A 115,343-nucleotide genomic window follows, 5' to 3' on the forward strand; every position below is an offset into this window, starting at 1 on the left:
GCCGCCTGAGGCCGCCGGTCCAAAGGGCCAATCCGCTATCCTTACTTCCAACCTGGGCATCAAAGACAACCAGTTCCTGATGCAGTACACCGGCACCTTCGTAGCCAAGGAAGCCGGCGAGTACACCTTCAACCTGAGTACGCCCTCCGGTTATGGCCTGCTGCGGGTAAACAAGCAGGAAGTGGCGCCGCTCAAATACTGGAACGGAGGCGGCACCGTAAAACTGCCCGCCGGGGAGTTCCCCTTTGAGCTGGTCTATATTAAGTACAATGACTGGGGACAGCCCGCGTTGGGTCTGCAGGTAGCGGGTCCGGGCGTGCGGGAGTTCCTCATCAGCGAAGTTAACCTCACCGAGGAAGCCGATCCCATCCTGGTGGATGTGAAGGAAAGACCCGTCCTCCGGAGTTTCATGGACCTGCCCGGCAACCACCGCGTCACCCATGGCGTGTCGGTGGGCAGCCCTGCCCAACTGCATTACACCTATGACCTTGACAACGGCTCCCTGGTGCAGCTGTGGCGCGGCGCCTTCCTGGATGCTACGCCCATGTGGCATGAGCGCGGGGATGGTTCCTCCAAGGCCATCGGCTCAGTGCAGTACTTCGGGAAACCAACCACCACTTTGGCCAAACTTGCCTCAGAGCAGGCGGCTTGGGTTACTGATACCACGGGCACTTCCTATAAAGGCAAAGGCTACCGTCTGGACCAGAATTCAGAGCCTACTTTCCAGTACCAGATCTACGGCGCTACCGTGCAGGACGCCTTCAAAATCATTGAGAACGGCAAAGGCCTGCGCCGTGAGCTCAGCATCCAAAATCCTACGGGTGGCTTGTACGCCCGCCTGGCAGAAGGTGCCAAAATAGAAGAAGCCGGCAAGGGCATGTACCTGGTAGATGACCGCGCCTACTACGTGCGCCTGGAGGATACCGCCGGGGCTAAACCGGTCATCCGGACGGTAGGCGGCCGGCAGGAGTTGGTGGTGCCGGTGCAGGGCAAGGTGGCCTACTCTATTCTTTTCTGATTTTTTAAGCATACGATAGATGATAAGCAGAGCTAAAAGGTTTTTATTCCCTGCCCTTGTGGCCGGAGCCCTTTTTGCGGGCCTTACTCCCGGAGCCCAGGCCCAGGAGTCACCCATGGAGGAAGACTTTTTCAAGATCATGCGTGTGCCTTCCCCGGAGGGGACTTTGCTGGAGGTAGGCGGCCTGGTGATTTTGCCCAACGGCGACTTGGGCATTTCCACCCGCCGGGGCGATATCTTCATTGTGGAGAACCCCACCAGCGCCAAACCGCACTTCCGGAAGTTTGCCTCGGGGTTGCATGAGGTTTTGGGTCTGGCCTACAAAGACGGCGCCCTGTACTGCGCCCAGCGCGGCGAGCTCACCAAGCTCATGGACACGAACAATGACGGCAAGGCCGATGTGTTTGAGACGGTGTATTCCTGGCCTTTGTCAGGGAACTACCATGAATACAGTTTCGGGCCGAAGATTGCGCCCGATGGGTCTTTCTTCGTGACCACGAACCTGGGCTTCCCCGATCCGTGGTGGCATGCTACCAGTTTAGTGCCGTGGCGCGGCTGGATGCTGCGCATTTCGCCGGACGGGAAGATGGAGCCTTGGGCCACCGGGATGCGTTCCCCGGCCGGTCTGGGCATGATAGACGGCGAGATGTTCTACACCGAAAACCAGGGCGACTGGGTAGGCTCCGGCGGCGTTTGGCACGTGAAAAAAGGCGCCTTTACGGTACACCCGGGCGGGCTGCGCTGGACTAACATGCCCAACTCTCCGGTGAAGATGACCCGCGAGCAGGTATATGCCAAGATCAACCCTCGGTTTGATAAAGACGCGGGCGGCGGCCACGTGAAACCAGAGAACAAGGTGAACGAGCCCAACGTGACCATGTTTGATATGAAAAAGCAGTTCCCCGAGATGCAGTTGCCCGCTGTCTGGCTGCCGCACGGCATTTTGGGCATTTCCAACACTGAGATCCTGAAAATCCCCGAAGGGCATTTCGGGCCGTTTGAAGGGCAGTTGCTGGTAGGCGACCAAGGGCAGAGCAAGATCATGCGGGTGGTGCTGGAGAAAGTGAAAGGAGAGTACCAGGGCGTGGCCTTTGATTTCCGAAGCGGTTTTCAGTCTGGTGTTTTGCGCATGGCCTGGGCCCCGGACAAATCGCTGTTCGTGGGCGAGACGGCTCGGGGCTGGGGAGCGGCCGGTGAGGCCAGCGAAGGCCTGCAGCGCGTGATCTGGAACAACAAAGTGCCGTTTGAGATGCGCACCGTGAAAGCCATGCCAGACGGTTTTGAGGTGGAGTTCACCGCACCTGTGGACAAAAAATCAGGGGAGGACCTGGCGTCTTATGCCGTGGACAGCTACATCTATAAATACCACGCCGTGTACGGCAGCCCGCCGGTGAACTCCAAAAAGCTGGCCGTGAAAGGCGTGAAGCTGTCTGAAGACGGCCTGAAAGCCCGGGTACTGGTGGACAACCTCCGCGAAGGCTACATCCACGTGCTGAAGCTGGACGGCGTCCGTGCCAAAGACAACTATTACACCCTAGTGCACCCCACGGCCTACTATACCCTAAACAGCATCCCCGAAGGCGCCAAACTGGCGATGAACGAGGTGAGCACTAGGAACTCATCGGCTACCACGCCTTCGAAAACAGTGGCGTCTTCCAAAAAAACAGCGGCTAAACCTGGTGCAACCGCAAACCGGCTGGCTTCTGGTGCACCGGCCAAGGCTGCTACTACTGGCAAGACCGCAGCTGCCGGAGGCACCGGTGAGCCTAAAGCCAAACCTGCCAATGCGGTCCTGACTTTCAATGACGTGAAACCATTGCTGGCCAAGAATACCTGTCTGGCCTGCCATACCGTTGATAAGAAACAGGTGGGCCCGGGTTTCCGGGAAATCGCGAAGCGTAAGTACACGAACCAACGGATTGTGGACCTCATCCATAACCCCAAACCGGAGAACTGGCCCAACTACGCCACGCCCATGCCACCCATGCCGCAGGTTCCCAGGGCCGAGGCCCTCAAAATCGCGGCCTGGATCAATACTTTGAAATAAACCTTACTTAAATAAAGAACTACCGGCTCCACCTTCTGGAGCATTTCCAACATCCATAAAAGATTCAACCGCTTATGCACCTTTCCTCCACCCAAAAAATTTCGCTTGCCGCTCTGGCCCTTGGCCTGCTTTCCTTCTCCAAAACCCAGGCGCAAGCCGTGGAAACCCCCAAACCGCCCAAGATGGTCCCCGAGATGACGGAGTTCTGGGAGCCTGAGCCGCGTAAAGTCACGCCGGGCGTGAACAATGCCGCGCCATCGGACGCCATTGTGCTGTTCAGCGGGAAAGATATGGCCGAGTGGAAAGCCAAAGCCGGCGGAGACACCAAATGGGAAGTGAAGAACGGCGCGTTCACCGTGGGTAAGGGCGACATCTCCACCAAACGGGAGTTCCAGGATTTCCAGCTGCACATTGAGTGGAGCGCCCCCGACGAGGTAAAAGGCACAAGCCAGGGCCGCGGCAACAGCGGCATTTTCCTGCAGGACCGCTACGAGGTGCAGGTGCTGGATTCCTACAACAACCGCACGTACTCCAACGGGCAGGCGGGAAGTATTTACAAGCAGTTCCGGCCGTTGGTGAACGCCATGAACAAGCCCACTGAGTGGAATGTCTATGATATCATTTACACTGCGCCGCGCTTCAAAGAAGACGGTTCGTTGTTCACACCCGCCCGCGTGACGGTGCTGCACAACGGCGTGCTGGTGCAGAACAACGTAGAACTGAAAGGCCCTACGGAGTACATCGGGTTGCCCGAGTACAAAGCCCACGGCAAAGCGCCCATCAGCCTGCAGGATCACGGTAACCCGGTGAGCTACCGCAATGTCTGGATCAGGGAGCTGTAATCAGGATACAAACCTATCCTTTCCGTTTTAGGCCTGTTTTTCAGAAAACGAGCTTAAAACGGAAAGGTGATTTTTAGAGTCCCGGACCGGAAAGCAGGAGAAGGGAGAGAAGTTGGTAGCCGCGGCAAGAGCCCGCGGAGGATATTCGGGACACCCCCTGCCAGCCTTTCAGGTAGGGATTCAGAGTTGAGTTTTGAGCCTGTTTTTAGAAAAAGAGGCTCAAAACAGCAGTGCCGCTTACAAGGCAGGGAAAGCCGCCCATGAGTTCATGGTTGGCCTACCGGCCGATTTTAATTACTTGTCAAGCCTTCTTAATATGAGATTATCTGGTAAGTCACCATTGAATGTGCGTAGTGCCAACACTTCCACAGACACTTCCCCCGTTTGCGGGGACGCACTTTCTCCCGGTCGTTGTAAGGCCAAAATCAGGAAAACGGCCGCTATTCGCTCAGGTGCGTTGGGACCTTTGCTGGCGGCGGCCTGCCTTTTCGTGTTCCTGTTCTCTTCCTGCGGCAAACGGGACGGAGACCCCAGAATTCTGGTTTTCAGTAAGACGGCCGGTTACCACCACAGCTCTATTTCCGCTGGTCAGAATGCCATCGTTGGCCTGGGAAAAGAGCACGGGTTTGCCGTCGACACCACCACCAACGCCGCCTACTTCCAGGAAGACTCCCTGAAGAAATATGCCGCCGTGGTGTTTCTCAGCACCACCGGTGATGTCCTGAACCATTACCAGGAAGCCGATTTTGAGCGATACATCCAGGCCGGCGGCGGGTTCGCGGGCGTGCATGCCGCCACCGACACGGAGTATGGCTGGGGTTGGTACGGCCGAATGGTGGGCGCGTATTTCGCGAGCCACCCAGAACAGCAGGAGGCCATTGTGCGGGTCACGGATGAAAAGCACCCGGCCACCGAGGGGCTGCCCAAAGAGTGGAGACGGAAAGACGAGTGGTACAACTTCAAGAACCTGAGCAAGCAGGTGAAAGTGCTGCTCACCCTGGACGAGAAGAGCTACAAAGGCGGCACCAACGGGGACAACCATCCCGTGGCCTGGTACCATGACTTTGAGGGCGGGCGCGCCTTCTACACCGCCTTGGGCCACACTGAGGAATCTTACCAGGACAAGCTTTTCCTGCAGCATTTGCTGGCCGGTATTGAGTACGCCATCGGGGACAACAAAGAGTTGGATTACGAGAAAGCCACCTCGTTGCGCGTGCCGGAAGAGGACCGCTTTGTGAAAAATGTGCTGACGCAAGGCAAGTTCACCGAGCCCACAGAGATGACCATTTTGCCGAACCTGGACATTCTGGTAGCCCAGCGCCGGGGCGAGCTGATGTTTTACAACCAGGGCAATGGCACTTTGACCCAGGCCGGCTTTCTGGATGTGTACCATACTTCCAGCTCAGACGCCAATGCGGAAGAAGGCTTGATGGGATTGGCTAAAGATCCGGACTTTGCTAAAAACAACTTTATATATCTGTACTACAGCCCGGCAGACACTTCGGTGAACCGGCTTTCCCGCTTTGTCTTCCGGAACGGGAAACTGGACATGGCTTCTGAGAAGATCGTGCTGGAACTATATTCCCAGCGCCAGATCTGTTGCCACACGGGCGGTTCTATCGCTTTTGGGCCAGACAAACTGTTGTACCTGTCTACCGGTGACAACAGCACGCCTTTTGATGAAAAAGGCCAGGCCTACACAAATCAGGGATATGCGCCTTTGGATGACCGCGAGGGGCATTTGCAGTATGATGCCCGGAGAACATCCGGCAACACCAATGACCTGCGCGGAAAGGTGATCAGGATCAGGGTAAAGGCCGATGGCTCCTATGAAATACCGGCCGGCAACCTGTTTTCTAGAAACCAGGCGAAAACCAGACCTGAAATCTACACAATGGGCCACCGTAACCCATACCGCATCTCGGTTGACCAGAAAACAGGGTTCCTGTATTGGGGCGAAGTAGGACCGGATGCCAAGAACGATAGCTTAGCCACCAGAGGCCCCAAAGGGTATGATGAAGTAAACCAGGCCCGTAAAGCCGGTAATTTCGGGTGGCCGCTTTTCGTGGCGAATAACTATGCCTACCACCGGTATAACTATGGTTCAGGGGTTTCTGGTGAAACCTTCAATCCTGCCAGACCGGTGAACGACTCCCGCAATAACACGGGTATTGTGAATCTGCCACCGGCCCAGCCGGCTTTCATCTGGTACCCGTATGATGCTTCCCCGGAGTTCCCGCAGGTGGGTACGGGCGGCCGTAACGCCATGGCCGGTCCGGTTTACTACACAGACATGTTCCCGGAGAAAACCCGGTATGCCCAGTACTACCATGGCAAACTCTTTATCTATGACTGGATCAGGGACTGGATCAAAGTAATCACCATGAAAGAAAACGGGGACTTTGATAAGATGGAGCCCTTTATGGAGCATGAGAAGTTCGCCGCCATCATGGACATGGAGGTAGGGCCAGACGGTAAGCTCTATATCCTGGAATACGGCAAAGGATGGTTCACCGGAAACCCGGATGCCGCCCTCTCCAGAGTAGATTACCTATCCGGGAACCGGCCTCCTAAAATCACGAACCTCACGGTAGACCGCCCGAGCGGGTTGCTTCCTTTCACGGTTACCGCTACCGTAGAAGTGGCAGATCCAGAGAAAGACAACCTCAAATACCTCTGGACTATTAACGGGCTAAGGAAACTAACCGATACTCCGCAACTGGAACATACCTTCACCCAGGCCGGAGACTATGACATCATGGTAGAAGTCACCGATACCGAGAAGGCGACCTCCGGAAGAAAAGCCGTTACGGTGTACGCCGGTAATGAGCAGCCCGATGTGCTGGTGGCCTTACCGGGCAACCGAAGCTTCTACTTTGAGGGAACCCCTGTCAGGTACCAGGTGCACGTAAACACGCCGGGTGGCCAGGTGAAGCCGCAAAACCTGTATGTGTCTGCTGAATACGTAGAAGGAAAAGACCTGGCGGGCGCCTCCATGGGGCACCAGGTAGCCTCCGCTACCCTGGTGGGCAGAACGCTTATGGAAAGCTCAGACTGCAAAGGCTGCCATAAGATAGACCAGAAATCTATTGGGCCAGACTACCAGGCCGTGTCTAAACGGTACCTCAAAGATCCAAAAGCCACCTCACACCTGACGAACAAGATCATCAAAGGCGGCAGCGGTGTGTGGGGCGAGAATGCCATGCCAGCGCACCCAGATTTGTCAGAGGCAGATGCCCGGCAGATTGTCTCCTGGATTCTTTCTCTGGCCAGTCCAACCAGCACCAAGCCTTCGCTTCCGGCCAAGGGAGAGGTTGTGCCAAGGGTAGAGCCGCAGAGGAAGGAGAACACCGTTTTGAAACTCACGGCCACTTACACCCATGAGGGCGGCCCGGGCCTGAAACCGTTGATGGGTTCCAGCGCCATTCAACTGAGAAGCAACCGGATAGATGTGTCGGAATTCAAGCAAGTAAAAGGTTTCGCTAGTAAAGACTCTGCCGGAAGCAAATACCTGGTATTCCCTACAAGTGAAGGCTGGATCAAAGAAACCCTGGATCTAACAGACATCGCTTTTATTGATCTGATGGCGGTGAACAGTGGTTACCTGGGCACCTATGCCGTGGAAGTGAGAATTGGATCGGTGAACGGACAGAGAATAGGCAGCGGACGGATGGCCTTCGGCATAGAAGGGCAGATCGTGAGCACGCGAATTCCTGTCCGGGTTCCGCTCAACCTGCGAACCACGGAAGTGTACCTCATTTGTAAGGAAGTAAATGGCAGAGGAAATAACCGGCCACTTCTGAAAACGGTCACCTTTTCCCCCCAGGGAACTAATGCAGGAACCTCTGTAGTCATTAACCAAGTGAAATAGAGCGGTTCTGAAGTTGGGCTTGCTCTTCCGTTCAGGGCCCGCTTTTAAAAAAACGGGCCCTGAACGGAAGTAGGGGCAAAGAGGGTAAAGCATTGGAAGGGGTACTGTTATAGGGCCGTTTTATGGAAAACGGCCTGAAAACAGGGAAACTAGAGGCTTAAATATTGAGCCACATCACAGGGTAAACCAGTAATGATTTATATATTAGAGAGTATTAATTCAAAAAATTAACCATGGAACAATTGATACACCAGAAACTCAGGTTGGGCATGATTGGTGGGGGACAAGGGGCGTTTATTGGCGCCGTTCACCGCATCGCGGCCCGATTGGACGGGGAATATGAACTTGTGTGCGGCGCTTTCAGCAGCAACCCAGAAAAGTCAAAAGCCAGCGGCGAACTGCTGGGTCTTTCCCCCGATAGAGTGTATGGTTCATACCAGGAGTTATACGAGAAAGAAAAGCAATTACCCGAGGATCAGCGCGTGCAGGTCATCAGCATTGTGACCCCCAACCACGTGCATTTCGAGCCCACCAAACTGGCGCTGGAAAGCGGTTTCCACGTGATCCTGGACAAGCCCATGACCTTCTCCCTGGAGGAGGCCCTTCAGCTGCGCGAAGTGGTGTCCCGCACCGGCAACCTGTTCTGCCTCACCCACACCTACACCGGTTACCCCATGGTCAAAGAGGCCCGGCAACTGGTGGCCTCCGGCAAACTGGGCAAGATCCGGAAAGTGTACGTGGAGTATCCGCAAGGCTGGCTGAGCACCTTTGAGGAAGGCGGCGACAACAAGCAGGCCTCCTGGCGCACCGACCCCAAGCAGAGCGGCATCGCCGGTGCCATGGGCGACATCGGCACGCACGCTTTCAACCTGGCTGAGTATGTGTCCGGGCTGGAAGTGACCCAGCTCTGCGCCGATATCAACGTGGTGGTGGAAGGCCGCCAGCTGGATGATGACGGCGCCGCCCTCCTGAAATTCAACAACGGCGCCAGCGGTGTGCTGTTCGCCACGCAGATTGCCGCCGGCGAGGAAAACAACATCAGAATACGAGTGTACGGTGAGAAAGGCGGCTTGGACTGGCAGCAGGACAACGCCAACACGCTCCTGGTGAAATGGCTGGACCGCCCCGCCGAGATTGTGCGCACCGGCAGCGGTTACGTGGGTTCTTTCGCCCAGCACAACTCCCGCACGCCCGGTGGCCACCCCGAAGGCTACCTGGAGGCTTTCGCCAACCTGTACCGCAACTTCGCCCTGACCGTGAAAGCCAAACTCAGCGGCCAGGAGCCGCAACCTGAGGCGCTTGATTTCCCGGGCATTGAGGAAGGCGTGCGCGGCATGGCTTTTATTGAGCAAGTGATTGCCGCCGGCCAATCAGAAAACAAATGGATACCGTTCACCATCTAGCATAGACATGACCACTATACAAGGACCCGCTATTTTCCTGGCCCAGTTCCTGGGAGAGAATCCCCCGTTCAATGACTTAGAGTCTATCTGCAAATGGGCCAAAAGCCTGGGGTTTGAAGGGGTGCAGATCCCTACCTGGGCCACGAGCTATTTTGACCTGCAGAAAGCCGCCGAGAGCAAAACCTACGCCGATGAGATCAAAGGCATGGTAGAAAGCCACGGCTTAAAAATCACCGAACTGTCTACGCACTTGCAGGGACAGTTGGTAGCCGTAAACCCCGCCTATGACCAACTGTTCGACGGTTTCGCGCCGGAGGCCTACCGCAACAACCCCAAAGCCAGAACCGAGTGGGCAGTGCAGCAATTGACGTACGCCGCACAGGCTTCCCGAAACCTGGGGTTGAACGCCAGCGCCTCGTTCAGCGGGGCGCTGTTGTGGCATACCGTGTACCCGTGGCCGCAGCGCCCAGCCGGTCTGGTGGAAGCCGGTTTTACCGAGTTGGCCAGACGCTGGACACCCATCCTGGATATCTATGACGAGCATGGGGTAGACCTTTGCTATGAGATCCACCCGGGTGAGGACCTACACGACGGTATTTCCTATGAGATGTTCCTGGAGAAAGTGAACAACCACCCACGGGCTTGTTTGCTGTATGACCCCTCGCACTTTGTGCTGCAGTGCCTGGATTACCTGGAATACATTGACTTCTACCACGAGCGGATCAAGATGTTCCATGTGAAGGACGCTGAGTTCAACCCAACCGGAAAGCAGGGCGTGTACGGCGGTTACCAGAGCTGGATTGACCGCGCCGGCCGCTTCCGTTCCCTGGGCGACGGGCAGGTGGATTTCAAGGGTATTTTCAGCAAACTGGCCGCTTACGACTTCAAAGGCTGGGCCGTGATGGAGTGGGAGTGCGCTATCAAGCACCCTGAGGATGGAGCCCGCGAAGGCGCCGTTTTCATCAAAGACCACATCATCCGGGTAACCGAGAAAGCCTTTGATGATTTTGCCTCCACCGGCGTGAACGAAGCCTTGAACAAGCAGATTCTGGGCTTGTCTTAATATCGTTCAGATCAACCACATTGCTCTAAACCCCGGGCTGGCAGCCTGCGAATGTCTCCAGCCCGGGAAAGGAGATTTCCTTCTTGATTTTAACCTCTACACCTTCTAACAAACCGATACATATGCAAAATATCCAACGTTCAAAGCTCTTTTGGGCAAGCTGTTTTGCCCTCCTGGTAACGTCTCTGTCCTTCGGGATCAGGGCCGGGATTCTGAACCAGCTGGGGGTTGAGTTCCAGTTGAGCGCCTCTGAATTGAGTACCATCACCGCTACCGCATTTTGGGGCTTTCCGCTGGCCATTGTGGTGGGGGGCTTCGTGGTGGATGCCATCGGGATGAAGCGCCTGCTGGTGGCTGCCTTCGTGTTTCACCTGGCGGGTATTCTGCTCACCATTTTCGCCCAGGGGTACTGGACACTGTTTCTTTCCACCCTGTTCATCGGCATCGCGAATGGTACGGTAGAGGCAGCCTGTAACCCGTTAGTGGCTACGCTGTACCCGGAAAACAAAACCACTCGTCTGAACTATTTCCACCTGTGGTTCCCGGGCGGTATCGTGATCGGTACTTTGCTCGTGTTCCTGTTCACCAATCTTGGGTTGAGCTGGCAGATACAAGTGGCCGTGATGCTGTTGCCTACCCTGGTGTACGGCTTCCTGTTCTCTAAACTTGATTTCCCGGTAACCGAGCGTGTGGCCTCTGGCTACTCTACCGCCGATATGTACAAAGCGGTACTGTCGCCGTTGTTCATCTTCATGTTCATCTGCATGTTCGGGACGGCTATCACCGAGCTGTTCACCGGCCAGTGGATTGATGTGCTCCTGAGAAACGTGACTGATAACGCGTTGCTGATCTTAACCCTTACCACTGGGGTGATGGTGATTGGCCGTGGGTTGGCCAAGCCCGTGGTGCACAAACTGAGCCCGGCCGGGGTGTTGTGTATTTCTGCCGTTCTTGCTGCCCTGGGAATCTACCTGCTGAGCACTTTAACCGGTAATTCCATCTTCCTGGCCGCGATTGTGTTTGGCTTGGGCGTGACCTATTTCTGGCCTACCATGATCGGTTTTGTGGCGGAGAACATCCCTAAGTCCGGGGCCTTGGGCCTTAACCTGATGGGCGGTGCCGGTATGTTCGCGGTATCTATCTACACCGTGTTCATGGGCAGCTTCTATGACCGGATTGTGACCGAGCGTCTTCCTGCCGGGGCTGACCTGAACCAATACGTAGCGGCGGCGCCGGGTACCGAGATGGCGACAGCCCTGAACAGTGCCAAGAACCTGGCTGGTCCAGAGGTGCTGCAGGCCACGCTGGTGATTCCTATCTTCCTGGCTATCGCATTCGCGGGGCTGTTCTTCTACATGCGCTCCCGCAGAAACAAGAACGTGCAGGATTCACGCTACGCTGCGGCCTAGTACAAACCAGAGACCGGCAGTTCATTCATTTTTTACCCTGACCCTTTGAAGCTGTTCTCTGAATGGCTCATGCAAACCATATGAAGAAGTGAAGAGGCATTCTGGGCCTGTTTTTGACAAAACAGGCCCAGAATAGAATGCTGAGCGCAAAACACAAGTGAAGAAAGGTATCCCGCCTCAAGCATTTGCACCTTTTTGCTGACCCGCATTCTGTCAGCCCTCGAGAGAATAAATTATGAGAAGTAAAGTTGTTTTTTCCGCAGTAGCAGTATTTATCCTTAGTATCACCATCAGCTGGGCCCAGCGTTTAGGTTCGTTCCGGGGCTCGGTCCAGAGCCGCAATTCCGCCGGAATCCCCGGGGCTAACGTCCGGCTCCTGAACACCAACCTGAGCACCGTCTCAGATGCCCAGGGCCAGTTTCTCCTCAACAACGTGCCCGCGGGCCACTACACCGTGCAGGTAAGCGCAGTGGGTTTCGCCACCCTCACCCGCACCGTGCGGCTACCTGAGGAAGAGGCCGATCTGGTAATTCAACTCACCGAATCCGCCGCCCAGTTAGACGAGGTGGTGGTGAGTGCCCAGAAAGTAGAGGAAGACCTGCAAAGGGTCCCCGCAAGCATTACTGCCCTTAATAGCCGCCAGGTGCAGGAATACCGCCTCTGGAGCCAGCGCGACCTCACCGGCATCATCCCCAACCTGTTTTCCTCAGATCCCGGCGATAACCGCAATCTGACCTCCATCCGGGGTATTGCCACCACGTCGTATGATCCGGCTGTGGCCACCTACATTGACGGCGTAAACCAATTCACCCTGGACACCTACCTGCCCGAGTTGCTGGACGTGGAGCGCATTGAGGTGCTGCGCGGGCCGCAGGGTACTCTGTACGGCCGCAACGCCATGGGCGGGGTCATCAACATCATCACCCGGCAACCCGGCAACACCACCAGCGGGTACGCCGCCCTTGATTTCGGGAACTACGGGCAGCAGCGCTACAGCCTGGGCATCAGAACGCCGTTGATCAAGGACAAACTGTTCCTGGGGGCCGCGGGCCTTTTCCGGAAGCAGGATGGCTTCTACACCAACACCTTCAACAACACCGACTTTGACCGCCAGCAGGTATTTGTGGGCAATTACTACCTCCGCTACCTGGTAAACCCCCGCTGGAACCTCACCCTCAACGCCAAGCACTCGGCCAACCGCAATCGCGGGGCTTTCCCGCTTGTCTTTAGCATTGAGGAAGCCTTCGCGCACCCGTTTGAGGTGAACCAGAACTCGGTAGGCAAGATGATAGACAACACTTTCAACGGCTCCTTCATTGTGAACCATACCGGCCCCGCGTTCAACTTCACCTCCCAGACGGCTTACCAGTCTAACTACCGCATCTATGACGAGCCCCTGGACGGGGATTTCTCGCCCATTGACGGGGTTTCCATCGTGAACAACTATGGCCAGGACTGGAACAAGGTGAAGGTCTTCACCCAGGAAATTAGGTTTTCCTCGCCTACCTCCACGGTCTCTAACTTCCAGTGGATTGCGGGTGCCTACGGGTTCTTCCATGACAACCCCGTGAAAGTGGGCACGCACTTCGGTGAGGACGCCGAAATGGTGGGCGCGCCTTTCCCTAATTTCACCAGCATCAACATCAACGACGGCGAGAGCTACGGTGCGGCTTTCTTCGGACAGGGAACCTACCAGATTCAGACCAACCTGGAGCTGACCGCCGGCTTACGGTATGACTACGAGCACCGGAAACAAGCCATCCGGGGGGAGTTCCAACCCGATGGCGACGAGCTCATGGTGGTGCTCCCGGATACCTCTTCCACCGCCAGTTTCAAGGCGTTCTCGCCCAAGGCCAGCCTGGCCTATCACCTCAGCGAGAATTACCACCTGTACGGCTCCTACAGCCGGGGCTTCCGGACGGGCGGCATCACGCAGCTTTCCTCAGATCCCTCGCAGCCGCCATTGTTCGCCTATGACCCTGAATACAGCGATAATTTTGAAATCGGGCTGAAAACGGCTTTCCTCCAGAACCGCCTCACCGCCAATGTGTCGGCCTTTTACACCCAGGTGACCGATGCGCAGGTGCCTACGCTGGTGCTGCCGGAGGCCATCATTGTGACCCGCAACGTGGGCGAGCTGGAGAGCAAAGGCCTTGAACTGGAACTGAACGCTACCCCGGCCAAAGGCCTGGAGGCCAGCTACAGCCTGGGCTACACCGATGCCCAATACACCAGCCTCACCGGCTCCGCCGATGGCGAGGAAGTGAACCTGGAAGGCAACAAACAGGTCTTTACCCCCGATGTCACCTCCATGCTGGCCCTGCAATACGGCTACGGCCTGGGCGCGACCCAAAGTCTGCGGCTGGTGCTGCGCGGCGAGTGGCGCTACCTGGGCAAACAGTATTTTGACCTGGCCAACCAATTGTCGCAAGACGGGTTCAGCACGTTCAACGCCCGCGTAGGCGTTCAGGCCAAACGCTACGAAGTCTTCTTCTGGGGCAGAAATCTCACCGATGAGAAATACATTGACTACGCTTACAGCTTCGGGGCGGCCCGCCTGGGCAACCCTGCCACCTACGGCGTTTCTCTGCGGGCGAATTTCTAGGCATGTATGGCCTTAGAGTAGGCCTGATTGATTTACAGAATACTTTTCACCGGCGATGGGTTTAGGGGCTGATTTGGTTAAAACAGGCTCTAAACCCATCGCTGGCTTCTTTTGCTTCTCTCGTCCCTGCACCTGTAGACGGTAAACACGCATGTTTGAGTTGAAGGAAAAAGTACAGGAGTCACCTAGCCCCACAGCGGTATCAGTAGGCCCACAGCCCAGGTTTTCGTCCGGCAGGGCCGCATCGGGTGCACATCTAGGCATTGTACCTTTGCTCAGACCAGGCCCACTTCATCACCAAATGCGACTACTTCATGCTTATCTTGATTTGGTAGTGAAGACCTTCGGGGTGCAGCGGTTGATTTACGGTTCAGAATGACCAGTGTGCCCTGTACCCGGTGCTTATGAAGATATGCTAGATTTGGTAAATGATTAATTTGCCATTTTCAGCCAGCACGAGCAGGCCCTGTTGTACGGAGAGTATGCAGGCCGCTTTTACAGATTGAGTTCCTAAACGCAAAAGCCCATTTTTATGGATTTACTGTTAGCGGGAAAGATCATCATTGTGTCAGGCGGCGCCAAGGGCATTGGCCGCGGGATTGCCAAAGTGCTGGCGCAGGAGAAAGCCATTCCGGTGATCCTGGGCCGGAGCGAGGCTGATAACCTGGAAACCGTGGCCGAGATCCTGCATGAAGGCGGGCAGGTCTTTCAGGTGGTGGCAGAGCTCAGCCACCCTAACGAATGCCGGCAAGCTGTGGAAACGGTTATAGGCCAATTTGGCTGCATTGACGGGCTGGTGAACAATGCCGGCCTGAACGATGGGGTGGGGCTGGAAAACGGCAACTACCATGACTTCATGGCCTCGCTGCACCGGAACCTGGTGCACTACTATCTTTTGGCGCACTACGCCTTGCCCGAGCTGATCAGGTCCAAAGGACCAATTCTGAACATCACCTCTAAGGTAGCCGAGACCGGGCAGGGGAACACCTCGGCCTACGCTGCTGCTAACGGCGGTCGCAACGCCCTCACCCGCGAGTGGGCAGTGGAACTTCTGAAATACGGCATCCGGGTGAACGCCATTGCCGTGGCCGAGAGTTGGACGCCGCAGTATGAAAGTTGGCTACAGACCTTGCCGCACCCGGAGGAAAAGTACCGGGAGATCGTTTCGCGCATTCCGCTGGGGCACCGCATGACCACGCCGGAGGAAATAGCCCAGACGGCGGTTTTTCTGCTGTCTTCTAAATCAAGCCATACCACCGGGCAGATTATCCACGTGGATGGCGGCTACGTACACCTGGACCGGGCCATTTAGGCTGTCCCCGGGAATTCCTGAAGCCCGTCGATTTAAGGCTGATTTTCCAAAAACGACCTTAAAATGGAAAGCCCGCGAAAACGGCTTTTGATCATTCCCTGTTTTGGCCTCGGATTTCAAAAAAGGACTCAAAAACAGAATACCCGGGCATTGGGTGTTGCTTCCGTCTTCAGGAGAAAATCTGAAAAAGGCTATATTTGACGAAGTAAACTAATTTTTCTGCCCTCTATGTTTATCGGACACTTCGCCTTTGGCTTCGGGGCCAAGTCTGCCGCCCCTAGGGTCTCGCTGGGAACCCTTTTCTTGACGGCCCAATTGCTGGATCTGCTTTGGCCCACGTTTCTGCTGCTGGGCTGGGAGCGGGTCGTTATCAGCCCCGGCATCACCAAAGTCACGCCTCTTGACTTTACCCATTACCCCATTTCGCACAGCCTTCTGCTGGTGCTGGGCTGGGGTTTGCTCAGCGGCGGGTTGTATTGGCTCCTGAGTAAATACCGGAGGGGCGCGCTGGTGGTGGCAATCTGCGTGCTGAGCCACTGGGTTCTGGATCTGGTCATGCACCGCCCAGATCTGCCGCTGTACCCGGGTGATTCCCCGCTGCTGGGCCTGGGGCTGTGGAATTCCCTGGCCGGAAGTCTTTTAGTGGAAGGACTGCTGTTTGCTATCGGGGTAGAGTTGTATCTGCGGAGCACCCAAGCCAGAAACAGAACCGGAAACTGGAGCCTGTGGGCCCTGATTATCTTTTTGGTGGTAGTGTATCTCCTGAATTTGTTCGGTCCGGCACCTCCTGCGGTGTCGGCTATAGCTTGGGCCGGGCAGTTGCAGTGGCTCTTTGTTGGGTGGGGCTACTGGATAGACCGTAACCGCCGGCCACTTTCTCAGCGGGGCCTACAACCGGAAAATCAGCTCCAGGAAGCTTAACTTAGGTATCTTGTAGAAGCTTCACTTAAACTAATCGCCTATTGGCAGACATTCTGCGTAAGCATCGGCAACCAATTCAAGTATAAACCCATTTTCTATGAAAACCTTCTTACTCACTTTGTTCTGTATGTTATTCACGGCCCAGGTTTTTGCACAGTCGCCGGTGCGGTTGGCAGTGGCCGGGCTTAGCCACGGGCACGTGGACTGGCTTTTCAACCGGTCGCCGGAGAAGAAGGACATTGTGCTGGTAGGGATTTACGAGCCCAACCAGGAACTAGCCCAGAAGTACGCCAAGCGCTACAAACTGGACCAGAAACTGTTTTACTCTGATTTGGGCAAAATGCTGGACAAGACTAAACCGCAGGCGGTTTCGGCCTTCGGGGCCATCAGTGAGCACGTGACGGTAGTACGGGCCTGTGCGCCCCGCAAGATCCACGTGATGGTAGAGAAGCCGCTGGCCACCACCTTTGCCGATGCGAAAGAGATCCAGTCCTTGGCCCAGAAACACGAAATCCAGGTGCTCACCAATTTTGAGACATCGTGGTACGCCAGCAACCAGTTTGTGGGCAATCTGGTGAAGGAAGGCAAACTGGGCGAGATCAGGAAAGTGATGGTGAACGATGGGCACCAGGGACCCAAGGAGATTGGCGTGAGCAAAGAGTTCCTGGAGATTCTGACCAATCCGGAGAAAAGCGGGGCCGGGGCTCTGATGGATTTCGGGTGTTACGGCGCCAACCTCATGACCTGGCTCATGCAGGGCCAGAGACCAACGTCGGTTACGGCCGTGGTGCACCAGAACAAGCCCGAGATTTACCCGAAGGTAGACGATGAGGCCTCCATCATTCTGCAGTACCCCAAAGCCCAGTGCATCATCCAGGGATCGTGGAACTGGACCTTCGCGCGCAAAGACATGGAAGTCTACGGGAACAAAGGCTACGCCGTGGCCGTGGACGCCACTACCGTGCGGCACCGCCTGAAAGAAAGCTCGCCCGAGGAAGTCGCCAAGCTGGACCCGCGCCCGGAACCCTACGGAGATCCTTTCTCAGTGCTGGCCTCAGTGGTCACCGGTAAACTCACCCTGGACAAGAACGACCTGTATAGCCTCCCCCTCAACGTGACGGTGGTGGAGATTCTGGAGGCGGCCAAAACATCGGCGAAGCAGCATAAAACTATTTCCCTGGAATAAAGCAGCGGTTCTAGAAGCTTAAATCATGATCCGGCAGCTTCCCGTATAAGACACTTCCCTTGGCATTGCCAAACAGGAGCCTGGCCAGAAACGGCGAGGCTCTTATTTTGACTAACGTTTTTAGCATATTTTGCTAAAACATCCGGAAAACGGAAGTAAATTTGCAGCCCTCTCGCCGGAAGTAGCCGGAGGGAAGTAGGGAATGACCAGGCAAAATTGCCTTGGCTATTGCCCGGTTTAAGATCAAAAGAAGGAAACAAGATTAGTGGCTGGTACCGAACCCAAGGATTTCTTTAAGCAGAGAAGGAGCGCCCCGGAGATCAAGGAAGAGATCTTCCTGAGGTTTTTCACGGTTTGGGCCGAGACGCTTTTCTCTACCCAAACGCCTCCGGAGAAAGTGCTGCTGGTAGATGCCAGCGCGGGAGCGGCGGGTCCGGAAGAAGGAGGGATGCCTGTGGCTGGAAAGTTGCTGAAGAGCATATTCGCCACCTCGGGCGGGCGCCCGGACCTGAACAAAGCCGTGCACCCTTTCTTCTATGAAGGAAACAAAAGCCTGGCCTCGTCGCTCCCGGATGCCCTTGAAAATCTGTTCTTCTACCCAGATCTCCAGCACAAGCCCGTTTACCTGCAAACGAAAGAAAACCTGGAGGCTTTCCAGGAAGAACTGACCCAGGACGTGCCCGCCCTCTACTTCCTGGATCCCTTCGGGAACAGGTTCTCGCAGGAACTGTGGCTGCAGGGAATAGGGCAGGAAAATGCTGATTTCCTGATGCTGTTTGAGTACAAACGGTTGGCGGCGGCCTTGGGTAAAAGTGATGACCAGAGCAATCTGGCGGCTTTCCTGGGAGAAAGGTTCTCCAGGCTTAAAGCGTTTTTCGCCAAAACCAGCAGCGCCGCCAAAAAGGAAACCTTCGCCCTGAAAACCCTGGAGGAAGCCCTGCAGGAAAAAGGCCTCCAAACCTCCCGCTTCCGGGTGAACGTGCCGGGCAAAGACCAGAGCAGTCATTACCTGTTGTTCCTCTCCAGGAGTTACCTGGCGCATACCCGCTTCAAGGAACTGCTGCTGCCCTACAGCGATGTGCAGGAAGACGGGGTGCCCCTGCTGGGTGCCAACCTCAAAGCCGTCCGGCTTCTGGTGCCGGAATATTCTAAATACCTGGAGTTCTCGCTCGTGAACCTGGTAGACGACCTGCTGCAGAATGCGGCGGAGTACAACAGCATGGTGCTGGACAAAATCTACGAGAAGCACAACGTGGGTAAGAACTACTGCAAAGCCAACTACCAGACTGCTTTTGAGAAATTGAAAGAACAGGGCAAGATCACGTTGCTGAACCCTAAGACAGGCCAGGTGGTGTACAAACTCACCTCCGCCTGCCGCATTAAATTCAAACCGAACGGGAGCGTGTGAACCGTTTTCAGGCTTAGTATCCTTTCCTCTTTTGCGTTTGTTTTTCACAAGACAGGCCTAAAACAGCGGCAGGTTCGTTCTATACATATGAGCTCCTTTGGTGGCCAGAAGCCAGTCTCTTTGACTTTCAGCTAAGCCCTAACCTGGATGTTGCCCCTGCGGCCAGTCTATGTTTTAAGGGCAGAATCCTGAAAATGGCCGATGAACGCCATGTGCCTGTTTGGGCTGGCTTTCCGTGTGCTGCCGTCTGCTAGGCCGGGCATCTTTTGTTAGACATCCTTTCCTGGCATGCTTATCTTTGTATCCCAATTTGTTTTTCATGATGACCTCCGCCCCCTCTTTGTCCGCTTTTGCTGCGCTGGAAGCCTCCATGGCTGGTGAACTGTATTTTGATGATGCCTCCAGCCTGCACCAGGCGCAGAAAAGAGTCTACGCCACCGATGCCTCGGTATACCAGGAAATGCCCGTGGCCGTAGCCATTCCGCAGACAAAGGAAGACCTGCAGAAACTCATCCGCTTTGCGAACGAGCACCGAATCACCCTTATTCCGCGGGCGGCCGGTACGTCTTTGGCCGGACAGGTGGTAGGTAATGGGCTGGTGGTGGACATCTCTAAATACTTCACCCAGGTTCTGGAAGTGAACCCTCAGGAAAGTTGGGTACGGGTGCAGCCCGGCGTCATCCGCGATGACCTCAACGCCACCCTGCGGCCGCACGGCCTGCTGTTCGGACCCGAAACCTCCACTGCCAGTCGGGCGATGATTGGGGGCATGATCGGGAACAACTCCTGTGGCCTGCATTCCATTGTCTGGGGAGATACCCGTACGCACCTGCTCTCGGCCAAAGTGCTGCTCAGCGATGGCTCCGAGGCCGAGTTTAAACCCCTCACCCACGAGGAACTGCAAGAAAAACTGATCCTCCAGAACCTGGAAGGTGAGATTTACCGTCGCATGTACGGCCTCATCAAAAATGAGACAAACCGCACCGTCATTCAGCAGAACTACCCCAAGAAGACGCTCACCCGCCGCAACACCGGGTATGCCCTGGATTTCCTGGTGGATGAAGGTGCCGGTCCCGAGGGGCAGACCACGTTGGACCTTTGTAAAGTGCTGGCCGGTTCTGAGGGAACGCTCGCGTTTGTGACCGAGGCCAAACTGAACCTAATACCGCTGCCGCCCAAGGAAGAGGGTCTGGTGTGCGTGCATTTCAACTCCCTGGCCGAGGCCCTGGAAGCCAACATCATCATCCTGCGGCATCAGCCCATGTCTTCTGAACTGGTGGACAAGTACATCATGGATTTCACCAAAGGCCATCGCACCTATGACGCAAACCGGTTCTTCATCGAGGGAGATCCGGCGGCCCTGCTCATGGTAGAGTTCATGGCCGACAGCCAGGACATCATCACAGACAAAGCCGAAGCCCTGATTGCGGATCTGAAAGCCGCAGGACTTGGCTATGCCTACCCGGTAGTACGCGGCGCCTTGACCAAACCAGTGTGGGACGTTCGTAAAGCAGGTCTGGGCTTGATCCGGAACCTGCCCGGCGATACCCAACCCGTGAACCTGATTGAAGACTGCGCCGTGTCGCCTGAGGATCTGCCCGCCTACATCGCGGAACTGAATCAGGTGCTGGACAAACACCAACTGCAGGCCTCTTACTACGCCCACGCCGGCGCCGGTGAGCTGCACGTGGAGCCCATGATCAACCTCAAAACCGAGGCCGGCAAACAGGTCTTCCGGCAGGTCTTAGCCGAGACTACTGAACTAGTCAAGAAATACAATGGATCTTTGAGCGGCGAGCACGGCGACGGCCGCCTCCGTGGTGAGTTCATCCCGCAGGCTTTGGGCGCCGAGGTCTACGCCCTATTGCAAGAGGTAAAGGAGATCTTTGATCCCAGGCACATCTTCAACGCTGGCAAGATCGTGGACACGCCGCCCATGAACGAGTTCCTGCGCTACGAGGAGAAAACCCAGCGGCAGGTGATTCCGGTGGAGACGCTGTTTGATTTCTCGCAGCAGGAGGGCATCCTTCGCATGGCCGAGAAATGCTCCGGCTCCGGCGACTGCCGTAAAACACACGTGAGCGGTGGCACCATGTGCCCTAGTTACATGGCTACTCGTCAGGAAAAGGACACCACCCGCGCCCGTGCCAACATCCTGCGCCAGTTCCTCACCAATTCTGATAAAGTCAACAAGTTTGACCATAAAGAAATCAAAGAGGTGATGGATCTTTGCCTGAGCTGCAAGGCCTGCAAGTCTGAGTGCCCCAGCAGCGTGGATGTGGCCAAGATGAAAGCCGAGTTCCTGCAGCACTACCACGATGCCAACGGCGTACCGCTGCGCACGCGCATGATAGGGAATTTTACCAAGATGCAGCAACTGGCCAGTGTGGTGCCCGGCGTCTACAACTTCATGATCAAGAACCCGGTCACCAGCAAGCTGATCAAGAAAACCGTAGGTTTTGCCGTGGACCGTTCGTTGCCCGAAGTAGGTAAAATCACCCTCAGAAGCTGGTTTAAGAAGTGGCAGAAGGAGCATGCCGGAGCTGGTAAAACAGGCAAACCCGTGTACCTGTTCTGCGATGAGTTCACCAACTACAACGATGTGGAGATCGGGCAGACTACGGTGAAATTGTTGACGGCGCTGGGCTACTCCGTGCAGATTCCCAAACACCTGGAAAGCGGCCGCACCTACCTCTCCAAAGGCCTGGTGCGCGATGCCAAAGAAATAGCTATCAAAAACGTGCAGCTACTGAGCAAAGCCATGTCAAATGGTACTCCCATCATCGGGATTGAGCCCTCCGCCATTTTAACCCTGCGCGATGAGTACCTTGATTTGGTGCCAGCTGAATTGGTACCTGCTGCCCGCCAGGTGGCGGCCAATTCTTACCTTTTAGAGGAGTTTTTGCTGAAAGAGACCGAAAACGGAAACATCACCCCAGACGTGTTCACCCAGGAGAAAAAGCAGATCAAGCTGCACGGCCACTGCTACCAGAAAGCGTTGCAGGTACTCACCCCAACCCAGAAAATTCTGTTGCTCCCCCGGAACTACGAGGTAGAGATGATCCCCTCGGGCTGCTGCGGCATGGCCGGGTCCTTTGGCTACGAGGAAGAACATTACGGTGTCTCCATGCAGATTGGCGAACTGGTGCTGTTCCCGGCCGTGAGAAACGCTGCCCCGGAAGTACTCATCGCCGCCGCCGGTACCAGCTGCCGCCACCAGATCAAAGACGGCACCCACAAAAAAGCCCTGCACCCCGCCGAAATTCTGTGGCAGGCCTTGAAGAAGTAAAGCCTTTTTAAGTTGAACAGCAAAGCCTCTCCTAACCGGGAGAGGCTTTGCTGTTTTAGGGCTGTTTTGTTGAAAATAGACTCAAAATACTTGGGTATTTAAAGAGGATAGCCCAGGGCACTACAACAACTGACAAGGGATGTATCCAGGTGCTAAAAATTCTAATTATTTCAATTTCTTAGTCCTTTTTGGAGCAGGATTAATTGCTAACTTAATGCACAATTAAATCCCTATGGCCTATACCCTTACAATAAAGGACGAGACTTTCCCAGGGAAAGTGTTGCATCAAATGGAGCTTGCCTTGCAAAACGAACTGGTTACTGTGAAAGACATCATAGAAGCCAGGGTGACCAAGGAAGTAGAAGATTACAACCAGAAGTTACCCCAATATTTCAGCGGCTTGGTACAGCCTACTGACACTGAATTAACCATCAACGGTTACAAACTTAAGGAACGAAAGAAGATTGATCCGGAAAAACAGGTATTTGTAGCTTTAAATGCTTTCCAGAACAACGGGTACTTTGTATTGGTAGACAACAAACAAGCCGAGTCTTTAGAGGAAGAGGTATTGCTGACCGGTAACACTACGGTGAGTTTCCTGAAATTAACACCATTGGTAGGAGGCTGAGAAATGGGGTTTGTTGATTTCATGAAAAAAGCTCTTGGTAAGCAGGAAAGCGTAAGTTTACCTGAAGATTCTTTTGATGGTATTGTAGAAGCAGCCCGGTTAGAGGCTGTTCAAAAGTTTCAGCATTTCTGGAATGTTAAGCCGGGTGAGTTAAATGTTTATAAGGAGCAATTAGTCACATTGCCTGCAGATAGCAAAGTAGACTTCCTGCTGAATTGTATCTATAAGATATATTACTGGCAAAGTAAAAATACTTCGTATAGTTCTGATGATGTGGGGTATCAGAAGTATGCGCTCCATAATCTGTTTCTACAGGATTTATTAAGATCTAGGCTCACTCTGGCAGATGATCATATTGTTTCTTTGGCAACCCATTTTCTCAACTATCAAAAGTTTATTTGGCCTTCAATTTTAGACTGGCCATTAAGCTATTTCTTAATTCAAGTTGAAAAGAATACCAAAGGAAGAGTTATATCTGAATCGGTAAAAGAAGCCTTATTGGCTATTAAGGATGAGTTAAATAAAGTTGACTATAATTCCCGTGAAAAGGAGAAGACAAAGTCCATTAGCAAAATTGAAGAGTTACTGCATCTAGGCGAAGGAAAAGAAGAAATAAAACCGGTCTATTTTTTAGGAAAGGATAAATTCTCTGAATATGCCAATCCTATCATCAAGTTAAGATCAGAGAAGGAACTACCTGTTTGGTATAAAATACTAGCTCAAGTCCAAAGAGCATCTGGTGGAAGACCTACGCAAAAATACCAGAAAGAAAGCCAAACCTTGATAAGCACACTAGGAACTGATGCTTTCAAAGAGGTGGTGTTGGATTGGTTTAAATTTATCATCCAACTCAAAGAAAGTGAATTGGTCCAAACGCATACGTACGGTACTCAGACGTATAGTTATACAAGTTACGATTTACTTTCAACGCCAAACATAGACGCTATCAAAGGCTTGCTTTGGATGTGTGTTTCCCTAAATGATCGTACTGCTTTGGCCACAATTGCTGCGTTGGCAGAAAGGGCATACCGGAAGATTCCGGGTAAGGGTCCGGCCGCTGCCGCTGTTGGAAACGCCTGTTTATACGCCCTCTATCAGTCTGAAGGGCTGGAAGGAATCAGCCATTTATCCCGCTTAAAACTGAGAATCAGGCAAGCAAGTACCCAAGCTATGATTGAGAGATATCTGCAGGAGGCAGCCAAAGAACAAGGCATTTCAGTGCATGAGATTGAAGACTTGGCGGTAGACCAATATGAACTGGTAGACGGGCAGAGGGTTTATGAACTGGAAGGCTTTAAAGCCATTCTTGATATAGTTGCAGTGGGCAAAACTGAGTTGAGGTGGTTCAAACCAGATGGGAATCCTCAGAAATCAGTACCCACTGCGGTGAAGGAAAAGCAGGCGGCTGCCCTAAAACAGATCAAGGAAACCGCCAAGCAGGTAGAAGTTACCCTTAGTGCGCAGCGGGACCGCATAGACCGCATGTTCAAAGCCGACAGGGTTTTAACCTGGGCTTACTTCCAAAAGTACTATGCCAACCATGGTCTGCTTTCTTTCTTAACCAAGCGCCTGATCTGGTCCTTTGAGAAAGATGGAGTATCCAAAAACGTCATCTACTTCAATGGAAAATGGGTGCAGCCTGATCTAAGCGAAGTTGAACCAGACTCTGTAATCACTGTGAAACTTTGGCATCCTGCTTCTGCTTCGATTTCTGAAATCGAGGCCTGGCGCTCGTTCCTGGTGGAGCACCAGATTCTGCAACCGTTTAAGCAAGCCTATCGTGAAGTGTACCTGCTTACCGATGCGGAAATTAATACCAGAGTCTACAGCAATCGCATGGCCGCGCATCTCTTAAAACAGCACCAATTCAACTCATTGGCCAAACTAAGAGGTTGGAAGTATGCTTTGCTGGGCGCCTATGATGATGGCCGCTACAATGAGGCAGCTTCATGCCTGATCCCTGATTACCACCTTAGAGCCGAGTATTGGGTGAATGAGGTGGATGCCCAAGGTGAAATGAATGACACCGGTATCTGGAATTACATTGCTACTGACCAACTTCGGTTTGTGGATACCCAGACAAACAATGTGGTGGAGTTGATCAACATCCCCAAAGTTATTTTGTCTGAGGTCATGAGGGACGTGGATTTGTTTGTTGGCGTGGCAACCGTAGGCAATGACCCCAACTGGCAAGACAGTGGGGGAGTAGCTGCCTACCGTGACTACTGGCAAGCGTATTCCTTCGGAGAACTTTCTGAGGTAGCTAAAACCCGGAAAGAGATTCTGACACAATTGCTTCCGCGCCTGAAGTTGGCCAAAGTAGCAGAGATCAGAGACAAATTCCTGGTTGTCCGTGGCAAACTGCGCACCTATAAGATTCATTTGGGAAGCACCAATATTCTCATGGAGCCCAATGACCAATACCTATGTATTGTGCCAGACCGCAGCAAAAAAGATGTCACGCAGAATGTTTTCCTGCCTTTTGAAGGAGACACCGGTTTTTCAGTTATTCTAAGCAAAGCCATGCTTTTGGCTGAGGACGATAAAATTACAGACTCTACTATCACTTCACAGATTAAGCGGGTCTAATAAGGGCAGTATTTATAAAGCGGGGTGATGTATAGAGGCTGTTTTACAGAAAATAGCCCCTAACATCACCCCGTTCATTTCCTGATTAGTCAAATATCCACCGCGTACCACTCCGCAAAAGCGTTCTCGGTTTCCCAGAGCCGGAGGCTGTGTAATTGGGTATCCTCCGGCAGATGCGGTTGCAGTTGGCCTTTGATGTACAGCAGCAGGTTCTCACAGGTGGTGAGCAGGAGTTTATAGCCATCTTTCCCCAAAACAGAGACAAGCGCCCCAGCACTGTCTGCCCTCAGGAACAAAGCGCGATCCCATGAAAATGGCTTATTAAACTGGAGTTTAGGTAAGGTGAAGTGGCGCCTGAGCAACACAAACTTTCCTACTTTATTGGATTTGGATTACAGAACTTATGAGATTCTTTTCCAATTACTAGGATAAAATAAACCAATTGGTTTATTTGGTGCCATGAAATCAGCCCAGACCTCCAAATCCGAACGGACCCGCCAGCTTATCATTGAGAAATCGGCGGTGCTTTTCAACCAGAAAGGATTTGCAGGGACCTCGTACCAGGATTTGATGGAGGCCACCGGCGTGACCAAAGGCTGCCTATATGGGCACTTCGGGAGCAAGGACGAGCTGGCCGTGGCCGCTTTTGAGTTTGCGGCCCAGACCTTGATTGAGCGGGTAGGCAATGCCATGGCGTCTTATGAGCAAGCCGATGACCGCCTGCGGGCCCTGCTGTATTTCTACCGCCATTACCTCACCAACCCCATCATCGCCGGTGGGTGTCCTTTGCTGAATACCGCTGTGGAAGCCGATGACAACCATCCTGCCCTGCACGAACGTGTGGTTCACGTTCTCAACCGGCTCCATAAAGGCGTTAGAAACCTGATAGACCTGGGCAAAGAGCAAGGCGCTTTCAATGCTTCCGCTGATACGCATGCTATCGCCACTTTTTTCATCTCCACCGTGGAGGGCGGCATTCTGCTGGCCAAAGCCTACGGTGACGAAAAGCCCCTGCAAACCGTGTTGGACCAACTGGAACGCTGGTTGCAACTGGAGCTGGGCTCCTTCTAGATTTATCTAAAGTACTTATCTTCTGAACCCCCTTAAAACTATGATTCCAAAAACCGATTCTCCCAAACCACAGGTGCTGGAAAGCCAGACCCGCATCCGTTTTGACCACTGCGACCCCTTCGGGCATCTTAACAACAGCGCCTTCCTGAACTACTTCCAGAACGAGCGCGAAGACCAGGTAGAGGCTGCCTATGGGCTGGACATCCACGCTTTCTTCCGGACGACCGGGCGGGCCTGGGTAGTGGGGCAGAACCAGATTGTGTATTTGAATCCGGCCGTAGTTCGGGAATTGGTAACCATCCAGACCAGCATCCGGCACGTCACTGATAGCAGCATGCTGGTGGAGCATTTGATGCTGGACGAGAAAAAGGAGAAGCTGAAAGCGGTGCTCTGGACCAAATTCGTGTACATAGACGTGCGCAAAACCTCCCGGGCTACGCATGAACCAGAACTGATGGAGCTGTTTGAGGAGGTAGTAGTGCAGGAAGAAACGCCCGCCTTGTTTGAAGACCGCGTGAAGCAACTTCGCGAGCAAATGAAGGTGGTGGGTGCCAAATAAGCATGAAAAAGAGAACTCTGTTTGAGGCACTATTTTTGAAAAACAGGCCTTAAATGGATTTCTCCTTTCTTTTTGAATTACTCCTGGGGTAAGGCCACTACCGTTCGCTCCCACGATCCTTTCAGGATGACAACAAAGAGAAAGGCTGAAGGGGATATTTCGCCGTTGTTGGTGATAACACCAACAACGGCAGCATACGGTAGCATCACCAACAGCGGCAGTAAAGCAAAATAAGCCACCAAATTATAAATGCATTTAAGGTCTGTTTTTCCAGAAACAGGCTTTAAATGGATTTAGACATTGTCCTTTTCAGTAAGCCAATCCTGGATCAGTTGGTAAGAAATGGAAAGGGCCGGCGGGAGTTTGATCTCGCCGGAAGTTACGAGTTCTTTCAACTCCTGGCGGGTGAACCAGCGGGCGTCCTCAATTTCCTGTGGGTCAAGGTGTAGGTTGGTACTTTCTACCTCGGCGGTGAAGCCCACCATGATGGAGGCCGGGAAAGGCCAGGGCTGCGAAGAATGGTACTGGACCACATTCGCCTTTAAGCCTATCTCTTCCTGCACCTCGCGGGCCACGGCATGCTCCAGGGTCTCACCGGGCTCCAGGAAACCCGCGATGGAGGCGTACATGCCTTGGGGCCAGGAAGCTTGCCGCGCCAGCAGGCCTTTGTCCTGGCAGGTGACCATGGTAATCACGGCTGTATCAGTGCGGGGAAAATGATGGGTATGGCATTCTGGGTTGGTGCACTGGCGCATGTGGCCGGCTTCTTCGGAAAGGGTAGGGTCGCCGCAAACGCCGCAAAATTGATGCTGCCGGTTCCAGTACAACATGGCCTTGGCATAGGCCAGCAATGAACTGTCGGGGCGGGGGATTTGCAGGGTAGCCTCGCGCAGGTCCTGGAAGGTTGCGGAGGCCAGGAGTAAACCGTTCGTTTTTGGTAAATCCACCGCAAAGTAGGCGCGCTCTTCTCTTACCCCCAGCAGTACCGGCGCAATGGGCAAATCCTGGACCTGAAGATCATGGGCAGAAAGTGGCACCAGTTGGCGTTCTTCCGTGAGCAGCGGCTGTAGGTTCTGGAACGGGAGAAATACTGAGCCGGGATCTGTAAGGCGAGCTTCCAGCCAGGAGGCATCTTTTCTGAGCAGGTGCACCCGGTCCAGGTTTTCCTCCCCAAAGAAATTGCGCGCCGATAGGGTAAGGTTGTTTCGCATGGCCATGGTCTGATGCCTGAAAAAAGAAAGCGTTTCGGAGCTGTTTCACCTAAAACAGCCCCGAAACGCTTCTGTACTAAAAGAAAGGTCTACAGGTTGAGCGTGCCGGCAATTTCCTTCAAGGCTACCTCGCCAATTTTGGCCTGGTACTGTGCGTTGCTGAATCTCACGGTGGCGTTCACGTAGTTTAACTGGGCCTCGCGCACCTCCACGGTGGTGATGCTTCCCAGTCTGAATTTCTCCAGAGTGATGTCCAGGTTCTGCCGCGCAATGCGGCGGTTGTTCTCTTCCAGGCGCACCAGGCTCAGGTTGGTCAGGTACGTTTGGAACGCGGAGGCCAGCTGAGCGTTGATGTTCTGGTTGATCTGCTCGTACTCCAACTGGGCGCTGTTGATCAGGATGTTGGCGTTCTGCTCATTTCGCCGTTGGTTAAACCCGCTGAAAATAGGCACCGAGGCCGTTACGCCGTACGTCAGGCCGTTTCCTGTGGAAAGCGTGGAGAAACCCAGCGCCGAGCGGTTGCGGTTGAAGTTGTAGCCCGTGTTCAGCCCGATGACCGGGTAGCGGTTAGCCCTTACCTGCTTCGCATCCAGTTCCACAATGCGGCGGTTGAGCACTGCGGCCTTTAAAGAGGGGTTCTGCTGTGCGGCCTGCGCCGACAGCCCGGCCAGGGTCAGCTGGTCATCAATCATGATATCATCTGGCACGCTGAAGGTGATGTTCACATCGCGCACCAGCAACTCATTCATCCTGATCTGGGTGTTGCGGTACAGCTCCTGCTGGCGCAAAAGGTTAGTGGTATCGGTGTTGAAGTCTACCTGGGCGTTGAGCACTTCCAAGCGGGCCGCTTTCCCAATCTCAAACCGGTTCTGGGCGGTGTTCACCCGCAGGCGTGAGATAGAAATGGCGGTATCATAGGCCCTTAATTGATGCTGCTGTTGCACCAGTTCATAGAACGTGCTCATGACATCGGCCACCCGCGAAAGAATGGTCAGCTGCAGGTTGGTCTCGCCCAGTTTCTGCAGTTCCTGCAATTGCTCATAGCGGGCAAACATGGCAAAGCCGTTGAAAACCGTCCAGTTCAAGCCCACGCCGCCGTTAAGGGTAGAGCCCTGGCCCCAGCTTACCTCATTTACCTGGCCATCTGCCCGGGTTTGGGTACTGTTCTGAATGGTGCGGTTGTTGGTGAGGTTGGCGGAAACGTTGGGCAGCATGCCGGCGTTGCCGCGGGTCACGTTGTTCTCGGCAATACGCCGGTCATTGGCAGATAACTTGATGTCATAGTTGCGTTCTAGCGCAATTCTTACGGCATCTTCCAGGGTCAGGAGTTCCTGGGCCTTGGCCTCACCCGCCCCAAAGAGCAAGGTGAGCAGCAAAAGGCTCAGGAAACCAAATCTATATTGTAGCATAAAGGATTTTCTTCGATCAAATAATTAGTGAGCCACGGCTTTCTCGTACTCTTCAATGTGGTCAAACTCCGGATGGTGTTTGCGTTCTTTAGACCACATGGAGTAGATGGCCGGAATGATGAACAGGGTCAAAACCAGCGAGAAGATGGTACCGCCCACAATCACCACCCCCATACCAATCCGGCTCTGCGCCGCGGCACCCAAAGCAAGGGCAATGGGCAAGGCGCCCAGGGCAATGGCCAAACTAGTCATCAGGATGGGGCGCAGACGGGCCTCAGAGGCTTCAATGATGGCGTCCATCTTAGACTTGCCTTCCTCACGCAGCTGGTTCGCAAACTCCACAATAAGGATACCGTTCTTCGTCACCAGCCCGATGAGCATGATGGTCCCGATCTGGCTGAAGATGTTCCAGGTTTGCCCGAATAGCCACAGGGAGAGCATGGCCCCGGCTACCGCCATTGGTACCGTCAAGATGATAATGAACGGGTCAATGAAGCTCTCAAACTGAGCAGCCAGGATGAGGTAAATCAGCAACAAGGCCAACCCGAAGGCGAACATGGTGTTGGAACCACTTTCCACGAAGTCACGGGACTCCCCACCTAAGTCGGTAGAGAAGGTCTCATCCAGCACCTGGGCTTTGATGCGGTCCATGGCCTCAATTCCGTCACCAATACTTTTGCCCGGCGCCAGACCGGCAGAAACCGTCGCAGACATGTAGCGGTTGTTGTGGTACAGCTGCGGCGGACTGCTGCGTTCTTCCATGGTCACCAGGTTGTCCAACTGAATCAACTGGCCGGTGGAGCTGCGCACGAAAAGGGAGGTCAAGTCCATAGGATCGTTACGGTCTGGGCGGTCAAACTGACCCATGACCTGGTATTGGCGTCCGTTCATCAAAAAATACCCGAAACGCTGGCCACTCAAAGACAATTGCAGCGTCTGCGCCACGTCAATCACCGATACGCCTAAGCTCTGGGCTTTCTCGCGGTCAATAGAGATGTTGATCTCCGGTTTGTTGAATTTCAGGTTTACATCGGCCATCACAAACGTGGGATCGTTGTTCACGGCTTCCATGAATTGCGGGATCTTCTCCTGCAGTTTCTGGAAGTTAGGCGCCTGAATGATATACTGGATAGGCTGCCCGCCCCGGCGGTTCACCGAGATGGTAGGCTGCTGAATCACGTTGGTCCGGGCCTCAGGGAAGCGGCGCACCACTTTGGAAAGCTGATCAGCGATCTCTTTCTGGGAGCGCTCGCGTTCTTCCTGTGGTTTCAAAGCCAGACGCATCATCCCGCTGTTCACTGATCCAGAGCCCCCGAAACCAGGCGAAGTAATCACCAGGTTCACTTGTTTTTCGGGCACAGAATCTTCTACTACGGCGGTCAGTTCCTGCATGAAACGGTCCATGTATTCATAAGAGGCACCCTCAGGAGCGGTGGCCGAGATGCGGAGCATGCTGCGGTCATCATAAGGAGCGGTTTCTTTCTGCAGGATGTTATAGAACAAGGCAATCAGGCCCAGACACACCAGAATGATAGGGAAGCTCAGCCACTTCCGCTTCATGAAGTTCGTCAGCGCCTCGGCGTAACCAGAATTCATTTTCTGGAAGAACGGCTCGGTCCACTCGTAGAACTTGGAGCGTTTGTGCACACCGCCTTTCATGAGGTACGCGTTCAGCATAGGCGTCAAGGTCAGGGACACGAACGCCGAGATCAACACGGCCGCGCCAATCACCACCCCGAACTCGCGGAACAACCTGCCCACGAAACCTTCCAGGAAGATAACCGGCAGGAACACCGCCGCCAGCGTGATGGAGATGGAAATAACTGCCAGGAAAATCTCATTAGAGCCCTTAATGGCTGCCTCAATGGGCGACATGCCTTCCTCTACTTTTTTGTAGATGTTCTCGGTCACCACAATACCGTCATCCACCACCAGACCCGTCGCCAGCACTATGGCCAGCAGGGTCAACACGTTGATGGAGAAACCAGCCAGGTACATGATGAAGAACGTGGCAATCAAAGACACCGGAATGTCTATCAACGGACGGAAGGCGATGCCCCAGTCCCGGAAGAACAGGTAGATGATCAGGATTACCAGCACCAGGGAGATGAGGATGGTCTCGGCCACCTCGGTCACGGATTTCTTGATGAACAGGGTGTTGTCCATCGCGATGTCCAGCTTCAGGTCATCTGGTAGCTCTTTTTTGAGCTTGTCAAACTGGTCGTAGAAATTGCCGGCAATCTCCAGGTAGTTGGTACCCGGCTGCGGGATAATGGCCATCCCCACCATAGGCACACCCGATTCCGTCATTTTGGTTTCCAGGTTCTCAGGACCCAATTCTGCGTGCCCAATGTCGCTGAAACGGGTGATGGTCTCGCCTTCAGAGGAGATGATCAGGTCATTGAACTGCTGCTCGTTAGACAGGTTACCCAGGGTTCTTACCGTCAGTTCGGTGTTCTGGCCACTCACTTTACCCGTAGGCAATTCCACGTTCTGGCGGTTGAGCGCGGTGCGCACATCGGCCACGGTTAAGCCGTAGGAGGCCAGTTTCATGGGATCTAGCCACAGACGCATGGCGTAGCGCTTCTGTCCCCAGATCTGGATGCTACTCACGCCCGGAATGGTTTGCAGACGCTGCGAGATCACGTTCTCGGCGAAGTCGGAAAGCTGTAGCGCATCGCGCTTCTCACTGCGCACCGTCATGGTGATGATGGGCTCAGAGTCAGCGTCGGCTTTGGAAACCACGGGTGGCGCGTCAATGTCCTCAGGAAGGCTTCTCACCGCCTGCGATACCTTGTCGCGCACGTCATTGGCGGCTTCTTCCAGGTTTTTCTCCAGGTTGAACTCAATATTGATGTTGCTTCTCCCTTGGTTACTGGACGAGGAGATGTTCCGGATGCCGTCAATGGAGTTGATGGCTTTCTCCAGGGGCTCGGTGATCTGCGACTCAATGATGTCTGAGTTGGCGCCGGAATAGCTCGTGCTCACCGACACAATGGCCGGGTCAATGGACGGGTATTCCCGAATCCCCAGGAACGTGTACCCAATCACCCCAAACAACATGAGGAGCAGGTTCAACACGATCGTAAAGACGGGCCGTTTTATACTTGTGGTGGATAAACTCATTTCTTAAGCGTTTTTTATTTCTCGGTCAGGGCCACTTTCACCGGGCTTCCTGATTTCAAAGACATTACTCCGGTGGTTAACACGGTGTCACCGGCGCTCAGGCCAGATGTCACCAGCAGGTCTTTCTCGGTGCGGGTGCTGGTCTCAATCATCACTTCCTTGGCTTTACCGTTCTGGGAGATGAACACTTTTTTACCGTTCTGCACCGGAACCACGGCTTGCGTTGGAATCAGGAGGGCGTCTGGTATAACCGTGAGCGGCAGCTGAATGTTTGCGAAAGAGCCTGGTAACAAGGCACCGTTGGGGTTGTTGGCCCGGGCCCGCAGTTGCAGGGTACGGGTGGCGGCTTCAATGCTGGGCTCAATGGCGTACACCTTTGCCGTGTATTTCTCCGGTGAACCAGCCACCGTGAAGGTCAGCTCTGTGTTTTGCTTTACCTGACCAGCGTATTTCTCCGGTACCGCAAAGGTGATCTTGATGGGGTTGATGTTCACCAGGTTGGTTACCACCGTCTCAGGAGACAGGAAGCTACCCACTGAAACGGCTCTTAAACCCACTTTGCCAGAAAACGGCGCTGTGATGGAGGTTTTGGCTAGCTGTGCGCGTACCAGTTGGATCTGGGCCTGGGCGGTCTTCAGTTCGGCGCGGGCCACGTCATATTCCTCCCGGCTGATGGCTTCTTTCTCCAGCAAAAGGCGGGCGCGTCTTTCGTTCTCGGCGGCCAGCGTTTGGCGGGTCTGGGCCTGGGCCAATTGGGCGCGCAATTCAGAGTCGTCTATCTTCACCAGGACCTGGCCTTTGCTTACGTTGCTGCCTTCCTGGAAAAAGATGCCGCGAACCAGCCCGGAAACTTGGCCTCTTACTTCTACCTGCTCGTTGGCTTCAATGGAACCGGTCACGGAAAGCGAGTTGGCAAACTCCTGCGGGGTGGCTACTACGCCACTTACGCGCATGGCCGGGGCGCCTTTGCCTCCGGGGCCACCTGGTCCGCCCGGACCTCTGCCGCCTCCGCCACCCGGGCCACCGGCACCAGCCTCGGCTTTGTTGCTTGATATGCGGTAATACACTAAAGCCCCGAAACCAAGGATAAGCAGTGCATAGACAATGTGTTTTATTTTCATAGAATTGGTGGTACTAGACTCTCTCGTTTGTAATTAAACAGGTGGATACTATGGTTTTGTTTTACGTCAGGAACCAGTTTTAGCCACAGGTAAGATATTGATAACCTTAAGCTATAGCCGGTAGGTTCCGCTGGCCTGAAAGAAGTGACCGGGCAACCTGACCATGGCGCTTCTATTCTTCTTCGGTTCTGCCGGAAATGGTTATTAGTTGGGCGCGAGGGCTGCGGTTGCAGAGGATTGAGGTTTACCGGGCGGTAAATTGCCAGCAGGCTGGACTTTCAATGGGCAGAGGGGTGTATGGGTCATTCCGGGTTCAGGTTTGGGGGATGGTATAAATGGCAATTAGCCGCCGGGCCAGAGGCAAAGTCTCTTGGCCTACCGGGCGGCAGGTAAATTTATCGCGTTTTTTGGCTATTTTTAGAAATTAGACCTAAAAACAAGGGGAAGGTTTAAAAGAGTGGCAGAAAAAAATAGGCAATTGCGTTTTAGGCCCGTTTCTTTCAAACCATCCCTTAAATGAATGCTTTATGCCTAAAACAGATGCCTCAGAGAAGAGGACTAACTTTTTCCAGGATGTCTACGAAGTGGTGAAACTGATTCCGCCGGGGCGGGTGACTTCTTACGGGGCCATCGCGTCTTACCTGGGCGCGAAGGGCTCGGCCCGCATGGTGGGCTGGGCGCTCATCGCCTCGCATTCGCAGCACGGCATCCCGGCGTACCGCGTGGTCAACCGCAACGGCATGCTCACGGGCAAACAGCATTTTGAGTCTTTTGACGCCATGCAGGCGCACCTGGAAAGCGAGGGAATCAAGATCAAAGATGACCAGGTGCAGGATTTTGACAAGCTTTTCTGGGACCCGGCCAAAGAGTTGCTGTAATACCATGGGCCAAACTGCAGACCCCAACCATATCTCCAAAAAGAAGCAGTACTACCCGGTCACGGAGCAGCTGGCCCGGTACCTGCGCGAGTATGATCGGGCGGCCCCGCTGCCCATCACCTACCAGGACCTGCTCCACTTCACAGATGCCTACCCGTTTTATGACCGCTACGGCCACGATACGCTTTGGCAGACGGTGGTGTATGACCAGGGCCAGATGCACGAAATCTACGAAGGGCTCACGCGCATTTACGTGCAGCTGAAAAGTGGCGGGAACGAGAGCCTCATGGAGCAGCTTTCCGTGCAGCGGGTGGATTACTGCACCTTCGGAAATTCTAATCCCTTCCGCATCCGGATCGTGAACCTGCTCAATGACAACTATGACTATTTCTACTTCAAGAAAGCCGATGCCTCGCGCATCTACGGTCTGGAGCTGGAGCACGTGCTGTCGCCTAACCGCATCAATTACCTGGTGCACGGCGGATCGCTCATAGAAGAGCACATTGCGGGCATCCCCGGCGATGAGTTCATCAAACATTATCTCAGCCGCCCCAACCTGAACAAGGTGCGCCTGGCAAAGGAGTTCGTGAAGTTCAACGAGCGCTGCTTTGCCCTGCTCCTGGGCGACATGCGCTCCTATAACTATGTGGTGGCCGTCACCCCCGATTTTGAGGAGGAGCAGTACCGCGTGCGGCCCATCGATTTTGACCAGCAGACCTACGAGGGGCGCAAGACCATGTACCTGCCCCAGTACTTCAAAGACAACAACCCCATTGTGGCGCTCTGCATGCAGTGGCTCCAGCCCGAGACCATGAAGCAATACCAGAACGAGGAACGCACCCTGCTCTTCCGGCGCATCCGGGCGGCCCGCTACCGCCTCAAGGACCTGATTGACTGCATGCGGCAAGACACCATCTCCACCCCCGAGAAAATAAAGCAACTGAGGGAGGAACTGGCCCGCCACCATGGTCTGGATGAGTTTCTGCTTTGCCGCTCCATGGGTGATATTGTGCGTCTGCAGTTGAAACTGATGGTTCGGCATTTATAATTTCGCTTTCTTTCCTAAAAATCAGCCCTAAAACGGTTCTTTCCGTATTGGGGCGAGATGATTGCTCTTATGCCTACCCAACTAGTGTCCAAAGTGCAGCCCCTGCTGCGGATTTTCAGTGATGCCCTGGCGCATTTCCGGCAGAATGATCCACTGCGGCTGGCCTCCTCAGTGGCATTCTTTACTTTGTTCGCGCTGCCGCCCACCCTTATTCTGGTCATTTCGCTGCTTGGCGTTCTGTTCAACGATGCCCTCATTACCGGGGAGCTTTTTGAGAAACTGCGCGGTGTGGTAGGCGAGGACGTGGCCGGGCAGATTGAGCTTATCTTGACCAACTTCCTGGATCTGCAGGGGAACGGCTGGGCCGCCGCGCTAAGCTTCCTTTTCCTGACCTTTGTGTCTACCACCTTGTTCACCGTGGTGCAGAACTCCATCAACCAGCTCTGGAACATCAAAGTGCGGGGGCACCAGCATCTTAGGGGGGCTTTGCGCAACCGGTTCAGGGCACTGCTCATCATTCTCTCCAGCGGCATTTTGTTCCTGGCGGTGCTGGTGATAGACGCCTCGGTGGCTTTTGTCAATGACAATTATGTGCTGGTAGACGAGCAGTTTCAGTTACAGCTCATTCAGGTACTCAACCGCATCTTGGGGTTGGTGGTGGAGACCGCCTGGTTTGCCATCATTTTCCGGTTTCTGCCCTTTGCGCACATGCCTACCAGGGCAGTTTGGGTAGGGGCAGCTGTGACGGCTTTCCTTTTCCTCTTGGGCAAGATGGTGCTGGCCCGGTTCCTGGTGAACAGTGGATTGGGTTCTATCTATGCCACCTCCGGCTCCATTGTGGTGCTGCTGCTGTTTATTTTCTACTCAGCCATGATCTTCTTCTATGGGGCCTGTTTTACGTTGGTGTACGCCCGTTACCGGCATCTGCCCCTGCACCCCAAGTCCTTCGCCACCTTCTATGAGTGGCGCGAAACAGACCATTCTCCTTTGGAATAGCCTGTTTAAAGGCTGATTTTCTAAAAACGATGCATAAAGGTTTCTTGCTTTAAAAAGAAGTTTGATCGGGCTCACCTAACGGATAACCAAGGCTTTTCTTCGCTTTTTTGGTTTTACACCAAGTAAAGATTTACAAGCGTTTGTTTGATTTGCTTGCTTTAAGCGTTCAGGGGTTTTAAATTGCTTATCAGTTAAGAAGCATCTAAGCCAACTGATTGTAAGTCAAACCTATTTATGAAGAAAAGTAATTTATTCTGGCTGGCCTCTGCCTTGAGCGGGGTAGTGGCAGTAGGCTGTTCCAAGCCTGCCGTGCAGCAGACAACCACCGCTGCTCCTGCGGCGGTAAGTCAGGCCGAGGAGCCGACGGTGAAGGGCGTGGGCTTGAATATGGCCAACCTGGACCGCAGCGTGTCGCCGTGCGAGGACTTCAACCGTTTCGCCAACGGCGGATGGATGAAAAACAACCCAATTCCTGCCTCTGAGAGCGGCTGGGGCAGCTTCAACGAGCTGGCCGACCAAAACAACGCCACCCTTCGGGCCGTGGTGGATGCCGCGGTAAAACAAACCAACGCCACCAAAGGCACTTCCACCCAACTGGTAGGTGATTTCTATGCCGCCGGCATGGACTCTGCCGCCATTGAGCGCGCGGGACTTACCCCTTTGAAACCGGAACTGGACAGAATCAACGCCATCAAAGACCGCAACAGCCTGCTGAGCATCATGGCGCGCATGAGAGTGCTGGGTCGTGGTGGGGTGTTCGGGTTCTACGTGGGCCAGGACGATAAAATCAGCACGCAGTACATCGTGAACATCAACCAGAGCGGCCTTGGGCTGCCGGACCGCGATTACTACACCAAAACCGATGCCCGTTCCCAGAGCATCAAAGCCCAGTACCTGAAGCACGTGACCAACATGTTCCAGCTTCTGGGCGACAATGAGGCTACTGCCCGTAAGAACGCCGCCAAAGTGGTAGAGTTGGAAACCCGCCTGGCCAACGCCTCCATGACCCGGGTGCAGCAGCGCGATCCGCATGCCACCTACAACAAAATGTCTGTAGCCGATCTGCAGAAACTGGCGCCCAACTTCAACTGGCCTACCATGTTCAAGAACATGAACGTGACTGGCGTGAAAGAAGTCATTGTAGGGCAGCCTGCTTTCCTGAAAGAAGCCAACGCCATGCTGGCCCAAGTACCGGTTTCTGACTGGAAAACCTACCTGCGCTGGCACCTGGCCCGTACCTCCGCGGCTTACCTGCCGAAGGCCTTCGTGCAGGAAAGCTTCAACTTCAACGCCAAATTCCTAAGCGGCGCCAAAGAAATGCAGCCGCGCTGGAAGCGGGTTCTGCGCATGACCGATGCCACCATCGGTGAGGCCCTGGGCCAGGAGTACGTTGACAAAGCCTTCTCGCCGCAGGCCAAAGCCAAAGCGCTGGAGATGGTTAGCAACCTTCAGGCCGCTTTCCGGGAGCACGTGAAGAACCTGGACTGGATGAGCGAAACCACCAAGCAGCAGGCGCTGGGCAAACTGAATGCCTTCGCAGTGAAAATCGGTTATCCAGAGAAATGGGAAACCTACACCGGCCTTACCGTGAGCCGCAACTCTTACCTGCAGAACGTACTGCAGGCTTCTGAGTGGGGCTTCAGAGACAACGTGAGCAAACTGGGCAAACCCGTGGACCGCACCGAGTGGGGTATGACACCGCCAACCGTGAACGCCTACTACAACCCAAGCATGAACGAGATTGTGTTCCCCGCCGGGATTCTGCAGCCTCCGTTCTTTGACCCTAACGCTGATGATGCCGTGAACTACGGTGGAATGGGCGCAGTAATCGGTCACGAACTGACCCACGGTTTTGACGACCAGGGCAGCCAGTACGACCCGGAAGGAAACCTGCGTGACTGGTGGACCGCTGAGGACAAAGCCAAGTTCAAAGAGCGCACCGATCTGGTAGACCGCCAGTACAGCGCCATGCAACCTTTGGACAGCGTGTTTGTAAACGGTAAACTGACCATGGGCGAGAACATCGCCGATATCGGGGGCTTGAACATCGCCTTCACTGCCCTGCAGAAAGCCATCGCCGGCAAGAACGTAGGCAAGATTGACGGTTTCACACCAGAGCAGCGTTTCTTCCTGGCTTGGGCCCAGATCTGGCGCAACAACTCTACCCCAGCCGCCCTTCGCCAGCAAGTACAAACCGACCCGCACTCTCCGGCCCAATTCCGGATCAACGGCCCGTTGTCTAACATGCCGCAGTTCTACAAAGCCTTCAACTGCGGCCCAGGCAACAAAATGTACCGCCCAGACGCCGAACGCGTGAATATCTGGTAATCTCAATTTATAGGCCATTTTAGTCAAAACAAAACAAAAACGCACCTCATGGCTGAGGTGCGTTTTTGCTTTATTTAAATTACAATTCCCCCGATTAATAGGCTAGAAGATGAATTGAAGAGCCACAACCATCTGCTTCTTGCGGCAGGCTGGGGTGAAGGCCTACAGTGAGGCCGAGAACCGGGCTGACGCAACGAGGAACGTGCCAAGCAGTAGTGGCCTGCGTCTACTATGCAACAGAGGACGGCGGCAGGGTGGTACGTTGATTGAAGCCTCACTGTCCGAGCGTCAGCGAGTTTGAGACTTCTTGATTCTTTTGGTTACTTTTCTCATCAAGGAGAAAAGTGACAAACCTCCAAACGGAGGAACAAGCGCTGGAAGCTGAGCAAGAAGGAAGTGGGAGGTAGCTGCATTTAGTGAATTGAAGGGTAGTATATCGCCGTTTTTGGTGAGAACACCAACAGCGGGGATATATTTCAAACAGGAACCTCTTCCAATTCGCCAATCAGGAGATTGGCTGTCCGGGAAGTGCGGAGAGCGCTGCCGCTAACTCTCCGCACAACGCAGGGATATGAGGCTAGCGCCTCACTGCAGTTGCAAACTGCAGGCCATGGTAGGTCCAAGTCACAGACTTGAACCAGGGAGAAAAAGAGAACCTTCGTCACGCATTATTCCCGAACCAAACGAAAAACGCACCTTTTCTGAAGGTGCGTTTTAAAGTAAAAAATTAAATTAAAAGCTATCTTATCACTTTCACTTTCATCCCCACATCCTTCAAAGGCCATTTGGTCTGGTCCACCGGCACAGCCGCAATACTGTCCACTACTGCCATACCTTCCAATACCTCGCCAATCACGGTAAAGGTCTGGTCCAAGTTAGGGGCCCCTCCAATGGTACGGTAGGCTTGTTTCTGGGCCGGGGTAAGGTTGAGTTTGAATTCCTTGATGTTAGCCTGTAACTCGTAGTCGGAAAGTTTGTGGCCCTGGACGATGTAGAAGTCTTTGTTGGAAGACATCCGCTCAGGGTTCTCCTCATCGCCGTAGCGCGCCATACCCACCGCCCCGCGCTTGTGGAAGTAATGTGGCTTGATTTCGGGCGGGATCCTGTAGGTTCCGATCTTCATGGTCTGGAAATCTGACCGGCCGCCCTGGATCATGAAGTCTTTCTCAACCCTGAAGAACACGGTTTTGTCAAAGAAGCCGTAATTGGCCAGTCGCACAAAGTTGGCCCGGTGCAGAGGCGTGTCTTTGTAGAGCCTGATCTTGATATCGCCTTTGGGCGTGCTGATGAGCACCAGCGTGTCATTGGGGTGAGCCTTTCCGTAGGCGGTGAGGGTATCTACCACGGTTTCCTGCGTAAGGATGGCGGGAGCGGGTGGGGGAGTAGGTGCCTTGGCAGTTGTGGGTTGGTCCTGCTTCTGGCCGCAAGCTCCCAGAAAGACCAGGCCCGAATAGATCATTATTTTTATGGACCGTGCGTAGGTCAAGCGAAATGAGGTCATTTTTTAAAATCTGCTGCTTTTCTGGTGTGGGTAAAACTAGAAATTAGAAGTCATTTACTCAAGGAAATCGGCGGTATCGGTATCTGGGTGCCATTTCCAGTCTGGAGTTTTGGGTGGAAAGCTTGAGGTTTAATATAGTAAAATTCTATATTAAAAGGCAGTTATACGGGTGAAAAAATTGAAAGATTCAAGGATTTAGCTTGTAATTAGATTTTGTTGTGCTTAAATTAGTTCTTATCAGATCGTGATAAATCCTAATCCCAAACCACAAACAATCCTCCCTTCTATGTTTAACAAGTACACTTCTCGCCCCCCATTCAAGTTTTTGGTTGGAGCCGCCGCAATTGCCTCCACCCTTATGTTCCAGAGCTGCGAGCAGGCCGAAGAGGCTGTGCAGCCAGAGGAAATTGTAGGAGTTTCTGACAGTGGCTCCGTCATTGCCGGTAAATACATTGTGGTACTCAAAGGCAACAGCGGCCTGAGGCTGGCCGAAAGTGCCTCTTACCCAGAACGGCAGCGCCAGGTGAAAAGCTTCGGGCAGCAGATCCTGCGTGAACGTGGCCTTAACCCCGAGGCCATTGAACATACCTACGGCAAAGCCCTGCAGGGATTCAGTGTTTCCCTTTCTGAGGCAGAAGTAAACAAACTGCGCCGTGATCCACGGGTTGATTACATTGAGCAGGATAAGATCATCAGCTTAGGTAAGCCTGGTGGAGGAGGTACTGCACCAACTTCCCAGACTACGCCATGGGGTATTACCCGCGTTGGTTCTGCGAGTGGCGTGGGTAAAACTGCCTGGGTTATTGATACTGGCATTGATTTAACCCACCCAGACTTGACCGTTGATGTATCGCGTAGCAGAACCTTCATTACCACCGGCAGAGATGCCAATGATGCGGATGACGGAAATGGGCATGGATCGCACGTAGCTGGGACCATTGCCGCAAAGAACAATACAATTGGCGTAATTGGTGTCGCGTATGGTGCTACGGTTGTAGCAGTTAAGGTGCTTAACTCACAAGGAAGCGGATCAACTTCTGGCGTTATTGCCGGGGTGGATTATGTAGGTTCAGTAGGTAGCCAGGGTGATGTCGCTAACATGAGTTTGGGTGGCGGTGTTTCTACTGCTTTGGACAATGCTGTGCTTAATGCATCCAATGCAAAAGGAGTTATTTTCTGCCTGGCAGCAGGGAACGAGAGTGATAACGCCAATAACCATTCTCCGGCTCGCGTGAACGGAACCAACATTCTCACTATTTCTGCCATGAATAGCTCAGGTGCCTGGGCGTCTTTCTCTAACTACGGCAACCCTCCGGTTGATTACTGCGCCCCTGGGGTAAGCATTCAGTCAACCTGGAAAGACGGTGGTTACAACACCATCAGTGGTACTTCAATGGCCACACCACACGCGGCCGGGGTAGCGTTGCTGAGAGGGAAAAGTGTAGGGTTCAGTGGATATGTCACAGGCGATCCAGACGGGAAAGCTGATCCAATCATCCATTTATAGTAACATAGTATTCTATAGCAAGGCCGCCCCTGGTTTCAGAGGCGGCCTTGCTGTTTTAAGCTCTTTTTAGGAAAATGAACCCTAAACGGAGACTATAAAGAAAGGGTATTAAGCTGTAGTTCCCTCGCCTACAGCAATAGGACGGTTATTCCGGCACCATTCGCTCCAGGAACCCACGTACAGTTTGGCTCCTGTGATGCCGGCGCTTTCCAGGGCCAGCAACGTATGGCAGGCAGTTACCCCGGAACCGCAATGCACGATGATGTTTTCCGGCGCTACGTCTTTGGTCACGACTTTATACTTCTCCTGCAGCTCCGCGGGGGAAAGGAAACGACCGTCCGGACCTAAGTTGCCGGTTAAGGGAACGTTCACGGCTCCCGGGATATGGCCGGCCACTGGGTCAATGGGTTCGCTCTCGCCCAGGTATCGGTAGGCATCCCGCACATCAATGATCAGGTGGTTTTTGTCTCCGGCAACCTGAGCCACTTCCTCCATATTAGCGGTGGGGCGCTGCCAGGCCGTGATCGGGTAAGCCGAAGTGCTGGCGGGCGCCGGAACCTCATGGCTGGTGGGGAAACTAGCTTGCAGAGCCGCCTGCAGGCCTCCGTCAAGTACCTGAACCGGCTCATGGCCTACGGCCTTAAGCATCCACCAGAAGCGGGAAGCGGCATTTGCTCCGTTTTTATCATCGTAGATCACCACCCTTGAGGTGGGGCTAATGCCCAAAGAACCCAGGTAAGCGGCAAATTGATCTATAGCCGGAAGCGGGTGTCTGCCTCCCTGTGCTGCATCCTCTGGAACCGTTGCTAAATCTTTCTCCAGGTCTACATGCCAGGCCCCGGCTAGGTGCTCTTTTTGGTATTGCGAGAATGCATCGGGGCCTTGCCGCGCGTCAATAAGCACCAGGTCTTTATCTTGGGCTAAGGCAAGCAGGTCCTTGGGGTCCAGAATGGGAGATAGCATAGCAGATGTTTAAGGGTGGAGAGCAAATAAAGTAAATCTTCCGGCAGGCTGAAAGGAGTTTAGAAGCTAACCCTTCCGTTTAGAGGCTGTTTTCTGGAAAAAGGCCTCTAAACGGAAGGGGGGCAAACGCTTACTCAGCCTTGGGGTCTTCGCAGTTAATGTCTTTGAAAACCTGGCTGATGGCATCCTCGGCGCTGCGCAGTTTTTGCTTGCACAGTTTAATGAGCTCAGAGGAACGCTGCACTTTCTGGGTCAGTTCATCCACATCCACATCATCGTTTTCAATGGCTTTTAAGATAGCCTCTAGTTCCTGGGTGGCTTGTTTATAGGTGATATTGCTCATAACGTTTAATTAAGAATGGGGAATTAAGAATTAGGAATTGGAAAAATTGGAATAAGGTATGGCATGAAAAGTTGCTTGAACCTGATTCTTAATTCCTAATTCTTAATTCTGAATTATATAAGTTTAGTCAAAAAGGTCTGGTTCTTTGGTTTTGGTCACTTTACTGATCACCGAGCCGGCCAGCAACCTGGTTTGCAGTACATCGCCGGGGGTTACCTGGTCCAGGGAGCGGAGCAACTTGCCATTGACGTAGGTGAGCGTGTAGCCGCGCATCAGCATGATCTCGGGGTCATGCGACCTGACATCCATTTCCATAAGCTGGAGCTGGTGCCCTTTGATCTGCAGGTGGTCCTTGGCGCCATACAGGAGACGTTGCTGGTTTTTCTGGAACTGCATCTGGGCGTTCTGCAGTCGTTGTTTCGCGGATAATTGAATGCAATGCTCCACGTGAGTCACCTTGCGCTGACCGGTTTCCATTTTCTTAAGGGAATTGGTCTCCAGGTGCAGCAGATATTGCTGTTGCCGGTTTTCCTTCGCCCTTAGCAACTGCTCCACGGTATGGGTAAGGCGCAGCTCCTCGCACATGACGTGGCGCTGTTCACTTGTAAGGAATTTCTGCGGTTTGTCAGATAGGGTGCGGGTCTGGCACTCCAGCTGGAACTGCCGGCGGTGCAGGTACTGGTTTGTGCCTTGCTGCACCTGGGCAGCCAACTGGGAAACGCGGCGCTCGGCTATCACGGCCAACGCAGTGGCGGCATCCTTGATCTGCAGAAACACTTCCTCTACGCTTACCTCAAACTCGTTGAGCCGGTCAATGAGGAAAGCCGCTACTGCGGTAGGCGTTTTCAAAGGCGTATGGGCCACCAGATCGGTAATGGACTCGTCGCGTTCGTGGCCAATGCCCGTGAGCACTGGCAGCGGCATCTGGGCTACCGCCGAGGCAAGCTCGTAATGGTCAAAGCACAAGAGATCGGTCTGGGAACCACCACCCCTGATGATGACCACCGCATCAAATGCCTGCTGCTGCAAAGACACCCGGGACAAAGCCGCCTTGATGGACGAGACCGCCTCAATACCCTGCACACTGGCCTCAAAAAGCGTGAGCTTGAAGGCATAACCGAAGGGGTTGTTTGCCAGTTGGGCCACAAAGTCCTGGTAACCGGCGGCGGTAGGGGAGGAAATAATGGCCAGCCGTTGCGGCACCTGGGGCAGAACCTGCTTTTTGTTCAGGTCCAGCAATCCTTCGGTTTGCAGGCGGGCGATGGTTTCCTGGCGCTGGCGGGCAAGGTCGCCTACGGTATAAGTAGGGTCAATGTCGTGGATGTCTAGGCTGAAGCCGTAGAGTTCATGGAACCGGGGGCTGGCGTTGAACAGGATCTTCAGCCCCGCCCTAAGCGGATGCCCGGTCTGGGACTCAAAGTACTGGGCAATCTCCTGATACTGCCGTTTCCAAATGGTACCGCGGGCCTGGGCCGTAAGGGTGCTCTTGGAGCCGGGTTCTTTATCAGTGAGGGTAAGGTAGCAGTGGCCGCTTTGGTGATGCACCCGGGCCTCGGAAATCTCCGCGATGATCCAGTACCTGTGCGGCAGGGCATTCTCTATCTCCTCGCGCAGGCGCCGGTTGAATTCATAGAGCGTGAATGGCCTATTGGTACTAACGGTAAACGAAATCTCTTCGCTACTATTCTGAAAAAATGTCCCCATGCCGTGCGCTCCTCTTGATTTCAGTAGGCTAAAATTACGGTTTTTCTGTGGGCCGCCAATCAAATTGCTAAAAATTTAAGCAATTTACCTCCGGTAGGTAAAGTCCAGAGAACTGCGGTCCAAGGAGTTAAGCCCTTCCTCTAAGTAAAGGATTTTTACTTAATTATTATGGTGAACTTAAGCCGAAATGATTTTCCCTGAGTTAGGAGAATGAGTAGCCTAGGGTTTTCTTAATAAGGTAACGCAGTCAGAATCCGTAGTAGAGAAAGAGAAAACCTCTGAGTGGATTACCTGAAATCCGTGCTTTTCAGAAATGGAGCAAAACAGGTCCTTAGTCATGTAGTTCCTCCAGCCCGGATTGTCAGTGAATTTGCCGTTCGGATTCTTATCATAATTAGAGTGGTGGAATAAGGCAAAAGCCCCAGACTTTAGAACCCTGAAACTATCAGCTATGTAAGACTCTACTGCTTCCTTCTCAAAGTGTACCATGGCATCATAAGAGAAGACTGTTGTGAGCGCATTGTCTTTGATGCAGTCAATTGGTATTCCAAGGCCACTTTCGTTATGGATGTATACTACGTTTTTATAGTTGCCAAATCTCTGCTCTGCCAATTGTAAGGCTGCTTTAGAAGAATCTAAAAGGTAAAGTTCTTCTATTTTATCCATCACCTGCGCCGAATGCCGGCCAGTGCCGCAGGCTATTTCAAGCGTGTTTTTTAAATCTAAGGTTTGAAACAACTTGAAAAAAACACTGTCCTCAGCCCAAAAGACCTTAATCCAGTCTTCCTGGTCAGCACTGGCATAATAGTCAAAATCAGGACCTCCTTTCTCCCAGAATGAAATTATCCTTTTCGTAGCGTTCTTTTCAGTAGGGAAATTGATAGCTATGTACTTGTTTATCTTTTCAAGAAGGCCCATAAAAAACTATTTAGACCTGTAAATTAAGGATTTTCTCTGGCAGTAAGTAAAGGTTAGTAATCTTGTGCGCAGAAACAGTTCTTGATGAGGTTAAATTGTTGCAAAAGTACAAATCCTTGGGCGGGCTCTTCGCGTTGTAAGAATCATTCCTATCTTTGGTAGCGCCATTGAAGCGGGAGGCTTCAGCACATCACAACAACCGTATGTCAACACTAGTACTCAGCGAGATTTATATTTACCCTATCAAATCATTAAGTGGCATCTCCCTTACCTCTGCCCAGGTAGAGGAACGGGGCCTGCAGTATGACCGTCGCTGGATGCTGATTGACGACAGCGGTATTTTCCTGACCCAGCGCAAATACGCCGAGATGGCGCTTCTACAGGTGGCCCTTACCCCCGAGGGCCTGCAGGTGACCCATAAAACCCGCGATCTTACGCCCTTGCTGGTACCCTATGAGACCAATAGCACCCGCTCTACCCTGGTCACTGTATGGGACGATATCTGCTTTGCCTTCATTGTGAGCCCCGAGGCCAATGCCTGGTTCTCTGAGGCGCTGGGTATCAGCTGCCGCCTCGTGTATATGCCAGAGAACTCAATCCGGCTCATTGACCCCAACTACGCCAAGCACAACGAGAAAGTGAGTTTCTCAGACGGCTACCCGTTTCTCATCATCGGGCAGGAGTCTCTAAATGACCTAAACAGCCGATTGGAGGAGCAAGTGCCTATTAACCGGTTCCGGCCCAACTTTGTGTTCACCGGCGGGCAGCCCTACGTGGAGGAGAAGTGGAAGACCTTTAAGATAGGCGAGGTGCTGTTCTACGGGGCAAAACCCTGCGGCCGCTGCAACGTGACTACCATCAACCAGGATACCGCCCAAGCAGGGGCAGAGCCGCTCAGAACGCTTTCTTCCTACCAGAAGAAAGGCAACAAAGTCATCTTCGGGATGAACCTAATAGGTTTGTCTACGGGCATGGTGAAGGTAGGCGACAAGATCACGGTAATGGAGGTAGGCCCAGCCGCCAGTGCGGAATAGGTTTTCGCGGGATCTTCCTACCTTTGCGCCACAGGCATAATTCCTGTTTAGGGGTCGTTTTGATGAAAACGCCTCTGAAACGATAACCTGGGCATTCACATTAAAAATACGTTTCGCGCCATGACGCAACACAGCCGCTATCTGATCACCGCCACCGGAGGCGAAGAAATAGACCTTACCTACGCCAAGGAACTGCGCAGCAACAACTTGTTTCCGTTTGGCCTGCACAACTACGCCATATACCAAACCCCCGAGGGCCAGTTTGTGAAAGCCACCAACTCAGACAACCCTAACCTGATGCTGGACCAGTACGAGGTAATTGAGGAAGCCGCCGCCCGCGGGTACTCACATCCGCACCAGCGCGTAGAAGAAGAATAGAAAATGCATCGCCGCAGGTCTTCCTGCGTAAAATAACCCGGTCTTGCCCAAGAGAGAACCTTCTCCGGCAGTACCGGGTTATTCTTTTTAAAGACCTGACTAAGATGCAATTCAATATATTTCTAATTCGCTTACACTTCCTGTTTTTTATTGCTTTTTGTGGATTATTGGTATTTACGGGCTGTAGTCCGCAGAACTCGCTGCGCGGGGTGTTCAAGAAACAAACGCCTTATGAGAAGTACCACGCCGGCCTGAAAGCCGCCAAACTGGATGAGACCGGCCTGGGTAAACAGTGGGTAGCCGCTGGCGAGCGCGCCCTGCAGCAGGCAGTGCCCGTCACGCTTCCGTTCAAAGAGACCGGCTATTTCCCCGCCGATAAACCCTTGGCCGCCAGTTACCGCTTCACGGTAAAACAAGGCCAGAAAGTGGCCGTGAAGGTGCAGACCCAAGGCCGCGAGGTGCCCCAGGTGTTCATTGACCTGTTTGAAACCGATCCCGCTAATCCAACTCAACCCAAACAAGTAGCCAACGCCGATACCACGGCCCAGAACTTGGAATACGAGATTGAGGAGGAAGTGCCTCACCTGTTGCGGGTACAGCCTGAACTTTTGAGAAGCGGCCAGTACACCGTTACCATTGAGAGCGCCCCCGTACTCGCGTTTCCGGTGCAGGGCAAAGACAGCCGGGCAGTGCAGAGTTTCTGGGGCCAGGACCGTGATGCCGGAGCCAGAAAGCACGAGGGAATTGACATTTTTGCGGCCCGCAATACGCCGGTGGTGGCCTCGGTGGAAGGAATGGTGACCAGGGTGAATACCACGCCCATCGGGGGGAAAGTAGTCTGGCTTTCTGACCTGAAAAGGCAACAAAGCCTGTATTACGCGCACCTGGATAGCCAATTGGTGCAGCCCGGTCAACGCGTTTCCATTGGCGATACCCTAGGCTTACTTGGTAACACCGGCAACGCCATTTCCACCGCCCCGCACCTGCACTTCGGGATTTACCGGTTCGGGGAGGGCGCGGTAGACCCCTATCCGTACGTGTTCAAGGACCGCACCAAACCAGCCTCTTTCCAGGCCGATGAGAAAAAACTGGGCAACTGGGTGCGCGTGGCCAAACCCAATACCTCCTTGCGCGAAGCCGCTTCTTCCGGGGCAGCCCCGCTGGAAAAACTGGCGCAGTACACGCCTTTGCAGGTGCTGGCTGGTTCCGCCTCCTGGTACCGCGTCCTGCTCCCAGATGGCCGCCAGGGCTACGTAGCCTCTTCTTTGGTAGAGAACCTGGATAAACCTATCCAAGCCATCCGGCTGCGCCGCGAGGCACCTTTGCTGGAGGCTTCCGCGGCAGATGCCGCTACCCAGAAAAGCATTTCCGCTGATTCAACGGTGCGCGTATTGGCCAAGCAGGATGCGTTCTGGCTCGTGAAAGACGCCGAGGGTACCACCGGATGGATTCCCGCCGATGTGGCCCGCTAACCTGTCAATTGCGGCTCTTTTGAACATTCGGCCTCCAGTGAACGTATTTTATAGAGACAAACAACACTTCTGACTACATAATCATTTACCATACCATGCAACCTTAAAACAGGATTATGGCCGAACTATGGGCAGTCACCAGCGCACACTCTTTTATATCAATCAAATATGAAGAGGAGCAGGATTGGTTTTACGTGAAGTGGAGCGGTCACATCAACTCAGATGATGTGGTGACGGTAGCCAAAACGTACCTGAATCTGCAGAAAGAAATGCACTGCCCTAGACTGTTGAATGACAAAAGCGATGTAACCGGCGAATGGGAAGAGGCCAACGATTGGCTGGAGTTTGAATGGAAACCAGACCTGGCGGAAACCGGCCTTAAATACATGGCCATGGTCCTGTCGCGCGATATGCATGACCAGGCGGCCGCCCGGGATTTACAGCGGCGGCTGTCCTCCAATATCATTGTCTCTTTGTTTCATGACCTGGCCACTGCTAAAGCGTGGTTAGCCAACCCGGAGGAACCAGATTAGCAGTGATTTTTTCCGGTCTGGTCCAAGGGCCTTACTGCTTTATCTCTCTGGCAAGGTCCTTTGCGTCTTTGGTGGTTTCCAGCGTCAGGTATTCGGCTTGCAGGGCTTTGATCTTGAGTTTGTCCTGGCCCGGAATCTGATCTTCTACCTGGTCTTTCTTCTGGTTAAGTCGGCTATAAATCTCGTCTACGTAGTCCCAGTCTGCGGCGGTCCAGGTGGCGCGGCGGGCCCGTACGTTCTGCAGGAACTGGGTGTACACGTCCCGCATCTGGGTAGCCGTGAACTGGGCATCCAACGCGTTAGCTGATCCAAAGAGTTCTTCTTCAAAGCGCTGCAGGGTTTCCTGGTTCAGGGGCATCGCGCTCCTTTGTTGGTTGCGGGCTTCCCAGTTCTCATATTTTCTTCTCAGTTCTTTGTACTCGGCTTTGGATTTGGCCGAGAGGCTATCCAGTTTGGTGTCCAGGCGTGCGGTCTTTTCCCTGAATTCCTCCCTGATGCGGGCACCTCTTCTGGTGGTGTCCCTGTCATTTCTGCCGGTACTATCGGTTTTATCTTTCATCCAGTCCCGTAACTCGGCTAAGTCTTGTTCCGCCCGGGTTCTGGGCTGGTTATTGGGGTTGTCATTGGAGGGGGAAGTGCGTTCACAGGCGCTGCCGCCCAGCAAGACCAGCGTGAGGGCACCTGCCGCCAGGAATTTTGAATAGATCGGGTTCATATTGCTTTTTTCCTATGTATACGAAGGTTTTTGGTTTGGGATGGTTCTCTGGTTTTGGTCCGTACCCCTTGTGGAGATACCATCCTTTTTCACCACCCAGGAATTCAGACAATCGGCAGTAGGGAAAGAGCTTCTTGGATAGAATAAAAGAACCGGGCCTGTTTAGGGGCTGTTTCCTGGAAAACAGCCCCTAAACAGGCCCGGTTGGGTATTGAAGGAGATCGGATTAAAACAAACCGAACAGTTCGATGTTGATGCGGTCAATGATCACGCCCAGGTCCTCGGGGTTCTGCACGAAGTCCATCTGGTTTACGTCAATGACCAGCAGTTTGCCGTGCTTGTAACCTGCAATCCACTGGTCATAGTGCTCGTTCAGGTTTTTGAGGTACGCCAGGGAAATATTGTCTTCGTAGTCACGTCCGCGTTTCTGGATCTGGCCAATCAGTTTAGGCAGGTCGGCTTTGAGGTACACCAGCAGGTCCGGGGCTTTCACCATTTTGGTCATAGACTCAAAAAGGTTAAAGTAGTTCTGGTAATCGCGGTCGCTCATCATGCCGGAGTGGTGCAGGTTCTTGGCAAAGATGTACGCGTCTTCGTAAATGGTGCGGTCCTGAATGACGCCGTTGGTACGCTCGTTGATTTGCAGGACCTGGTTGAAGCGGCTGTTTAGGAAGAAGACCTGCAGGTGGAACGCCCAGCGTGGCATGTCTTCATAGAAATCTTTGAGGTAAGGGTTGTTGTCTACGGCTTCTAGGAAAACATCCCACTTATAATGTTGGGCCAGCTTGGTAGCCAGGGTGGTTTTTCCGGCCCCAATGTTGCCTACTATTGCAATATGCATGTGCTCTCTCTACTGTTGTTAAACGCGGACCGCAAAAGTACGGGTTTAACCTCAGATTTCAGGCAGGGCTTTCTGTATGAGGTTAAAAAAGAAGGTGCCAGGTCTGGTTTAGGCTAAAGACTCCCCCATCCACTGGACCACGTTCATCAAGGAAAGCTTGATTTTGGTGAGCAGCAGGTCTTTCTCCTGCAGGGTGCCTTTCTTCCAGGATTTGAGTTCCTGCTTCAGTTGTTTGTTCTCCTCTTTGGTACGCGGCGTAGACAACAGCTCACTGAGCTCTGGTTTACCGCCGTCTACCCAGCAGGTGTACCAGAAAGAAGCCGTCTTCTCTGCCGAGGCCCGCATGCGGTCCTGCACCATGGTGCCTAAGGCCTGGTTGTAGGCGGTGGCGAAAGCGTCTGTGTAGTTTTTGCGGGTGCGGCCGTTGCGCTCTGAGATGGTGTATTTGGTGGCCTCGGTGAAGTTCTGGCTCACCTGCTTTTCAATGGCCAGCAGCTGCGGCACCAATAGGTGCGAGGCTTTGATCACTTTCCAGATTTCTTCCTCGGGGTTTTTGAGGTACTGTGCTTTGTCGTGTCTGAGGTTGTAATTGGCCAGGTTCTGCTCGGGGAGCTTAGATTCCCAGAGGCTGTGCAGGCCGGTCTGACCGGTTAACTGCCCATCATGGTTCAGGCTGGTGTGCAGCGGCACGTGGGCATCCTGGATGTAGTGGGCCAGGTCTGCGGAGTAGAACAGAATACTGTCTTTGTCTCGCCGGTAAAAAGCCTGGGTCAGCCGGTCTTTGATTTTGAGTACCTGCCACGGCACTACGCCGTATTTTTGCAGCGTATCTGGGCTGAATTTGGCGGCGGCGGCATTATAGGAATGCGGCACCTGTTCCAGCGGATTCTCCCCAAAAGCCTCCAGGTCTATAAAGTGGCGGGGTGCCTCATGGGGATCTGAATTGCGGCGCTCATCTGGCCGTATTGATGTCTCCACTAGGTGCGCCATGTTGCGGTGAAAGAACGGTTGCATGCTTTTGGGCAGCCCGTAAATAGCCAGTTGCTGAATCACCTTGTGCCCGAAGAAACCCCAGGAATATCCAGAAACTGAACTGCTCAGAATAATTCCTAGTATTAATGTAAATTTTACAATACGGCTGTAAAACATAGGTTTTAAATATTACAATATTTATAAAAATAAGCCTATATGCTTTAACTCATTGCCGGGGGACAAGAATCAGCTGACATCAGTTAGATTCAGTTCCATAATGTAGTCATTAAGCGTGAACCGGGCAAAAGGAATGTCTATTATTTTTATAATTTTGAACCCAATCTTAAAGTAGAAGTGCTGGGCCGGGTTTTGGCGGTGCACGTTTAATTCCAATTTAAGTCCGCCCTGGGATTTTGTTCTTTGTATGACTTCTTGTAGAAGCATTCTGCCAAACCCCATTCCCTGGAAGTCTGGGTGGATATACAGTTTGTTCAGTTTATACCGCTGCTGCGCGGCATCCAGGAGGGAAAAGGCCGAGAAAGCCGCCGGCTTGCCTTCATGCGTAAGCAGCAGAAAGGTTTGCCCATTCTCCATTTGACTCTGCAAAGACTCCAAGGAGTAGATTTCCGTCAGCATAAAGTCAATCTGCTCCGCAGAAAGAATCTCCCGGTAAGTAGGGTACCAGGTTGCATAAGCTAAGTCCCTGATAATGTTAGCGTCTGAGGTGCTCTGGATAGAAACGGATTCTGAAGCAGAAGGGGAGACTGTCATAAAAATAAAGCAAGTAAGCAAGGCCGGCGCCCGAGAGAAAACATTCTAATAAAATTAGCTAATTGGTTATCAGAGTTTTAATGTGTTACCATCAGTTAATTTCCAGACAAAGGTAAGAGACCGAACCCCTAAAAGCACGAGAAAAACTTTTCAATTCCGCCCAGGAAATGGTTGGCTTGTCGGTATTACTTTACTGTTGCCGGGTAAGTCTCTGAAAAATAAATCGTTGGATCATGTAGGCGAAAATGATCCGATTTGGCAAAATCAGGCTGAAAACACCCCGGCCGCAAATCAGGTCTTTACCTATGGGCACATCTTCTTTAAAGGACCACCGCTGTTATTTCTATTCATTAGATAGGCTTGCTTTTGAAACTGACTGTTTCCCATGAAATGGACTGAAAACGAAAAAGCTCCTTCCCTGGCTTAACCAGAGCAGGAGCTTTTCTTATCATGACGGTAAATTAAATCAGAGATTATCTGAACCGGTAGCCTAATGATAACTGGAACACGTTGTTTGTGTGGTTGATGCCATTGTCGCTGTCATCACGCACATCAGAAAGACCCAGGTTGTAGCGGGCCGAGATCTGCCAGGCGTCAACATCATACCCTAAGCCTAAGGCAATGGCGCCATCGTAGCGGTTCCGGGAATCGGTGATGTCCAGGGTGGTTCTGCCTTCTTTGCGATTGGCGGCCAGCAAGATGCCGAACTGCGGACCTACCTGCAAGTGGAATCCGCCGGAGATAGTGCCTTTGAAGATCAGCGGGATGTTCAGGTAATGGTAGGTGTAATCATATTGGTTTGCCTTTACGCCCTGCTGAGAGTAAACCACCTCTGGCTGCAGCGCAAACCGGCTGGAAATAGGGGTGGAAGCAAAACCCCCGAAGTGAACGCCAATTTTGGGATCAATGTCCACGTTGGGAATCCGGATGGTAGACACGTTTAGACCTCCCTTCAACCCCAGGCTGGTCTGGGCCTGGGCTCCCAAAGCGAAAAACAGCACCAAGGCTGCAACGGACAAGAACTTCTTCATACTATTGTTAATGGAAAATGATTGAGGTAAGAAAGATACGGCAAAGGTCTGGGAAGGATGTAACGCCCTTAAGATATCCAAGGTTATTTCCAGAACTTTCCTGCCTCGTTCCTAAATCCGGCTAATCCTAGAACTTCACCTCTTTTTTCTATTAGTGTAATCTTGCCGCATCTAAACCCAGCTGATAGGGAAGGGATCTCCATCTTTTCAAAGGAAAACAGAAGTGATACAAAGTTCTTTAAAGATTCGTATTCAATGATTTAGCCCGTGTTTTATGGGTGATTATTGTACAGGTTTCAACCGATTTTGCCTTTTGAGAATACTTTTGAGAAGAAGAGATCAAATTGGGATGAACTTCGGTTTACCACAACAGTAAATATGCAGCAGGAGTGTAACCTTCTGATTAGGCGTTCGTTAAAGAAGGTATAAATGTTGGTTAAATAGAGTGTAACGAAACAGATGTCGTAAAAACTAGGCCGAATAGCTGACGTTAAAACTTAAATAAAATTAACCGTTAGGTTAAGCTTTTTGAGGGATACGTGAGTAGTACGTTTAGGAACACAAAGGCGAAAGCCACATCAGGAGTAAATACATTAAGTTATTTAACCAATATAAGGAAAGCCTCTCCGTTTTGGGGAGGCTTTTCGCTTTTAAGGCAATTCCGATTTTAGGCTCTTTTCCCCAGACTGACTCCAAAACAAAGCCCCGCTGACTTGTTCATGAAACAAAGCAGCGGGGCTTTAATTTTTTAGTCTGAGAACTATCCTTCCACCTCAATTTTCCTGAAGCGTTTGCCAAACAGGTAGAACACCGGAATACCCACGCCTACCAGAATCAGGCCCGGCCAGGAGTAATTAGGCTTGTAGATGAGCAGGATCACGCAGATAAACGATGCCATGAGAATGTAAAGGGCAGGCAGCACCGGGTAGCCAAGGGCTTTGTACGGCCGGGGCGCATCTGGCATGGTGCGGCGCAGAATGAAAATGCCCGCAATGGTCAAAATGTAGAACAGCAACACCGCAAAGATTACGTAATCCAGCAGGTCTGAGTAGCGGCCCGAGAGGCACAGCAGACTGGCCCACACACACTGGATAGCCAGGGCCGCACCTGGTACGCCGTTTTTGTTCAGTTTAGCCATATTGGGGAAAAACAGCCCGTCTTTGGCCATGGCGTAGTACACGCGCGGCGCCGAAAGGATTACCCCATTGTTGCAACCGAAGGTGGAGATCATGATCAAAATAGCGATGGCAATGGTAGCCGGTGCGCCGCCAATCACCTCGGCCACTGCGGTACCCACGCGGTCATTGCTGGCGAATTGAAGGCCGCGGCTCAAGGCATCAGTAGCCGCCGGATCTCCCTGCAACGGCAGAATGGTGAGGTATACCACGTTAATAAGGATGTACAGGATGGTCACAATGCCGGTTCCGATGGCCATGCTCAGCACGATGGTTCTTTTGGGGTTCACGATCTCATCGCCGGAAAACCCGATGTTGTTCCAGGAGTCTGAGGAGAAAAGCGACCCGATCATGGCCGTACTGATGCCCACCAGCAGAGCCCAACCCGACAAAGTAGTGCGGGTAATAGCCCCGGTTTCCTTGTCCAGCACTACGGCCTGAGCATCCCAGAGATTAGAGAAGTTCAGGTCCATCACCTCCGGGCTGGTGCCCAGCAGCAACCCAAACCCCAGCAGCGCAAACAAAGCAATCAGTTTGGTGCTCCCGAAGATGTTCTGAATCAATTTACCGTTCCGTACGCCTTGCTGGTTGATCAGCGTCAAAAGGATAATAGAGGCAATAGCCAGCAACTGCACCGAGGTGAACTTCAGAATACCCAAATCCAGCAGCACATTGGTCTCGGAGAACCAAGGTACCAGCACGCCGGTGAAGCGGGCAAAAGCCACGGCCACGGCCGCAATGGTTCCGCTTTGGATCACCAGAAAAAGGGTCCAGCCGTAGAGAAAGGCCACCAGAGGTCCGTAAGACTCCCGCAGGTACACGTACTGCCCGCCCGCGCGGGGCATGAGGCTGGTGAGTTCGCCGTAACTCAGGGCACCAGCCAGGGTCATGAGGCCGGTAAGGGCCCACACCAACAGCAGGTAACCCGCGCTCCCCACCGATCGGCCAATGTCGGCACTCACAATAAAGATACCGGACCCAATCATGGAACCGGCCACCAGCATGACGGCATCAAATAATTTGATCTCGCGCTTGAATCCCGATGCGGTTTGAGACATATTTTCTGTGGACGACGGTACCGTAGAGGTTTCAGACATAGAATTTCGGACGATAGGAGAGGAAGAAACAGTAGAGGGGAAGAGAGGGAGAAAAAGCGGAGACCAAATCTCCGCCTCTTTGATTATAGCCCTAACTCAGAACTCAAGACTCAGGGCTCAGAACTCTTTTTTTAAACCTTGCGCGGCGGCAGGTCAAAGGCTACGGCGTTGTGCTCAAAATGGCCTTTGTGTGAGCCATCGCAGAACGGTTTGTTTTTGGAAAGACCGCAGCGGCAGATAGACACGGCTTCGCGGCCCTGTAAGTTGTACTCGTTGCCCATCGGGTCTACTATGATAAACTCGCCTTCAATTTTGAGCGAGCCGTTGTTGTTCACGGTAACTTTGGTTTTCATGCTGTTTTTGAGAAAAAGGGGTAAAAAGGTAAAGGGATTCTGAGACAAAGAACCTGGCCATTATCTGCCCATCGGCAGCAAAGCAAGTTCGCCTCGATTCAAAGATAGTATTTTTGCCCAAAGCTTTGCATCAATGGGCGGGTTTCTGCTGCAAAACATCTTCTTGATCCTGGGCCCCAGATCAGGGGAGGGAGGCCGCTGTTACAAGCATACATTTGCATCTGGCCTTAATTTTTCGGTGTTTTAACCCCGGCGGGCAGCGGTGCGTACGTATAAACACTGTTGCTCTCTTTAGTAACCATTGTAAAAACGCTTAGAATACTATGAAAAAAAGCTTCTTGAGCCCTGTATTGCCAGCTTTCCTGGCCCTGGGTCTATTAGGTTCCTGTGTGTCTTCCAAAAAATACGAAGCGGCCCTGGCCGAGAACCGTTCCCTGGTGGTGTTGCAGGATGAACTCACCCGCCAGAAAGCTGAGCTGGAAAACGAACGCGCCCGCCTGCAGCAGGACAAAGAGCGCCTGAACCAGGAGAAAGCAGATCTGGCCTCTGAGAAAGCCTCCACAGAAGCTTCGCTGCGCACGAACCTGAACAATAAAAACCAGCAGGTAGACAAACTCTCCGCCGATCTGCAGGCCCGCGAAGCCCGGCTGGCCGAGATGCAGCGCATCCTGGACGAGAAAGACCGCGCCGTGAACAACTTGCGGCAAGTAGTGAGCAAAGCGCTGCTGGGTTTCAAAGCCTCTGACCTCACCGTAGATGTGCGCAACGGCAAAGTGTATGTGTCTTTGTCTAACCAGTTGCTGTTCAAGTCTGGGTCTACCAAAGTAGATGCCCAGGGGCAGGAAGCCCTCAAAAAACTGGCCGGCGCCCTGCAGAACCAGCAAGACGTGAACGTGGTAGTAGAAGGCCACACCGATGACGTGCCAGTGGCCAAAGGCACCGCCGGCATGCAGGACAACTGGGACCTGAGCGTATTGCGCGCCACCGAGATCACCCGTATCCTCACCGAGGCTGGCGTGGCGCCGCAGCGGGTAACCCCATCAGGACGTTCTAAATACGTGCCTGTTGACCCGGCTACCACCGCCGATGCCCGCCAGAAGAACCGCCGCACCGAGATCATCCTCACGCCTAAACTAGACGAGCTTTTCCAGATTCTGGAGAAAAACTAAGCCTGAAAATATGGCATGTTTACCGCAAGTCCCTGCCCGGAGAACATCCGGCAGGGACTTCTTTTTTTGGCCTGATTTCTTAAATATAGGCTTAAAAGGATATATCAGAATATGGATCATAATTCCGGTGGGTTTTTGGCGTTGTTCTTGTTGTAGGGAAGGAGTGGCCTTTAAGGAAAATTTTTACCTTTGATGAGGCAACCGCTCAACAATCACAAGAAAACCATGCAAAAAGGAAAGATTTTAGGCTTGATTCTGGGGTTAACCGCCTCGTTTTCTTCCGCCGTTTGGGCCCAAGAGGTGGAAAAGGAGAAACCTTTGGCCGCCAGGGAAACCCAGGAATCGTCGGCTGAGCAGGATCTGCGCGCTTTCAAGGAATGGATGAAAGTACAGTCTGACAAAATTGCCACTACCACGCGCGCCGAGTGGCCCACTATCAAGAGCGACTTCGCCCGCCAGGCGAATAAGATAGAGAACAGCTTTCAAGGGCTATCAGAAACCTCCAAGCGCGATTTTCTGGAGCTGAAAACCCGTTTCCAAGAGCTGGAGTCCAAGCCCATGGCCGATGAGGTGCCTTTGCAGGCAGAGGAAGTGCGCCTCCGCGAGAAAGAACTGCTGGGCTCCTTTGGGAACGTACAGAACATCAGCTCCATCCACATGCGCGAAGCCTACATCCGGTTTATGCAGAACGTGCGGGTGAAACGCCAGAACTGGACCTCCCGGGACTGGGACTACGCCGATTATATCCTGCAGAACCTGGGCAAGCGCAAAGCGGCCGTAGAGGAAAAACTCTCTACCCTGGATGAGATCAAGATCAGAACCCTCATTGGGGAGTTCTACACCCTGCGCTCTGGCCAGGAGTTCAAAGAGCAGCAGAAAGCGAAGAAGCAGTAACCCGTAGGTATCCAAAAAGCATCGGGTCCGTTTAGGGGCAGTTTTCAGTGAAACTGCCCCTAAACGGACCCGATGCTTTTTAAGCTTTGTTATTCCTCAATGCTGTCGCGCAGCGTCTGGTTCTGGGTGGTTCTGGATTTGGAGTTGTTCATCTCGCCTCGGCTCTGCGAGTTACCCACTTTGCTTTGGGTGATCTCAGTGGCGGTGGCGCCGGTAGTGTCGTTCTGGTTGGCGTTCACCACGGGGCTGGTGTTATTGGGGTTGTTGGAGTTCTGCTCCGCCTCGGTTCCGGCCGATGTGGTGTTTTTCCCGGTCTGGGAGTCGCAGGCTACAAAACCGGTCATGCCGGCCATGGCCAATATCATTACAAGCTTTTTCATAGTCTTAACAGGTTTTAAGCGCTCTATCAGATTCTCTTAACTGTTAAACCGGCCAAAATGTTATGGAAGTGTGATCGCCTTAAGGCAGGCTTAGGTTAAATTGACTTATTCGGCAACCAGATCCAGAAAACCGCGCCCGTAAGCGAAAACAACCTCCTTTGTTTAGGGCCTGATTTTGTAAAATTAAGCCCAAAGCGAGCGTGTGGGACTTCCTTGGTGCAACCGCCAGAAAATGCTTTAACCTAAGCGCAAATCCGGGCATAACCTTCCTCAGTTGACCTAAAATTCCATAGCTTTACCGTGGGATGTCTGGGGCCTGTTGCGCTGCTGGGTTCTCCCGCTTTATTTGGACTTCTTTTGAAACACATGATCTCTGTAAGAGTTTTAGCGACTTCCTTTCTCCTGGCCTGGGGAGTAGGATTTTCTGCCTCGCAGGCCCAGGCCCCCAAGAAACCAGATGCCGCCGAGATCAGGCTGGCCCTGGAGAAACTGAATGTGCTGGGCAGCGTGCTATATTTCGCGGCGCACCCAGATGACGAGAACACCCGCCTCATAGGCTACCTGGCCAACGAACGCAAGATGCGCACCGGCTACCTGTCGCTCACCCGCGGTGATGGCGGCCAGAACCTCATCGGGCCGGAGATCAGGGAGGAACTGGGCGTGATCCGAACCCAGGAATTGCTGCAGGCCCGCCGCGTTGACGGGGGCGAGCAGTTCTTCAGCCGGGCCAACGACTTCGGGTTCTCCAAGAACCCCGCCGAGACTTTCACCATCTGGGACAAAGAGCAGGTGCTCGCTGATGCGGTTTGGGTTATCCGCAAGTTCCGTCCCGATGTCATCATCACCCGTTTCTCACCCGAGCCCTCTGGCACCCACGGCCACCATACCGCCTCGGCCATGATCGCCATGGAAGCCTTTGACGCCGCAGCTGATCCCAAGCGCTTCCCTGAGCAACTCAAAACCGTGGAGCCCTGGCAAGCCAAACGCCTACTCTGGAACACCTCTTCCTTTTTCTACAGTCAGAACCAGAAGTTTGACACTTCTGATAAACTCATGATTGATGCGGGTGTCTACAACCCGTTGCTGGGCCGGTCTTACAACGAGATTGCCGCCCAGAGCCGCAGCATGCACAAAAGCCAGGGTTTCGGGAGCAGCGGTAGCCGCGGAGAGGCCGTGGAGTATTTTGAGTTCCTGAAAGGCGCTCGCGCCAAATCTGACGTGCTGGAAGGCGTGACCACCTCCTGGAGCCGCGTGCCGGGCAGCAAGGAAGTAGCCAGATTGTTGGAGGAAGCTTTGAAGAACTACAACCCGGGTAATCCGGCCGCCACGGTGCCGGTGCTCCTGAAAGCGAACGCCGCTTTGGCCAAACTGCCCGCTTCTTACTGGAAAATCGTGAAACAGCAGGATCTGCAGGAAGCCATTAAAAACTGCCTGGGCCTGTACCTGGAAGCATCCTCGGTGCGGGAGTTTTCTGTATCACCGGGCGAGCAGGTGGCCTTGTCATTGGAAGCGGTGAATCGTTCGGGCGTTCCCGTGACCCTCACCAAAGTAGAATATCTGTTCGCGAACCAGGACACCACGCTGCAGCAGAAACTGGACCTGAACAAACCGGTTTTCATCAGAACCGCGCGCACCGTACCGGCGGCCACGCCTTTCTCCCAGCCTTACTGGCTGCGCACCCCGGGTACCACCGGCATGTTCCGGGTAGATGACCCCGCTTTGATAGGCCTTGCCGAAAACCCGGCCGCCGCCCAGCTGAGATTGCATCTAACCGTGCAAGGCGAGCCGCTTACTTATACCGTGCCCGTAGTCTACAAACGTACCGATCCGGTTGAAGGAGAGCAGTACCGTCCGTTTGAGATTGCCCCGCCCGTTTTCGTGAACATCTCAGAAAAAGTGTACGTGTTTCCAGATCCGCAACCTAAACCCGTTACCCTGCGGGTGCGGGCCGGAAAAGACCAGGTAGATGGGCAGGTAGCCCTGCGCCTGCCTCAGGGATGGCGCTCTGAGCCTGCCTCGGGAAGTTTCAAGCTGGGCCAGAAAGGGGAGGAGCAGACCTTCACGTTCATGGTGTACCCCGGCGCAACCCAGACGGAGAGTGCCATCGGCGCAGCCGTGACGTACAACGGCAAAACCTACAACCAAAGCTTCAGGGCTATCTCTTACCCGCATATCCCTACCCAAACCTTGTACCCCGAGGCCTCGGCCAAAGCGGTTAAATTGGACCTCAAGCGCAAAGGACAGATTATTGGTTATTTGATGGGCGCCGGCGATGAAGTGCCTGCCAGCCTGCAGCAGATAGGCTATGCCGTAGACCAGTTGCGGGTAGAGGACCTGTCTGCGGCGGCCTTGCAGAAATATGATGCCGTGGTAGTGGGCGTGCGTGCCTTCAACACTTTAGAACGTCTCAAATTCCAGCAACCGCAATTGATGCAGTACGTGCAGAACGGAGGCACGCTGGTGGTGCAGTACAACGTGAGCAACGGTTTGGTGACCTCCAACTTAGGGCCGTTTTCCATTAAACTCTCCAATGACCGCGTAACGGTAGAAGACTCAGAAGTACGGTTCCTGAAACCAAACCACCCGGTTCTGAATTCGCCCAACAAGATCACCGCGCAGGATTTCAAAGGCTGGGTACAGGAACGTGGTCTGTATTTCCCTAACCAGTGGGCGCCAGAGTACGAAGCCATCATCTCGTCTAATGACCCGGGTGAATCGCCTAAGGACAGCGGTTTGCTCGTGGCCAAATACGGGAAAGGGTATTACGTGTACACCGGGTATTCTTTCTTCAGGGAGTTGCCGGCCGGCGTACCAGGGGCGTACCGTCTGTTTGTGAACCTGCTCTCTTTGGGCAAGTAGCGGTTAGGGGCCATTTTCCTGAAAATGGCCCCTAAACAGCTCGTTATTTGGGTAAAATTTTAAGAAATGTACTACAAGCCCTATGAAGTAGTATTTCAAAGGAAACCTGATTTTAGGGTAACCTATGCCATTTTTACCCAGGAAGAAGGCGGAAGATACAGTTTGCCATTTCAGGGAATTAGGTGGGACTTTCAGTATGAGGATCCTGAAACTGGGAGGAAAAACTTTTTTATAATTTGGCCTGAGTTTGAGGATTTGCATGGCAACGTCATCCAAGAAGTAGACCTACCCATTCCCAGACATGGCATTGCTAGAATGTGGATCGTTGACAGTGAAAGAATAAACTACCATTAGGGTAAAATAAAAGTAGGTACCCATGGTCTCTTTATGGAAGGGCCTAGAAAAGTAGGGGAGTGTGACGTAATTGAATTGATCAATCTTAAATAACAACCAGTAGCAAACAAAAGGCAAGTCATCAAGATTTGTCTTCAACCCTAGACATTCCCCATGACCAAAGGAGATATAGACCCGCCGCCGTTCTTTAAAAGCTGGACATCCATGTACTGGTTGGTGCTGGGGGTGCTGGCGGCGTTCATCCTGTTGTTTTATCTCATCACCGAAGCCTATAAATGAGCGGATTGGATTGGGGAGTGCTGGTAGGCACCATTGCGTTCATTGTGCTGTATGGCGTCTGGAAAACCCGCAAGGCCCAGCATATGTCTGGGTACCTGCGGGCCGATAACACCGAGCGTTGGTGGATGATGGGTTTGTCCATCATGGCCACCCAGGCCAGCGCCATCACATTTCTTTCCACCCCGGGGCAGGCCTTTGATGACGGCATGCGGTTTATCCAGTTCTATTTCGGGTTGCCGTTGGCCATGGTGGTGTTGTCCATCACGGCTATTCCCATCTATTACCGCCTTAAGGTCTTCACCGCCTATGAGTACCTGGAAAGCCGCTTCAACCTGAAGACCCGCTCGCTGGCGGCGTTTCTGTTTTTGCTGCAACGGGGTCTTTCCACGGGAATCACCATTTATGCGCCGGCCATTATCCTCTCCACTATTCTGGGTTGGAATCTCACGGCTACCATTCTTTTCATTGGGGTAGTGGTGACGTTCTACACTGTGGTAGGTGGTACCAAAGCGGTAAGCCAGACCCAGCGGCTGCAGATGGCCGTGATGCTGGGCGGTATGCTGGCGGCGGCCATTGTGGTGGTGCGTTTGCTGCCGGATGGCGTAGGCTTCTCCGAGGCCATGACTGTAGCCGGAACCTCGGGCAAACTGAACCTGGTGGACCTTAGCTTCAACCCTGATGACCGTTACAACCTATGGTCTGGGTTGATTGGCGGCTTTTTCCTGGCTTTGTCTTACTTCGGCACGGATCAGTCGCAGGTAGGGCGTTACCTGGGTGGGGAGACTATTGCCCAGAGTCGCTTGGGTTTGCTCATGAACGGCCTGGTGAAGGTGCCCATGCAGTTCCTCATTCTGCTGGTAGGCGTGCTGGTGTTCGTCTTTTACCAGTTCTATCAGCCACCATTGTACTTCAACCAACAGCAGGTCAGTAGTGTCACGGCCTCAGCAGAGGCGCCGGCCTGGCAGAACCTGGAGGCCCAAAGCCGGCAGGTTTTCCAGGAGAAGAAAGAAGCTACTTTGGCCCTGGTGCAGGCGCACCAGGCTGATAACAAGGCAGGGGAGGAGCAGGCAAGCCAGCGCATGCGCCAGGCCGAGGAGAAAAGAAAGGAAATAAGACAGCAGGCGCAGGCCCTGGTAAAAACCCACAACGAAGGCACCGACCTCAAAGACACCGATTACGTGTTCCTCACCTTCGTGACGCAGCAGTTGCCCCAGGGCTTAGTGGGTTTGCTTTTGGCCGTAGTGCTGTGCGCTGCTATGGGTAGCACGGCCTCGGCGTTCAACTCGCTGGCTTCCACTACCGTGGTGGATGTCTACAAACGCACTGTGAACAGAAATGCCTCAGATGACCATTATGTGCGCGCCTCCCGGTGGTTCACCGTGGGTTGGGGAGCAGTTTCTATCTTCTTCGCGCTGTTTGCCTCCCAACTAGAAAACCTAATTCAGGCGGTGAATATCCTGGGCTCCCTTTTCTACGGCACCATCCTGGGTATTTTCATCGCTGCTTTCTATTTCCAGAAGCTGAAGGGGAATGCCGTGTTCTGGGCCGCCGTGCTCACGCAGTTGATCATTTTTCTCCTGTATGAGTATACAACTATCGCCTACCTCTGGTACAACCTCATCGGGACGGTGCTGGTGGTGGGCATCGGGTATTTGCTTCGGACTTTGCTGCGTGAGCAAGCCTGATTGGAGGTTATCGTATTACCATTTTACAAGCAGATGAACCAACTATATTTGGCTATACAGCACGTTATCCAGAGCCGAAGAACCATAAAACCGCCCAAGATGAACGGCGCCCAGATTCCGGAGGAGCAGATAAAGGAAATCCTTACCCTCGCCGATTGGGCACCTACCCACGGAAACACTGAGCCCTGGCGGTTTGTGGTGTATCCGGGCGAGAAGGTAAAAGCGTTCTGCCTAGCCCACGCCGAGCTGTACCGCGAGCATACCGCCCCAGACAAGTTCATGGACCTGAAGTATGAGAAACTGCTGCACATGGGCGATGAGGCCTCGCACGTGATAGTGGCCTATATGCGCCGTGGTGATTTGCCCAAAATACCAGCCCTGGAAGAAATTGCCGCCACTTCCTGCGCTATCCAGAACCTGTTGCTGGGAGCCACCGCGCTGGGGATTGCTTCTTACTGGGGATCTGGCGGTATGGCCTACCACCCGGCTATGAAAGACATGCTGGCCCTGCGTGAGGAAGACACGGTGCTGGGGATTCTGTACCTTGGTTACTCAGACAGTCCGGCGCCCAGCGGAAAAAGGATTGTGTCTTTTGAGGAGAAAGTCCGCTGGATGTAAAGCACACTCTGACTTTAGAACCTATTATATAAACAGAACCCCGCTGAAGCAATATCAGCGGGGTTCTGTTTTTAAGGTGTTTTCAGGAAATCAGGACTAAAACCTTATTTCTTGTTTTTGATCTCGGCTAAGAGTTTCTCGTTCAAAGCCACGTAGTCTGCATTGTTTTCTTTTTTAGCTAACTCAATAGATTTCTGGGCGGTGGTAGTGGCGCCTTTGAAGTCGTTTAGTTTTGCCTGCATTTTAGCTTGCTGGTGTAGGTTCCAGAACTTAGGGTCTTTCTCGTTGGCTTGTTTCATCCAGGCCAGCGCTTGTTTCAGGTCTTTGTTGGTGTCTGCGTAGTAAGAAGCGGCAGCGGCATACAGGGCAGGTGTCACGTTGGTACCGTTAATCACTTTCTCCCTGATTTGGGCCATCACTTTGGTGTCTACATCGGTGGTGATTTTCACAGGCACCAAAGTGTTTTCCCAACTGATCTGCAGTACGCCGGAAGAATTGGTGAGGTCTGCGAAGCCAATGGTGAAGGACTCCACTTTTTCATTCAATCTCTTAGGCGTCACCTTGAAACGCACCTGGTCATCTTCCTGCTTGTAATCAGGACCACCGTCTCCCCAAAGTTTGGTGTTCTTGTGGATGACCACGGTCCATTCTTTCTCGCCGGGAATGGTGTACAGCGCGTACTCGCCCGCCGGAACCTTGGTGCCTTCCAGCATTACCTCATCTGAGAAAGTGATTTTGGTGGCGGCGTTAGCGCCTGTCCGCCATAGTTTACCGTAAGGCGCCAGGTCCCCGAAAATCTTGCGGCCTTTCACGCTGGGCCGGGAGTAGTCTACGGTTACTTTGGTCAATCCCACTACTTGGGTGACAGAGGCGCTGGGGCTGGCAGCCGGAGTTTGGATCTGGGCGGAGGCTTGGGTGCCCATCAGGAACAAGGCCATGGCCAATGACCAGACCAGTTGCAGGGATAACATCTTCTTCATATTACAGCTCAATTATGCTTGGTTTGATTGTGAAGTAATATTAATCAAAAGAAAGAATTCTACCTACGCTACCGCCATTTGGCGGCCATTCCATTTATAGCCAATCCTGCAAGTTAGCTCACCTGCAAGTGTTTTTGTTTTAGAACTATTTCTATAAAAACAGGCCAAAAATAAGCTTAAACCCAGCTTGGTGGAAGACTCAATTTATTGTAAGAATGAAAAATTTTACTCTGTTTCCTTATGAGTTTGGTGTAGCCTTTAACTTATCATCTAGTAGATTATTAAGCACTTGCGTGAAGGTTTGCTGTAAAATCCTTTTGAAATATGGCAATAAAAAATTAGATTACATTTATAAAGTAGTCGGTTTGTTAACATAATTCAAAAAAGCATGAAAAGACATCTACTCTTGTGCTTAATTTTGCTGACCGTACTTCATCTTAGTGCTGTTGGGCAAAGTAGAACCATCTCGGGGAGGGTCACCTCCGCCGCCGATGGTACCCCTTTACCAGGGGTGAGCGTGGTGGTGAAAGGTACCACCACGGGAGCGAGTACTGACGCAAACGGTCGGTATGAATTGAATGTGTCTGGCAACCCAACGCTGGTCTTTTCCTTTGTAGGGTTCCTGAATAGGGAGGTACCCGTTGGCGCCAGCAGTACCATTGATGTGGCCTTAGCTGAGGACACCAAAACCATCAGTGAGGTAGTGGTGGTGGGGTACGGTACCCAGGAGGCCCGGGACGTGGTGGGTTCCATTGCCAGCGTGAAGGGCGAGGAGATCGCTGATATTCCGGTGCCCAGCGTGGAGTCGGCCATCCAGGGGCGCGTAGCGGGGGTGCAGATCACGTCCGGAAGCGGAAAGGTGGGGCAAGGCATCAAGGTGCGGGTGCGCGGTTCGGCCTCGGTGACAGCGGGTAACCAGCCGCTCTACGTGGTGGACGGCATACCTATCACCTCAGAAAACCAGGGGATAGAAAACAACGAACCCACCAACCCTTTGGCTGACCTAAACCCCAATGACATTGAATCCATTGAGATCCTCAAAGATGCTTCCTCCTCGGCCATCTACGGCTCCCGGGCCTCCAATGGCGTGGTGCTCATCACCACCAAGCGGGGCAAGGCCGGAAAAACCGCTTTCAATTTTGACTACAGCACCGGTTTCAGCAAGCCCACAAACAAAGTGGAGTTCCTGAACAGTGCTGAGTACCTGGAGCTCTTCAATGAATCCGTGGCGAATTCAGAATTAGCCCAGTTGTACATTGACTTTGGGTTAGTGGCTGACCTTGACGAGTTCAAGGATGCTTTCCTGCCGGAGTGGCGCAACCCGGCCTACTCAAACTGGCAGGACCAGGTTTTCCGTACAGCGGGCTACAACCAGTTTGACCTTACCGCCAGCGGCGGCACGGAGAAAACCCGGTTTTACGTGGGGGGCTCCTACACAGACCAGGAAGGTATACTGCTGGGCAACAACTTCAAAAGGGCCAGCGCCCGCATCAACATTGACCACAACGCCACCGATAAGCTCACGATAGGAGTGAACTTCAGCCTGGCCCGCACCGTCAATGACCGGGTAGCCGATGACAACGCCTTTGCCACGCCGTTGCAGATTGTGGCCCTGCCTCCCGTTCAGCCCATCATTGACCCCGAGACCGGCGAATACAATACCAATACTGCCTATTACAACGGGTTAATTGAGATAAGGGACGCATTCAGGAAATCAATAGGTTACCGCAATCTGAGCACCATTTACGCCAGCTACAATATTGTGCCGGGCCTTACCTTCCGGAGTGAGCTGGGTTTGGACCTCCTGAACCAGGGTGAGAACACCTACCAGGGGCGCGAAACCCAGGACGGTGCACCGGCAGGCGCCGCCGAAAGCCGGTCCGTGACGGTGCTGAACTACACCACCAACAACTTCCTCAACTACTTAAAACAGATAGGGGAGATCCACAACGTAGAAACTACCCTGGGCATGAGTTTCCAGAAATCAGAGACCGAGGCTAATTACGTGTCAGGCATTGGTTTCCCCAGCGATGACTTCAAACGGATCACCAATGCCGCCGAGATCAACTTCGGGACTTCTGAAGGCACGGAGTACTCCCTGCTTTCCTACTTTGCCCGGGTGAACTACAAACTGCTGGATAAATACCTGCTTTCCCTCAGCGGACGTCTGGATGGGTCTTCTCGCTTTGGAGCCAATAACCGCTACGGTTTCTTTCCGGCGGTGGGCGTAGGCTGGATCCTGTCTGAAGAGCCCTTTTTCCAGGGAGCGGAATTCCTGAGCCTGTTGAAACTGAGGGCCAGCTACGGGTTCACCGGTAATGACAACATCGGTAACTTTGACGCCCGGGGCCTGTACACCTCCGGGTCCTATGCCGGGAATCCGGGTATAATTCCCTTGTCGGTAGAGAACCCAGACCTCAAGTGGGAAACCACCGAGCAGCTGGACCTTGGCATTAACTTCGGGCTTTTCAAGAACCGCATCAACGGTGGGGTGGAGTATTACCAGAAGAAAACCGAGGATTTGCTTTTGGCAGTGCAAGTGCCGGCTACCTCGGGATTTGCCACCGTCACCAGAAACGTGGGTAACCTGGAGAACAAAGGCGTGGAGGTAACCCTGAACACCGAGAACCTGGTGGGCGCCTTTACCTGGTCCTCCAGCTTTAACATTGCCTTCAACCGGAACAAGATCACCAACCTGAACGGGCAGGTTATTACCTCCGGGGCGGTAAACAGGGCGGTGGAAGGGCAGCCTATTGGGGTATTCTACACCTTTAAGTACGCCGGGGTGGACCCTGCCAACGGCGATGCGCTCTATTACCTGCGGGCCGGCTCTGATGAGACCACCAATGATTACGGCGCCGCCGAACAGCAGGTGGTGGGTGACCCCAACCCCGATTACGTGGGTGGTTTCTACAATTCGTTCGGTTTCAAAGGTTTTGACCTGAGCCTACTGTTGCAGTTCTCCTACGGCAATGAGATTTACAACAACGCCGGCCGGTTCCAGTCGGCCAACATGGACTACATAGACAACCAGACCAGGGATCAGCTCAACCGCTGGCGCCAGCCTGGAGATATCACCAGGGTGCCGCAGGCCAGGTTTGGTGATGCCAACGGAACAGGAACTTCGTCTCGGTGGCTCTATGATGGCTCTTACCTGAGGGGAAAAACCATTACGCTGGGGTACACGCTTCCTGCGGCTCTGATAGGTAAGTTCCACCTTACCCGGGTAAGGGTGTATGCCTCCGGCCAGAACTTTTTCACCATCACAGATTACCCCGGTTGGGACCCAGAGGTGGATACGCCTGGCACAGAGGTAACCAACCAGCGCCAGAATGTGGGCATCGGGGTAGACTTCTATACCACGCCGCAGGCCAAGACCATCACGTTTGGGGTTAACATCGGATTCTGACTTGCCTACTATGTCCTAATGACTACAGCCATGAGAAGTTATAGATATATCCTCACCAGATTCTTTCCGGCCCTAGGCCTGTGCATGCTGCTGGGCACCAGCAGTTGCGACGATGAACTTGAAGTAGACCCCCAGCAATCCATTGACGCCGGCCAGGCCCTTACCACTTCCCAAGGGGTGCAGAGTGCCTTGATTGGGGCCTATGAACGGTTGCAGGGTGGCCCTTTGTACTCCGGTGACCTGAACCTGATGAGTGAGCTGCTGGGCAGTACCGGTAACCTTATTTGGGGCGGTACTTTCCTTACTTACCGGCAACTGTTTCAGAAACAAATCACTACAGACAATGCTGTGGTGGCGAATACCTGGATACGGGCGTACAGTGCCATCAATGTGGTGAACAACGTCATCAAAGCGGTAGGGGTAGTGGACGAAGACCAGAGGGATGAGGTGCTGGGAGAAGCGCTCTTTATTCGGGGACTGGTGTATTTTGACCTGGTTCGCTTCTACGGGTTACCGTATGAGCCGGGGCAGCAAAATACCCAGTTGGGGGTACCTATTGTTTTAGAGCCTACCACTGTGCTGAGCAATGCCAACAATGTGCCGCGTAATACCGTGGAGGAAGTCTATGCCCAGGCCATTGAGGATCTCACCCGAGCCCGGGATTTATTGCCTGACAGGGCCAACCTTGATGACCAGAAAGAGGATGGGGCTGCAGCCAATACCTATGCAGCCAGTGCGGTACTGGCCAGAATTTACCTGCAGCAGGCCGGAGAACCCGGCAACTCTGCTGAAGGGCCTTACCTGACCAAAGCCGCCGAAGAAGCGAATAGAGTCATTGAGCAAGGCGGCTTTGCCTTGGTGGAGGATTTCTCCGGAGAATTTAATAACTCACAGAATACCTCAGAGGACATCTTCGCCATTCAGCAGACGGTGCAAAGCAATGCCGGGCAGTCCAACGAAGGTCTGGCAACTTTTTACTCTGCCAACGAGCGTGCTGAGATTGAGGTGGCTGCTTCTTTTCTAACCGAGTTTGAAGACGGTGACGAACGAGCCGAGGTCCTGTACCTGGATGATGACGATGTGGCCAGGAATGGGAAATATGACGTTTACTCGGCCAATGTGCCCATTATCAGGCTGGCGGAGATGTACTTGATCAGGGCGGAGGCAAATCAGCGACTGGGTACCGCCCTGGGCGCCACACCCCTGGAGGACATCAATACCATCCGCAGCCGGGCAGATATTCCGTCACTTACGTCAGTTTCCCTGGACGATATCCTGCGGGAGCGGACCCTGGAACTGGCCTTTGAAGGTCAGCTGCTCCACGACTTAAAACGCTTGAGAAGGGATGTGGGTGATTTGCCCTATAACGCAGGGGAACTGGTGCTGCCCATTCCTCTGCGGGAAATAAACGCTAATCCTAGCTTGGTACAAAACGAGGCTTATACCTAGGGTTGTTTTCCGGGAGTGAATTCTGATTGCCGTTTAGGGGCTGCTTTTGGAAAAAGCAGCCCCTAAACGCTTTTAGGAGGCGGCCAAATTGAATCTTAGTCTGCCTTTGTTTGCATTGGAATTTCAAAAAATAAGCTCTAAACCCAAGGATTATACTATGGAATAGAAAGCGCTCCTGGTTTTGATCTGGCAGATTAGCAAATAAATCATGTCTATGGGAAGGAGGTATGAGGCAGAAGTCTGCTTCGTTTTTTAGCTGGAACTTTGGTTTACATAACTTTTTTCTGCACCAATAGAAAAAAGTTTTCTGATAATATTTTACCCAAAACGAGCCATGCATTAATAAATTGTTAAACCGGGTAAAAGCATTTGGCAAATCTTTACTGATCTAGTATTGTATTGTTATTTTCATAAATTTTGTCATCAATGCTTACGATTTTGGTTTGTTTGAATATTGTTGATAAAGCTCTACTTTGGGAGGATATTCGCAAACTTTCAAACAAAACCAAATGAAAAAACATGTACTCTTGTTCTTGTTTTTGCTCAATGTGCTAGGTTTTAGTGCAATGGCGCAGAATAGAACTATCTCCGGGCGAGTGGTCTCGGCAGCAGATGGATTAGCACTACCGGGTGTGAGTGTGGTTGTGAAGGGAACAACCATTGGTGCCAGTACTGATGTGGAGGGACGGTATCAAATCAGTGTTACAGGTTCACCAACCTTAGTTTTTACTTTCATAGGGTTTTCTCCACGTGAAGAAATAGTTGGTACCAGATCTATCATTGATGTGCGCCTTGCAGATGATGCGAAAGCCCTTCAGGAAGTGGTCGTAACCAGTTACACCACCCAAAACAAGAGGGAAGTTACCGGATCTATCGCTACTGTAAAGGCAAATGAAATTGCTTCCTATCCATTAGGGTCTTTTGATCAAGCCCTGCAAGGAAAAGCCCCTGGAATATTGGTGCAGGCAAACTCAGGGCAGCCTGGAGCAGCAGCTAACGTGCTGATTAGAGGTACAGGTTCACTTTTGGGATCAAACCAACCTCTCTACATCCTGGATGGGGTAGAAATATCCGCCAGTGATTTTGCCACTTTGAACCCTGCAGACTTTGAATCTTTGAACATTTTAAAAGATGCTTCTTCTACAGCTCCTTATGGTTCAAGAGGGGCTAACGGGGTAATTGTAATTACCTCCAAAAGAGGAAAAGTAGGCACTACACGTATTAACTACGATGTACAGTACGGTTTATCCAAAGCCCCTGAAAACAGGTTGCGAGTAATGAATACTCAGGAAAAACTGGACTATGAATTAAGCCAGGGCAATCCGTATGAATGGACTGATGAGGACTTAGCCCGTTTAAGACAAATCAACACCAATTGGGAGGATGTATTCTTCCAAACCGGTAAAACTTCTAGTCACACATTAAGTGCATCTGGCGGAGCAGGTAAAACCACTTACTTCCTGTCTGGTTCTATTTTCGACCAAACCGGTACTGTTAGAACAACCGGTTTAAAGCGGTACACTGGTCGTGCCAATGTTACCAGTGAAGCTGGAAACTTTCAATTTGGTTTGAACTCTACGTTTGGGGTTTCCAAATTCTCTGGTACTAGTGAAGCCAACACGGGTATAGCTGCTCCTTTAAATGCTGTTCGCTGGTCTAACCCTTATGAAACTCCATATGATGAGGAGGGCAACTACACAGAGATTTATTCAGGTCAGCCTAACGCGTTACAGGAACTCCTTGAAAACTCTAACAGCAGAAGACAATTAAAAGGAGTAGGTAATGTATTTGTAGGATATACAGTTCCATTCATTCAAGGCTTGTCTTTGAGAACCAACTGGGGCGGAGATTTCACAGCAAACGAAAATACCACCTTTTTTAATCCTACTACTGCTTCAGGTTCATCTGCTACCGGTGGTTCGGGTAGTTTTGCCCGGAATTATGGAAGTAATTTTCGGTACACCGGAACAACCTCCATCTCCTTTAAAAGAGATATTGGTGCTGACCATACCTTCAGCATTGGTTTGTTCAATGAAATTGTTAACAATACCGGCCGCAACTTCGGGTTTACCGGCTATGGTTTAGGTGGTGCCTTCCAGAACGAAGCAGGTATTACACCGGGTACTTCTGATAACGGATTCATTCCCGCTGTAAATGGTAATGGCTTTGAAAATGCACTACTTTCATATTTTACCATAGTTAACTACGGCTTTAAAAACCGTTATTTTCTGGATCTAAGTGCCCGGCGTGACGGATCTTCTCGTTTTGGTGCTGACCGGCGCTTTGCCAACTTTGGATCAGTAGGATTGAGCTGGATTGTGACAGCAGAACCTTTCATGGAAGGCCTTACTAACATCTTCAACGAACTGAAGTATAAAATCAGCTATGGTTCAGCCGGTAACCAGAATGGGATTGGCAACTTTGAAGCCAGAGAACTCTTTGGCCGTGCAGTGTATAATGGGGTAAGTGGTTTAGTACAGACCCAATTAGCTAATCCAGAATTACAATGGGAAAGAAAAACCACCTTTAATACTGGTATAGAATTAGCCACCTTACAAGGCAGAGTAAGATCTACTATTGAGTATTACAACGCTGTCACCTCTGATCTGTTCCTGAACCGTCAGCTATCCAGAACTTCTGGTTACAATGACATCACTACCAACATTGGTGAATTACGCAACAGAGGGGTTGAATTCTCACTAGAAGGTGACCTGGTTAAAACGCCGAGCCTTACCTGGTCTGCTAATGTAAGTTTAACTTACAACCAAAACGAAATCACCAAATTGATAGGGGGAGGCCAAACCGAGCAAATTGATGGAATCACTATCAACCGGGTAGGTGAACCTTTGAACACGCTTTATCTGGTGCGTTTCGCCGGGGTGAATCCTGTAAACGGTAATGCCCAGTATTTGACCAAAGACGGTGAGATCACGGAGCAATATGACCCTGCAGACCGCGTTCTGGCCGGATCTACTCAGGTTCCATTCTTTGGTGGTTTTGGTTCATCTTTGAATTTCAGAGGATTTGAGGTAAATGCCTTTTTTAGTTTTGTGAAAGGAAATAAGATTTACAACAACGAAAGAAGCAACATCATCAACCCTACTTACTTATGGGATAACCTAAGTGCAGAATTAACCCGTGAGTGGAAAAAATCAGGTGACATCACTGATGTTCCTTACTCTGCTAGTGAGTATCAGGCTGAAGTGACCAGATTGGTTGAAAGCGGTGATTTTCTGCGGTTACGTAACCTGAATGTTGCTTATAACTTGCCAAAGCACTGGGCTCAGTCAATAAAGGTGCAAAGCATCCGCGTTTATGCCCAGGGGCAAAACCTGAAGACTTGGACCAAATTCATGGGCTGGGATCCTGAAATAACAGGGGCTTCTTTGATTGGTGCTCAGTATCCTGCTTTACGCACGGTTACTTTTGGTTTAAGTGTTGGTTTTTAACAAGTAAGAATTACTAAAATGAAAATAAATAAATTACTCATAGGCTTAAGCTTAAGCTGTGCAATGGTGTTTACGGCTTGCGAAGACATCATTGATGTAGACCCTGAATTTCAAAAAGAACGCTCCCAAATCTTTAAGAATCTGGAGGAATATGAGTATGCCTTAACAGGTGCCTATTCCCTTTTCAGACAAACCGGATATTTTGGAAGCGGTGGTCAAACCACTGGCTCCTGGTCTGTCTTGCCAGACATGATGACCGATAACCTTGTGCAAACCGGAGAAGACTTAGGTAACTGGACCAACCAGGTAAACTATTTCTATGCTTCAGATGACAGCGATATTGAAATTGCCTGGACTGCTGCTTACGGTGTGATCAACCAAGCTAATCTGGTCTTAACTAACATAGATCAGATTGGTGCGGCAGAACCTAAAAGAGTAAACAGAATCAAAGGTCAAGCGCTTGCCATAAGAGCAATGGCTCACTTTGATTTGTTACGCTATTGGGGCGAAAGCTATGAGCGCAATTCTTCTGCTAAAGGCGTTCCTTACAAAACTGAATTCAGCCCTGAAGAATTACCTGCCCGTTTATCTGTAAAGGAAACGTATGATAAGATCTTCCAGGACATGACTGCAGCTGAAGCTGCTTTAAGTGATATTGATGTTCCAAGTATCAATGCCTCAACTAACCGGGGGTACATAGATCTGTTAGTGGTGAGAGCGCTTATGGCTCGCATGAACTTATATGCGAAAGAGTATGCCGCCGCAGAGAATTATGCCACATTGGTAATAGACGCCAAACCATTAGCTTCCAAAACTGAGTTTCCCGGGATCTGGTCAGATGCTTCATTAGCAGAGGTTATCTGGTCTGTTACTTTCAGTGCAGGGCAGGGAGATTACGGAAGCGGTGTTCATGCTGCCTCGTCTAACAGAAACCGGTTTAGACCTTCTCAGGAATTACTGAACCTGTACGACCCAGCTAATGATATCCGTTTTCCGGTCTATTTTGCCACAAGACAATCTCAAAACGTAAACCCTCCTAGGCCAATTTACCCTGGCACCCCATTGGTATACACCTCCGGAGGTACACTCATCACAAGAAGAATTTTGTCTAAGGTGGTGCGGACTAATGGCACAAGGTATGATAACCAACTTAACTGGAAAGCATTAAGAACAGGTGAAATGTACCTGATCAGGGCTGAGGCGAGAGCCATGCAAGGTGGTGCTAAAGCTGTCCTTGGCTTAGCTGATTTGAACACATTGCGTGCTGCCCGCATCAATAATTATGTTCCTCAAGTTTTGGCAGGACAAAACCTGTTAGATGCCATTGAAAATGAGCGCCGCCGTGAGTTGGTGGGAGAAGGTCACCGTTGGTTTGATCTAAAGAGAACCAGCCGCTTCATAGATCGTGAAGACATAACGTTGAACTTTACTGCAGCGCAATTAGATCCAAATGCCCGTGAATGGACCTGGCCAATACCACAAGTTGAGATTGATGCCAATCCTAATATCAGTGGACAACAAACTACTGGTTATTAATTACTGGTTTAGATTATAAAAAGAAAAAGCACCTGAAAACTCAGGTGCTTTTTCTTTTTATAAAAAACGTTTCTATTGTAACAATCACTAATAAGGCGACCAGATCATATTATTTTTCCTAAAAACCAATCGTCAGCTTAAGGCAGCAAAAGCGAGCTGTCTCCGTAACTGAGGAAACGGTATCCATTGGCCAAAGCATGTTTGTATACCTTTTGCCAGGATGGCCCAATAAGGGCAGAAACCAATAGCAGGAGGGTGCTTTGCGGCTGGTGGAAATTGGTGACCAAGCCGGTGCAGATCTTGAACTGGTACCCGGGCGCGATAAGGATACGGGTAGTGGCCTGCAGGTGCGAAAGTCCTTGCCGGTCCAGGTGCTGGATAAGGGCTTCCAGGGCCTCCTGCACTGATAGGGTGGTACGGACTTCATACGGGAACCACTGCGGCACGAGCAACTCATCGCCCTCCTGCGGAAGAATGCCCAAAGAAAGGCCGGTTCCCAGCCAATAAAGGCTCTCCAGGGTGCGCATGGAAGTGGTGCCTACCGCAATGACGGGTTTAACGCCGTGGTGCAGTAACTGGTGCAGAAAGGCCCGGCTCACAGAAAGTTGCTCCCCGTGCATGTAGTGGTACTCCATCAACTCGGCTTTCACGGGTTTGAATGTGCCGGCGCCTACGTGCAAAGTGACAAAGGCCTGCTGGTGACCCTTCGCGCTGACCTGCTCCAAAACCTCGGGGGTAAAGTGCAGGCCGGCAGTGGGGGCGGCTACGGCCCCGGCCTCTGAGGCGTAAACGGTCTGGTAACGCTCCTGGTCCGTTTGCTGGGCGTCGCGGTTCATGTACGGAGGCAGCGGCAACAGGCCGGCCAGTTCCAGAATTTCAGCGAAGGTTCTGTGGCCCGGGGACCAGGTGAAATGGATAGCAAATCCTTCCTCGGCAGGGGCAAGGCGTTCGGCCCAAAGCATGCCATCGGCGGGGTAGGGGCCAAGGGGCATTTCAAGGCGGCCATCGCGCCAGCGTTTGTTGTTACCTACCAGGCACTTCCAGACCACCGAGTAAGTTTGCTGCATGGCCTGCTGTACCTCACGCACGGGCTCCAGAGGCTCCAGGCAGAATAGCTCAATCATGCCGCCCGTTGATTTCTGGAATCGCAGACGTGCCTGTACCACCTTGGTATCGTTGAAAACCAGAAGGGAGTTAAAAGGCAGCGCTGAGGGAAGATCCTTGAATTGGGCATCTGAGATGCGACCGTTTTTGTAGAGCAGCAACTTGGATTGGTCCCGGTTCTCCAGCGGAAACTGGGCAATCCTTTCCTCAGGAAGGTTGTAGGTATAATCAGAGATGGAAATCTGTCGCGGATGTTGGGTAGGCATGAATGTCAATCACAAAAGAAAAACAAAGGTATAAAGCAGAGCCCAGCATCAATAATTATAAAGCATATTCATGCATTCCCCAATCTTCTAAAGGGGCTTGAACCGGAATACTCCTAATTATACGGGCAGTCCTCACCGGTAAGCACCAGATTTAGATGGCACCAGCGGAGTTGCTTATACATTTCCCTGAAAGGCTACTTTTCTATTTTGGATGGAAGGGGGCACCACAGGTTTTCGAGCGGAGGTCTGAAAGGCCGGGGAAAGTCTCTATATTGATTTCAAAAGAAGGAAATCGGCGCGGAAAGAAGCACTGTTTAAGGCTTGTTTACTGGAAAACAAGGGGAAACAAAATTAGCTTATCAGACAGAGCCCCTGGGTGCAATTTTCTCGTCCTGTTCCAGGTCGCTCAGTTCCAGTTCCAGGGCTTTCACCGAGATCTGGATTTCCCACAGTGACAGGGCCATGGACACCATGAGCAAAATCAGGCTTACCCCAAAGATGATGGTGCCGGCGGTCTGCCAACCGGCGTAGATCATGAACATGCACAGCACACAGGAAAACATACTGGCAATGCCAAAGGCCTGCATGTTGCGGATGAGAATAAGCCTGACTCTGAGATTCTGGATCTGACCGTACACCAAATGGTTATGGCTGGCTTTGTAGATGGACTTCAGGTTCCGGATAAGGGAGGCCAGGGACAGAAACCGGTTGGTGAAAGCCAGCAGAAGTAACGAAAGCGCCGGAAACAGCAGGGCAGGGGTGGTGAGCGTGATTTCCATGGCGGTTATTCAGCAGGTTACCAGTTCGCGTTGACCTATTCTTCGGGGGTGTCGTCTTCTTCGCCCTGAAATTCCAGGTCCTCGGCAATCTCCAGGCTTCTGTCCAGCAAGTCGTCAATCTCCTCTTTGGAGGAAGCGTTGAGGGTTTCTTCAAACAGGGCCAGAATATGCTCTGCGTCGGCGTTCACGTAGAGATCGGTGTAAAGCTCCTCAAACAGGTAGCTTTTCTGCTGCACCACGGTGTCTATGCCCTTTACTGTGGAAGCCTGCAAAGCTTCCTGCAGCAGGTCGCGCACTTGAGCACTTTCATCGTCGCCACCCAGGTCTGTGAGCAGTTGCAACAGAGAGATTCCCAGACCTAACCGGAGGCGCTCAAACCGGTAACTCACTTCTTCCTGGCTTTTTCTGCCGGGGCGGGCCTCCTGAAGGGCTTTTTCCAGCTCCAGGTACAAAGGCGAGATTTCCGTCCGAAGGTCTACGGGCTCCAGGCCAAATACCTGGTCCAGCAATTGTTGGTATAGCGAATCGCTCATGGTGAGAAACTTTGGATTATGGTCAATGGGTCCTGGCCAGCAAAGGCCTCCTCAGAACCGGGGGCAAGTTAGGAAAAGAAGCGATGCATTTTATGGCTTATTTCCTAAAATCGGCCGTGAAACGGGGCGCCTGCTTTCCCGGGCTTCGGGCTTTAAACATACCATTTGAATGTGAAAAGGTTTCTGTAACCTGTTTCTGCCGCGGGCAAGGGCTTGAAATATGTTCTTTTGGAGAGAAACTGAAGGAAAACCGGTGGGTTACAAGTCAACTTTTTATCGTTCTTAAAAGTATAAAGATTTGTAGAACTACGTTGGCTTCTTAGAAGTTTACTTTCCTGATTTTTTTGCTTAACTTACTCAGACTGAACAAGCCACGTATGGGTAATTCTTTGCAGAAACCGCTATTCTCAGGACTCCTGACCCTTGTTCTCTTCTTTTCCATGTTTCTGTCACCCACGCTGTTATGGGGGCAAGCATTGGAAAACGAAGAGGACGGCTTGAAGTTTTTGTATAACCGCAAACGGGTAAGAATCCCGTTTCAGCTGGTACATAACCTTATCATCATTCCCATCAAGATCAACAACTCCAACCCGCTCAATTTTATTGTGGATACGGGGGTAGACCGAACGCTGCTCATGGAGATAGGGCAGTTTGACACCATCACCCTGAACAACGTAGAAAAGCTTTTTTTAAGGGGTTTGGGCAGCGGCGAGGGGATCAACGCCATGCTGTCCTCTGGGAACAGCATCAACTTCTCCGGAGTAGAGTCCAAGAACCAGAAAGTGCTCATGTTGGAGGAAAACATCTTCAATCTCTCCTCCCGGTTGGGCCTGAACATCCACGGCATCATTGGGTACCCGCTTTTCCGCGATTTTGTGGTGGAGATTGACTACGAGAACAAGGTCATGACGCTTTTCAAACCCGGCACTTACCCAGCGAAAAGGGCTAGCAAGAGCAAGGTGGTGCCGCTGGAGATTGAGGCCTCTAAACCCTACGTGAAGGTGCAGGCGAACTTCCCGGATGGTTCCAAACACGCGTTGCGCCTTATTGTGGACAGCGGCATGAGCACTTCCATGCTGCTTTACCCGCCCACCTTACCCGATGTCAAAATTCCGGAGAAAAGGATTGAGGCTTACCTGGGCCGGGGGCTGAACGGCGATATCCATGGGGAGATTGCCCGCCTGGAGACTTTGGAACTGGGCGAATTTACCTTGAACCGTCCACCCGCCTGTTTCCCCGATACCATGTCTATCCGGCATGCGCTGGGCCTCAACAACCGCAACGGAAACCTGGGCGCTGATATCCTGCAGCGGTTCAAAGTGGTGTTTGACTACCAGAACTCCAGAATGCTGCTGCAGCCCAGCAACATGTATAAGAAGCCGTTCTACTACAACCTCAGTGGCCTGGAGCTGCTCAGTCCCATTCCAGGGTTCAATTTCTACACCATCGCGCAGGTGATTCCCAACTCTCCGGCCCAAAAGGCGGGGTTGGAGCCCGGCGATGCCATTCTGAGCATAAACGGCGTAAAGTGCATTGACAAGACCCTGGGCGAGATTCTGGAGATGTTCCAGAACTATCCGCGCCGGCGGCTGCAACTGAGAATAAGCCGCCAGTACAAGTCTTTTGACACTACCATCCAGCTACAGGATCTGATCTGAGGCAATGCTATTTCGGGCCCGATTTTGCTAAACCAGGCCTGAAACAGGAGAGGGTTATTTGGGGTTGACAAACTGATATACCGCCGAGAAGTCTTCCTGGGCCAGGCCGGCCTGTTTGGCTTGGGCAAACAGTTCTTTCACAGTGGCCAGGGTAGGCAGTGCAATGCCTTGCTCATAAGCAGTAAGGCCCGCAAGATGCAGGTCTTTGTGCATCCATTCCAGCGGGAATTCAGGGGAGAAGTCGCGGGTGAGGAGTTTGTTTTCCTTCAGTTTAAGGAAAGGCGCGCCGCCAGGGCCGTTCAATAATGTCTGGCACAGCATTTCCTCCGTGATGCCCAGCGAGGTTCCTAGGCGCAACGCCTCAGAGAAAGCCGCCATGATCTGCCCGAAGAGCATGTTGTTGACCATTTTCATGCTGGAGCCCTGCCCGTGCCCGCCAATGTGCAGCACCGCTTTGCCCATGGTGTCCAGCAAAGGGAGCACTTCATCCACGTCATTGGCCTCGCCGCCTACCAGGAACACCAACTGACCCGTCTCGGCGGGTTTCAGCGACCCGGATACCGGCGCATCCAGGAAACGGTGGCCCATTTTGGTCGCGGACTGCGCCATTCTCAGGCTGAAGGAGGGGTTCACCGTACTGGCATCAATCCAAAGGGAATTGCCGGGCAGTTCTTTCAAAAAGCCGTGTTGGCCCAAAGCCGCCTCTTCCACCGATTCCGGGGTGGCCAGCATGGTGAACACCACGCGGCACTGCCGGCCCACTTCCTCGGGGCTGCCCGCCAGGGTGGCGCCATTAGCTACCAAATCATTTGCTTTCTCGGCGGTACGGTTGTAGACCACCAAGTTGTGGCCCGCTTTCTGCAGATTGGCGGCCATGCGGCTGCCCATAATTCCCAGGCCTATAAATCCTACGTTCATGTCTATCTGTTTTAGGTAAGAGACAAAGTAAGGATTTACGCACCGGCAGCGCAAGGGGTACAGGTGAATCTCTGTTTCGGCAGCGTTTTTAAGTAACTGGCCTGAAAACGGACATCAGCTTTGGCGAGGGAATATAAATCGGAAGGTAGTGCCTTCGTCCAGAACTGAATCAACGGAAAGCTCGATGCCGTGGAAAGTGGCAATGGTTTTCACGATGGTGAGGCCCAGGCCGTGGCTCTCGCCGTCTGGGGCATGCAGGCGCTTGAACCGGCTGAAGATGTGCGGTAACTGCTCGGCCTGGATGCCCACGCCGGTGTCTTTCACGGCAAGTTCGTAGCCGTCCCCCGCTGGCTGACCTTTGATGCAGATGCTGCCTTCTGGTTTGTTGTATTTGATGGCGTTGTTCACCACGTTGAACAGCATGGTAAAAAGCAGCGATTGGTTCGCTTTGGTGAGGGTGTAATCGCCGGTGATCTCTACGTGCAGGTTCACCTCCCGGGCCTCAGCACGTTCCTGGATTTCCTCGGCCACTTCTTGGGCCAACTGCGGAATGTCCACGGCCTCGTTGCGCAGGTACTGCTCGTTTTCAATGCGGGAGATCAGCAGCAGCGCCTGAATGATGTTCTTGAGCCGGTGCAGCGTTCTGAGGTTGTCTACCAGCTTCTCCAGCATGCTTTCGGGGGTCTCGGGATCAGCGAGCAGGTTCTCCAGGCGGGTCTGCAGGATGGACACCGGCGTGAGCAACTCATGCGAGACATTCCCGATGAACTCCTTCTCCTTCTGAAACGCCTCCTGAATCTGGCCCATCATGGCGTTGATGGTATTGTTGAGGTACAGGAAGTCATCGGTGGAAGTCTGGAGTTTTTTGGGCGTGAACGTGCTGGGGTGCTCCACCCGCTGCAGGCGTTTCACAATAAGCGTGAGCGGGCGCAGCAGAATCTTACTGAAAGCCAGATCAGAGAAAACGGTGAGCACCACGACGGCGGCTAGAAAATACAACGCGTAAGCCTGCAGCGTTTTGCTGTTGTTATGGATGGTAGCCAGCGAGCGCCCGATCTCCAGCAGGTATCGTTTGCCACCAAGGTCAAAGGTGGAAGAAAGTACCCGGTAGTTCACAACCTGGTTATCTACTTTACGCAGGCTGTTCTCAATGCTGTTCACTACCTTGTTGGAGGAGATTTCCTCCAGTGAGATAAACTCTTCCTTGAACAGGTTATAGCTACCATAAGCCCCCGTTTCGCTGGTAATAAAAGACTCTATGCCCTGTTCCTCAATGATCTGGTACATCCTTTCCTCTTTCTGCATGAGCCGCTCATCAGCGTTGAGCAGAGCCACCTTGTTCACCAGAATAGGCAGACCTAACACCAGCAACAACAGGATCAATATCTTAGAGGCGGCACTGAAAAGGGCTAGTTTTGATTGAAGACGCATTGATTAATGTGCTGATGTGCTAATGAATGTGGTAATGTGGAGATTTGGAAATTTGTATATAGGCAGGTATTAGATGCTTTTGGCATAAAGTAAGAACCAGGAAGGTAAGCGTTTTGGGCCTGCTTTGCACAAAACAGGTTAGAAACGGCCGCCCACCCAAATCCGAACCTTTTCCTCAATCAACTCCCAGATAAGAAAATTATACATGAGCATTTAGAGTAATACATTAGCTTGAATAGCACATCATCACAGTAATTCACTAGCACATTAGCACATTAAAAAATTAGCACATTAAACAGTAAGCCGGTACCCTACGCCGCGGACGGTTTCCAGCCAGTCTGTGGTGGCGTGGGCGGATATTTTTTTGCGGAGGTTTTTGATGTGCACATCTATGTAGTTGGAGTCATAGTCATCTTCCAGGATGTTGCCCCAGATGTGCTCAGTGAGTTGCAGCCGCGTTAAGATGCGGTTTTTGTGCAGCAAGAGGTAATGTAGGATATCGAACTCCTTTTTAGTAAGCACAATCTCCTGCGATCCGAAGGTCACGCGACGGGCGCTACTGTCTATCTCAAACCCATGGAAACTCACCGACGATGACTTCAGCTTGAACTTGCGGCGCAACACGGCCTGCATGCGGGCTTGCAGCTCCAGCAGGGAGAACGGTTTGGGCAGGTAATCATCGGCTCCCAGGCCTAGTCCTTTGATCCGGTCTTCCAACGCACCGCGGGCCGTTAAAATGATAATGGCAGGGTCATGGTCTATGTCTTTTATCTCCTTGAGCAGGTCCATGCCTTCGTAATCTGGCAGGCCCAGGTCCAGCAAGATGAAATCATAGCGGTTCACCGCGATTTTCTCAGAGGCTTCCCGACCGTTGGAGGCCCAATCACAGATATAGTGTTCCTGTGCCAGGAAGTGCATGAGTTCAGTAGCCAGACCTGTTTCGTCTTCTACAATGAGGATGTGCATAGGAGGTAGGTTTGGTAGCGGGTTAAAAGGTATAGCTCAGGTTAAGCGATGCATAGGACTGCGCTTTGGACTCATCGCCCTCCAGGCGGTTCACCGGAAGCGCAAAGCGGTACGCCGGTTCAATGTCCACGTTGTACAGGCTGAACACCAGCGGCACCGTGATGGAATAGTTCAACACCTTGAACCGCTTGCTGGTAGTGGTGGTGGTAGTAGTGGTAGTTCCGCCGTTTCCATTTCCTTTGCCATTTCCGTTCCCGATGGGGTTCAACGGGTCCAAAACAGTGCCCAGGCCTTTTTTCTTGTTCTGCGTCTCCACGGTGTGCGTCTGGGCAAACTCCTGGGTACCGGCAATGATGCTGAACTTAGGGTCTATGCCCACCGGGTTCTTGCCTTTCCAAAGGTTCTGCAACGGGATATAGCGGGAGTTGTCCAGCACGGTGAAAAGGTCGCTGCTGCCGCCAAAGATATAACTGGCCGTGACCCCGGTCAAGAGGTATTTCCAGTCCAGCGTACCGGAGGCCGTGGCCGCATTGGAGGTCACCGATTTCACCAACGGCGTGTTGGGCCCGAAGAAGAACCGCGAGTAACTCACCAGCCCGTCAAAGCGGTTGCCTATTTTGAAGCTGTACCCGGCAGAGACATCGGTCTCGTCAATAAAGTCCTCGGTGTTGAACAACTGGTAAGACATCGCGGAGATGAACAGGCCCGAGGTATGGGTATAGGTCAGCGATGCCGCTACATATGGGTATTGCTGGGCAGTATTGCGTCCGAAAAAGGAGGCATTGTTGGCGGTTTCTAGGCCTACGGTCCACCAGCCGTTTTTAGTGGCCGTATCCTGGACCTGCGCTGGGGAGGGGGCTACCAGGGTAGGGGCTTTTTCTTCTGCGCTTGCAGCGGAGGTGAGCCAGAAACAAAACAGGAAACAGAATCCAAAGAGATTTTTCATCTGAGTATATCTATCAATTAAGTGGTAGATGGGAATTACCGCTTCAAAACAGAAGCGGCTGCAATAGTATTTGGTAAAGGTACGTATTGAGAAGGAGGGTTAGTTTTTGCCCACTTTGATGCGGCCCACTCCTAAACCGCCCACTTTCACTGGCTTGGCAGATTTGGCTGCTTTGGCAGCATTGCCTACCGCTTTTACGGTGTTGCCGGCATTGACCCCTCGGCCGGGACGGGCCGCGCTTTGCGGCCGGGCCGCTGAACCGCGGGAAACCAGTTCATCAGTGTCACCAGAAACTTTCTCGGGTTTACCCTGGCGTTTGGCCGTGGCTACTTCTTTCACTTTCTGTTCCTCCTTGGGCTGGTCTTTGGCTTTCTGCTTATCGGCTTTGCGGGGTTTTTCCTGCTGCAAAAGTGTACTGCTTTCCAAGGCAGCCGATGCCTCAACCACAGGAGCCATATCCAAGGTCTCAACGGTGGTTCCCTCGGATTTGGCTATTGCGGTTGCAACTGGTTTGCCGGCCGGTTCGTTTCCCGCAACGGTAGGTTGCGCAAATGCAGTACCGGTGCAAAGAGCCGCCGCTGCTATCAAAAAGGAAAGTTTCATAAAAGTGGGATGCATTCTGAACGCTGTTTACTTCAAAGCTACTATGGAAAGATGAACAGACGATGAATAATTCTTTTTCAGTTCATCTTTTAAGTCGACAATCAATTCTTTAAAATGATTCTGGAGGAGTTTTGCAAAAAAGAGGCCAAAACGGCAATGCTGTTTTCCTCTTTGAAACTAAACCTATTGAGGCTTAGGTACTACTTAGATAGGGTGGCGCTCGGAAACCGTTGCATATGGGTACCATACGCCGGAGCGGAGTTGGCCAGAAGCCAATTCATTACGAAGCAGATGCTGATGAATAGTTTCATTGTGTTGGTGTGTTAGGGGTTGAGGAAGAAATTTCAGCTGCCTTTGCCCCGGCAGAGGCAGCTGAATTAGGTTAAGATTATTTAGAACCGATTTTCAGGTTGGCACCGGCGTTCACTTTAACGGGGCGCACGCCTTTGGTAGAAAGGCCGGTGTTCACTTTGGCACGGCTGGCGCTGCCAGCATTCACTTTGGTGCCCAAGCCAGTCTCGGTTTGGATTCTGCCGGCTCTCTGGCGTTTCTCAGAGGCAGCAGCTTTCACCGCCTGGCCTTTTTCTTTACCGGTTTCCAGGGTTCCCTTGGCAACGGTGCTCACCGCCTCACCATGGTTTTCGCCTTCCTGCTTGGCTACCTCAACATGGGTTTTGGCTTTTACTTTAAGCTCTGAGTTGGTTTGGGCCGCAGCTTCTTCCTGCTCTTCTCTTTGGGCTTTGGCTTTCAGTTCGGCGCGGGCCTCGGCGGCCGCGTCAAGCGATTCTTCTTTCTTCGCCTTGGCTTCTTCGTGCTTGGCCTTTAGTTCGTCCTGTTTGGCTTTGGCTTTTTCTTTGCCCGCTTTGGCCGACTCTTTTACTTCATTTGAGGTCTCATCTTTTTTCGCCTTGGCTTTTGACTTGGCCACCTCACTTACGGCTTGTCCCTTGGCGGCGGCATCGGTGGTAACAGTACCGGAGACATCGGCTTTGGCCGTGGTACTTACCGTGGTGCCGTGGGTTGTCTTAGCGGTAGTCTGCCCGGTGCCATTGGCAGTGGTGGTGGTCTGTGCGAAAGAAGTACCGGCAATCAATAAAGAGGCGACAAAAAAGGTTAGCTTTTTCATGTTGGTGGATCGTTTTGGTTTGTGTTTGAAATCGTTTTAAATGATTAATGGGTCAAAACTATCTTGTCAAGATGAAGAGAAGATGAAGAATGGCTTTCATGGAAAAATTTTTTCAATTTTTTTCTGATGCAGGAAAAAGGCCCCTTTTAAGCTGTTCTGTGCGTTTTTGCCTGAAAACAAAAAGGCCGCTCTTTTCTGGAAGAGCGGCCTTTTTGTTTGAGTGAGGCTGAAGATGAAGAAAAACTACAGAATCTTCACCTTTAGATAAGAGGGCTGCTGGGCATTGTGGTACACGCGGTGCGTGGCCTTCTGGAAATCCTCGGCTTTGGCCTCATATATATTAGGTACATACTTCTGCGGATTGCGGTCTACGAGCGGGAACCATGTACTCTGCACCTGCACCATGATGCGGTGGCCTTTCTTGAAGGTGTGGAGCACATCCTGCAGGGGCACGTTCACAGCGGTTACCTGGTTGGCCGTGAAAGGCTCCGGTTTCTCATAGCTGTTTCTGAAACGGCCGCGCAGCACCTCACTGCGGACCATCTGCTGGTAACCACCCATTTTCACCGAAGCCGGGTTATGCGCATTCTCGCGTGCTGTATCTGGGTACACGTCAATCAGTTTCACTACCCAGTCGGCATCGGTGCCGGTGGTGGAGACGTTGAGCGCCGACAGGATCTCGCCAGCCAGGGTGATGTCTTCGGTTAAAACATCGGTCTGGTAGGTTAGCACATCGGGGCGGCGGCCGGCGAAACGCTGGTCATCGGTCATGTACTCGCGGGTCATGCCGGTGGTGGTCTCCTCAGAGAAAGGCACAGGTTTATTGGGGTCACTGATGAACTCGTCAAAGCCAGTGCCGGTAGCGGCCGGTTTCTCAAAGCTCAGTTTGCCGTTTTCCCCGAAGTACAGCATGCGCTCCTGAGTATTTTTTGGGGGCCAGGCGGCAAACTCGCGCCACTGGTTTGCGCCGGTGTTGAACATGTAGGCCTCCGGCAAGGCTGGTTTGCCTTTGCCGTTCTCCTTTAAATAGTGGCGGAAGAATTTAGCTTCGATGTTAGGCCGATAGAACTCAGAGGTATTCTGGCGGAAAGAGACTTTGCCCAGGTGCTCGCCGGTGGAGCGGGACCAGCCGCCGTGGAACCACGGCCCCATAACCAGGGTGTTGTAGGTGCCGGGGTTGTTCTTCTCAATGGTCTTGTAGGTTTCCAGCGCCCCGAAAAGGTTCTCGGCATCAAACCAGCCACCCACCACCATCACTGCGGGCTTGATGTTTTTCAGGTGCGGCCTGATGTTCATGGCTTGCCAGAAGGCATCATAGTTGGGATGCTGCACGATGTCGTTCCAGAAGGAGACGTTTTTTTTAAGGTACTGGGCGTTGGCGTTGGGCAAGGCGCCCATACGCAGGAAGAAATCGTAGCCGTCTGGCGTGCCGTGGTTGAAGCGCGGTGCCCCAGTAGGCGAGGGCTGCGGCCGCGGCTGCCCGAAGGAGGCCAGGAAGTTGAAGGCGTGCGGCAGGAAGAATGCGCCGTGGTGGTGGAAATCGTCCCAGAACCAATCGGTCACTGGGGCCTGCGGCGAGGCGGCTTTGAGGGCGGGGTGGTTGCTGAGCAAGCCTACGGTGGTATAGTAGCCGGGGTAGGAGATACCCCACTGGCCTACACGACCATTGTTGTTGGGCACGTTTTTCACGAGCCATTCAATGGCGTCATAGGAATCGGTGCTCTCGTCTACGTCCTTTTTGCCTTTCTTGCCGATGAGGGGCTTCATGTTGATGAACTCACCCTCGCTCATGTACTTGCCGCGCACATCCTGGTAAGCGAAAATGTAGCCCTCGCGCATCATGTCCGGTGACGGCCCAATGCTGGTTTTGTATTTTCCTTCGCCGTACGGCCCCACCGAGTAAGGCGTGCGGCTGAGCATGATGGGGTATTTCTTGCTTTTATCTTTGGGGGCGTACACCACGGTGTAGAGTTTTACGCCATCGCGCGCGGCAATCTGGTGCTCGGTTTTGGTGTAGTTCTGCCGGATATAGGCCGAGTCTGTGAGGGTTTGGGCAGAGGCGGTGAGGGCTGGCCACAATAGCACCAGCAAAAGCCATCTCCAGGGGTTTGGTTTCATAAATTGTCTGTTTGGTAAAGTTTGGCGCCGACAATTTAGAGAATTCAGCCGCGGCAGACAACCTCTGTTTTACCGCCGTTTTCCCGAGAATAACCCTAAAACAGGATGGGACCTCTCCCCGGAATTCTGCTTAAGCGGTGTTTTTGTAAAAAGGCACAAAAAAAAGGCCTAGTTTCCCAGGCCTTTGCAGGTAAGCATATTCTTTATTATTGGCAACTGTACTCAACGTTCACGGTGGTTACATCATTGTTCTGGGTTGTCCTGGTGATTTTGGTAGGGTACCCGTTGTCATTGAACACGAAGGTGTTGGTGTAAGACATATCCTTGTCTACGGTGCTGCCTTCTTTACGAACCTCGGTGATCACGTTGTTCACGCTAGGAGGGTTCAAGGTTGGTAAACCGATGAAGAGGGCCTCGAAAGCAGCCATCGGGCTGTTTTTGGCGTCATAGGTGTACTCAGTGGTGGCAGAAGGAGAAGTGGACTCATCTTCCTCGGTCGCTGGGTTGTCATAGTATTCGGTGGCTTTGGAGACGTTTCCTTTGGCGTCATACTGGTAAGTGGTCCAGCCCATGGGGAACGAAACAGGGTCTTCGCCTTCCTCGGCAGGAATCACCAAGAAGCGGGTGATTTTGCTGATGCGGTTGCCGCTGTACTCAATTTCAGAGCCCATGCCCATGCCATCCATGTCCTCTCCGCTCAACATGGTGCCGGTCAGTTTGCCCTGGTCATCATAGGTGTACTCCATGCTTCCATCTCCCTGGTCGCCGTTCATAAATACCATTTTGGAGGGTTTGCCGGCTTTGCTGCCAGAAGAATGGTACTGTACGTTTACAGTGCCAAACTCACCGTTGGTGAAGGAGGAAATCTTGTCATTGGCATAAGTGACCGAGGTGACACCGTCTTCATCGGTGATCTTCACGGCTTTACAGGCCTTGATGTTATCAATGGGACTTGTTTCTTCGTCATCGGTACAAGAACCCATGATGAATAAAGAGGCAGCGAACAGAACTGGTAGTAATTTAGGGAATTTCATTTTCTCGTTAAATTGAATGTGAGGGATGGTTGGTTTAACAAAGGATGCAAAGCGCTTTAATGCATTTCCAAGAGTATAGACACAGTCCCCGGGGTTTACCCCTAATCCTACCGCAACATTTTTTATTTATATTTATCTGTAGCTACATCATTCCAAATGGTCCTGAAAAGCAAGCGGCACATTCTAAGAGACTTAAGAAGAATCCCGGAAAATAAAGCTGCAGCATCGTTCACCGGTGAAAGAAAGTAGTTTTTGAAAAAGATGGGTAGGTTTGTTTTGAAGCTGTTTCCTGAAAATCCTGCTTAAAACGCCAATTGTTTGACGTAATCTTTCAGCATTTTTTTTAAACTTTGGAACTTGCTTAACTCCCGTGTTAAGTGTTTACCAAGCCAAACAATATGTTGAAATTTTACGCCAAGCTTGCCCTCTGCTGGGCAATGCTGCTGAGCGGGATGTCTGTGGCCCAAGCCCAGACCGCGTTGCAGACTCCTGAGCAATTCCTGGGTTACCGGTTGGGTGACCAGTTTACCTACCACGGTCGCCTTGTGGATTATGTGCGCTACCTGGCGGGCCAGAACCCCACCAAGATGCAGCTGCAGACCTACGGCCAGACCTATGAGAAACGGCCCCTGCTGCTGGCCACCATTTCCTCACCGGCCAATATGCAGCGCCTGGAGGAAATCAGAACGAATAACCTCAAGAACACCGGCCTGATGAGCGGCAAGCCTACAAGCGGCAAGCAACCAGCCATTGTGTGGCTCAGCTACAACATCCACGGCAATGAGTCTGTTTCTTCTGAGGCCGTGCTGCAGGTTTTGTATGATCTGCTGGACCCTAACAACGCACAGACTCAGAAGTGGCTGGAGAACACCGTGGTGATGATTGATCCCTGCGTGAACCCTGATGGCCGTGAGCGCTACACCCAGTGGTACAACCGGGCCCGGAACCAGCAACCCAACGCCTCGCCGTGGGCCTGGGAACACAACGAGCCCTGGCCGGGCGGACGCCCTAACCACTATTACTTTGACCTGAACCGCGACTGGGCCTGGCAAACGCAGACCGAGTCTAAGCAGCGCGCCGTGGTGTACAACCAATGGATGCCCCAGCTCCACGCCGATTTCCACGAGCAGGGCGTAGACAACCCTTATTACTTCGCGCCCTCAGCCAAGCCTTACCACGATGCCATCACCCCCTGGCAGCGCGAGTTCCAGGGTATTATTGGCGATTACAACCGCAAGTACTTTGACAAGAACAACTGGCTGTACTTCACCCGCGAGAACTTTGACCTCTTCTACCCCAGCTACGGCGATACCTGGCCTACGTACCAGGGTGCTATTGCCATGACCTATGAGCAGGGCGGATCCGGCCGCGCGGGGGTGGTGATCCAGAAATCAGACGGAGACAGCCTTACTTTGTCGCAGCGTATTGCCCACCACCACGCCGCCAGCTTGGCTACTGTGGAGGCCATTTCAGACAAGTCTGACCAGGTAATCAAAGAGTTTAAGAGATTCTACACCGATGCCCTGGAGAAGCCTTATGGCCAATACCGCAGCTACGTGTTCAAAGTGAAAGGCGAGGAAGGCCGCATTAAGGACCTGACAGAGTACCTTGACCGCCAGCAGATCCGCTACGGCTACGCCAAGGCCGGCGGAAGCAGCAAAGGGTTCAACTACGGGACCGGCAAAACAGAATCGGTGAAATACGAGAGTGGTGACCTGGTGATCAGCGCTTATCAGCCTAAGTCCACCCTGCTGAACGTGTTGTTTGAGCCATCGGCGCGCCTGGAGGACTCTGTGACCTATGACATCACCGCCTGGTCTCTGCCTTACGCTTATGGCCTGAAAGGCGCCGCGTTTACAGGCCGTATTTCCATGAACGAGGCCAAACCAGCCGCCGCTGCGACCACCAATACCGCTGCCCCAGCTGCTTACGCGTACATCGCGCGCTGGAACGGGGTGCAGGATCTGAAATTCCTGGCTTCATTGCTCAAGTCCAAAGTGCGCGTGCGTTATTCAGAGGTGCCTTTTGAGCAGAACAAAGAGCATTACGCACCGGGCACGCTCATCATTACCCGCACCGGCAACGAAGGTCTGGGTGCCAGGTTTGACCAGATTGTGACCCGTGCCGCAGATTCCTTGGGTGTGAAGCTGGCTTCTACCACCTCAGGTTTCGTGAGTTCAGGCTCGGATTTCGGTTCGCGCAACATCCGGTACGTAAAGGCGCCCCGCGTGGCTTTGATGACCGGTGAAGGCGTGTCTCCGTACGGTTTCGGAGAGATCTGGCATTACTTTGAGCAGCAGATAGGTTACCCCGTGACGGTGTTGGGCGCTGATTATTTCGCCAACGTGCCGCTGCATGAGTTTGACGTGCTCATTTTGCCAACCGGTTCTTACGGCCGCATCCTGGACGAGCGGAACCTGACCAAAGTAAAAGACTGGGTACGCGCCGGCGGCAAGCTCATCGCCATGGAAAGTGCCGTGACCTTCCTGTCTGATAAACCAGATTTCGCGGTGAAAAAAAAAGCCGCTGATACCACCAATGCTAAGAAAGGCGCCACCGAGGCAGACCTGAAAAAATACGCCAACCGCGAGCGCGAGTCCATCTCAGAGGAGGTGCAGGGCAGTGTGTTCAGAATCAACCTGGACAACACCCATCCGCTGGCCTTCGGGTACGGCACGTCTTACCCGGCTTTGATCAGAACCAATACCTTGCCCCAGTTCATGAAAGATGCCTGGAACGTAGGGGTGGTGAAGAAAGAAGCGCCGGCCACTGGTTTTGTGGGCTCTAAAGCCGGTAGCAACCTGCAGAACGGCCTGGTGCTGGGCGTGCAGGACCTGGGCCGTGGCAACGTGGTGTATCTGGTAGACAACCCGTTGTTCAGAGCCTTCTGGCAGGGCGGCAAACTGCTCTTCGGGAACGCGGTCTTCCTGGTAGGACAGTAATCCAGCAGCCTTCCAGTTCATAAACAGCAACGCCCGCTTATAGCGGGCGTTGCTGTTTACAGGCCTTTTAGTTAAAAATGCGTTGTAAACAAGAACATTGGAACCGATTATGGGAGGGCCGTATAAGAGAAAAACCACTATCTTGTACAAGGTCCATCAGATACAACTATGCGTTCTGTCTCTAAAATTGCTGCCGTTTCCCTGTTCCTGCTGGCTAGTATGTCTGGCTGCGCCAAAAAAACATCCTCTAACGGAGGTTCTGTAAGCTCCACCGCCGCCGGAGAACCGCAATTATCCTCCACACAGTTGGCGCAGGCCCGAAGCAATTACACGAACTATTGCGGGGGCTGTCACGGACGGGAACTGGAGACCTTTGTGAACCGCAAATGGCAGCACGGAGACAGCCCCGAGGCGCTTTTCAAAGGCATCAAACACGGCTATCCCGAGCAAGGCATGCCGGCCTACGCCACCACCTTCTCTGATGACCAGATCACCCAGTTGGTCTCCTTCATCCGGCAGGGAATACAGGCGCATAAAGATCAACCTGAGAGTAAAACCAACGTCACGGTTCACCGGTCTGAGAAAGTCAATTTTGAGCTGGAGCAGGTAGTTACCGGCTTGGATGTGCCCTGGGCCATGGCGTTTCTGCCCAACGGCGACATGCTCATCACCGAGCGGTCCGGCACCCTGTATCGCTTCACCAAAAACAAAGAACTGCAGAAGATAGAAGGTGTTCCTCAGGTCCTGAGCCAGGGCCAGGGCGGATTGCTGGACGTGATATTGCACCCAGATTATTCTAAGAACAACGTGCTCTTTATTTCCTATTCGGCCTTCAGGAAAGACGGAGGGCAGACGCTGTCTACCTCCGCCATCACGCGTGCCAGGCTGGAGGGTAACACTCTTACAGACCAGAAGGTGATATTTGAAGGCCAGCCTTACCTTAGAACGCGGCACCACTACGGTTGCCGCATGGAGTTTGGGCGCGACGGTTACCTGTATTTCTCCATGGGCGATAGAGGCGGCACCCGCGAGAATCCGCAGAACCTGAATGTGCACCCCGGCAAGATCCACCGCATCAAAGAAGACGGCAGCATCCCCGCTGATAACCCATTCGTGAACAAGGCCGGGGCTATGCCTTCTATCTTCACCTTCGGGAACCGCAATCCGCAGGGCCTGGCGTTGAATACTGCCACAGGTGAGTTATGGGCGCACGAGCACGGGCCCAAAGGCGGCGATGAGGTGAACATCTTAAAGAAAGGTGCCAACTACGGCTGGGCCGATGTGACCTATGGCATTGACTACAACGGCTCTAAAATCTCTGACCTGAAGCAGAAAGCGGGCATCATCGATCCCATCAAGGTCTGGGTGCCTTCTATCGCTCCCTCGGGCATGGCGTTTGTGACCGGAAACCGCTACAAAGGCTGGGAAGGTGATTTGCTGGTGGGCTCCCTCAGCTTCAAGTTCCTGAGTCGCCTGGACGTGGACGGAAACAAGGTCCTCAAAGAGGAGCGGCTGCTGCCCGACATCGGTCGGGTACGGGACGTGCGCCAGAGCCCCGATGGCTACATTTACATCGCGGTAGAGAACCCCGGCATTATTTACCGCCTGGTGCCTTCAGAGGAGCCTAAAGCAGTAGATTAGAGAAGTCTGCCTAATCGGTTTCTTGTTCTGGGCCTGATTCCAGGAAATGGGACTTAAAACGGCTTGCCACTTTCTGGGGGCTAATGCTGCCCTGAAGCGCCTTAATCAGGCATCTGGACGTATACGCCGTCTTCCCGTACTTCCAATGGGAACCGTTCCAGGGGGCGGGTACGGCCTTTGCATTCTTCCCCCGATATCAGGTGAAAGCGGTAGCTGTGCCACGGGCAGATGATCTCATTGAGGTAATTGGTGGTTCCCCGGCTCAGGGCGTCTCCCAGGTGCGGGCACAGGTTCTCCACCGCAAAAAGCCCGGCCGGAGTATGGGCAATGCAGATTTCCTTACCGGCGGCCACTACCGCCGTTGACTTGGTCACCGGAATCTGCTTTTTGGCCTGGGCCTCACTGTCAAAAATCTTGATCCATTGCATACGTCTGCGTACGGGTAAGGGAGAAACCTGTTTTGGACCTAAATTACAGGAAATGACCGGAAAACGGCAGGGATAGGTTTGGAAAGGGTATAAAATGAAAAAGCCCGGAAAAACCGGGCCCCTTACACCAAACTAACAAACAAAACTTTAAACAAACCTAAATACTAAACAAGCCCGAGGGAAGAGCAGCCAGCTGAGAGGGAATCAGGGGCTGTTGGTCTCGTTTAGTGATACAAATATGCAGCGCTTTTGCCCCGCCGGCAACCCAAACAAGAGGAAACGGACTTTTTCCTGCCTGAAACCTGACAAAGCCGGAGTGAACCGGAATATAGCGGCGTGAATCGGACAAATCCACCTCTGAATCTGCCATCCAAAATCGCGGCTTTTTTGGTAAACCCAGTTGAAAATAATTGACCTGGATAGAAAATTCCGGGTTTGGCTTGGCGAAAAGCTCATTAATTATCTTCATCGGGTGAAAAACTGCTGCCTTTCTCTTTGGCCTCTGAATTCTGACGAAAGGCTCTAAAACCCTGATGAACCCTGATGGATCAGACTGAAACCGTCATCCAGGATGCCAAAGCCTTTCAGGCAATTTGCCTTGGTTTAACTAAACGGGTTCTTCCTGCACCATATTTCTAAACCTTACGGGTTTATAATTGAGATTCTTACGGAATTATCTGTTACTTTATGGAAAGAGCAATCAGGCTGGCTTTGTGAAAGGCTGGGGAGAAGTGTGTTGGAGGTGCAGTCGCTTTTTGGTTTTCGTCACCTATATTCATTTACTCACTCCCCTAAACTATAATGGCACCTTGCTTTAGAGACCCGCTCTTGCGGAGCATCATCAGAAAGTTCAGGAAAAAGCAGCCGCTTGTTCTGCTATGTCTGTTGCTCATTTCCTTTTCAAGTGCGGCGCAGTTTATTCCCAAGGGAGATGCTTCACAGATTTCTACCACTTGCTACAGAATCACTCCGGATGTTTCATCCCGGTTTGGCACCATCTGGTGGAAAGACAAAATAGACCTCACCAAACCCTTCGAGGTTTCTTTCATCATCTTTTTAGGCTCCAAAGATATTGATGGGGCAGACGGCATTGCATTTGTATTCCACAATGACCCCAGGGGCATGGAGGCCCGCGGAAGTTCAGGCAGTGGGCTGGGCTTTGGTTATGATGAATTCAACCCCAATGCGGGGAATGCCATCTCTCCATCTGTGGCCATTGAGTTTGATACCTTTGACAATACCACTATTTCCTCAGGCGTACCGGTCACAGGTGACATTCCCCAGGATCATACCACCGTGGTTTATAATGGTCTGGTAAGCACCCCAAAACTGGCCCCGGTTTTCATTGACCCAGACAAGCCCAACGTAGAGGATAATAAGTGCCACACCTACAAAATCACCTGGAACCCTGCCACCCAGGAACTGCAGCTTTTCTTTGACGGCAAGCGCCGGTTCAACCACCAGGATGACCTTGTAAGCAATGTTTTCGGGGGGGCGAAAGAGGTGTACTATGGTTTTACCGGTTCTACGGGTGGGCTCCAGAATGAACAGACCATTTGCATCATTGATCCTGCCAGCAAGCCTGAGGCCCGGAATGACCAGGGGCAGGCCCAGCCCCTGAAACCGATAACCTTGCCCGTGATGCAGAATGACCTCCATACCAAAAACGAGCCTATCAGAGTGACTAGGGTGGTCACAGGGCCGCAGCACGGAACTACCACTATTTTCGAAAATCAGGTCATCTACACGGCCAACCGGGGTTTTACCGGAGCCGATACCTTTGTGTACGAGGTCTGCGAGAGTGCCTCGGATCAATGCTACTCCAAATGCGCCACGGCCACCGTGACCATGCAGGTTTCTTGCCCACCCATGGCAACGCCCACCTTGCAGGCGAATGAAGCGCTGACCATCTGTGCCGGAAGCAAAATACAACTAACGGCTTCCCAGGGCGAAAACTATATGTACCAATGGCGCAGGAATGGCCAGCCCATAGGCGGAGCTGTCAGTGTCAACACACTGGAGGTGCAGGAGGCAGGTCAGTACTCCGCTGATGTCATCAATGCCTGTGGCGCCCTGCTCACGACCAATAATCTGACCGTTACATTGAAAGAGTTGCCATTAGCCCCCAAGGTGACCGGTGCCACTATCTGCGGACCGGGAAGCCTTACCTTACAAGCGGTGAGTAGCACCAACGTTGAAGCCTTCCGCTGGTATGATGCGCCTACGGCCACAGTTCCTATGGTTTTGAGTACGACCGGTACTTTCAAGACCCCTCATTTGACTAAAAGCACCACTTTCTATGTCTCAGTGGTCCAGAACGGCTGTGAAGGTCCAAAGGCTCCTGTAGAAGCCATTATACAGCCCTTACCCCTGGTGCAGGCAGGACCCGATGTCACCATCAACCTGGGGCAGAGCACAGAACTGCAGGCGAGCGGCGGGGTTTCATATTCCTGGCAGCCCACGGTGGGGCTAAGCAACCCTTCTGGCCCTGTGACCAAAGCTCAGCCGCAGGAGACGACGACCTATACCGTGATCGCACAAGATGCCCAAGGCTGCGAGAACCAGGCTTCGGTGACGGTAACCGTCACCAAAAACGTAGTCATTCCCACGGCTTTCTCCCCAAACGGCGATGGCACCAATGAGACCTGGGAAATCACCAACATCTTCATCTATCCTAACGCCACTCTCCGCGTCTTTGACCGTTGGGGCGGCAATGTTTATGAAGCCAAAGGCTACCGCAACGACTGGAACGGCACCCAAAAAGGAAAACCGCTGCCCGTAGGAACTTATTTCTACCACCTCAACCTTGACCAGGGTCGCACCCTGACGGGTTCTGTCTCTATTGTAAGATGAACTTCCGGACCCCTATTACCAGAATGCTGCTGCTGAGCGGCTGGCTTTTCGGTCTTTCTTTTTCTGTGGCCGGGCAGCAGAGACCTCAGTATACGCAGTACATGCTCAACAACTACGTACTGAACCCCGCCCTTACCGGCATTGAGGACTACCTGGATCTGAAACTCAGTACCCGGAGCCAGTGGGTGGGAATTGACGGCGCACCGCTCACGCTGTACCTCACGGGGCATACCAAACTCGGACTGAACAATCCTTCTTCCATCATAAACCAGGAGGATAACAAACAAGGAGACTTCGCGCCCACGCTTAAGGCGTACGGAACCCACCGGAAGCACAAGCCCCATCACGGCATAGGAGGAAGCATTCTGTATGACCGTATCGGGCCTTTTGTGCGCACCGAGGTGAATGCCACTTACGCTTACCATCTGTGGCTGAACCAGGGGCTGAAACTGTCTGCCGGCGCCTCAGCAGGGTTTCTGCGGCAATCCTTCCGGGCAGACAAGGTAACTTTTGCCGATCCCGCGGATATAGTCAACACGGGCCGTTCTTCTATAAACCCTAACTTCTCCCTGGGACTGTGGCTCTACTCCCAGAACTTCTATGCAGGGGTGTCAGGTGCCCAACTGCTGGGTCAGGACCTTTCCAGCCACAGTGAGACCAAGTTCCTACCCCATTACTTTGTGACCGGCGCCTATAAACTCAAAATATCGCCTGAGGTTGCCTTGGTACCCTCGGTGCTTATAAAATGGATGCGGCCTTTACCAGTTTCTATGGATTACAACCTTAAGGCCATCTATGATAACCGGTTCTGGTTGGGGGGCTCTTACCGGCAGGGAGAGAGTTTTGCCGCACTGGCGGGTTTATCTCTCAACTCTTTGCTTGAAATCAGTTACGCCTATGACCTGGGCACAGGGCCAGTCAGCAGGGAGGGCGCCGGCAGCCATGAGTTGCTGCTGGGCGTTCGGTTGTTTAATTATCGTCAGGCGGTGAGCCCCAGTAACCTGTGGTAAATCTGTGTAGCCGCTGAAACAGGACCTTCAGATAAAAGTGAAGGCCGGTCATTGAGAACTGTTTTAGGGCCTTTTTTAGAAAAGAGCAGGAATACGGGGGCGGTGCGTTGACAAAGGCCTAAAATGAAAAAGCCCGGAAAAACCGGGCCCCTTACACCAAACTAACAAACAAAACCTAATTTCTCTTCAAGTGCTGAGCTGTCTCAGCGGCCGTTCAGGCGATGGGGATTCATTCTCTGGGAGAAGACTCAGCCGCTTTCTGCCTGATTGGTGATACAAATATGCAGTGGTTTTGCGCCCTCGGCAACCTTAACCAGAGGAAGCGGGCCTTTTCCTGCCCGAAACCCGCAAAACACGGAGTGAACCGGGTAAGGCTGGCGTGAAGTGGAGTGGCCACTCATTTGTTAGTATCCGGCTATAAAGGTATAGTGATATTTGAATAAAATGGAAAAGCCATTCTGGGCAGAATGGCTTAATGGTAAAAGGGCAAAAAAAATGCTTAAAAGTAGTCTATTACCAGAGCGCAAGCGGATAGCAGAAGACTACTTTTAAGCTGAAATAGAGTGTGAATGTATAGTCTTTAACGACCTTAAAACATTAAGGTTTAAGTGAGTATAAAGAAATGTTAGATTTTTTTTCAAAAACCTCATTCTGGCCTTCCAGGAGCAATATTTTTAAAGTCTTGTCTCCGGTGTTCCAATTCTTGTACTGGGCAAGGTCCATCCACAGGCGATCGCCGGCTTTAACATTTACAATTTTCTCCTGACCGTCTGAAGTCACCATGCGCAGGGTTCCGTCAGTGGCGGCGTAAGCTTCCTGCTCTGGAGAGGCGTGGAAATCCAGGTACTCACCTGGTTTTAGTTCTAATGACAATATGCGCAGGTTATCGGTTTTCAAAACGTGTTTGAACACTTTGGTAGTGCGGGTGGTAGGTCCGTTGGCAGGAGTGTTTCCAGCGAAGGCAGGAACCAGGGTAAACAGGAAACAAACTGTGAAAAGAGCGGAGGTTAATTTAGTTTTCATAATGTTTTTATGGTTAAAATTTTTAAACTTTTTTAGAAGGAGTTGCCCTCTTTTGGGTTATCCCTTTTGATTATATAGATGCAAATTTGGGTAAAACGTTGCTTGGTTGCATGTTAATGGTTTGTTAAAAGGCTTAAATCCAGGATGAAGCCGAATAAACGGAAACTGAGGCTGCCTTTTTTGAGGATGAAGAAGACAAGAATTTTTTGCCTGTTTTCCTGAAAGAAGCCCCAGACTTCTTTTCGCTCCCGAACCACTAATTCTAAGACAGGGATAAGGTATTTTACCCTAGGAAAGCATAGGGCATTACTGACCAGGAAAGGAAATTATCCACCTGAAACCGGATAATCCCCCGCTGAACATAGTAAGTAAACCTCTCGGAGGAAGGCAGAAACGAATCGGGCCTGTTTTATAGAAAACAGGCCCGATTCGGCTGAAAGATATTGAATGAGAAGAGGTTAGGAGGGGTCTACGTCAATGACCACCCGGGCGTTCTTGAACTCTTTTGTCTTAAGCAGGCTTTGCACGGCGTCCAGCACCTGGAATTTAGACTCGCGCAGATGGTTGCTGTCGCGGTCCAGTTTCACGTGAATTTCCTGCAGGAACTGGTTCCTGATCTTGAAGATGTGCGGAGCCTCGGGGCCCAGAACGCCGGTTTTACCCAGCCGGTCCACCAGTTCTTTGGCCAGCAGAATGGCCGCAGCCTCGCAGGGCCTTGCCTCGGGGTGCTTCACCGTGAGCCTGATCATCCGCACGAAGGGCGGGTACCGGAACTTGCGGCGTTCCTCAATCTCCTGCTCGTACAGGCCACGGTAGTCGCCCTCAATCACCCGCTGGAAGATGTTCTGGTTGGGGTTAGCCGTCTGGATGAGGACCTTACCTTTGTTGCCTTTCCGGCCGGCCCGGCCACTTACCTGCACAAACAACTGGTACGCCCGCTCGTGCGCCCTGAAATCGGGGAAATGGATGATGCTGTCGGCGCTGAGGATGCCCACTAGGCTTACGTGCTCAAAATCCAGGCCTTTGGTCACCATCTGGGTGCCTACCAGCACATTGGTGCGCTGCTGCTCAAAGTCCTCAATGATCTGCTGGTGGCTGTTCTTACGTTTGGTGGTGTCCAGGTCCATGCGCTGGATGCGGGCCTCAGGCATGATCAGCTTCAGCTCGTCCTCAATCTTCTCCGTCCCGAAACCCACCGTCTTTAGCATGGTGGAGCCGCAGGCGGGGCAATCGGTTGGTTTGCGCTCGGTGTAGCCGCAGTAATGGCAACGGAGCTCGTTGGAGAACTTATGGTAAGAAAGACTCACGGCGCAGTTGCGGCACTTGGGAATCCAGGCGCAATCGTTGCAGTCAATGAATGGCGCGTAACCGCGGCGGTTCTGGAACAGGATGACCTGCTCATGGCGGAAGAGCGCGTCCTGGATATCGTGCACCAAGCGCTGCGAGAAATGGCTCATCATGTTCTTGCGCAGGCTCTCGCGGCGGGTATCTACCAACTCTACCTCGGGTAAGGTGGCCTCCCCGTAGCGTTCATGCAGGTTCACCAGGCCCCAGCGGCCGCTCTGGCAGTGGTAATAAGACTCAATGGACGGGGTGGCCGATCCCAGCAGCGTCTTGGCCCCCTGGAACTGCGCCATCATGAAAGCCACCTCGCGGGCATTGTAGCGGGGCGCCGGCTCATGCTGCTTATAGGAAGGCTCGTGCTCTTCGTCCACGATGATAAGCGACAGCGAATGGAACGGCAGAAACACCGAGGACCGCACGCCTACTACCACCTGGAACCGCCCCGACAGGATGCCGTTCCAGACTTCCACGCGCTCATTGTCTGAGAACTTGGAATGGTACACGCCCAACCTATCCCCGAACACGCGTTTAAGGCGAATCACAATCTGTGCCGTCAGCGCAATCTCAGGTAACAGGTACAGCACCTGGCCGCCGGCTTCTACGGCTTTCTGGATGAGGTCAATGTAGATCTCGGTCTTGCCGCTGCCAGTGATGCCGTGTAGCAACACCGTATTTTTCTCGTTGAACGTTTCCAGAATCTGGTCCCGGGCGGCCGTCTGGGCCGTAGATAGCTCAGAATGCAGGTAAGGACCACGGCCTTCAGCCTCAGGGAAACGACTCACCACCACGTCAAACTGCTCCAGCACGCCGTGCTTGAGTAAGGTATTGATGGCGGATAAGGACAGGTGGGGGTTAGACGTGAGTAAGTTTTTCTCCAGGCCTTCCTCATTCATGCGCAGGTTCTGAAGAATGGGCGTGAGCTGCACGTATTTTAGCAGCACATCCAGTTGCTTGGGTTTGGCTGCCAGCTGGTTGAAAAGCTCCTCCAGGGTCTCCTCATCGGTGGTAAACATAGGTGCCAAGCGCACCTTCTTTACCACTTTAGGGGCGTATTTCTCGGCTATTTCCTCATAGATGATGATGATCTCCTTGAGCAAAAGCGACTTGATGATCTTATGGAAGCTGGTGAGCTGCAGCAGTTGGCCTACCTCCGTGAAGGTGAGGTGCTGTTTCTGGCGCAACGCGAAAATGATCTTCTCTTCATGACCCGTGAGGGGCCACTCATTCGTATCGGGGTGGAACTGCGGGTGCAGCTGGATTTTTGACTCGCTGCTGAGTTTCAGGGCCGAGGGGAGGGCCGCGTTGATCACCTCGCCTAAGGTGCAGAGATAGTACTCGGCCATCCAGAGGAAAAGACGCAGCTGTGGACCGGTGACCACGGGCTTCTCGTCAATGACTTCCAGCAGGTATTTGGCCTGATAATCTTTGGGCGGCTGTTCATGCACGCGTGCCACCACGCAGCTCAGTACTTTCTTGGAGCCAAACTGCACCAAGACGCGGGCACCTACCAGCACCTCATCGCTCATCTGGTAAGGAACCCGGTACGTGTAAAGCTTGGGAAGGGGTAAAGGCAAAATGACGTCCGCGAACAGGGTAATCCGTTCAGGGACGTCATCAGCAGGAATATGAAATTCTAATTCTGGTGTCAAAGCGTCCGGTTTGGGCCAAAGTTCGGAAAAACAGCCCGGAAACGGAAACTTTCCTTATTTCACCTGGTACTCTTCTACCAGTAAGACAACTTTTTTGTCTTGGGTAGCTTTATCTTGCAGCACTGTGGTATACAGCAGCACCGGCTCGTCTTCGCGGACCTCAATCCCCAGCTGGTCTACCAAGGTGGATTTAACCGGCAGCCAGACTTCTTTGTCAGCGGAGGTGAAAAGGACTTCTTTGCGGTATTGGCGGATGCTGCCCGGCTTAAAGCCATTGTTTTTCATGCGCTGGATGTTCTCCAGGCTGATGTTGCGGGTTTTGCCCTCGTACACCAGGGATAAACGGCAGGCCGAAAGGTCTATCTGTCCCGAAGGAGCTTGGGAAACGGCTGGTGCCGGGCTTTGCAGGGCTTCTAGAGTGGTTTCTGGGTGGGTTTTCTGTAAACGCTTCCAGTAACCGTCTCCATTCTGGGAATAGGCAAAAGCCGCGCAGGCAAGCCAAAGGCCGCCCATTATTAATAACTTCTTCACGTTAGCTTGGGTTTAGGTTATGGGAAGGCAACAGCTGGAAAACCTAATCGGTTCTACCGTTGAGCGAAAAACATGATTTTATTCGTAACCTTAAATATTTGTTTTCCTTAATACAACCTGGCAGAAAAAAGGATCGGCTTTCTCCCGTTAGAGAAACCCGATCCTTTTTTCACGCCTGATAAGTAGTTCTTAGATGTGGCTTACCTGTTCCAGGGCTTCGGCTACGGATTGCACCGGCAGCTGGCAGGCCAGGTTGTAGCAGACGTAGATGGTGGTTTGCCCCTGGTAAGCGGTTCTGTCTTCCAGCAGCGGCAGGGTAGAGCTGCCTTCTTCCTTCGTGCCTACCAGCAACGCGTTAGGGAGGAAGTGCTGCTGCAGCAGAGTCCGGAAAGAATGCGCTTCTGGGCCTACGATGGCGATCTCGGCGGTGGGTTTCAGCTTCAGGAAATACAGCGAGGCCCAGTTGGCCAGGTGCGAAGGCTCCTGCACCACCAGGTCGCGTACCCGGGAAAGCATGCGGTCTGAGAGGCTGGAATAGCGCTCTTTTTCCAAAAACAGGCCTAAAAAGTGCAGGTTCATGGCCATCACGGAGTTAGAGGCCGGTACTACGTTATCAAAGATCTCTTTCTTGCGAGCGATCAGCTGTTCACCCGCGTTGCTGGTAAAGAAGAAGAGGTCTTCCTTGGGGTCAAAGAAGTGGGCCAGCGTGTAGTCGGTGAGTTTCCGGGCTTCTTTGAGCCAGTTTTCCTCAAACGTGATTTGGTACAATCCCAGCAGAGCCTGGATCAGGAGAGCGTAATCTTCCAGGAAACCGTCAATGGTGGCTTTGCCTTCTTTGTAATTGTGGAAGAGCTGATCTCCCTGTTTCACGTGACGCAGCAGGAAATGCGCGTTGGTGCAGGCAAGTTCAAGAATTCTGGCTTCGCCGAAGGCGCGGTATGCATCGGTGAGCCCGATGAGCATGAGCGCGTTCCAGGATGTCAGGATTTTGTCATCCAGGCCGGGGCGGATGCGCGTTGCACGGGCTTGCAATAAGCTGTCTTTCCAGTTCTGCACGTGTTCCTGCAGTTCTTCCAACGAAAGTCCCTGGTCAGCGGCGAAGGCTTCATCGGTCTGGCGGCGGTGCAGGATATTCACACCGTGCTCCCAGTTGCCTTCAGGGGTGGTATTGTAGTATTTGCCCGCCAGCTCGGCTTCCTCACCCAGGATCTCATTCAGCTCGGTTTGGGTGAAGACGTAGAACTTGCCTTCCTCGCCTTCGCTGTCGGCATCCAGGGAAGAGTAGAAGCCTCCCTCGGGGCTCGTGAGCTCGCGTTCCACAAAGGCGATGGTTTCCATCACCACCTGGCGGTACAGCTCGTTACGGGTCACTTGGTAGGCCTCGGAGTACAGACTGATGAGCTGGCCGTTGTCATAGAGCATCTTCTCAAAGTGGGGCACGAGCCAATCCTCATCAGTGGAATATCGGGCGAAGCCGCCGCCCACCTGGTCATAGATGCCCCCAAACGCCATTTCCTCCAGCGTGAGGTTTACTTGTTCCAGGGCCGCCGGGTCCTGGCTGTGGTGGTAATAGCGCAGCAGAAAGCGCCAGATACTGGGCATAGGGAACTTAGGTGCGCCGCTGGTACCGCCCCGCTTCAGGTCAAAACGGCCTTTCAACCGCCCGAACATCTGCTCAAAGTCAGCTGGGTTGAAATCTGAGTTGCTTTCTTGTAAACCGTACTTGGCCAGCTCGCTTTGGTTTAGGTGCTGCACAAACTGATCAGCGGACTGGTCCAGTTCCTTGCGGCTTTTAGCATAGGCATCGGCGATGCTCTGGAGTAGCTGGATCCAGTTCTGGGGCGGGAAATAGGTGCCGCCGTAGAAAGGTTTAGCGTCTGAATTGAGGAATACGTTCAGGGGCCAGCCGCCCTGTAGTCCCATGGCTGTCAGGGCATCCATGTACACCTGGTCCACGTCGGGGCGCTCCTCGCGGTCTACCTTTATGCATACAAAGTGCTGGTTCATAACCCTGGCGATGGTTTCCTGCTCAAAGGATTGATGCTCCATTACGTGGCACCAGTGGCAGGCAGCATACCCGATGCTCACCAGAATGGGCTTCTGCTCGGCTTTGGCTTTCTCAAGCGCCTCTGGTCCCCAAGGGTACCAATCTACGGGGTTAAAGGCGTGTTGCAGCAGATAAGGGCTGGATTCCTGGGCAAGGCGGTTGGGCTTTCTTTCCATAGGTAGGTGGGTAAGGTCAAACGGCGTTTAGCGGCTCATTTTCTGAAAAGACGCGCCAAACGGAATTATTGCATACGCAATTGGCGCTGCACCGTGTCAATTTCCGCCTGCACATCGGCTTCCTGGGCTAGTTTATGCAACTTTTGCAGGAGTTTCTGGAGGAATTTCTGGTGCGCCGGACTATCTGGGTGAAAGCTTTTGTGGCCTAACTCGCGTTGCACCTCGGCCCAGCGGGAGAGAAATTGCGTGAAAGCGTCATCGGCATATGCCTGGATAAACTTCTCCCAGATGTAACTTTCTGCCATTTGGGTGGGGTGCAGCAGATCATCGGCGTAAAAGCGGTAGTCGCGAAGGTCATCCAGCAGCAGCTCATAGGCCGGGAAGTAGGTGAGGTAGGGGTGTTGTTCCTGGGCCAGGTGTGCGGCCACCCGCAGTAGACTTTTGCTTACGCTGTTAAGCGGAAGGGTGTCTTTGAGGTGGCGTACAGGGCTTACCGTGAGAATGACCTGGATGTAGGGGCAGTGGGTTTTCAGGAGCTGGAGCGTCTGCCGGGTGTCTTCGGTAATTTCTTCCAGTGAAAGTAGGCGTTTGGTAAAGGCTTTTTGGGGCACTTTATGGCAATTGGCCACTAAAACGCCGTTGTCCTGTCGTTCATAGACGTAGGCAGTACCCCAGGTAAGCATCACGGCCTGGCTTTGCTTTATAAAGGCGTGCGCCTCCTGCAATTTTTCCCGCAGCATCTGCAGCAGCACTTCAAAATCTGGATGCGAGAATGAGGAGTGGAAATCATAATGGTACCAGATGCCATTTTGCTGCACAAGGCCCTCTGCCAGATTAGTCTCATCCTGCTCCAGCACGGCGCGCAGCAGTTTATGGATGGACAACGGATTGAAGATAGTCCCGAACGGATTGACCAGCACGTTGGCTTTGGCCTCCTGCAACCTCTTGCCCATCACTTCCGCAAAACAAGAACCTATGGTGAAAATACCCTGGGTACGGGAAAGTTGCTGGGAAGCAGGAGATACGTTGATTTCGGTCCGGAACTGCATAGCAGAAGAGGCGTTTGGCCTGCGAAGGTACTTATTTTTGTGTTTACGCTTCCGGCACCACAATAGGGTAGAGCTGCTCCACCGATTGGATAGTGAAGGTAGGCTCCGCGGCCAGGCAGGTTTCTTCGGCTCCGTAGCCGTAGGCAGCCCAGCAGGAGGGAAGCCCCGCGTTTTTAGCGAAGAAGAGATCGGCATCAGTGTCGCCCACCATTAAGACCTGCAAGGGACTGAACCTTGGGTAGTGGGTTTTGATTACCTGCTCATACGCCATGGGGTGCGGTTTCTTCTTAAGGGGTAAATTAGGGTTGTCGCCAATTACCAGGTCAAAGTACCGGCAAATGTCAAAGCGCTCCAGGGCGTCTTCAATTGCCCGTTGTCCCTTGTTACTGATGACCACGCAATTAATGTCTTTGTCTTTCAACCGGGACAGTAATTCATTCACTCCGGGGAACAAAGTAGTGAGTCGGCCGCCGTCTGTGTCATAGATATGCCGGTAATGCAAAACCCACTCCTCCAGCTCAGGCTTCTTATGCTCGCCTCGTAAAGGTGGGTAAAGCATGGGCAGGAATTCAGAGAGATTGCCGCCGGTGCCAATGGCTTGCTTCACCTTTTCGGGCGGAGGCGGTGTAATTCCTTTCTGTTCAAAGGCCTGATGGAAGGTATACTGGATGGCTTCCTCTGTATCGCAGAGGGTGCCGTCAAAATCAAAGATGACTACCGGGTAAGGAACCATATAAGCGTATTAAGGAGTCTCACTGCCAACCGCGCACGGCAGCCTTGGCAAAGCTAAGGGTTTGGGTAATAACTTAGGTATCAGGCTGCTGAATATACTTTGGCGTTTGAAAGGCGTTTTCCTGAAAACGGGCAAGAAGCATGTAGGCCAACCAACAGCTACTTCGCTTTGGGCCATTGGTAAACCACAAAGTACGAACCCATTTTACCCATTGCCCTAAAACAAAACATCCTGCCGGGTCTCGGCAGGATGTTTGAATATCTAAGAAGCAGCTAAAATTAAGCGGCTACTACGTTGAAGCGGATTTGATGCTTCACTTCTTTGTGCAGGTTGAGGGTAGCGGTGTACTCGCCTAATGATTTAACCTCCTGGTCAAAATCAACACGCTTACGGTCTACATCGTAACCAAGGGCTTTCAAAGCCTCAGAAACTTGCAGGGTAGTCACAGCACCGAAGATTTTACCGGACTCACCAGCCTTAGCAGGGATTTCCAATAAAGTATCACCAATACGGTTGGCCAATTCCTGCGCATCTTTCTGGATCTTCTCTGCTTTGTGGGCAGCCTGACGGGTGTTCTCAGCTACCACTTTACGGGCAGAAGGAGTAGCCATTTCAGCTAAGCCTTGAGGGATCAAATAGTTGCGGCCGTAACCTGCTTTTACAGTAACGATATCGTTTTTATAGCCAACGCCTTTAACGTCATCTTTAAGAATAACTTCCATCTGTATTTACCTCCTTATTTTAAAGAATCTGTTACATAAGGCAAAATAGCCAAGTGGCGTGCTCTGGCAACCGCCTGAGATACACGACGCTGGAACTTTAAGCTGGTACCAGTTAAACGGCGTGGCAACAGTTTGCCTTGCTCGTTCACGAACTTCAATAAGAAGTTACCATCTTTATAGTCAATGTACTGAATCCCGTTCTTCTTGAAACGGCAGTATTTCTTGCGCGTGTCTTGCTTGTGGATTTTTTCGTTTACTAAACTCATGACGCTTGGGCCTCCTTCTCTTTTTTAGATGATTTGAATTCACCGTTTCTGCGGCGCTCGTTGTAAGCAACTGCGTGCTTATCCAGGGCAGTGGTCAGGAAGCGGATGATTTTCTCATCGCGACGGAAGGCCAGTTCTAACTGATCAACAATTGTTGCTGGACCTTGGAATTCAACGAGGTGGTAGAAACCAGTGTTTTTCTTCTGGATTGGGTAAGCCAGTTTTTTTAGGCCCCAGTTCTCCTCGTGAATAATGTCGGCGCCATTTTCCTTAAGCACCTGTCTGAACTTCTCGACCGTCTCCTGCATCTGAACCTCGTTCAACAACGGGGTCATGATGTAGAGTACTTCGTAATTTTTTAAAGTCATTTGAAAAAATGATTTTGGTTCGAAGGGGCAAAGGTAAGATGATTTATGACAAGAACCAAAAATCACCACAGATTAAGTAGAGGAACTAAAGTTAAAGGCTAAGCAGTACCGTATTTATACGGTTTTTTTAAAACCGGGCCATAAACCCATGGGTGCACAGTCTAAGTGAAATCCAGAGCTCAGTTTCTTGGCAAATAGGAGAATGCCCGGACCCTTCCCAGAAAAGCCTGCTTACCTCGGCCACTCTATAATATATAGTGTGCAGAAAAAAGCTTTGCTGCACCACAGGAGTATTATGCTATTTTGCTAAAGACAATAGCCGCCTTATGCTCAAGCCACAAGACTATCGGTTTAGGAAAAGTCGTTTAGCCTTGAGAACAGCCATCTTGAACAGAACGGGAAAGAACCAGCCAGAGCCTCAGCAAAGAGAAGTCAGCCTGTCTACACTATATATATAAGGAGTAAACAACTTTGCAGCAGAAGAGAAGGAAAGGCTGCTCGGGCTGGTTTAAATAAATGAGAAAATTTGCAGAAACTAGCCCGGTGAACCTGAAAAGACCCCTTTAGCGGGTGTTTTATAACTATTAAAAGCAATCTTGTCCACAGTAGTTTGTTGAAGTTTTAAGGGAGCCTCAGGTGAAAACTGAAATATGTTCAACTTTATTGGTGACAAACGCTGAAAAAAGTATAAAAACAGCTTTAAGCGCGACTTTTCAGGTTTATATACTAATACAAGATTAGTATAAATGCTGTTTTCTTAAATAGGAACTTAAAATAGGATTTTACCTGAGAAGAAGGTTTGAAAGAAAGGAGTGAGCCATCTTAGTTGAACAAGGTTGAAGCGATCTGTGAACAGGATGAAGAAATAGGATTGAGTAATTTATAAATGTTCTAAATAGTGCTTAAACAGGCTGTTATAAAGGGTTTATCATAGGAAACTACCTCATTTCAGGGGTCTTTTTATACCCTAAAAATAAGGAATATTGTGTTTGATTAATGGTGTTCGGGTAGTAGATTTGTGCCCGTAATGTACTTTCACTATTCTTAACACTACAATTAAGCTATGATTAGCTGTAAAAAGAGAGCAAAATATACTTTCCTACTCCCTTTTCTCTTCATCTTCTTTGTTTTTTCATCCGCCTTCGCACAGGCGCCTGAAGAAGCGGGTGCTGTTGGGAAAGCTGGCGTAACTCCGGCCCCAGCGGCAGCGGGCGCCGGTGCAGGAGGCGGTGCTGACGCAGGCGTTATTGACAACGGCATGACTCTTTTCAAAAACAACTGTGTGCAGTGTCACTCAGTAGGTGAAGATGTTGTGGTTGGGCCTGGCCTGCGTGATGTGCACAAGAGAAGATCAGAAGCCTGGTTGCTGAAATGGATCAAGAACTCCAGTGCCCTGATCCAAAGCGGAGACAAAGACGCAGTAGCGGTTTTTAACAAGTTTGCGAAACAGCAAATGCCTTCTTTCGCATTCTCTGATGAGGAAATCGGTTCTATCATTGCCTATATCAAAAGCGAAAGCGCAGCTCCTGCAACCGCTGCGGCTCCATCTGCCGGTCCTGAAACCAAACCAGGTGAGAAAGTAGGCGAGAATGCTGTAGGTAACGTAGGTGGCACAGTTGATCTTCTGCTAATCGTATTGGTAGTAGTGTTGATTGTATTGGTAATTACCTTGTTGATTATTGCCTCTGTTCTTAAAAACTACCTTAAAGGAAAAGGCGATTTGACTGGTGCTGAGCAGGAAATGCTGGAGCGCAGAACCAACTTCGCCAATATCTATAAGTCTAAGGCGGTTAGAATCATTGTAGGTCTGATCTTCGTGGTGGTGCTGGTTGATATCTCCATTGATAAAGTAATGGGTATTGGTATTCACCAGGGTTATGCCCCAAGACAGCCAATCGCTTTCTCCCACAAACTGCACGCTGGTGATCACCAGATCAACTGTAACTATTGCCACACCTCTGTTTATAAGAGCTCAAGTGCCAATATTCCATCGGCTAACATCTGTATGAACTGCCACAGCCAGATCAAGAAAGAGTCGCCGGAAATCCAAAAGATCTATCGTGCTATTGAAAACAACAAGCCAATTGAGTGGGTGAGGGTACATAACCTGCCTGACTTGGCTTACTTCAACCACTCTCAGCACACAAAAGTGGGTGGCGTAGAGTGTCAGACTTGCCACGGCCCTATTGAGACAATGGAAGTTGTAGCACAATACTCTCCATTGACCATGGGTTGGTGTATTGATTGCCACAGAAATACCCCTCTTAATACTGAAGGCAATGCTTACTATGACAACTTAGTAAAGTTGCATGAGAAGCAATCAAAAGGCGCGTTCATTGTTGCGTCTAACGGTGGTACAGAATGTTCTAAGTGCCACTACTAATCAATTCCATATCCTGAATTTGAGTTTTTGAGATATATGCAAGAAACAATTAAATACTGGAGAGGGGTAGAGGAGTTAAACAATACTCCGGAATTCCAGAAGAATGCTCACAACGAGTTTCCTGAGTTCCTGCCAGTAAGTGAGGCTAACGGAGGAGATACTTCTTCCCAAGTGGCTCCCAGACGTGATTTCTTAAAGTTATTGGGTTTTGGTGTGGCAGCCGCTACGCTTGCCTCCTGTGAGGCCCCGGTACGTAAAGCAATCCCATACCTTAACAAGCCAGAAGAAGTAGAGCCAGGTGTTCCTAACTGGTATGCCTCTACTTATTTCATGGGTGATATCTACAACCCAATCCTGGTGAAAACCCGGGAAGGTCGTCCTATCAAAGTAGAAGGAAACACGCTTTCTCCTATCACAGGTGGCGGTACCCATTCTCGTTCACAGGCTTCCTTGCTGACGTTGTATGATAACAACCGTTTAAAAGGACCAGTTGCCAAAGGAAAAGCAACTACCTGGCAGGCAATTGACCAGGAAATCCGTACCCGGTTAACCGGAGTGCAGGGCAGAGTGGTATTGGTGTCAAACACCATCATCAGCCCAAGCACCAAAGCGGTAATCCGTGATTTTGGTGCCCAGTTCCCTGCTTTCGAGCACGTAACATATGATGCAAACTCTGCTTCAGCGTTGCTGCGTGCCAATGGTGGCCTGGTGCCAGGTTATGATTTCAGCAAAGCCAGAGTGATCGTTTCCATCGGGGCCGATTTCCTGGGAAGCTGGATTTCTCCAGTGGAGTATTCAAGACAATACATCACCAACCGTAAAGTAACGGCAGACAAACCAACCATGTCTCGTCACTACCAGTTTGAGACTTTCATGTCTATGACTGGAGCCAACGCAGACGTACGTGTACCAGTGAAACCATCTGAGTATGGTGCCGTGGTTGCTGCTTTATATAACAGAATTGCTGGCGGTACCGGTGGAGCAGCCATCCAGGCGCCATCTACCCGCGTTACGAAGCAAATTGACGCCGCTGCCAAAGAATTGTTGGCCAGCCGTGGAGCTGCTTTGGTAGTATCAGATTCTAATGATCCTGCGGTTCAGACGTTGGTAACTGCTATCAACGGAGCATTAGGAGCCAACGGAACTACCATAAATACCGCTGCTCCATCTTACGTTCGTCAGGGAGATGATTCCCGCATGCTGCGCCTCATCAATGACATGAACGCCGGAGCTGTTGGCGCTGTGATTTTCTACGGAGCTAACCCAGTTTATGACCATCCGCTTAGCGCACAGGTTGTAAACGGTCTGAAGAAAGTAGGCGTGAAAATCTCTTTCGCAGACAGAGTTGATGAGACTGCCGCTTTGGTAGACTACGTTTGCCCAGACAACCACTTCCTGGAGTCATGGAATGACTATGAGCCTAAGAGAGGTTTCTTAAGCCTTGCGCAGCCAACCATCACCAATATCTTCAATACAAGACAGGCGCAGGATTCCTTATTGAAATGGACGGGTTCTACCTCCGATTTCTATACTGTTATCCAACGTACATGGTCAGGTATTGTAGGAGGTGCGGCTGGTTGGGATAAAGTAGCCCACGACGGAGTTGCCACCGGAACCACTGGTGCCAACGAGCCTACCGCTCCTGTTGCCCCAATGACGCTGGCTGCTGCTGCCGTAAGCATCAATAAAGGTGGACGTGCCGCAGGTGGAAACAACCTAGAGCTTGAGATTTACGAGAAAGTAGCGATTGGCGCTGGACAGCACACCAACAACCCTTGGTTGCAGGAGATGTCTGACCCAACTACCAAAGCTACCTGGGATAACTACGCCGCCATTTCTACTGCTACTGCCAAGAGATTGGAGATTGAGCAGAATGATGTGATCAGGGTAACTGCCAATGGAAAATCCATTGAATTACCTGCGCTTATCCAGCCTGGTCAGGCAGTTGACACCATCGCTATCGCTATTGGATACGGCCGTACCCATGCAGGTCAAGCAGGAAACAACGTAGGAGCCAATGTGTATCCTTTGGTATCCGTAACTGGAGATTCTCTTCAGTTTGCTAATACTGTATCCATCACCAAAGTTGGTGCTGATAAACCAATTGCTCAGACCCAGACGCACCATACCGTAATGGGACGTATTGTGGTACAGGAGAATACCCTGGCTAACTACCAGAAAGATCCTAAGAGCGTAACGGAGTATATTAAAATTGCTACCCCGGACGGTCCTCAGAAACCACAGAAAATCTCACTTTGGCAGGATTATGAGTACAAGAACCACCATTGGGGTATGGTCATTGACCTGAACTCTTGTATTGGTTGCGGAACTTGTACCATCAGCTGCCAGGTAGAAAACAACGTACCGGTAGTAGGTAAGCAAGAAGTACTGAACCGCCGCGAAATGCACTGGTTACGTATTGACCGTTACTACAGCAGTGATTCAACCCGTGAGGACGGCGGCTTTGAGAAAATGGAGAATCCTTCAGAGAATCCTTCCGTTATCTTCCAGCCAATGCTTTGCCAGCACTGTAACCACGCACCATGTGAGACAGTATGTCCGGTAGCAGCTACCATGCACAGCACCGAAGGTATCAACCAGATGGTGTACAACCGTTGCGTGGGTACCCGTTACTGCGCAAACAACTGCCCGTATAAAGTGCGTCGTTTCAACTGGTTCAACTATGCCAACAACGAGAAGTTCGACTACCAAATGAACAACGACCTCGGTAAAATGGTGTTGAACCCAGATGTGACCGTGCGTTCACGCGGTGTAATGGAGAAGTGCTCCTTCTGCGTACAACGTATCCAATACGGTAAATTGGAAGCTAAGAAAGAAAGCCGTCGTCCGGTGGATGGAGAGATTGTCACTGCATGTGCGCAGGCTTGCCCAACCAACGCAATCATATTCGGGGATATGCTGGATCCAAACAGCCAGGTATCACAAATCCTGAACAGAGAGAAAGGCGAACGTGCTTTCCACGTATTGGAAGAGTTGAACACTCAGCCAAACGTGACTTACTTAACCAAAATCAGAAACCAAGCTTAATTTAACTCAAAAAGATATATGCAGCACGTATCTCCGATAAGAGAGCCCTTAGTAACCGGGGGTAAAACTTATGCAGACATCACGGAAGACGTATGTCGGCAGGTGGAAGCCAAGCCGAACATGCGTTGGATGGTGGCCCTGGGGGTTGCTCTGGTTTTCCTCGGCATCTTTATCTACTCTGTATACCGGACCTTATGGTTCGGTATTGGAGAGTGGGGTCTTAATAAAACAGTAGGTTGGGCATGGGATATCACCAACTTCGTATGGTGGGTAGGTATTGGTCACGCCGGTACCCTTATCTCCGCGATCTTGTTGTTGTTCCGCCAGAAATGGAGAACTTCCATTAACCGCGCCGCTGAGGCGATGACCATTTTCGCGGTAATCTGCGCGGCCATGTTCCCGGTTCTGCACATGGGCCGTCCTTGGTTAGCTTACTGGGTATTGCCGCTTCCTAACACGTTTGGTTCCCTTTGGGTGAACTTCAACTCCCCGCTTCTTTGGGACGTGTTCGCGATCAGTACTTACTTCTCTGTATCCCTGGTATTCTGGTACATCGGTCTTATTCCTGACTTTGCCACCATCCGTGACAGAGCTACCGGACCAATCGCCCGCCGAGCTTACGCCTTGTTAAGCTTTAACTGGACAGGTTCTGCCAAACACTGGTCACGTTATGAGACTGTTTCCCTGATTCTGGCAGGTTTAGCAACGCCGCTGGTACTTTCGGTACACACCATCGTATCCATGGACTTTGCAACTTCCGTTATCCCAGGCTGGCACACCACTATCTTCCCTCCATACTTCGTGGCTGGTGCGATCTTCTCTGGTTTCGCGATGGTATTGACCCTGATGATCATTACCCGCAAAACCTTCAAACTGGAAGACTACATCACCCTAGAGCACGTAGAGTCTATGAACAAAGTAATCACTTTGACAGGTTCTATTGTAGGGGTGGCGTATATCACTGAGTTCTTCATTGCCTGGTACTCTGGGGTGGAATACGAGCAATACGCTTTCATTAACCGTGCTACTGGTCCTTATTGGTGGGCTTACTGGTCAATGATGACCTGTAACGTAATCACGCCTCAGTTATTCTGGTTCCGCTCTATCCGTCGCAGCTTAACTGCTACGTTCATCATCTCTATCTTCGTAAACATCGGGATGTGGTTTGAGCGTTTCGTAATCATTGTAACGTCTCTGCACCGTGACTTCTTGCCATCTAGCTGGGTAATGTTCTCCCCAACTTCTATTGATGTGGGAATCTATGTAGGTACGATAGGTTTGTTCTTTACCTTGTTCCTTCTTTTCGCCAAGTTCTTCCCAGTAGTGAACATGGCAGAGGTAAAATCAATTTTGAAATCGTCTACGGGGGTAAGCCACACCCACAACCCAGGCGCATCATTGCATGGCACAGCACCTAACAACTCTCACAAACATGACTAGTAAGAAATATATACTCGGGGTATTCAACGACGAGGATGTGCTGCTGAACGCCATTGAACAGACTCGGGCAGCAGGCACTAAGATCTACGATGTTTTCTCACCATACCCAATTCACGGAATTGACGATGTGTTAGGAATCCAGCGTTCAAGATTACCGATTGTAGCCTTCTTCTGTGGCCTGTGCGGAACCTCTTTTGCGCTTTGGATGCAGATTTACATGCTTGGTTTTGACTGGCCAATGATCATTGGTGGTAAACCGCATATCGCCCTGCCAAGCTTTATCCCGGTAACCTTTGAGTTAACCGTACTTTGCGCGGCCTTTGGGATGGTAATTACGTTCTTTATCATCAGTGGCCTGCGCCCAACCTTGAAGGTTCCTGTTCTGGATGTGCGTTCAACAGATGACAAATACGTGATGGCCATCGAATTGAAAGAAGGAACTGACATCAATAAGTTGAATGATCTTCTCCGTTCACACGGAGCTATTGAAGTAAACGAGAA

At 52.1% G+C, this 115,343-nt stretch carries 87 protein-coding genes (2 of these 87 only partly in view); 46 read left to right on the forward strand and 41 right to left on the reverse strand.

The window, feature by feature from the left end; translation table 11 throughout:
* The 15 genes from J3P35_RS08525 to J3P35_RS08595 all read left to right on the forward strand — a co-directional run.
* Positions 1-1,018, forward strand: the 3' portion of a protein-coding gene (locus tag J3P35_RS08525) for a family 16 glycoside hydrolase (protein WP_210463900.1). It extends 827 nt beyond the left edge of the window; the window shows 1,018 of its 1,845 coding nt (coding positions 828-1,845); the start codon falls outside the window, past its left edge; the stop codon is at positions 1,016-1,018.
* A 19-nt stretch (positions 1,019-1,037) separates the two neighbouring features.
* Positions 1,038-3,065 carry a c-type cytochrome gene (locus tag J3P35_RS08530; RefSeq protein ID WP_210463901.1) on the forward strand — a complete coding sequence of 676 codons (2,028 nt, stop codon included), beginning with the start codon at positions 1,038-1,040 and terminating at the stop codon, positions 3,063-3,065.
* A gap of 74 nt (positions 3,066-3,139) precedes the next feature.
* A complete protein-coding gene (locus tag J3P35_RS08535; RefSeq protein WP_210463902.1) occupies positions 3,140-3,907 on the forward strand; it encodes a 3-keto-disaccharide hydrolase in 768 nt (255 codons plus the stop codon).
* A gap of 316 nt (positions 3,908-4,223) precedes the next feature.
* Complete coding sequence (locus J3P35_RS08540) at positions 4,224-7,778, forward strand: ThuA domain-containing protein (protein ID WP_210463903.1); 3,555 nt, start codon at positions 4,224-4,226, stop codon at positions 7,776-7,778.
* Between the two features lie 233 nt (positions 7,779-8,011).
* Positions 8,012-9,181: a Gfo/Idh/MocA family protein gene (locus tag J3P35_RS08545; RefSeq protein ID WP_210463904.1), complete on the forward strand. Its 1,170-nt coding sequence runs from the start codon at positions 8,012-8,014 to the stop codon at positions 9,179-9,181.
* A 7-nt stretch (positions 9,182-9,188) separates the two neighbouring features.
* Entirely contained in the window at positions 9,189-10,244 is a 1,056-nt protein-coding gene (locus J3P35_RS08550; RefSeq protein ID WP_210463905.1) for a sugar phosphate isomerase/epimerase family protein, read from the forward strand.
* 122 nt (positions 10,245-10,366) lie between these two features.
* The gene (locus J3P35_RS08555; RefSeq protein WP_210463906.1) at positions 10,367-11,653 is read left to right on the forward strand and encodes an MFS transporter; all 1,287 of its coding nucleotides are present in this window, start codon (positions 10,367-10,369) and stop codon (positions 11,651-11,653) included.
* 235 nt (positions 11,654-11,888) lie between these two features.
* Positions 11,889-14,258 (forward strand): TonB-dependent receptor, encoded by a 2,370-nt coding sequence (locus J3P35_RS08560; RefSeq protein WP_210463907.1) that lies wholly within the window; start codon positions 11,889-11,891, stop codon positions 14,256-14,258.
* 532 nt (positions 14,259-14,790) lie between these two features.
* On the forward strand, positions 14,791-15,570 hold the full coding sequence (locus tag J3P35_RS08565) for an L-fucose dehydrogenase (protein WP_210463908.1): 780 nt from the start codon (positions 14,791-14,793) through the stop codon (positions 15,568-15,570).
* 228 nt (positions 15,571-15,798) lie between these two features.
* Positions 15,799-16,491 carry a metal-dependent hydrolase gene (locus J3P35_RS08570; RefSeq protein WP_210463909.1) on the forward strand — a complete coding sequence of 231 codons (693 nt, stop codon included), beginning with the start codon at positions 15,799-15,801 and terminating at the stop codon, positions 16,489-16,491.
* 97 nt (positions 16,492-16,588) lie between these two features.
* Entirely contained in the window at positions 16,589-17,677 is a 1,089-nt protein-coding gene (locus tag J3P35_RS08575) for a Gfo/Idh/MocA family protein (protein WP_210463910.1), read from the forward strand.
* A 265-nt stretch (positions 17,678-17,942) separates the two neighbouring features.
* The gene (locus J3P35_RS08580) at positions 17,943-19,085 is read left to right on the forward strand and encodes a class I SAM-dependent methyltransferase (RefSeq protein ID WP_210463911.1); all 1,143 of its coding nucleotides are present in this window, start codon (positions 17,943-17,945) and stop codon (positions 19,083-19,085) included.
* Positions 19,086-19,404: 319 nt separating this feature from the next.
* Positions 19,405-22,374, forward strand: coding sequence for an FAD-binding and (Fe-S)-binding domain-containing protein (locus J3P35_RS08585; protein WP_210463912.1), 2,970 nt, complete (start codon positions 19,405-19,407; stop codon positions 22,372-22,374).
* Positions 22,375-22,606: 232 nt separating this feature from the next.
* Complete coding sequence (locus J3P35_RS08590) at positions 22,607-23,002, forward strand: hypothetical protein (RefSeq protein ID WP_210463913.1); 396 nt, start codon at positions 22,607-22,609, stop codon at positions 23,000-23,002.
* Positions 23,003-23,023: 21 nt separating this feature from the next.
* Positions 23,024-25,591 carry a DUF4132 domain-containing protein gene (locus J3P35_RS08595; protein ID WP_210463914.1) on the forward strand — a complete coding sequence of 856 codons (2,568 nt, stop codon included), beginning with the start codon at positions 23,024-23,026 and terminating at the stop codon, positions 25,589-25,591.
* A gap of 89 nt (positions 25,592-25,680) precedes the next feature.
* Here the strand turns inward: J3P35_RS08595 and J3P35_RS08600 are convergent, their stop codons facing one another.
* On the reverse strand, positions 25,681-25,887 hold the full coding sequence (locus tag J3P35_RS08600) for a 6-pyruvoyl trahydropterin synthase family protein (protein ID WP_246850038.1): 207 nt from the start codon (positions 25,885-25,887) through the stop codon (positions 25,681-25,683).
* Positions 25,888-26,050: 163 nt separating this feature from the next.
* Between J3P35_RS08600 and J3P35_RS08605 the strand changes: the two genes are divergently transcribed.
* Positions 26,051-26,662 (forward strand): TetR/AcrR family transcriptional regulator, encoded by a 612-nt coding sequence (locus J3P35_RS08605; protein WP_210463916.1) that lies wholly within the window; start codon positions 26,051-26,053, stop codon positions 26,660-26,662.
* Positions 26,663-26,702: 40 nt separating this feature from the next.
* Entirely contained in the window at positions 26,703-27,221 is a 519-nt protein-coding gene (locus J3P35_RS08610; protein ID WP_210463917.1) for an acyl-CoA thioesterase, read from the forward strand.
* A 293-nt stretch (positions 27,222-27,514) separates the two neighbouring features.
* On the opposite strand, the gene nudC is transcribed toward J3P35_RS08610, so the two are convergent.
* The 4 genes from nudC to J3P35_RS08630 form a co-directional block, all read right to left on the reverse strand.
* The gene (nudC, locus tag J3P35_RS08615) at positions 27,515-28,432 is read right to left on the reverse strand and encodes an NAD(+) diphosphatase (protein ID WP_210463918.1); all 918 of its coding nucleotides are present in this window, start codon (positions 28,430-28,432) and stop codon (positions 27,515-27,517) included.
* Between the two features lie 89 nt (positions 28,433-28,521).
* Complete coding sequence (locus J3P35_RS08620; RefSeq protein ID WP_210463919.1) at positions 28,522-29,841, reverse strand: TolC family protein; 1,320 nt, start codon at positions 29,839-29,841, stop codon at positions 28,522-28,524.
* A 24-nt stretch (positions 29,842-29,865) separates the two neighbouring features.
* Positions 29,866-32,967: an efflux RND transporter permease subunit gene (locus J3P35_RS08625; protein WP_210463920.1), complete on the reverse strand. Its 3,102-nt coding sequence runs from the start codon at positions 32,965-32,967 to the stop codon at positions 29,866-29,868.
* 14 nt (positions 32,968-32,981) lie between these two features.
* The gene (locus J3P35_RS08630; protein ID WP_210463921.1) at positions 32,982-34,088 is read right to left on the reverse strand and encodes an efflux RND transporter periplasmic adaptor subunit; all 1,107 of its coding nucleotides are present in this window, start codon (positions 34,086-34,088) and stop codon (positions 32,982-32,984) included.
* A 527-nt stretch (positions 34,089-34,615) separates the two neighbouring features.
* On the opposite strand from J3P35_RS08630, the gene J3P35_RS08635 reads away from it, so the two are divergent.
* From J3P35_RS08635 to J3P35_RS08650, 4 genes are all read left to right on the forward strand, one after another.
* Complete coding sequence (locus tag J3P35_RS08635) at positions 34,616-34,966, forward strand: MGMT family protein (RefSeq protein ID WP_210463922.1); 351 nt, start codon at positions 34,616-34,618, stop codon at positions 34,964-34,966.
* A gap of 4 nt (positions 34,967-34,970) precedes the next feature.
* Positions 34,971-36,014 carry a hypothetical protein gene (locus J3P35_RS08640; protein WP_210463923.1) on the forward strand — a complete coding sequence of 348 codons (1,044 nt, stop codon included), beginning with the start codon at positions 34,971-34,973 and terminating at the stop codon, positions 36,012-36,014.
* Between the two features lie 69 nt (positions 36,015-36,083).
* The gene (locus J3P35_RS08645) at positions 36,084-37,010 is read left to right on the forward strand and encodes a YihY/virulence factor BrkB family protein (RefSeq protein ID WP_210463924.1); all 927 of its coding nucleotides are present in this window, start codon (positions 36,084-36,086) and stop codon (positions 37,008-37,010) included.
* Positions 37,011-37,244: 234 nt separating this feature from the next.
* Positions 37,245-39,338, forward strand: coding sequence for a M13 family metallopeptidase (locus J3P35_RS08650; RefSeq protein ID WP_210463925.1), 2,094 nt, complete (start codon positions 37,245-37,247; stop codon positions 39,336-39,338).
* 739 nt (positions 39,339-40,077) lie between these two features.
* Here J3P35_RS08650 and J3P35_RS08655 read toward each other — a convergent pair.
* A complete protein-coding gene (locus J3P35_RS08655) occupies positions 40,078-40,797 on the reverse strand; it encodes a peptidylprolyl isomerase (protein ID WP_246850040.1) in 720 nt (239 codons plus the stop codon).
* 328 nt (positions 40,798-41,125) lie between these two features.
* Here J3P35_RS08655 and J3P35_RS08660 point away from each other — a divergent pair, with 328 nt between their 5' ends.
* Positions 41,126-42,346: a S8 family peptidase gene (locus J3P35_RS08660; RefSeq protein ID WP_210463927.1), complete on the forward strand. Its 1,221-nt coding sequence runs from the start codon at positions 41,126-41,128 to the stop codon at positions 42,344-42,346.
* 108 nt (positions 42,347-42,454) lie between these two features.
* Here J3P35_RS08660 and J3P35_RS08665 read toward each other — a convergent pair whose 3' ends face one another.
* From J3P35_RS08665 to J3P35_RS08680, 4 genes are all read right to left on the reverse strand, one after another.
* On the reverse strand, positions 42,455-43,309 hold the full coding sequence (locus tag J3P35_RS08665; RefSeq protein ID WP_210463928.1) for a sulfurtransferase: 855 nt from the start codon (positions 43,307-43,309) through the stop codon (positions 42,455-42,457).
* A gap of 130 nt (positions 43,310-43,439) precedes the next feature.
* A complete protein-coding gene (gene xseB / locus J3P35_RS08670) occupies positions 43,440-43,652 on the reverse strand; it encodes an exodeoxyribonuclease VII small subunit (RefSeq protein WP_149088834.1) in 213 nt (70 codons plus the stop codon).
* Positions 43,653-43,775: 123 nt separating this feature from the next.
* Positions 43,776-45,356 (reverse strand): exodeoxyribonuclease VII large subunit, encoded by a 1,581-nt coding sequence (gene xseA / locus J3P35_RS08675; protein WP_210463929.1) that lies wholly within the window; start codon positions 45,354-45,356, stop codon positions 43,776-43,778.
* A 219-nt stretch (positions 45,357-45,575) separates the two neighbouring features.
* Positions 45,576-46,274 carry a class I SAM-dependent methyltransferase gene (locus J3P35_RS08680; protein WP_210463930.1) on the reverse strand — a complete coding sequence of 233 codons (699 nt, stop codon included), beginning with the start codon at positions 46,272-46,274 and terminating at the stop codon, positions 45,576-45,578.
* A 203-nt stretch (positions 46,275-46,477) separates the two neighbouring features.
* Here J3P35_RS08680 and J3P35_RS08685 point away from each other — a divergent pair, with 203 nt between their 5' ends.
* From J3P35_RS08685 to J3P35_RS08700, 4 genes are all read left to right on the forward strand, one after another.
* Positions 46,478-47,308: an MOSC domain-containing protein gene (locus J3P35_RS08685; protein WP_210463931.1), complete on the forward strand. Its 831-nt coding sequence runs from the start codon at positions 46,478-46,480 to the stop codon at positions 47,306-47,308.
* Positions 47,309-47,428: 120 nt separating this feature from the next.
* The gene (locus J3P35_RS08690) at positions 47,429-47,686 is read left to right on the forward strand and encodes a hypothetical protein (RefSeq protein ID WP_210463932.1); all 258 of its coding nucleotides are present in this window, start codon (positions 47,429-47,431) and stop codon (positions 47,684-47,686) included.
* 104 nt (positions 47,687-47,790) lie between these two features.
* On the forward strand, positions 47,791-49,158 hold the full coding sequence (locus J3P35_RS08695; RefSeq protein ID WP_246850042.1) for a M23 family metallopeptidase: 1,368 nt from the start codon (positions 47,791-47,793) through the stop codon (positions 49,156-49,158).
* 116 nt (positions 49,159-49,274) lie between these two features.
* Positions 49,275-49,691 carry a hypothetical protein gene (locus J3P35_RS08700; RefSeq protein WP_210463933.1) on the forward strand — a complete coding sequence of 139 codons (417 nt, stop codon included), beginning with the start codon at positions 49,275-49,277 and terminating at the stop codon, positions 49,689-49,691.
* Between the two features lie 31 nt (positions 49,692-49,722).
* Here J3P35_RS08700 and J3P35_RS08705 read toward each other — a convergent pair whose 3' ends face one another.
* The 7 genes from J3P35_RS08705 to J3P35_RS08735 form a co-directional block, all read right to left on the reverse strand.
* Entirely contained in the window at positions 49,723-50,406 is a 684-nt protein-coding gene (locus J3P35_RS08705) for a hypothetical protein (protein WP_210463934.1), read from the reverse strand.
* Positions 50,407-50,632: 226 nt separating this feature from the next.
* Positions 50,633-51,247: a deoxynucleoside kinase gene (locus J3P35_RS08710; protein WP_210463935.1), complete on the reverse strand. Its 615-nt coding sequence runs from the start codon at positions 51,245-51,247 to the stop codon at positions 50,633-50,635.
* A 108-nt stretch (positions 51,248-51,355) separates the two neighbouring features.
* Positions 51,356-52,396: a zinc dependent phospholipase C family protein gene (locus J3P35_RS08715; RefSeq protein WP_210463936.1), complete on the reverse strand. Its 1,041-nt coding sequence runs from the start codon at positions 52,394-52,396 to the stop codon at positions 51,356-51,358.
* A 69-nt stretch (positions 52,397-52,465) separates the two neighbouring features.
* Positions 52,466-52,990 carry a GNAT family N-acetyltransferase gene (locus J3P35_RS08720; RefSeq protein ID WP_210463937.1) on the reverse strand — a complete coding sequence of 175 codons (525 nt, stop codon included), beginning with the start codon at positions 52,988-52,990 and terminating at the stop codon, positions 52,466-52,468.
* Positions 52,991-53,463: 473 nt separating this feature from the next.
* A complete protein-coding gene (locus J3P35_RS08725; RefSeq protein WP_210463938.1) occupies positions 53,464-54,021 on the reverse strand; it encodes a porin family protein in 558 nt (185 codons plus the stop codon).
* Positions 54,022-54,781: 760 nt separating this feature from the next.
* Positions 54,782-56,254, reverse strand: a complete 1,473-nt coding sequence (locus J3P35_RS08730; RefSeq protein WP_246850043.1) for an APC family permease — start codon at positions 56,252-56,254, stop codon at positions 54,782-54,784.
* A gap of 170 nt (positions 56,255-56,424) precedes the next feature.
* Complete coding sequence (locus J3P35_RS08735) at positions 56,425-56,646, reverse strand: CDGSH iron-sulfur domain-containing protein (RefSeq protein WP_210463940.1); 222 nt, start codon at positions 56,644-56,646, stop codon at positions 56,425-56,427.
* Between the two features lie 323 nt (positions 56,647-56,969).
* On the opposite strand from J3P35_RS08735, the gene J3P35_RS08740 reads away from it, so the two are divergent.
* Both J3P35_RS08740 and J3P35_RS08745 read left to right on the forward strand, forming a co-directional pair.
* Entirely contained in the window at positions 56,970-57,815 is an 846-nt protein-coding gene (locus tag J3P35_RS08740) for an OmpA/MotB family protein (RefSeq protein ID WP_210463941.1), read from the forward strand.
* A 225-nt stretch (positions 57,816-58,040) separates the two neighbouring features.
* A complete protein-coding gene (locus J3P35_RS08745; RefSeq protein ID WP_210463942.1) occupies positions 58,041-58,709 on the forward strand; it encodes a hypothetical protein in 669 nt (222 codons plus the stop codon).
* Between the two features lie 89 nt (positions 58,710-58,798).
* Here J3P35_RS08745 and J3P35_RS08750 read toward each other — a convergent pair whose 3' ends face one another.
* Complete coding sequence (locus J3P35_RS08750; RefSeq protein ID WP_210463943.1) at positions 58,799-59,089, reverse strand: hypothetical protein; 291 nt, start codon at positions 59,087-59,089, stop codon at positions 58,799-58,801.
* 366 nt (positions 59,090-59,455) lie between these two features.
* Here J3P35_RS08750 and J3P35_RS08755 point away from each other — a divergent pair, with 366 nt between their 5' ends.
* The 5 genes from J3P35_RS08755 (at position 59,456) to J3P35_RS08770 (ending at position 64,884) form a co-directional block, all read left to right on the forward strand.
* Positions 59,456-61,948 (forward strand): PIG-L family deacetylase, encoded by a 2,493-nt coding sequence (locus J3P35_RS08755; RefSeq protein ID WP_210463944.1) that lies wholly within the window; start codon positions 59,456-59,458, stop codon positions 61,946-61,948.
* Between the two features lie 66 nt (positions 61,949-62,014).
* On the forward strand, positions 62,015-62,302 hold the full coding sequence (locus tag J3P35_RS08760) for a hypothetical protein (protein ID WP_210463945.1): 288 nt from the start codon (positions 62,015-62,017) through the stop codon (positions 62,300-62,302).
* Between the two features lie 153 nt (positions 62,303-62,455).
* Positions 62,456-62,581 (forward strand): hypothetical protein, encoded by a 126-nt coding sequence (locus J3P35_RS22100; protein WP_262713899.1) that lies wholly within the window; start codon positions 62,456-62,458, stop codon positions 62,579-62,581.
* On the forward strand, positions 62,578-64,266 hold the full coding sequence (locus tag J3P35_RS08765) for a sodium:solute symporter family transporter (protein WP_210463946.1): 1,689 nt from the start codon (positions 62,578-62,580) through the stop codon (positions 64,264-64,266). The genes J3P35_RS22100 and J3P35_RS08765 overlap by 4 nt, the downstream gene beginning before the upstream one ends.
* A gap of 33 nt (positions 64,267-64,299) precedes the next feature.
* A complete protein-coding gene (locus J3P35_RS08770) occupies positions 64,300-64,884 on the forward strand; it encodes a nitroreductase family protein (protein WP_210463947.1) in 585 nt (194 codons plus the stop codon).
* Positions 64,885-64,988: 104 nt separating this feature from the next.
* Here J3P35_RS08770 and J3P35_RS08775 read toward each other — a convergent pair whose 3' ends face one another.
* Positions 64,989-65,864 carry a DUF2911 domain-containing protein gene (locus tag J3P35_RS08775; protein ID WP_210463948.1) on the reverse strand — a complete coding sequence of 292 codons (876 nt, stop codon included), beginning with the start codon at positions 65,862-65,864 and terminating at the stop codon, positions 64,989-64,991.
* Between the two features lie 388 nt (positions 65,865-66,252).
* Here J3P35_RS08775 and J3P35_RS08780 point away from each other — a divergent pair, with 388 nt between their 5' ends.
* The 4 genes from J3P35_RS08780 to J3P35_RS08795 all read left to right on the forward strand — a co-directional run bounded on the left by J3P35_RS08780 (position 66,253) and on the right by J3P35_RS08795 (position 75,707).
* Positions 66,253-69,273 (forward strand): SusC/RagA family TonB-linked outer membrane protein, encoded by a 3,021-nt coding sequence (locus J3P35_RS08780; protein WP_210463949.1) that lies wholly within the window; start codon positions 66,253-66,255, stop codon positions 69,271-69,273.
* Positions 69,274-69,303: 30 nt separating this feature from the next.
* Positions 69,304-70,722, forward strand: coding sequence for a RagB/SusD family nutrient uptake outer membrane protein (locus J3P35_RS08785; RefSeq protein ID WP_210463950.1), 1,419 nt, complete (start codon positions 69,304-69,306; stop codon positions 70,720-70,722).
* Positions 70,723-71,231: 509 nt separating this feature from the next.
* A complete protein-coding gene (locus J3P35_RS08790) occupies positions 71,232-74,171 on the forward strand; it encodes a SusC/RagA family TonB-linked outer membrane protein (protein WP_210463951.1) in 2,940 nt (979 codons plus the stop codon).
* 18 nt (positions 74,172-74,189) lie between these two features.
* The gene (locus J3P35_RS08795) at positions 74,190-75,707 is read left to right on the forward strand and encodes a RagB/SusD family nutrient uptake outer membrane protein (RefSeq protein ID WP_210463952.1); all 1,518 of its coding nucleotides are present in this window, start codon (positions 74,190-74,192) and stop codon (positions 75,705-75,707) included.
* A 137-nt stretch (positions 75,708-75,844) separates the two neighbouring features.
* On the opposite strand, the gene J3P35_RS08800 is transcribed toward J3P35_RS08795, so the two are convergent.
* From J3P35_RS08800 to J3P35_RS08810, 3 genes are all read right to left on the reverse strand, one after another.
* Entirely contained in the window at positions 75,845-77,077 is a 1,233-nt protein-coding gene (locus J3P35_RS08800) for an S-adenosylmethionine:tRNA ribosyltransferase-isomerase (protein WP_210463953.1), read from the reverse strand.
* A 359-nt stretch (positions 77,078-77,436) separates the two neighbouring features.
* On the reverse strand, positions 77,437-77,856 hold the full coding sequence (locus J3P35_RS08805; RefSeq protein WP_210463954.1) for a DUF2721 domain-containing protein: 420 nt from the start codon (positions 77,854-77,856) through the stop codon (positions 77,437-77,439).
* A 35-nt stretch (positions 77,857-77,891) separates the two neighbouring features.
* Positions 77,892-78,389: a hypothetical protein gene (locus tag J3P35_RS08810; RefSeq protein WP_210463955.1), complete on the reverse strand. Its 498-nt coding sequence runs from the start codon at positions 78,387-78,389 to the stop codon at positions 77,892-77,894.
* A 377-nt stretch (positions 78,390-78,766) separates the two neighbouring features.
* On the opposite strand from J3P35_RS08810, the gene J3P35_RS08815 reads away from it, so the two are divergent.
* Entirely contained in the window at positions 78,767-80,047 is a 1,281-nt protein-coding gene (locus J3P35_RS08815) for an aspartyl protease family protein (RefSeq protein ID WP_210463956.1), read from the forward strand.
* A gap of 54 nt (positions 80,048-80,101) precedes the next feature.
* Here the strand turns inward: J3P35_RS08815 and J3P35_RS08820 are convergent, their stop codons facing one another.
* The 8 genes from J3P35_RS08820 to J3P35_RS08855 all read right to left on the reverse strand — a co-directional run bounded on the left by J3P35_RS08820 (position 80,102) and on the right by J3P35_RS08855 (position 89,189).
* On the reverse strand, positions 80,102-80,965 hold the full coding sequence (locus J3P35_RS08820; protein ID WP_210463957.1) for an NAD(P)-dependent oxidoreductase: 864 nt from the start codon (positions 80,963-80,965) through the stop codon (positions 80,102-80,104).
* Positions 80,966-81,079: 114 nt separating this feature from the next.
* Entirely contained in the window at positions 81,080-82,396 is a 1,317-nt protein-coding gene (locus J3P35_RS08825; protein ID WP_210463958.1) for a sensor histidine kinase, read from the reverse strand.
* Between the two features lie 291 nt (positions 82,397-82,687).
* Positions 82,688-83,362, reverse strand: coding sequence for a response regulator transcription factor (locus J3P35_RS08830; RefSeq protein ID WP_210463959.1), 675 nt, complete (start codon positions 83,360-83,362; stop codon positions 82,688-82,690).
* Between the two features lie 22 nt (positions 83,363-83,384).
* Entirely contained in the window at positions 83,385-84,308 is a 924-nt protein-coding gene (locus tag J3P35_RS08835) for a hypothetical protein (RefSeq protein ID WP_210463960.1), read from the reverse strand.
* 99 nt (positions 84,309-84,407) lie between these two features.
* Positions 84,408-84,926 (reverse strand): hypothetical protein, encoded by a 519-nt coding sequence (locus J3P35_RS08840; protein ID WP_210463961.1) that lies wholly within the window; start codon positions 84,924-84,926, stop codon positions 84,408-84,410.
* Positions 84,927-85,299: 373 nt separating this feature from the next.
* Complete coding sequence (locus J3P35_RS08845) at positions 85,300-86,037, reverse strand: hypothetical protein (RefSeq protein ID WP_210463962.1); 738 nt, start codon at positions 86,035-86,037, stop codon at positions 85,300-85,302.
* Between the two features lie 243 nt (positions 86,038-86,280).
* Positions 86,281-88,155 carry a CocE/NonD family hydrolase gene (locus J3P35_RS08850; RefSeq protein ID WP_210463963.1) on the reverse strand — a complete coding sequence of 625 codons (1,875 nt, stop codon included), beginning with the start codon at positions 88,153-88,155 and terminating at the stop codon, positions 86,281-86,283.
* 206 nt (positions 88,156-88,361) lie between these two features.
* Positions 88,362-89,189 (reverse strand): hypothetical protein, encoded by an 828-nt coding sequence (locus tag J3P35_RS08855; RefSeq protein WP_210463964.1) that lies wholly within the window; start codon positions 89,187-89,189, stop codon positions 88,362-88,364.
* A gap of 398 nt (positions 89,190-89,587) precedes the next feature.
* On the opposite strand from J3P35_RS08855, the gene J3P35_RS08860 reads away from it, so the two are divergent.
* Together J3P35_RS08860 and J3P35_RS08865 are read left to right on the forward strand one after the other, a co-directional pair.
* A complete protein-coding gene (locus J3P35_RS08860) occupies positions 89,588-92,131 on the forward strand; it encodes a M14 family metallopeptidase (RefSeq protein WP_210463965.1) in 2,544 nt (847 codons plus the stop codon).
* 168 nt (positions 92,132-92,299) lie between these two features.
* On the forward strand, positions 92,300-93,772 hold the full coding sequence (locus tag J3P35_RS08865) for a PQQ-dependent sugar dehydrogenase (RefSeq protein WP_210463966.1): 1,473 nt from the start codon (positions 92,300-92,302) through the stop codon (positions 93,770-93,772).
* Positions 93,773-93,873: 101 nt separating this feature from the next.
* On the opposite strand, the gene J3P35_RS08870 is transcribed toward J3P35_RS08865, so the two are convergent.
* Both J3P35_RS08870 and J3P35_RS08875 read right to left on the reverse strand, forming a co-directional pair.
* Positions 93,874-94,200: a Rieske (2Fe-2S) protein gene (locus tag J3P35_RS08870; RefSeq protein WP_210463967.1), complete on the reverse strand. Its 327-nt coding sequence runs from the start codon at positions 94,198-94,200 to the stop codon at positions 93,874-93,876.
* A gap of 157 nt (positions 94,201-94,357) precedes the next feature.
* Entirely contained in the window at positions 94,358-94,669 is a 312-nt protein-coding gene (locus tag J3P35_RS08875) for a hypothetical protein (RefSeq protein ID WP_210463968.1), read from the reverse strand.
* Between the two features lie 332 nt (positions 94,670-95,001).
* On the opposite strand from J3P35_RS08875, the gene J3P35_RS08880 reads away from it, so the two are divergent.
* Together J3P35_RS08880 and J3P35_RS08885 are read left to right on the forward strand one after the other, a co-directional pair.
* Complete coding sequence (locus J3P35_RS08880) at positions 95,002-97,053, forward strand: lectin-like domain-containing protein (RefSeq protein WP_210463969.1); 2,052 nt, start codon at positions 95,002-95,004, stop codon at positions 97,051-97,053.
* Entirely contained in the window at positions 97,050-98,063 is a 1,014-nt protein-coding gene (locus J3P35_RS08885) for a PorP/SprF family type IX secretion system membrane protein (protein WP_210463970.1), read from the forward strand. Before J3P35_RS08880 ends, J3P35_RS08885 begins: the two co-directional genes overlap by 4 nt.
* A gap of 597 nt (positions 98,064-98,660) precedes the next feature.
* Here the strand turns inward: J3P35_RS08885 and J3P35_RS08890 are convergent.
* The 9 genes from J3P35_RS08890 to rpsF form a co-directional block, all read right to left on the reverse strand.
* The gene (locus tag J3P35_RS08890; RefSeq protein WP_210463971.1) at positions 98,661-99,086 is read right to left on the reverse strand and encodes a hypothetical protein; all 426 of its coding nucleotides are present in this window, start codon (positions 99,084-99,086) and stop codon (positions 98,661-98,663) included.
* Positions 99,087-99,544: 458 nt separating this feature from the next.
* The gene (gene priA, locus J3P35_RS08895) at positions 99,545-102,079 is read right to left on the reverse strand and encodes a replication restart helicase PriA (protein WP_210463972.1); all 2,535 of its coding nucleotides are present in this window, start codon (positions 102,077-102,079) and stop codon (positions 99,545-99,547) included.
* Between the two features lie 54 nt (positions 102,080-102,133).
* Positions 102,134-102,610, reverse strand: a complete 477-nt coding sequence (locus tag J3P35_RS08900; protein ID WP_210463973.1) for a hypothetical protein — start codon at positions 102,608-102,610, stop codon at positions 102,134-102,136.
* A 189-nt stretch (positions 102,611-102,799) separates the two neighbouring features.
* Positions 102,800-104,833, reverse strand: coding sequence for a thioredoxin domain-containing protein (locus tag J3P35_RS08905; RefSeq protein WP_210463974.1), 2,034 nt, complete (start codon positions 104,831-104,833; stop codon positions 102,800-102,802).
* A gap of 65 nt (positions 104,834-104,898) precedes the next feature.
* Positions 104,899-105,882, reverse strand: a complete 984-nt coding sequence (locus J3P35_RS08910) for a GSCFA domain-containing protein (protein WP_210463975.1) — start codon at positions 105,880-105,882, stop codon at positions 104,899-104,901.
* Positions 105,883-105,925: 43 nt separating this feature from the next.
* Complete coding sequence (locus tag J3P35_RS08915) at positions 105,926-106,615, reverse strand: HAD family hydrolase (protein WP_210463976.1); 690 nt, start codon at positions 106,613-106,615, stop codon at positions 105,926-105,928.
* A gap of 278 nt (positions 106,616-106,893) precedes the next feature.
* On the reverse strand, positions 106,894-107,337 hold the full coding sequence (gene rplI / locus J3P35_RS08920; RefSeq protein WP_210463977.1) for a 50S ribosomal protein L9: 444 nt from the start codon (positions 107,335-107,337) through the stop codon (positions 106,894-106,896).
* Positions 107,338-107,351: 14 nt separating this feature from the next.
* The gene (gene rpsR / locus J3P35_RS08925) at positions 107,352-107,603 is read right to left on the reverse strand and encodes a 30S ribosomal protein S18 (protein ID WP_048921044.1); all 252 of its coding nucleotides are present in this window, start codon (positions 107,601-107,603) and stop codon (positions 107,352-107,354) included.
* Entirely contained in the window at positions 107,600-107,971 is a 372-nt protein-coding gene (gene rpsF / locus J3P35_RS08930) for a 30S ribosomal protein S6 (protein ID WP_210463978.1), read from the reverse strand. Before rpsF ends, rpsR begins: the two co-directional genes overlap by 4 nt.
* Before the next feature lie 1,063 nt (positions 107,972-109,034).
* Between rpsF and J3P35_RS08935 the strand changes: the two genes are divergently transcribed.
* The 4 genes in view from J3P35_RS08935 to J3P35_RS08950 are tightly spaced (at most 36 nt apart) and all read left to right on the forward strand, a layout consistent with a single transcriptional unit that may run on beyond the window.
* The gene (locus tag J3P35_RS08935) at positions 109,035-110,354 is read left to right on the forward strand and encodes a c-type cytochrome (RefSeq protein WP_246850044.1); all 1,320 of its coding nucleotides are present in this window, start codon (positions 109,035-109,037) and stop codon (positions 110,352-110,354) included.
* Positions 110,355-110,390: 36 nt separating this feature from the next.
* On the forward strand, positions 110,391-113,402 hold the full coding sequence (locus J3P35_RS08940; RefSeq protein WP_210463979.1) for a TAT-variant-translocated molybdopterin oxidoreductase: 3,012 nt from the start codon (positions 110,391-110,393) through the stop codon (positions 113,400-113,402).
* 18 nt (positions 113,403-113,420) lie between these two features.
* Complete coding sequence (nrfD, locus tag J3P35_RS08945) at positions 113,421-114,842, forward strand: NrfD/PsrC family molybdoenzyme membrane anchor subunit (RefSeq protein WP_210463980.1); 1,422 nt, start codon at positions 113,421-113,423, stop codon at positions 114,840-114,842.
* Positions 114,835-115,343, forward strand: partial view of a DUF3341 domain-containing protein gene (locus J3P35_RS08950; protein WP_210463981.1) — the 5' portion only. 16 nt of this gene lie beyond the right edge of the window; only the first 509 of its 525 coding nucleotides appear in the window; the start codon lies at positions 114,835-114,837; the stop codon falls past the right edge of the window. Before nrfD ends, J3P35_RS08950 begins: the two co-directional genes overlap by 8 nt.

The organism is Rufibacter roseolus (genome assembly GCF_017916365.1).
In the GTDB taxonomy this organism is placed as follows: Bacteria; Bacteroidota; Bacteroidia; order Cytophagales; family Hymenobacteraceae; genus Nibribacter; species Nibribacter roseolus.

Bases quoted from the DNA above. Each gene is read 5' to 3' on its own strand.
- J3P35_RS08705 (WP_210463934.1), bottom strand. From the start codon at position 50,406: ATGAACCCGATCTATTCAAAATTCCTGGCGGCAGGTGCCCTCACGCTG.
- J3P35_RS08625 (WP_210463920.1), bottom strand. From the start codon at position 32,967: ATGAGTTTATCCACCACAAGTATAAAACGGCCCGTCTTTACGATCGTG.
- J3P35_RS08800 (WP_210463953.1), bottom strand. From the start codon at position 77,077: ATGCCTACCCAACATCCGCGACAGATTTCCATCTCTGATTATACCTAC.
- J3P35_RS08695 (WP_246850042.1), top strand. From the start codon at position 47,791: ATGCAATTCAATATATTTCTAATTCGCTTACACTTCCTGTTTTTTATT.
- J3P35_RS08780 (WP_210463949.1), top strand. From the start codon at position 66,253: ATGAAAAGACATCTACTCTTGTGCTTAATTTTGCTGACCGTACTTCAT.
- J3P35_RS08680 (WP_210463930.1), bottom strand. From the start codon at position 46,274: ATGGGCCTTCTTGAAAAGATAAACAAGTACATAGCTATCAATTTCCCT.
- J3P35_RS08640 (WP_210463923.1), top strand. From the start codon at position 34,971: ATGGGCCAAACTGCAGACCCCAACCATATCTCCAAAAAGAAGCAGTAC.
- rpsF (WP_210463978.1), bottom strand. From the start codon at position 107,971: ATGACTTTAAAAAATTACGAAGTACTCTACATCATGACCCCGTTGTTG.
- J3P35_RS08735 (WP_210463940.1), bottom strand. From the start codon at position 56,646: ATGAAAACCAAAGTTACCGTGAACAACAACGGCTCGCTCAAAATTGAA.
- J3P35_RS08815 (WP_210463956.1), top strand. From the start codon at position 78,767: ATGGGTAATTCTTTGCAGAAACCGCTATTCTCAGGACTCCTGACCCTT.
- J3P35_RS08665 (WP_210463928.1), bottom strand. From the start codon at position 43,309: ATGCTATCTCCCATTCTGGACCCCAAGGACCTGCTTGCCTTAGCCCAA.
- J3P35_RS08885 (WP_210463970.1), top strand. From the start codon at position 97,050: ATGAACTTCCGGACCCCTATTACCAGAATGCTGCTGCTGAGCGGCTGG.
- J3P35_RS08750 (WP_210463943.1), bottom strand. From the start codon at position 59,089: ATGAAAAAGCTTGTAATGATATTGGCCATGGCCGGCATGACCGGTTTT.
- J3P35_RS08540 (WP_210463903.1), top strand. From the start codon at position 4,224: ATGAGATTATCTGGTAAGTCACCATTGAATGTGCGTAGTGCCAACACT.
- J3P35_RS08685 (WP_210463931.1), top strand. From the start codon at position 46,478: ATGTCAACACTAGTACTCAGCGAGATTTATATTTACCCTATCAAATCA.
- J3P35_RS08635 (WP_210463922.1), top strand. From the start codon at position 34,616: ATGCCTAAAACAGATGCCTCAGAGAAGAGGACTAACTTTTTCCAGGAT.
- J3P35_RS08565 (WP_210463908.1), top strand. From the start codon at position 14,791: ATGGATTTACTGTTAGCGGGAAAGATCATCATTGTGTCAGGCGGCGCC.
- J3P35_RS08555 (WP_210463906.1), top strand. From the start codon at position 10,367: ATGCAAAATATCCAACGTTCAAAGCTCTTTTGGGCAAGCTGTTTTGCC.
- J3P35_RS08760 (WP_210463945.1), top strand. From the start codon at position 62,015: ATGTACTACAAGCCCTATGAAGTAGTATTTCAAAGGAAACCTGATTTT.
- nrfD (WP_210463980.1), top strand. From the start codon at position 113,421: ATGCAGCACGTATCTCCGATAAGAGAGCCCTTAGTAACCGGGGGTAAA.
- J3P35_RS08910 (WP_210463975.1), bottom strand. From the start codon at position 105,882: ATGCAGTTCCGGACCGAAATCAACGTATCTCCTGCTTCCCAGCAACTT.
- J3P35_RS08810 (WP_210463955.1), bottom strand. From the start codon at position 78,389: ATGAGCGATTCGCTATACCAACAATTGCTGGACCAGGTATTTGGCCTG.
- J3P35_RS08720 (WP_210463937.1), bottom strand. From the start codon at position 52,990: ATGACAGTCTCCCCTTCTGCTTCAGAATCCGTTTCTATCCAGAGCACC.
- xseA (WP_210463929.1), bottom strand. From the start codon at position 45,356: ATGGGGACATTTTTTCAGAATAGTAGCGAAGAGATTTCGTTTACCGTT.
- J3P35_RS08825 (WP_210463958.1), bottom strand. From the start codon at position 82,396: ATGCGTCTTCAATCAAAACTAGCCCTTTTCAGTGCCGCCTCTAAGATA.
- J3P35_RS08530 (WP_210463901.1), top strand. From the start codon at position 1,038: ATGATAAGCAGAGCTAAAAGGTTTTTATTCCCTGCCCTTGTGGCCGGA.
- J3P35_RS08755 (WP_210463944.1), top strand. From the start codon at position 59,456: ATGATCTCTGTAAGAGTTTTAGCGACTTCCTTTCTCCTGGCCTGGGGA.
- J3P35_RS08590 (WP_210463913.1), top strand. From the start codon at position 22,607: ATGGCCTATACCCTTACAATAAAGGACGAGACTTTCCCAGGGAAAGTG.
- J3P35_RS08870 (WP_210463967.1), bottom strand. From the start codon at position 94,200: ATGCAATGGATCAAGATTTTTGACAGTGAGGCCCAGGCCAAAAAGCAG.
- J3P35_RS08645 (WP_210463924.1), top strand. From the start codon at position 36,084: ATGCCTACCCAACTAGTGTCCAAAGTGCAGCCCCTGCTGCGGATTTTC.
- J3P35_RS08655 (WP_246850040.1), bottom strand. From the start codon at position 40,797: ATGATCTATTCGGGCCTGGTCTTTCTGGGAGCTTGCGGCCAGAAGCAG.
- J3P35_RS08575 (WP_210463910.1), top strand. From the start codon at position 16,589: ATGAAAACCTTCTTACTCACTTTGTTCTGTATGTTATTCACGGCCCAG.
- J3P35_RS08610 (WP_210463917.1), top strand. From the start codon at position 26,703: ATGATTCCAAAAACCGATTCTCCCAAACCACAGGTGCTGGAAAGCCAG.
- J3P35_RS08845 (WP_210463962.1), bottom strand. From the start codon at position 86,037: ATGAAAAAGCTAACCTTTTTTGTCGCCTCTTTATTGATTGCCGGTACT.
- J3P35_RS08605 (WP_210463916.1), top strand. From the start codon at position 26,051: ATGAAATCAGCCCAGACCTCCAAATCCGAACGGACCCGCCAGCTTATC.
- J3P35_RS08730 (WP_246850043.1), bottom strand. From the start codon at position 56,254: ATGTCTCAAACCGCATCGGGATTCAAGCGCGAGATCAAATTATTTGAT.
- J3P35_RS08715 (WP_210463936.1), bottom strand. From the start codon at position 52,396: ATGTTTTACAGCCGTATTGTAAAATTTACATTAATACTAGGAATTATT.
- J3P35_RS08835 (WP_210463960.1), bottom strand. From the start codon at position 84,308: ATGAAAAATCTCTTTGGATTCTGTTTCCTGTTTTGTTTCTGGCTCACC.
- J3P35_RS08890 (WP_210463971.1), bottom strand. From the start codon at position 99,086: ATGAAAACTAAATTAACCTCCGCTCTTTTCACAGTTTGTTTCCTGTTT.
- J3P35_RS08545 (WP_210463904.1), top strand. From the start codon at position 8,012: ATGGAACAATTGATACACCAGAAACTCAGGTTGGGCATGATTGGTGGG.
- J3P35_RS08690 (WP_210463932.1), top strand. From the start codon at position 47,429: ATGACGCAACACAGCCGCTATCTGATCACCGCCACCGGAGGCGAAGAA.
- nudC (WP_210463918.1), bottom strand. From the start codon at position 28,432: ATGCGAAACAACCTTACCCTATCGGCGCGCAATTTCTTTGGGGAGGAA.
- J3P35_RS08770 (WP_210463947.1), top strand. From the start codon at position 64,300: ATGAACCAACTATATTTGGCTATACAGCACGTTATCCAGAGCCGAAGA.
- J3P35_RS08875 (WP_210463968.1), bottom strand. From the start codon at position 94,669: ATGAAGATAATTAATGAGCTTTTCGCCAAGCCAAACCCGGAATTTTCT.
- J3P35_RS08740 (WP_210463941.1), top strand. From the start codon at position 56,970: ATGAAAAAAAGCTTCTTGAGCCCTGTATTGCCAGCTTTCCTGGCCCTG.
- J3P35_RS08725 (WP_210463938.1), bottom strand. From the start codon at position 54,021: ATGAAGAAGTTCTTGTCCGTTGCAGCCTTGGTGCTGTTTTTCGCTTTG.
- J3P35_RS08700 (WP_210463933.1), top strand. From the start codon at position 49,275: ATGGCCGAACTATGGGCAGTCACCAGCGCACACTCTTTTATATCAATC.
- J3P35_RS08710 (WP_210463935.1), bottom strand. From the start codon at position 51,247: ATGCATATTGCAATAGTAGGCAACATTGGGGCCGGAAAAACCACCCTG.
- rplI (WP_210463977.1), bottom strand. From the start codon at position 107,337: ATGGAAGTTATTCTTAAAGATGACGTTAAAGGCGTTGGCTATAAAAAC.
- J3P35_RS08940 (WP_210463979.1), top strand. From the start codon at position 110,391: ATGCAAGAAACAATTAAATACTGGAGAGGGGTAGAGGAGTTAAACAAT.
- J3P35_RS08840 (WP_210463961.1), bottom strand. From the start codon at position 84,926: ATGCATCCCACTTTTATGAAACTTTCCTTTTTGATAGCAGCGGCGGCT.
- J3P35_RS08660 (WP_210463927.1), top strand. From the start codon at position 41,126: ATGTTTAACAAGTACACTTCTCGCCCCCCATTCAAGTTTTTGGTTGGA.
- J3P35_RS08745 (WP_210463942.1), top strand. From the start codon at position 58,041: ATGCAAAAAGGAAAGATTTTAGGCTTGATTCTGGGGTTAACCGCCTCG.
- J3P35_RS08650 (WP_210463925.1), top strand. From the start codon at position 37,245: ATGAAGAAAAGTAATTTATTCTGGCTGGCCTCTGCCTTGAGCGGGGTA.
- J3P35_RS08595 (WP_210463914.1), top strand. From the start codon at position 23,024: ATGAAAAAAGCTCTTGGTAAGCAGGAAAGCGTAAGTTTACCTGAAGAT.
- J3P35_RS08560 (WP_210463907.1), top strand. From the start codon at position 11,889: ATGAGAAGTAAAGTTGTTTTTTCCGCAGTAGCAGTATTTATCCTTAGT.
- J3P35_RS22100 (WP_262713899.1), top strand. From the start codon at position 62,456: ATGACCAAAGGAGATATAGACCCGCCGCCGTTCTTTAAAAGCTGGACA.
- J3P35_RS08830 (WP_210463959.1), bottom strand. From the start codon at position 83,362: ATGCACATCCTCATTGTAGAAGACGAAACAGGTCTGGCTACTGAACTC.
- xseB (WP_149088834.1), bottom strand. From the start codon at position 43,652: ATGAGCAATATCACCTATAAACAAGCCACCCAGGAACTAGAGGCTATC.
- J3P35_RS08535 (WP_210463902.1), top strand. From the start codon at position 3,140: ATGCACCTTTCCTCCACCCAAAAAATTTCGCTTGCCGCTCTGGCCCTT.
- J3P35_RS08935 (WP_246850044.1), top strand. From the start codon at position 109,035: ATGATTAGCTGTAAAAAGAGAGCAAAATATACTTTCCTACTCCCTTTT.
- J3P35_RS08795 (WP_210463952.1), top strand. From the start codon at position 74,190: ATGAAAATAAATAAATTACTCATAGGCTTAAGCTTAAGCTGTGCAATG.
- J3P35_RS08630 (WP_210463921.1), bottom strand. From the start codon at position 34,088: ATGAAAATAAAACACATTGTCTATGCACTGCTTATCCTTGGTTTCGGG.
- J3P35_RS08860 (WP_210463965.1), top strand. From the start codon at position 89,588: ATGTTGAAATTTTACGCCAAGCTTGCCCTCTGCTGGGCAATGCTGCTG.
- J3P35_RS08915 (WP_210463976.1), bottom strand. From the start codon at position 106,615: ATGGTTCCTTACCCGGTAGTCATCTTTGATTTTGACGGCACCCTCTGC.
- J3P35_RS08820 (WP_210463957.1), bottom strand. From the start codon at position 80,965: ATGAACGTAGGATTTATAGGCCTGGGAATTATGGGCAGCCGCATGGCC.
- J3P35_RS08585 (WP_210463912.1), top strand. From the start codon at position 19,405: ATGATGACCTCCGCCCCCTCTTTGTCCGCTTTTGCTGCGCTGGAAGCC.
- J3P35_RS08785 (WP_210463950.1), top strand. From the start codon at position 69,304: ATGAGAAGTTATAGATATATCCTCACCAGATTCTTTCCGGCCCTAGGC.
- J3P35_RS08620 (WP_210463919.1), bottom strand. From the start codon at position 29,841: ATGCTACAATATAGATTTGGTTTCCTGAGCCTTTTGCTGCTCACCTTG.
- J3P35_RS08550 (WP_210463905.1), top strand. From the start codon at position 9,189: ATGACCACTATACAAGGACCCGCTATTTTCCTGGCCCAGTTCCTGGGA.
- J3P35_RS08855 (WP_210463964.1), bottom strand. From the start codon at position 89,189: ATGAAATTCCCTAAATTACTACCAGTTCTGTTCGCTGCCTCTTTATTC.
- J3P35_RS08570 (WP_210463909.1), top strand. From the start codon at position 15,799: ATGTTTATCGGACACTTCGCCTTTGGCTTCGGGGCCAAGTCTGCCGCC.
- J3P35_RS08850 (WP_210463963.1), bottom strand. From the start codon at position 88,155: ATGAAACCAAACCCCTGGAGATGGCTTTTGCTGGTGCTATTGTGGCCA.
- J3P35_RS08775 (WP_210463948.1), bottom strand. From the start codon at position 65,864: ATGAAGAAGATGTTATCCCTGCAACTGGTCTGGTCATTGGCCATGGCC.
- J3P35_RS08905 (WP_210463974.1), bottom strand. From the start codon at position 104,833: ATGGAAAGAAAGCCCAACCGCCTTGCCCAGGAATCCAGCCCTTATCTG.
- rpsR (WP_048921044.1), bottom strand. From the start codon at position 107,603: ATGAGTTTAGTAAACGAAAAAATCCACAAGCAAGACACGCGCAAGAAA.
- J3P35_RS08790 (WP_210463951.1), top strand. From the start codon at position 71,232: ATGAAAAAACATGTACTCTTGTTCTTGTTTTTGCTCAATGTGCTAGGT.
- J3P35_RS08805 (WP_210463954.1), bottom strand. From the start codon at position 77,856: ATGGAAATCACGCTCACCACCCCTGCCCTGCTGTTTCCGGCGCTTTCG.
- J3P35_RS08880 (WP_210463969.1), top strand. From the start codon at position 95,002: ATGGCACCTTGCTTTAGAGACCCGCTCTTGCGGAGCATCATCAGAAAG.
- J3P35_RS08865 (WP_210463966.1), top strand. From the start codon at position 92,300: ATGCGTTCTGTCTCTAAAATTGCTGCCGTTTCCCTGTTCCTGCTGGCT.
- J3P35_RS08765 (WP_210463946.1), top strand. From the start codon at position 62,578: ATGAGCGGATTGGATTGGGGAGTGCTGGTAGGCACCATTGCGTTCATT.